The 112,481-nt window shown below is 67.4% G+C and carries 102 protein-coding genes, 2 tRNA genes and 1 riboswitch (1 of these 105 running past the window's edge); of the genes, 57 read left to right on the plus strand and 47 right to left on the minus strand.

Annotated elements, in window-relative coordinates; genetic code table 11:
- Positions 1-957: the 3' portion of a cryptochrome/photolyase family protein gene (locus tag ACN0RJ_RS02050; protein ID WP_417723259.1), read on the plus strand. The gene continues 570 nt to the left of window position 1, outside the view; only the last 957 of its 1,527 coding nucleotides appear in the window; the start codon falls outside the window, past its left edge; the stop codon is at positions 955-957.
- 21 nt (positions 958-978) lie between these two features.
- On the opposite strand, the gene ACN0RJ_RS02055 is transcribed toward ACN0RJ_RS02050, so the two are convergent.
- A complete protein-coding gene (locus ACN0RJ_RS02055) occupies positions 979-2,460 on the minus strand; it encodes an MORN repeat-containing protein (protein ID WP_417723260.1) in 1,482 nt (493 codons plus the stop codon).
- 147 nt (positions 2,461-2,607) lie between these two features.
- Between ACN0RJ_RS02055 and ACN0RJ_RS02060 the strand changes: the two genes are divergently transcribed.
- Together ACN0RJ_RS02060 and ACN0RJ_RS02065 are read left to right on the plus strand one after the other, a co-directional pair.
- Positions 2,608-4,266, plus strand: coding sequence for an NAD+ synthase (locus ACN0RJ_RS02060; RefSeq protein WP_417718821.1), 1,659 nt, complete (start codon positions 2,608-2,610; stop codon positions 4,264-4,266).
- 399 nt (positions 4,267-4,665) lie between these two features.
- The gene (locus tag ACN0RJ_RS02065) at positions 4,666-5,697 is read left to right on the plus strand and encodes a glycosyltransferase family 4 protein (protein ID WP_417723261.1); all 1,032 of its coding nucleotides are present in this window, start codon (positions 4,666-4,668) and stop codon (positions 5,695-5,697) included.
- 10 nt (positions 5,698-5,707) lie between these two features.
- Here ACN0RJ_RS02065 and ACN0RJ_RS02070 read toward each other — a convergent pair whose 3' ends face one another.
- A complete protein-coding gene (locus ACN0RJ_RS02070; RefSeq protein WP_417723262.1) occupies positions 5,708-6,097 on the minus strand; it encodes a metallopeptidase family protein in 390 nt (129 codons plus the stop codon).
- A gap of 132 nt (positions 6,098-6,229) precedes the next feature.
- On the opposite strand from ACN0RJ_RS02070, the gene ACN0RJ_RS02075 reads away from it, so the two are divergent.
- Complete coding sequence (locus tag ACN0RJ_RS02075) at positions 6,230-6,781, plus strand: 2OG-Fe(II) oxygenase (RefSeq protein ID WP_417723263.1); 552 nt, start codon at positions 6,230-6,232, stop codon at positions 6,779-6,781.
- A gap of 56 nt (positions 6,782-6,837) precedes the next feature.
- On the opposite strand, the gene ACN0RJ_RS02080 is transcribed toward ACN0RJ_RS02075, so the two are convergent.
- Entirely contained in the window at positions 6,838-7,791 is a 954-nt protein-coding gene (locus ACN0RJ_RS02080) for a 1-phosphofructokinase family hexose kinase (protein ID WP_417723264.1), read from the minus strand.
- A 128-nt stretch (positions 7,792-7,919) separates the two neighbouring features.
- Between ACN0RJ_RS02080 and gltX the strand changes: the two genes are divergently transcribed.
- Positions 7,920-9,254: a glutamate--tRNA ligase gene (gene gltX, locus ACN0RJ_RS02085; protein ID WP_417718597.1), complete on the plus strand. Its 1,335-nt coding sequence runs from the start codon at positions 7,920-7,922 to the stop codon at positions 9,252-9,254.
- A gap of 3 nt (positions 9,255-9,257) precedes the next feature.
- Here gltX and ACN0RJ_RS02090 read toward each other — a convergent pair whose 3' ends face one another.
- Positions 9,258-10,490: a DUF2254 domain-containing protein gene (locus ACN0RJ_RS02090; protein WP_417723265.1), complete on the minus strand. Its 1,233-nt coding sequence runs from the start codon at positions 10,488-10,490 to the stop codon at positions 9,258-9,260.
- Positions 10,491-11,048, minus strand: a complete 558-nt coding sequence (locus ACN0RJ_RS02095) for a gamma-glutamylcyclotransferase (protein WP_417723266.1) — start codon at positions 11,046-11,048, stop codon at positions 10,491-10,493.
- Between the two features lie 95 nt (positions 11,049-11,143).
- Here ACN0RJ_RS02095 and ACN0RJ_RS02100 point away from each other — a divergent pair, with 95 nt between their 5' ends.
- The 4 genes from ACN0RJ_RS02100 to gcvP all read left to right on the plus strand — a co-directional run bounded on the left by ACN0RJ_RS02100 (position 11,144) and on the right by gcvP (position 16,349).
- Positions 11,144-11,635, plus strand: a complete 492-nt coding sequence (locus ACN0RJ_RS02100) for an RrF2 family transcriptional regulator (RefSeq protein ID WP_417723267.1) — start codon at positions 11,144-11,146, stop codon at positions 11,633-11,635.
- Positions 11,636-11,641: 6 nt separating this feature from the next.
- Positions 11,642-11,727, plus strand: a riboswitch (glycine riboswitch).
- A gap of 154 nt (positions 11,728-11,881) precedes the next feature.
- Entirely contained in the window at positions 11,882-13,009 is a 1,128-nt protein-coding gene (gcvT, locus tag ACN0RJ_RS02105) for a glycine cleavage system aminomethyltransferase GcvT (protein ID WP_417723268.1), read from the plus strand.
- A 20-nt stretch (positions 13,010-13,029) separates the two neighbouring features.
- Positions 13,030-13,389, plus strand: coding sequence for a glycine cleavage system protein GcvH (gene gcvH / locus ACN0RJ_RS02110; RefSeq protein ID WP_417718592.1), 360 nt, complete (start codon positions 13,030-13,032; stop codon positions 13,387-13,389).
- A 110-nt stretch (positions 13,390-13,499) separates the two neighbouring features.
- Positions 13,500-16,349: an aminomethyl-transferring glycine dehydrogenase gene (gene gcvP, locus ACN0RJ_RS02115; protein ID WP_417723269.1), complete on the plus strand. Its 2,850-nt coding sequence runs from the start codon at positions 13,500-13,502 to the stop codon at positions 16,347-16,349.
- Between the two features lie 88 nt (positions 16,350-16,437).
- Here the strand turns inward: gcvP and ACN0RJ_RS02120 are convergent, their stop codons facing one another.
- The 3 genes from ACN0RJ_RS02120 to ACN0RJ_RS02130 form a co-directional block, all read right to left on the minus strand.
- Positions 16,438-17,325, minus strand: a complete 888-nt coding sequence (locus ACN0RJ_RS02120; protein ID WP_417723270.1) for an inositol monophosphatase family protein — start codon at positions 17,323-17,325, stop codon at positions 16,438-16,440.
- Between the two features lie 70 nt (positions 17,326-17,395).
- On the minus strand, positions 17,396-19,921 hold the full coding sequence (locus tag ACN0RJ_RS02125) for an ABC transporter permease (protein WP_417723271.1): 2,526 nt from the start codon (positions 19,919-19,921) through the stop codon (positions 17,396-17,398).
- Positions 19,918-20,610 carry an ABC transporter ATP-binding protein gene (locus ACN0RJ_RS02130; RefSeq protein ID WP_417718820.1) on the minus strand — a complete coding sequence of 231 codons (693 nt, stop codon included), beginning with the start codon at positions 20,608-20,610 and terminating at the stop codon, positions 19,918-19,920. The genes ACN0RJ_RS02125 and ACN0RJ_RS02130 overlap by 4 nt, the downstream gene beginning before the upstream one ends.
- Before the next feature lie 16 nt (positions 20,611-20,626).
- Between ACN0RJ_RS02130 and ACN0RJ_RS02135 the strand changes: the two genes are divergently transcribed.
- Positions 20,627-21,298 carry an arylesterase gene (locus tag ACN0RJ_RS02135; protein ID WP_417723272.1) on the plus strand — a complete coding sequence of 224 codons (672 nt, stop codon included), beginning with the start codon at positions 20,627-20,629 and terminating at the stop codon, positions 21,296-21,298.
- A gap of 2 nt (positions 21,299-21,300) precedes the next feature.
- Here ACN0RJ_RS02135 and ACN0RJ_RS02140 read toward each other — a convergent pair whose 3' ends face one another.
- From ACN0RJ_RS02140 to ACN0RJ_RS02160, 5 genes are all read right to left on the minus strand, one after another.
- Positions 21,301-21,507: a hypothetical protein gene (locus ACN0RJ_RS02140; RefSeq protein WP_417723273.1), complete on the minus strand. Its 207-nt coding sequence runs from the start codon at positions 21,505-21,507 to the stop codon at positions 21,301-21,303.
- A gap of 192 nt (positions 21,508-21,699) precedes the next feature.
- Positions 21,700-22,257, minus strand: a complete 558-nt coding sequence (locus tag ACN0RJ_RS02145) for a L,D-transpeptidase (protein WP_417723274.1) — start codon at positions 22,255-22,257, stop codon at positions 21,700-21,702.
- A 348-nt stretch (positions 22,258-22,605) separates the two neighbouring features.
- Positions 22,606-23,244 (minus strand): MotE family protein, encoded by a 639-nt coding sequence (locus ACN0RJ_RS02150; RefSeq protein WP_417723275.1) that lies wholly within the window; start codon positions 23,242-23,244, stop codon positions 22,606-22,608.
- A gap of 2 nt (positions 23,245-23,246) precedes the next feature.
- Positions 23,247-23,603, minus strand: a complete 357-nt coding sequence (locus ACN0RJ_RS02155; protein WP_417723276.1) for a hypothetical protein — start codon at positions 23,601-23,603, stop codon at positions 23,247-23,249.
- A gap of 11 nt (positions 23,604-23,614) precedes the next feature.
- The gene (locus tag ACN0RJ_RS02160; RefSeq protein ID WP_417723277.1) at positions 23,615-24,148 is read right to left on the minus strand and encodes a flagellar basal body-associated FliL family protein; all 534 of its coding nucleotides are present in this window, start codon (positions 24,146-24,148) and stop codon (positions 23,615-23,617) included.
- Between the two features lie 117 nt (positions 24,149-24,265).
- On the opposite strand from ACN0RJ_RS02160, the gene fliF reads away from it, so the two are divergent.
- From fliF to fliP, 4 genes are read left to right on the plus strand one after another with little or no spacing between them, the layout of a single operon-like run.
- Complete coding sequence (gene fliF / locus ACN0RJ_RS02165; RefSeq protein WP_417723278.1) at positions 24,266-25,879, plus strand: flagellar basal-body MS-ring/collar protein FliF; 1,614 nt, start codon at positions 24,266-24,268, stop codon at positions 25,877-25,879.
- Positions 25,876-26,478 carry an ABC transporter ATP-binding protein gene (locus ACN0RJ_RS02170; RefSeq protein WP_417718581.1) on the plus strand — a complete coding sequence of 201 codons (603 nt, stop codon included), beginning with the start codon at positions 25,876-25,878 and terminating at the stop codon, positions 26,476-26,478. The genes fliF and ACN0RJ_RS02170 overlap by 4 nt, the downstream gene beginning before the upstream one ends.
- Positions 26,471-26,761, plus strand: coding sequence for a FliM/FliN family flagellar motor switch protein (locus ACN0RJ_RS02175; RefSeq protein ID WP_417718580.1), 291 nt, complete (start codon positions 26,471-26,473; stop codon positions 26,759-26,761). Before ACN0RJ_RS02170 ends, ACN0RJ_RS02175 begins: the two co-directional genes overlap by 8 nt.
- Positions 26,762-26,765: 4 nt before the next feature.
- The gene (gene fliP / locus ACN0RJ_RS02180; RefSeq protein WP_417718579.1) at positions 26,766-27,521 is read left to right on the plus strand and encodes a flagellar type III secretion system pore protein FliP; all 756 of its coding nucleotides are present in this window, start codon (positions 26,766-26,768) and stop codon (positions 27,519-27,521) included.
- Positions 27,522-27,600: 79 nt separating this feature from the next.
- Here fliP and ACN0RJ_RS02185 read toward each other — a convergent pair whose 3' ends face one another.
- A complete protein-coding gene (locus ACN0RJ_RS02185) occupies positions 27,601-28,530 on the minus strand; it encodes a rhodanese-related sulfurtransferase (RefSeq protein WP_417723279.1) in 930 nt (309 codons plus the stop codon).
- Between the two features lie 231 nt (positions 28,531-28,761).
- Between ACN0RJ_RS02185 and ACN0RJ_RS02190 the strand changes: the two genes are divergently transcribed.
- The 10 genes from ACN0RJ_RS02190 (at position 28,762) to ACN0RJ_RS02235 (ending at position 41,778) form a co-directional block, all read left to right on the plus strand.
- On the plus strand, positions 28,762-30,207 hold the full coding sequence (locus tag ACN0RJ_RS02190) for an alanine/glycine:cation symporter family protein (protein WP_417718577.1): 1,446 nt from the start codon (positions 28,762-28,764) through the stop codon (positions 30,205-30,207).
- A 107-nt stretch (positions 30,208-30,314) separates the two neighbouring features.
- Positions 30,315-30,908 (plus strand): bifunctional nicotinamidase/pyrazinamidase, encoded by a 594-nt coding sequence (gene pncA / locus ACN0RJ_RS02195; protein ID WP_417723280.1) that lies wholly within the window; start codon positions 30,315-30,317, stop codon positions 30,906-30,908.
- A gap of 70 nt (positions 30,909-30,978) precedes the next feature.
- Positions 30,979-33,327 (plus strand): ATP-binding protein, encoded by a 2,349-nt coding sequence (locus ACN0RJ_RS02200; RefSeq protein WP_417723281.1) that lies wholly within the window; start codon positions 30,979-30,981, stop codon positions 33,325-33,327.
- Positions 33,264-34,553 carry a nicotinate phosphoribosyltransferase gene (gene pncB, locus ACN0RJ_RS02205; protein WP_417723282.1) on the plus strand — a complete coding sequence of 430 codons (1,290 nt, stop codon included), beginning with the start codon at positions 33,264-33,266 and terminating at the stop codon, positions 34,551-34,553. Before ACN0RJ_RS02200 ends, pncB begins: the two co-directional genes overlap by 64 nt.
- An 87-nt stretch (positions 34,554-34,640) precedes the next feature.
- A complete protein-coding gene (locus ACN0RJ_RS02210) occupies positions 34,641-36,062 on the plus strand; it encodes a homospermidine synthase (RefSeq protein WP_417723283.1) in 1,422 nt (473 codons plus the stop codon).
- Between the two features lie 142 nt (positions 36,063-36,204).
- A complete protein-coding gene (gene hisC / locus ACN0RJ_RS02215; RefSeq protein ID WP_417723284.1) occupies positions 36,205-37,290 on the plus strand; it encodes a histidinol-phosphate transaminase in 1,086 nt (361 codons plus the stop codon).
- Positions 37,287-38,198 carry a prephenate/arogenate dehydrogenase family protein gene (locus ACN0RJ_RS02220; protein ID WP_417718571.1) on the plus strand — a complete coding sequence of 304 codons (912 nt, stop codon included), beginning with the start codon at positions 37,287-37,289 and terminating at the stop codon, positions 38,196-38,198. The genes hisC and ACN0RJ_RS02220 overlap by 4 nt, the downstream gene beginning before the upstream one ends.
- Positions 38,198-39,133 carry an extensin family protein gene (locus tag ACN0RJ_RS02225; protein ID WP_417723285.1) on the plus strand — a complete coding sequence of 312 codons (936 nt, stop codon included), beginning with the start codon at positions 38,198-38,200 and terminating at the stop codon, positions 39,131-39,133. The genes ACN0RJ_RS02220 and ACN0RJ_RS02225 overlap by 1 nt, the downstream gene beginning before the upstream one ends.
- A gap of 418 nt (positions 39,134-39,551) precedes the next feature.
- Positions 39,552-40,943 (plus strand): M10 family metallopeptidase C-terminal domain-containing protein, encoded by a 1,392-nt coding sequence (locus ACN0RJ_RS02230; protein WP_417723286.1) that lies wholly within the window; start codon positions 39,552-39,554, stop codon positions 40,941-40,943.
- Positions 40,944-41,235: 292 nt separating this feature from the next.
- On the plus strand, positions 41,236-41,778 hold the full coding sequence (locus ACN0RJ_RS02235) for a hypothetical protein (RefSeq protein WP_417718568.1): 543 nt from the start codon (positions 41,236-41,238) through the stop codon (positions 41,776-41,778).
- 55 nt (positions 41,779-41,833) lie between these two features.
- Here the strand turns inward: ACN0RJ_RS02235 and ACN0RJ_RS02240 are convergent, their stop codons facing one another.
- Entirely contained in the window at positions 41,834-42,394 is a 561-nt protein-coding gene (locus ACN0RJ_RS02240; protein ID WP_417718567.1) for a TlpA disulfide reductase family protein, read from the minus strand.
- Between the two features lie 22 nt (positions 42,395-42,416).
- Here ACN0RJ_RS02240 and argH point away from each other — a divergent pair, with 22 nt between their 5' ends.
- The 5 genes from argH to ACN0RJ_RS02265 all read left to right on the plus strand — a co-directional run bounded on the left by argH (position 42,417) and on the right by ACN0RJ_RS02265 (position 48,257).
- A complete protein-coding gene (gene argH, locus ACN0RJ_RS02245) occupies positions 42,417-43,808 on the plus strand; it encodes an argininosuccinate lyase (protein WP_417723287.1) in 1,392 nt (463 codons plus the stop codon).
- Positions 43,805-43,987 (plus strand): hypothetical protein, encoded by a 183-nt coding sequence (locus tag ACN0RJ_RS02250; protein ID WP_417718565.1) that lies wholly within the window; start codon positions 43,805-43,807, stop codon positions 43,985-43,987. The genes argH and ACN0RJ_RS02250 overlap by 4 nt, the downstream gene beginning before the upstream one ends.
- Positions 43,984-44,130: an argininosuccinate lyase gene (locus ACN0RJ_RS02255; RefSeq protein WP_417723288.1), complete on the plus strand. Its 147-nt coding sequence runs from the start codon at positions 43,984-43,986 to the stop codon at positions 44,128-44,130. The genes ACN0RJ_RS02250 and ACN0RJ_RS02255 overlap by 4 nt, the downstream gene beginning before the upstream one ends.
- Before the next feature lie 209 nt (positions 44,131-44,339).
- Positions 44,340-45,605, plus strand: coding sequence for a diaminopimelate decarboxylase (gene lysA, locus ACN0RJ_RS02260; protein WP_417723289.1), 1,266 nt, complete (start codon positions 44,340-44,342; stop codon positions 45,603-45,605).
- 39 nt (positions 45,606-45,644) lie between these two features.
- Complete coding sequence (locus ACN0RJ_RS02265) at positions 45,645-48,257, plus strand: TIGR02302 family protein (RefSeq protein ID WP_417723290.1); 2,613 nt, start codon at positions 45,645-45,647, stop codon at positions 48,255-48,257.
- A 138-nt stretch (positions 48,258-48,395) separates the two neighbouring features.
- On the opposite strand, the gene arfB is transcribed toward ACN0RJ_RS02265, so the two are convergent.
- The 6 genes from arfB to ACN0RJ_RS02295 form a co-directional block, all read right to left on the minus strand.
- The gene (gene arfB / locus ACN0RJ_RS02270) at positions 48,396-48,818 is read right to left on the minus strand and encodes an alternative ribosome rescue aminoacyl-tRNA hydrolase ArfB (protein ID WP_417718561.1); all 423 of its coding nucleotides are present in this window, start codon (positions 48,816-48,818) and stop codon (positions 48,396-48,398) included.
- Between the two features lie 268 nt (positions 48,819-49,086).
- Positions 49,087-49,728, minus strand: coding sequence for a queuosine precursor transporter (locus ACN0RJ_RS02275; protein ID WP_417723291.1), 642 nt, complete (start codon positions 49,726-49,728; stop codon positions 49,087-49,089).
- Positions 49,729-49,795: 67 nt separating this feature from the next.
- Entirely contained in the window at positions 49,796-50,707 is a 912-nt protein-coding gene (locus ACN0RJ_RS02280) for an esterase-like activity of phytase family protein (RefSeq protein WP_417723292.1), read from the minus strand.
- Positions 50,680-51,606, minus strand: coding sequence for a penicillin-insensitive murein endopeptidase (gene mepA, locus ACN0RJ_RS02285; protein WP_417723293.1), 927 nt, complete (start codon positions 51,604-51,606; stop codon positions 50,680-50,682). The genes ACN0RJ_RS02280 and mepA overlap by 28 nt, the downstream gene beginning before the upstream one ends.
- Positions 51,603-52,940, minus strand: coding sequence for an MFS transporter (locus tag ACN0RJ_RS02290; RefSeq protein ID WP_417723294.1), 1,338 nt, complete (start codon positions 52,938-52,940; stop codon positions 51,603-51,605). The genes mepA and ACN0RJ_RS02290 overlap by 4 nt, the downstream gene beginning before the upstream one ends.
- A 64-nt stretch (positions 52,941-53,004) precedes the next feature.
- Positions 53,005-53,583, minus strand: a complete 579-nt coding sequence (locus tag ACN0RJ_RS02295) for a thioesterase family protein (protein WP_417723295.1) — start codon at positions 53,581-53,583, stop codon at positions 53,005-53,007.
- 132 nt (positions 53,584-53,715) lie between these two features.
- Between ACN0RJ_RS02295 and ACN0RJ_RS02300 the strand changes: the two genes are divergently transcribed.
- The 3 genes from ACN0RJ_RS02300 (at position 53,716) to yaaA (ending at position 57,038) form a co-directional block, all read left to right on the plus strand.
- Positions 53,716-54,009 carry a YggT family protein gene (locus ACN0RJ_RS02300; RefSeq protein ID WP_417718555.1) on the plus strand — a complete coding sequence of 98 codons (294 nt, stop codon included), beginning with the start codon at positions 53,716-53,718 and terminating at the stop codon, positions 54,007-54,009.
- A 163-nt stretch (positions 54,010-54,172) separates the two neighbouring features.
- On the plus strand, positions 54,173-56,236 hold the full coding sequence (gene recQ, locus ACN0RJ_RS02305; RefSeq protein ID WP_417723296.1) for a DNA helicase RecQ: 2,064 nt from the start codon (positions 54,173-54,175) through the stop codon (positions 56,234-56,236).
- A 31-nt stretch (positions 56,237-56,267) separates the two neighbouring features.
- A complete protein-coding gene (gene yaaA, locus ACN0RJ_RS02310) occupies positions 56,268-57,038 on the plus strand; it encodes a peroxide stress protein YaaA (RefSeq protein WP_417718553.1) in 771 nt (256 codons plus the stop codon).
- On the opposite strand, the gene ACN0RJ_RS02315 is transcribed toward yaaA, so the two are convergent.
- Positions 57,026-59,623, minus strand: coding sequence for a response regulator (locus ACN0RJ_RS02315; RefSeq protein ID WP_417718552.1), 2,598 nt, complete (start codon positions 59,621-59,623; stop codon positions 57,026-57,028). The genes yaaA and ACN0RJ_RS02315 overlap by 13 nt on opposite strands.
- A gap of 136 nt (positions 59,624-59,759) precedes the next feature.
- Here ACN0RJ_RS02315 and ACN0RJ_RS02320 point away from each other — a divergent pair, with 136 nt between their 5' ends.
- The 3 genes from ACN0RJ_RS02320 to pbpC are packed head-to-tail and all read left to right on the plus strand — an operon-like array spanning position 59,760 to position 67,748.
- The gene (locus ACN0RJ_RS02320; protein WP_417723297.1) at positions 59,760-65,186 is read left to right on the plus strand and encodes an alpha-2-macroglobulin family protein; all 5,427 of its coding nucleotides are present in this window, start codon (positions 59,760-59,762) and stop codon (positions 65,184-65,186) included.
- The gene (locus ACN0RJ_RS02325) at positions 65,183-65,737 is read left to right on the plus strand and encodes a putative glycolipid-binding domain-containing protein (RefSeq protein WP_417718550.1); all 555 of its coding nucleotides are present in this window, start codon (positions 65,183-65,185) and stop codon (positions 65,735-65,737) included. Before ACN0RJ_RS02320 ends, ACN0RJ_RS02325 begins: the two co-directional genes overlap by 4 nt.
- Entirely contained in the window at positions 65,730-67,748 is a 2,019-nt protein-coding gene (gene pbpC, locus ACN0RJ_RS02330) for a penicillin-binding protein 1C (RefSeq protein WP_417723298.1), read from the plus strand. Before ACN0RJ_RS02325 ends, pbpC begins: the two co-directional genes overlap by 8 nt.
- 6 nt (positions 67,749-67,754) lie before the next feature.
- Here the strand turns inward: pbpC and ACN0RJ_RS02335 are convergent, their stop codons facing one another.
- The gene (locus tag ACN0RJ_RS02335) at positions 67,755-68,933 is read right to left on the minus strand and encodes an acetyl-CoA C-acyltransferase family protein (RefSeq protein WP_417723299.1); all 1,179 of its coding nucleotides are present in this window, start codon (positions 68,931-68,933) and stop codon (positions 67,755-67,757) included.
- Between the two features lie 330 nt (positions 68,934-69,263).
- Positions 69,264-70,604: a mechanosensitive ion channel family protein gene (locus ACN0RJ_RS02340; protein ID WP_417723300.1), complete on the minus strand. Its 1,341-nt coding sequence runs from the start codon at positions 70,602-70,604 to the stop codon at positions 69,264-69,266.
- Between the two features lie 431 nt (positions 70,605-71,035).
- Between ACN0RJ_RS02340 and leuC the strand changes: the two genes are divergently transcribed.
- A complete protein-coding gene (leuC, locus tag ACN0RJ_RS02345) occupies positions 71,036-72,457 on the plus strand; it encodes a 3-isopropylmalate dehydratase large subunit (RefSeq protein ID WP_417718546.1) in 1,422 nt (473 codons plus the stop codon).
- An 11-nt stretch (positions 72,458-72,468) separates the two neighbouring features.
- The gene (leuD, locus tag ACN0RJ_RS02350) at positions 72,469-73,074 is read left to right on the plus strand and encodes a 3-isopropylmalate dehydratase small subunit (protein WP_417723301.1); all 606 of its coding nucleotides are present in this window, start codon (positions 72,469-72,471) and stop codon (positions 73,072-73,074) included.
- 204 nt (positions 73,075-73,278) lie between these two features.
- On the opposite strand, the gene ACN0RJ_RS02355 is transcribed toward leuD, so the two are convergent.
- Together ACN0RJ_RS02355 and ACN0RJ_RS02360 are read right to left on the minus strand one after the other, a co-directional pair.
- The gene (locus ACN0RJ_RS02355; protein WP_417723406.1) at positions 73,279-73,941 is read right to left on the minus strand and encodes a 3-oxoacid CoA-transferase subunit B; all 663 of its coding nucleotides are present in this window, start codon (positions 73,939-73,941) and stop codon (positions 73,279-73,281) included.
- A 23-nt stretch (positions 73,942-73,964) separates the two neighbouring features.
- Complete coding sequence (locus tag ACN0RJ_RS02360; RefSeq protein ID WP_417718818.1) at positions 73,965-74,618, minus strand: CoA transferase subunit A; 654 nt, start codon at positions 74,616-74,618, stop codon at positions 73,965-73,967.
- A 421-nt stretch (positions 74,619-75,039) separates the two neighbouring features.
- Between ACN0RJ_RS02360 and ACN0RJ_RS02365 the strand changes: the two genes are divergently transcribed.
- From ACN0RJ_RS02365 to ACN0RJ_RS02385, 5 genes are all read left to right on the plus strand, one after another.
- The gene (locus ACN0RJ_RS02365; protein WP_417723407.1) at positions 75,040-75,810 is read left to right on the plus strand and encodes a hypothetical protein; all 771 of its coding nucleotides are present in this window, start codon (positions 75,040-75,042) and stop codon (positions 75,808-75,810) included.
- A 32-nt stretch (positions 75,811-75,842) separates the two neighbouring features.
- Positions 75,843-76,763: an endonuclease/exonuclease/phosphatase family protein gene (locus tag ACN0RJ_RS02370; RefSeq protein ID WP_417723302.1), complete on the plus strand. Its 921-nt coding sequence runs from the start codon at positions 75,843-75,845 to the stop codon at positions 76,761-76,763.
- A 75-nt stretch (positions 76,764-76,838) separates the two neighbouring features.
- On the plus strand, positions 76,839-77,942 hold the full coding sequence (gene leuB, locus ACN0RJ_RS02375) for a 3-isopropylmalate dehydrogenase (RefSeq protein ID WP_417718542.1): 1,104 nt from the start codon (positions 76,839-76,841) through the stop codon (positions 77,940-77,942).
- A 211-nt stretch (positions 77,943-78,153) separates the two neighbouring features.
- Positions 78,154-79,143 carry a DMT family transporter gene (locus ACN0RJ_RS02380; protein ID WP_417718541.1) on the plus strand — a complete coding sequence of 330 codons (990 nt, stop codon included), beginning with the start codon at positions 78,154-78,156 and terminating at the stop codon, positions 79,141-79,143.
- 20 nt (positions 79,144-79,163) lie between these two features.
- Positions 79,164-79,240 (plus strand) — tRNA-Pro (locus ACN0RJ_RS02385).
- A 61-nt stretch (positions 79,241-79,301) separates the two neighbouring features.
- On the opposite strand, the gene ACN0RJ_RS02390 is transcribed toward ACN0RJ_RS02385, so the two are convergent.
- The 6 genes from ACN0RJ_RS02390 to ACN0RJ_RS02415 all read right to left on the minus strand — a co-directional run bounded on the left by ACN0RJ_RS02390 (position 79,302) and on the right by ACN0RJ_RS02415 (position 84,169).
- Complete coding sequence (locus ACN0RJ_RS02390; RefSeq protein WP_417718540.1) at positions 79,302-79,772, minus strand: SRPBCC domain-containing protein; 471 nt, start codon at positions 79,770-79,772, stop codon at positions 79,302-79,304.
- Between the two features lie 2 nt (positions 79,773-79,774).
- Positions 79,775-80,140, minus strand: coding sequence for an ArsR/SmtB family transcription factor (locus ACN0RJ_RS02395; protein ID WP_417718539.1), 366 nt, complete (start codon positions 80,138-80,140; stop codon positions 79,775-79,777).
- 160 nt (positions 80,141-80,300) lie between these two features.
- Positions 80,301-80,981: a 4-carboxy-4-hydroxy-2-oxoadipate aldolase/oxaloacetate decarboxylase gene (locus tag ACN0RJ_RS02400; protein WP_417718538.1), complete on the minus strand. Its 681-nt coding sequence runs from the start codon at positions 80,979-80,981 to the stop codon at positions 80,301-80,303.
- The gene (locus tag ACN0RJ_RS02405; RefSeq protein ID WP_417723303.1) at positions 80,962-82,641 is read right to left on the minus strand and encodes a tripartite tricarboxylate transporter permease; all 1,680 of its coding nucleotides are present in this window, start codon (positions 82,639-82,641) and stop codon (positions 80,962-80,964) included. The genes ACN0RJ_RS02400 and ACN0RJ_RS02405 overlap by 20 nt, the downstream gene beginning before the upstream one ends.
- A 13-nt stretch (positions 82,642-82,654) precedes the next feature.
- Positions 82,655-83,137 carry a tripartite tricarboxylate transporter TctB family protein gene (locus ACN0RJ_RS02410; protein ID WP_417718536.1) on the minus strand — a complete coding sequence of 161 codons (483 nt, stop codon included), beginning with the start codon at positions 83,135-83,137 and terminating at the stop codon, positions 82,655-82,657.
- 63 nt (positions 83,138-83,200) lie between these two features.
- Positions 83,201-84,169, minus strand: coding sequence for a Bug family tripartite tricarboxylate transporter substrate binding protein (locus ACN0RJ_RS02415; protein ID WP_417723304.1), 969 nt, complete (start codon positions 84,167-84,169; stop codon positions 83,201-83,203).
- Positions 84,170-84,306: 137 nt separating this feature from the next.
- Here ACN0RJ_RS02415 and ACN0RJ_RS02420 point away from each other — a divergent pair, with 137 nt between their 5' ends.
- From ACN0RJ_RS02420 to ACN0RJ_RS02455, 8 genes are all read left to right on the plus strand, one after another.
- Entirely contained in the window at positions 84,307-85,248 is a 942-nt protein-coding gene (locus ACN0RJ_RS02420) for a LysR family transcriptional regulator (RefSeq protein WP_417723305.1), read from the plus strand.
- A gap of 155 nt (positions 85,249-85,403) precedes the next feature.
- A complete protein-coding gene (locus ACN0RJ_RS02425; protein ID WP_417723306.1) occupies positions 85,404-85,835 on the plus strand; it encodes an acetyl-CoA carboxylase biotin carboxyl carrier protein in 432 nt (143 codons plus the stop codon).
- Positions 85,832-87,196, plus strand: coding sequence for an acetyl-CoA carboxylase biotin carboxylase subunit (locus tag ACN0RJ_RS02430; protein ID WP_417723307.1), 1,365 nt, complete (start codon positions 85,832-85,834; stop codon positions 87,194-87,196). The genes ACN0RJ_RS02425 and ACN0RJ_RS02430 overlap by 4 nt, the downstream gene beginning before the upstream one ends.
- Positions 87,193-87,615 carry a biotin/lipoyl-containing protein gene (locus tag ACN0RJ_RS02435; protein WP_417723308.1) on the plus strand — a complete coding sequence of 141 codons (423 nt, stop codon included), beginning with the start codon at positions 87,193-87,195 and terminating at the stop codon, positions 87,613-87,615. Before ACN0RJ_RS02430 ends, ACN0RJ_RS02435 begins: the two co-directional genes overlap by 4 nt.
- 26 nt (positions 87,616-87,641) lie before the next feature.
- Positions 87,642-88,394, plus strand: a complete 753-nt coding sequence (locus tag ACN0RJ_RS02440) for an SDR family oxidoreductase (protein WP_417723309.1) — start codon at positions 87,642-87,644, stop codon at positions 88,392-88,394.
- 15 nt (positions 88,395-88,409) lie between these two features.
- Positions 88,410-89,108, plus strand: a complete 699-nt coding sequence (pxpB, locus tag ACN0RJ_RS02445; RefSeq protein ID WP_417723310.1) for a 5-oxoprolinase subunit PxpB — start codon at positions 88,410-88,412, stop codon at positions 89,106-89,108.
- Positions 89,105-90,067 carry a biotin-dependent carboxyltransferase family protein gene (locus ACN0RJ_RS02450; RefSeq protein ID WP_417723311.1) on the plus strand — a complete coding sequence of 321 codons (963 nt, stop codon included), beginning with the start codon at positions 89,105-89,107 and terminating at the stop codon, positions 90,065-90,067. Before pxpB ends, ACN0RJ_RS02450 begins: the two co-directional genes overlap by 4 nt.
- A 132-nt stretch (positions 90,068-90,199) precedes the next feature.
- Complete coding sequence (locus tag ACN0RJ_RS02455; RefSeq protein ID WP_417718527.1) at positions 90,200-91,111, plus strand: LysR substrate-binding domain-containing protein; 912 nt, start codon at positions 90,200-90,202, stop codon at positions 91,109-91,111.
- Between the two features lie 4 nt (positions 91,112-91,115).
- Here ACN0RJ_RS02455 and ACN0RJ_RS02460 read toward each other — a convergent pair whose 3' ends face one another.
- The 4 genes from ACN0RJ_RS02460 to ACN0RJ_RS02475 are packed head-to-tail and all read right to left on the minus strand — an operon-like array spanning position 91,116 to position 95,388.
- Positions 91,116-92,324 carry a pyridoxal phosphate-dependent aminotransferase gene (locus ACN0RJ_RS02460; RefSeq protein WP_417718526.1) on the minus strand — a complete coding sequence of 403 codons (1,209 nt, stop codon included), beginning with the start codon at positions 92,322-92,324 and terminating at the stop codon, positions 91,116-91,118.
- 41 nt (positions 92,325-92,365) lie between these two features.
- On the minus strand, positions 92,366-93,670 hold the full coding sequence (locus tag ACN0RJ_RS02465) for a TRAP transporter large permease (protein ID WP_417718525.1): 1,305 nt from the start codon (positions 93,668-93,670) through the stop codon (positions 92,366-92,368).
- A 58-nt stretch (positions 93,671-93,728) separates the two neighbouring features.
- Positions 93,729-94,316, minus strand: coding sequence for a TRAP transporter small permease subunit (locus ACN0RJ_RS02470; RefSeq protein WP_417723312.1), 588 nt, complete (start codon positions 94,314-94,316; stop codon positions 93,729-93,731).
- Between the two features lie 55 nt (positions 94,317-94,371).
- Positions 94,372-95,388, minus strand: coding sequence for a TRAP transporter substrate-binding protein (locus ACN0RJ_RS02475; protein ID WP_417723313.1), 1,017 nt, complete (start codon positions 95,386-95,388; stop codon positions 94,372-94,374).
- A 306-nt stretch (positions 95,389-95,694) separates the two neighbouring features.
- Here ACN0RJ_RS02475 and ACN0RJ_RS02480 point away from each other — a divergent pair, with 306 nt between their 5' ends.
- The 5 genes from ACN0RJ_RS02480 (at position 95,695) to ACN0RJ_RS02500 (ending at position 100,678) form a co-directional block, all read left to right on the plus strand.
- A complete protein-coding gene (locus tag ACN0RJ_RS02480; protein WP_417723314.1) occupies positions 95,695-96,621 on the plus strand; it encodes a DMT family transporter in 927 nt (308 codons plus the stop codon).
- A 272-nt stretch (positions 96,622-96,893) separates the two neighbouring features.
- Positions 96,894-97,586, plus strand: coding sequence for an SDR family NAD(P)-dependent oxidoreductase (locus tag ACN0RJ_RS02485; RefSeq protein WP_417723315.1), 693 nt, complete (start codon positions 96,894-96,896; stop codon positions 97,584-97,586).
- Positions 97,587-97,699: 113 nt separating this feature from the next.
- On the plus strand, positions 97,700-98,725 hold the full coding sequence (locus ACN0RJ_RS02490) for a TRAP transporter substrate-binding protein (protein ID WP_417723316.1): 1,026 nt from the start codon (positions 97,700-97,702) through the stop codon (positions 98,723-98,725).
- Positions 98,722-99,333, plus strand: a complete 612-nt coding sequence (locus ACN0RJ_RS02495) for a TRAP transporter small permease subunit (RefSeq protein ID WP_417723317.1) — start codon at positions 98,722-98,724, stop codon at positions 99,331-99,333. Before ACN0RJ_RS02490 ends, ACN0RJ_RS02495 begins: the two co-directional genes overlap by 4 nt.
- 40 nt (positions 99,334-99,373) lie before the next feature.
- Positions 99,374-100,678 (plus strand): TRAP transporter large permease, encoded by a 1,305-nt coding sequence (locus ACN0RJ_RS02500; RefSeq protein ID WP_417723318.1) that lies wholly within the window; start codon positions 99,374-99,376, stop codon positions 100,676-100,678.
- 33 nt (positions 100,679-100,711) lie between these two features.
- On the opposite strand, the gene ACN0RJ_RS02505 is transcribed toward ACN0RJ_RS02500, so the two are convergent.
- From ACN0RJ_RS02505 to ACN0RJ_RS02515, 3 genes are all read right to left on the minus strand, one after another.
- Positions 100,712-101,602, minus strand: coding sequence for a LysR substrate-binding domain-containing protein (locus ACN0RJ_RS02505; protein WP_417718517.1), 891 nt, complete (start codon positions 101,600-101,602; stop codon positions 100,712-100,714).
- 19 nt (positions 101,603-101,621) lie between these two features.
- On the minus strand, positions 101,622-102,389 hold the full coding sequence (locus ACN0RJ_RS02510) for a LamB/YcsF family protein (RefSeq protein ID WP_417723319.1): 768 nt from the start codon (positions 102,387-102,389) through the stop codon (positions 101,622-101,624).
- 213 nt (positions 102,390-102,602) lie between these two features.
- Positions 102,603-102,679 (minus strand) — tRNA-Arg (locus ACN0RJ_RS02515).
- Positions 102,680-102,954: 275 nt separating this feature from the next.
- On the opposite strand from ACN0RJ_RS02515, the gene ACN0RJ_RS02520 reads away from it, so the two are divergent.
- Positions 102,955-103,977, plus strand: coding sequence for a LacI family DNA-binding transcriptional regulator (locus ACN0RJ_RS02520; protein WP_417723320.1), 1,023 nt, complete (start codon positions 102,955-102,957; stop codon positions 103,975-103,977).
- Between the two features lie 14 nt (positions 103,978-103,991).
- On the opposite strand, the gene ACN0RJ_RS02525 is transcribed toward ACN0RJ_RS02520, so the two are convergent.
- Positions 103,992-104,723: a Crp/Fnr family transcriptional regulator gene (locus tag ACN0RJ_RS02525; RefSeq protein WP_417723321.1), complete on the minus strand. Its 732-nt coding sequence runs from the start codon at positions 104,721-104,723 to the stop codon at positions 103,992-103,994.
- A 108-nt stretch (positions 104,724-104,831) separates the two neighbouring features.
- On the opposite strand from ACN0RJ_RS02525, the gene ACN0RJ_RS02530 reads away from it, so the two are divergent.
- Positions 104,832-105,194: a hypothetical protein gene (locus ACN0RJ_RS02530; protein WP_417723322.1), complete on the plus strand. Its 363-nt coding sequence runs from the start codon at positions 104,832-104,834 to the stop codon at positions 105,192-105,194.
- A gap of 205 nt (positions 105,195-105,399) precedes the next feature.
- Here ACN0RJ_RS02530 and ACN0RJ_RS02535 read toward each other — a convergent pair whose 3' ends face one another.
- From ACN0RJ_RS02535 to ACN0RJ_RS02565, 7 genes are all read right to left on the minus strand, one after another.
- Entirely contained in the window at positions 105,400-106,392 is a 993-nt protein-coding gene (locus ACN0RJ_RS02535) for an ABC transporter substrate-binding protein (protein ID WP_417718512.1), read from the minus strand.
- Between the two features lie 27 nt (positions 106,393-106,419).
- Positions 106,420-107,265, minus strand: coding sequence for an ABC transporter permease (locus ACN0RJ_RS02540; RefSeq protein WP_417723323.1), 846 nt, complete (start codon positions 107,263-107,265; stop codon positions 106,420-106,422).
- Complete coding sequence (locus tag ACN0RJ_RS02545) at positions 107,262-108,122, minus strand: ABC transporter permease (protein WP_417718510.1); 861 nt, start codon at positions 108,120-108,122, stop codon at positions 107,262-107,264. Before ACN0RJ_RS02545 ends, ACN0RJ_RS02540 begins: the two co-directional genes overlap by 4 nt.
- Positions 108,119-108,556: a GNAT family N-acetyltransferase gene (locus ACN0RJ_RS02550; RefSeq protein ID WP_417718509.1), complete on the minus strand. Its 438-nt coding sequence runs from the start codon at positions 108,554-108,556 to the stop codon at positions 108,119-108,121. The genes ACN0RJ_RS02545 and ACN0RJ_RS02550 overlap by 4 nt, the downstream gene beginning before the upstream one ends.
- Positions 108,549-109,355 carry an ABC transporter ATP-binding protein gene (locus ACN0RJ_RS02555; RefSeq protein WP_417723324.1) on the minus strand — a complete coding sequence of 269 codons (807 nt, stop codon included), beginning with the start codon at positions 109,353-109,355 and terminating at the stop codon, positions 108,549-108,551. Before ACN0RJ_RS02555 ends, ACN0RJ_RS02550 begins: the two co-directional genes overlap by 8 nt.
- A 205-nt stretch (positions 109,356-109,560) precedes the next feature.
- The gene (gene hydA / locus ACN0RJ_RS02560; protein WP_417723325.1) at positions 109,561-111,015 is read right to left on the minus strand and encodes a dihydropyrimidinase; all 1,455 of its coding nucleotides are present in this window, start codon (positions 111,013-111,015) and stop codon (positions 109,561-109,563) included.
- A 115-nt stretch (positions 111,016-111,130) separates the two neighbouring features.
- Complete coding sequence (locus ACN0RJ_RS02565; protein WP_417723326.1) at positions 111,131-112,381, minus strand: Zn-dependent hydrolase; 1,251 nt, start codon at positions 112,379-112,381, stop codon at positions 111,131-111,133.
- Positions 112,382-112,481: the final 100 nt, after the last annotated feature.

A 112,481-nucleotide genomic window follows, 5' to 3' on the forward strand; every position in this document is an offset into this window, starting at 1 on the left:
GCGATGATGTTCACCCCCGACGAGACGGTGGAAGAGGTCCTCGACCTGGTCGAGGCGCGGTTTTCCGGCAATTTCGGCGAACTGCGCCCGTTTGCCTATGCCACGGACACCACGCAGGCGCGGCGGGCGCTGACCCATTTCATCAAGAATGCCCTGCCGCGGTTCGGGGACTACCAGGACGCGATGCTGCGGGGGGAGCGGCACCTCTATCATTCGGTCCTGTCGCCCTATCTCAACATCGGATTGCTCACCCCGCGCGAGGTTTGCGATGCCGCGGCGCAGGCCTATGCCGAGGGCGCCGCGCCGCTGAACGCGGTCGAGGGGTTCATCCGCCAGATCCTCGGCTGGCGCGAATACGTGCGGGGCATGTACTACCTTCAGGGCCCGGACTACCTGCGCCGCAACGCGCTGAACCATCAGCGCAAATTGCCGGGCTTCTTCTGGGGCGCTGAGACGCGGATGGCCTGCGTCGCCCATGCGGTCGACCAGACGCGGGAAGACGGCTATGCCCATCACATCCAGCGCCTGATGGTCACCGGGAATTTTTCCCTCATCGCCGGTCTGAACCCGCAGCAGGTCCACGAGTGGTATCTGGCCAGCTACGTCGATGCCTTCGACTGGGTGATGGCGGCCAACACCATCGGCATGACGCAATTCGCGGACGGCGGGCTGGTGGCGTCGAAACCCTATGTCTCGTCAGGCAATTACATCGACCGGATGTCGGATTACTGCAAGGCGTGCCACTACAGCGTAAAGGCGCGGACGGGCGAGGGGGCCTGCCCGTTCAACCTTCTTTACTGGCATTTCCTGAACCGTCACCGGGACCGGTTCGAGAACAATCCCCGCATGGGCAACATGTACCGCACCTGGGACCGGATGGACGAAACCAGACGGAGCACCGTCCTGCGCGAGGCCGAGGCGTTTCTGGACCGCATGAGCGCGGGCAAGACGGTCTGACCGCCGCCCGCTGCCCGGCGCCTATTCGCTGGCGGGGGTGTCGGCCGGCGGTGTCGCTGCGTCGCTTTCGCCTTCGCCTTCGGCCGGGGCGGTTTCGGGGACCGGGGTTTTCGTCGTCAGCACGCCGTTCACCCAGTCGCCGGTGGTTTCCTCGCCCGAGGCATAACGCATGGTGCCTTCGCCCTGCCGCTTGCCGTCGGTGAAATTGCCCTCGTAGACATCGCCGTTGGCATAGGTGGCGACGCCCTTGCCGCTGATCTCGCCGTTTTCCCAGTCGCCGCTGTAGCTGAAGCCGTCGGCCATCGTGATGTCGCCCTGACCGTGCCGCTGCCCGTCGCGGAACGAGCCGCGATAGACCGTGCCGTCGGGATAGGTGGCGGTGCCCTGTCCGTGGCGCTGGCCGTTCTGCCATTCGCCCTCGTAGCGGTAGCCGTCCGGGTAGGTCATCACCCCGAAGCCGTCGTTGCGGGCATTGCGGAAATCGCCCTCGTAGACCAGCCCGTTGGCATAGGTCGCGATGCCCTTGCCCTCGATCACCCCGTCGACCCAGTCGCCATCGTAGGTCGAGCCGTCGGGATAGGTGATACGGCCCTTGCCGTTGGCGAGATCGGTCTTGAACTCGCCCTCGTAGACCGAGCCGTCGGGATAGGTGACGGTGCCCATGCCTTCGATCTGGCCGGTGACCCAGTTGCCGGAGTAGCGGTAGCCGTCGGCACCGACGAAGGTTCCCTGACCCTGCCGCTGATCGTTTTCGAAATGGCCCTCGTAGGTGTCGCCGTTGGCATAGGTGACGCGGCCTTCGCCGTCGCGGCGGCCGTCGACCAGATCGCCTTCGTAGACGTCGCCGTTGGGCTGGGTCAGCTTGCCGATGCCGTCGATCTGGCCCTCGCGCCAGGTGCCTTCGTAGATCAGCCCGTCCGGCATGGTCAGCTTGCCCTGACCGTCGCGCAGCCCGTTGGCCACGCGTCCCTCGTAGAGCGACCCGTCGGGATAGGTGATCTCGGCATTGCCTTCCTTAACGCCGTTCACCCAGTCGCCTTCGTAGACATAGCCGTTGGGCGAGGTCATGGTGCCGCGCCCGTGGTGCAGCGCGTTGCGGAACGACCCTTCGTAGCGCACGCCGTTGGCATAGCTCGCCACGCCCTTGCCGGTGATCTTGCCGTCCAGCCAGGAGCCTTCGTAGGTGCCGCCGTCGGCAAAGACGATCTTGCCGATGCCCTCGGGTTTGCCCTTGGCGAAATCGCCGTCATAGATCGACCCGTTGGGAAAGCGCGCGACGCCCTTGCCCTTGATCTCGCCCTCGACCCAGTCGCCGGTGTATTCGTAGCCGTTCGGCAGCCGGTAGGTGCCCGTGCCGTCCTGCAGCCCGTTGCGGAACGTGCCCTCGTAGGTGCCGCCGTCATCGTACTGCTTGGTGACGACCTCGGCGTCCTGCGCCCATGCGGCCCCGGTCAGGACGATCAGTCCCGCCGCTGCGGCCAGAGTTCTGCCTGCGAATGTCATTGCCCGTTCCTTGTCGGAAACTGTCTCCCTGTCGGCGGGAACGTAAACAACCCCCCCCTGACTGACAATCTCTTTTGCCCGGCGGCGCTTTCCCTCAGGCGTGGTTCTGCTATGTCACACCCGATCGTGACCGAGAAGGATTGGGCCATGGCCGACCGTTTCCGCCTGACCATCGCACAGCTCGACGCCACCGTCGGCGACCTTGCGGGCAATGCCGCCAAGGCCCGCGACGCCTGGCAGCAGGGCAAGGATGCCGGGGCGCAGCTGGTCGCGCTGCCGGAGTTGTTCATCGCGGGCTACAACGCCCAGGATCTGCCGATGAAGAACGCCTTCACGCTGGATTGCATGGAAGCGGTGCGCAGGCTGGCCGAAGACTGCGCCGACGGTCCCGCGCTGGCCATCGGCACGCCCTGGTTCGAGGGAACGGAGCTTTACAACGCCTATGTCATCTGTCGCGGCGGCAAGATGGTCACACAGGTGTTCAAGCACCACCTGCCGAATTACAACGTCTTCGACGAGGTGCGCATCTACGACAGCGGCCCGATCGGCGGCCCCTATGCCGTGGGCAACACCCGCATCGGCTCGCCGATCTGCGAGGATGCCTGGTACGAGGACGTGGCCGAGACCCTGGCCGAAACCGGGGCCGAGTTCCTGCTCGTTCCCAACGGCTCGCCCTATTACCGCAACAAGCAGGAGCTGCGGCTGAACCGCATGGTGGCGCGGGTGGTCGAAACCGGTCTGCCGCTGATCTATCTGAACCTCGTGGGTGGGCAGGACGACCAGATCTTCGACGGGGCCTCCTTCGTGCTGAACCCGCATGGCGCGCCCGTGGTGCAGCTTCCGGTGTTCGAGGAATGCGTCTCTCATGTGGATCTGGAACGCACCGAAGAGGGCTGGCGCGCGCTGCCCGGAGATTTCGTGCGGCACCCGGACGCGATGGAGCAGGATTACCACGCCATGGTGCTGGCGCTGCGCGACTATTGCCGCAAGACCGGCTTCGGCAAGGTGCTGCTGGGCATGTCGGGCGGGGTGGATTCCGCGCTGGTCGCCACCATCGCGGTGGATGCGCTGGGTCCGGACAACGTGCGCTGCGTGATGCTGCCGTCGGAATACACCTCCGAACATTCGCTCGAGGATGCAAAGGCCTGCGCCGAGGCGCTGGGCGCGCAGTACGATTTCGTGCCGATCGCCGAAGGCCGGGCGGCCATCACCGCGACGCTCGCCCCCCTGTTCGAGGGGCTGAAACCGGACCTGACCGAAGAGAACATCCAGTCCCGCCTGCGCGGGCTGCTGCTCATGGCGCTGTCCAACAAGTTCGGCGAGATGCTCCTGACCACGGGCAACAAGTCCGAAGTCGCGGTCGGCTATGCGACGATCTACGGCGACATGGCGGGCGGCTACAACCCGATCAAGGATCTCTACAAGACCCGCGTCTTCGATATCTGCCGTTGGCGCAATGCCAACAGCCGCGACTGGATGATGGGGCCGAAGCACGCCCCGATCCCCGAACGGATCATCACCAAGCCGCCCTCGGCCGAACTGCGCGAGGATCAGAAGGACAGCGATTCCCTGCCCGATTACCCGGTGCTGGACGGTATCCTGCAGATCCTTGTGGACGATGACGGCTCCATCGCCGATTGCGTGGCGGCCGGATATGACAAGGCCGACGCCAAGAAGGTCGAGCGGCTGCTCTACCTGTCCGAGTACAAGCGCTTCCAGTCCGCGCCGGGGGCACGACTGTCCAAGCGGGCGTTCTGGCTCGACCGGCGCTATCCCATCGTCAACCGGTGGCGCGACGAAAGCTGACGGAAGTCTTTGCGCGACGGGCTCGGCTGCCGCATCGCGGCGGCGGTTCGCATGCGTGGTCCGTGCCGACCTTCGACACGCCCACGAACAGCGCAATACACGAGGAGTCAGACATCTGCGGTGACGCCCTCGGCATCCGCGGGTCCTGCGGGGTCCAGCCTGTCGACGGAAACGCCGGGGAAATATCCCTCCTGATCGAATCGGCGCCCTCACCTCGTCCGGCATGACGGGATCGCTGGCGGGCGCGGTGGTCATGCTTTGCCTCGCCGGTTCCGGTGCCCGCCGCGCTGCCGCTTCTTGCGGGCAGGCACGGCCTTCGGAGGCGCTGCGCCTGCGCCGCCGCCGGTCCCCGGACGCATCACCGCTTGATTTGACCGCGCGCGGGCGGTAGCGGCGGGAATGATTTCCGTTCTCTTCGTCGTCCCGAGATTCCATCCGAACCTCTGGTTCGCCACCAAGGCGCTGGTCGAGTCCGGCGCGCGGGTGGCGGTCTGGGTGTCCGACACCGCGCCGGAGGTCGAGGATCATTCGATCGTCGCGCCCCGGGTCTTTGCCGATCCATCGGATGCCGCCGGTCTGAAGGCGGCGTTCGCCGGTTTTGCCCCGGACCTCGTGTTCCTGCGCAATACCTCGGATCTGAAACACGCGGTCGCCCGCGCCGCGCGGGGCACCAAGGCGCAGCTCTGGAGCTACGACCAGCATCCGCTCGACCGGCCGCGCTCGTTCTGGAAGCGGCTTCGGCTGCGGCTCGACGGATTGCCCGCGCGGCGCGTGACGCCGGTTCCCGGGCTGACCGATACGCCGCCCGATCCGCAATCGCGCTACCTGCCCTGGCCGGTCTGCACCGGCCTGCCCGAGATGCCGGAGCGGCCCGATGCTCCGGTGACGGTGCTCTGCGTCGGCAAGCTTGCCCAGCCGCGCAAGAACCAGCCCCTCGTGATCGACGCGCTGCGCGAGGCCGGGCGCGCGGGACGGGCGCGGCTGATCCTTGCCGGGGCCACCAGCCACACCATCAGCGGCGCCGATGCCGACCACATGGCGGTGCTGGAAGCCGCCGCGCGTGAGGACTGGTGCGAGATTCACCGCGACGTGGCCTTTCGCGACATGCCCGCGCTCTATGCCCGCTCCCATGTCTGCATCCTGCCGTCGACGGCCGAACCGCTCGGCACCGCCCCGGTCGAGGCGATGGCCTGGGGCTGCGTGCCGGTGATTTCCACCAGCGCCGGTTCGGCGGGCTACCTCGTCGACGGCGGTGACGGCCTGCTGCTCGACCTGTCGCAGCCGGACCGTATCGAGACCGCTCTCGGGGCGCTCATCGACGATCCGGCGCTGCGGGCGCGGCTGGCCGCCGGGGCGCGGGAAACCGCGGGCGACGACCTCGGGCCGAAGAGGTTCCTGGCGCGGATCCGGGACCTGCTGCGCGAGGGCTGAGGCGCCGCGCCTATTCCCACCAGCGGTCGATGGTCGCGATATCCTCGTCCGACCAGCCGAAGTGATGGGCGAATTCGTGCACGGTCACGTGCGCCACGAGGTCGTCGAGCGCGATGTCCCCGCGATCCCGCCATTCCTGCAGGATCGGCTTGCGGAACAGCCAGACCGTATCCGGAAAGGGGGACGGGTCGGCGACCGATTTCAGGGTCATCGGCACACCGTCGTACAGCCCGGTAAGGTCGAGCGGATCGTCGATGCCGAGCTCGTCCAGCATCTCGTCCGAAGGCCAGTCCTCGACCCGCAGCAGCACACCCGCCGCCCCCCGGCGGAACGGCTCGGGCAGGGTGTCGACGGTACGGCGGGCGATCTCTTCGATCCGGGCGAGGCTGGCGTCTTTCATGCCCTTCATATGTGCGACAACAGCGTCCGAAGGAAGAGGTCGGTTTCGGCGATCGAAGTCGTTTTCCGGCAAGACCGCCGTGTCGGCGCGGACTATGGGGCGCAACCCCACCTGCCCGAAAGTTCCCCCGACATGATTTCCGTCCACAGCATCGAGGATGCCTTTTCCGCCGTCGACTGTTCCCGTCTCATCGACATCGCGCGCTCTGCCGAAAGCTCCGACGCGCGGCTTGTCGGCCGCCAGCGCGATCACAACCTGCGGCGCGCCGATCTGGTCTGGCTCGACGATGTGGCCGAGACGGAATGGGTGATGGACCGCATCATCGACGTCGTGCGGATCGCCAACCGCGAGGCATTCGGGTTCGAGCTCGACTCCTTCGGGGAAAGCGCGCAGATCGCGCGCTACGGCGCCGAGCGCGAAGGGCATTTCGACTGGCATTCCGACATCGGCGACGGCCAGCTCGCCGCGCGGCGCAAGCTGACCATGGTCGTGCAGTTGTCGGAGCCCGAGGAATATGCCGGCGGCACGCTCGAAGTGATGCCCTCGGCGCATGTCATCGAATCCCGCCGGGAGCGGGGCACCGCCACGCTGTTTCCGTCCTATCTGCTGCACCGGGTGACGCCGGTGACGGAGGGCGCGCGCTTTTCCATGACGATCTGGGCGCACGGTCCGGCCTTTCGCTAGGCTCCGCTCGATCCGGAGTGGCGGACGCTTGAGCCCGCCGTCGCGTGAAAGAGGAGTCAGGCGCCGATCGGCGAGGCGCCGCACTGGGCCAGCAGCTCGTGGACCAGCGCCCTCCGGCACAGGCTCGTGCCCGGAGAGGTGACCGTCGCACTGGCCGCCGCGGCGCCGAGGGCCAGCGCCTCCGGCGCCGTCAGCCCCGCCGCGATGCCGTAGGCATAGGCGCCGACGAAGCTGTCGCCCGCGCCTACCGCGGACACGACCGGGACAGGTGCCGCGCTGACCTGCACCAGCCCGTCCGGACCCGCCATGACCGACCCGTCGGCCCCGCGCGCGACGATCACGCGCTCTGCCGCGCCGCGTGCGACGAGTTCGGCGGCGAACCGGGCCGAGTCCCGGCGGCTCGCCAGCGGACATCCGGCAAGCTCCTCCGCCTCGACGCTGTCCATGCGCAGCACGGCGGGCGCGGGATTGGTGCCCGCTGCGAGGTAGCGCAGGGCCTCGCCCGAGGTGTCGACGATCACCTGTGCCCCGCGCCCGCGCAGCGCCCGGCACACATTGGTCGGGAAGGTCACCGGCACGCCCGGGGGCTGGCTTCCGCTCAGCACGACGATGCCGCCCTGCGGCACGGCGGTCGAGATGGCGCGGAGTGCCTCGGCCACCTCCCCGTCGGTCCACTCCGGCCCCGGCATGACAAAGCGGTACTGGTCGCCGGTCGTCCGGTCGGTCACGGCAAAGCTCTCGCGGGTGTCCGCGGGCGCGTCCATCCGGACGAGGGGAATGCCGCGGGCGACCAGCGCCTCTTCGAGCCGCATGCCGGTCGGCCCGGCCAGCGCGACAAAGGCCCGGACGGTCCCCTGCAATTCGCGCACCACCCGCGCGACGTTGATGCCGCCGCCCCCCGGATCGACCGACAGCGGCCCGCATCTGAGCTTCTGATTGGGCGTCACGCGGTCGGTGCTGGCGGAAAGATCCAGCGCGGGGTTCAGGGTCACCGTGAGGATGTCGGTCATCTGTATCCGGGGTCAGGCAGGCGGGTTTGCGCAAAGCATGGCAGGCGGCGCGGGCTTCGCCAAGGTCCGGCAACTGGACAAATCCGCGCGTCTGTGGAATGGCACCGCGCACAAGCAGGAGTCCTCGCATGACCACCACCCGTTTCGCGCCGTCGCCCACCGGCCATATCCATGTGGGCAACCTGCGCACCGCGCTGTTCAACTACCTGATCGCGCGCAAGGCGGGCGGCACCTTCATCCTGCGGATCGACGACACCGACCCGGAGCGGTCGAAGGAAGAATATGTCGACGGCATCAAGCGCGATCTCGAGTGGCTGGGCCTGACCTGGGACCGGACGGAGCGCCAGTCGCAGCGCCTGGACCGCTACGCCGAGGAAGCGGACCGCCTGCGCGGCATGTCGCGGCTCTACGAGGCTTGGGAAACACCGGTCGAGCTCGACCTCAAGCGCAAGAAGCAGCTCAACATGGGCAAGCCGCCGGTCTACGACCGGGCGGCGCTGGCGCTGACCGAGGCCGACAGGGAAAGGATGCGGGCCGAGCGCGGCAACGGGGTCTGGCGGTTCCTGCTCGATCAGCAGCGCATCGAGTGGACCGACGGAATCCTCGGCGACATCTCCATCGACGCGGCCTCGGTCTCCGACCCGGTGCTGTTCAAGATGGACGGCCAGATCCTTTATACCTTCGCCTCGGTCGTGGATGACGTCGACATGGGCGTGACCCATATCGTGCGCGGTTCGGATCACGTGACCAACACCGCGACGCAGATCCAGATCATCGAGGCGCTGGGTGGCACCCCGCCCGCCTTTGCCCATCACTCGCTGCTGACCGGACCGCAGGGGGAATCCCTGTCCAAGCGGCTGGGCACCCTCTCGCTGCGCGATCTGCGCGAGGCCGGGATCGAGCCGGAGGCGCTGCTGTCGCTGATGGCCCGGCTCGGGTCGAGCCAGCCGGTCGAACTGCGCCTGTCTCTGGAAGAGATCGCCGAGGGGTTCGATCTGTCGCAATTCGGCGCGGCGCCGACGAAATTCGATGTCGAGGATCTTTACCCGCTGACCGCCCGCAAGCTGCACGGCCTGCCGCTGGCGGCGGTGGCGGAGGACATCGCCGCGCTGGGCGTGCCCGCGGACAAGGCCGAGCTGTTCTGGACCGTGACCCGCGAGAACATCCGCACGCGGGCCGAGCTCGGAGATTGGTGGGCGCTGTTCTCCCGTGGGGCCGAGCCTCTGGTCGCGGACGAGGATCGGGCCTTCGTGGCCGAGGCGATGACCCTGCTGCCGGAAGGTCCCTTCGACCATGACACCTGGGGCCAGTGGACGGCGGCGGTGAAGGCGCAGACCGGGCGCAAGGGCAAGGGCCTGTTCATGCCGCTGCGCAAGGCGCTGACCGGGCGCGAGAAGGGGCCGGAGATGGCGGATGTCATGCCGCTGCTCCAGACCATCCCGGCGCGCAATCTGACCGCCTGACGGTCAGCGCGCCTTTTCGGCCAGACGGTCGCGGTCATCCCGGATCTCGACCGTCTCGTTGGCGTGCCGCACCGCGTAGCCGCGCATCCGGCGCGCCGCCTTTGCCAGATCGGTCCAGGGCGACCCCTGCAGCACGTTCAGGGCGGAAAACACCACGCTGATGACCTCCGGCCGGCCCGCGCCGTCGCGGATGATCGCGCCGAAGGCGTCGTCCATCAGGTCGAAGGCCGCGACCATCGGCACCTCGATCCGGCCGAATTCCGGCGCCTCTTCGGCCGGGCGGCCCGTCTCGCCGAGCAGGCGCGTCAGCCGCTGCACCACGTCGATGGCGGTGCCGGGATCGTTGACGGCGGGCGACAGGGCCCGCACGGCGATCTCGTTCAGGATCATCACGCCGAAGCGGGCATCCTGTTCGAGCGACCGGCTGTTGCCGAGGGTGAAGCACTGCACCAGCGTGCTGCGGTCCACGTCCTCTCCGTGCATCAGCCAGCCGAGAGGCTGGCCGCGGATCACGTGATGGCCCGGCGCCGCCGCCACGCGCAGGCGCGCGCCGCTCTTGCCCAGTTCGGTCTGCATCCGGTTCATGTCGATGAACTGGACATACCCGCCGCGCGGGGCGGGGAGGGCGAGCGCATTCTTGGGCGCGCCGAGGTCGCCGAGGATCGGCTGACCCCCGAGCGCCGGGCGGTCCATCATCGCGGCGAGCGGCGTGAAGGCCGCGGATTCGGCGGTTTCGAGGGTGTGGTCCATGCTGCCGAGGCGGCTCAGGTGGTCGATCCAGCGCAGCATCGCCAGGACGATGGCCGCGATCACCAGCATGGTGAGCCAGAAGATCACCACCGCCGCGGCTTCGGAATAGAACCCCGCGTTGAACATCACGATCGCGGTCAGCGAAAAGAGGAAGGCCGCGGTGAAGGTGGCGAGCGCGGTATGCGTGGTGGTGTCCGACAGGTGCAGCCGGTAGGCGCGCGGCGTGGCCTGGCTCGCGGCGCTGCGGAAGGCCTGCACCATGACCGAGAGCGAGAAGGTGGTGACCGTCAGCATCGACGAGGCGAGGATGGTCAGGATCGGCATCACCGCGTCGCGGCCGAACCTGTCCTGCCAGCTTTCCGGGATGAGCGAATCGAAGAACGGCGCCAGCAGGACGGCGGCAAAGGCGAGGATGGACCCGAAGAGCACGCGCACGGCAAGGCGGTTGGACACGCGGCGCAGGATCATGAGGGGCTTTGAAAACATTCAGGCAATGATCCGGCAATTGAGGGTCTGGAGATATCGGTCCACGAAGGCGCGTTCCCCCTCCGAGAGGTCCTGGGCGCGTGGATAGCGCGGCGCCGCGCGATCGTCGAGGATCGGCGCCTCCCATCCGGTCGTCGTGGCAAAGAACCGCGCGGCCCCGTCCCGGCCGTATTCGGTCAGGTAGCCCTGCACCACCACGTCGAGATAGCTGAGCAGCACCGGATGATGGTCGTCGGGCGTGTTCAGGCGATCCGCCGCGATGGCATAGATCGCCGGGTGCCCGTCCCCGGCGTCGGTGACGCTGTCGCGCGCGTCCAGCCGTTCGTAGGCGTGTTCGCGCAGATCGAGTGTCGGCCAGGCATCCGCGGGGACAGATGCGACCAGCCCGTCGATGGTGCAGGCGGGATCGGGGATGACGGTGAGAAAGGCCACTTCGCGGTCCGCCGTGTAGCGCCATGCGCGGCGCCATCCCCGTGCGGCCGCGCGCCGGGCCCCGGTGTATCCGTGGGTGCGCCGGTTCACCAGCGAGCCGTATCCGAAGAAACAGGTGAAAGTCATCCGACCGTGGTGACCCCTGGATTGATGTATGTCAAACGCGACTATGGCGTGGTCGTGTATGTAATCCTTCCCGAGGATAATCGAGAGCAGGGACAATGCGCGTTACCAAGAGAACGAATATCGCGATCCGCGTGCTCATGTATTGCGCGGCGAACACCGGTCGGCTCGTCACCAAATCCGAGATCGCGCAACGGTGCAACGCGTCCGAGAACCACCTCGCCCAGGTCATCAACCAACTCGCGCAACTGGGATATCTGCACACGCGGCGCGGGCGGAACGGCGGGCTTGAGCTGTCGCGGAACGCCGACCGCATCCGCATCGGCGAGGTGTTCCGCGTGATGGAGGAGCCGGTTCCGCTGGCCGAATGCTTTGCGGATGCGGACAACACCTGCCCCCTCACCGCGGCCTGCCGCCTGCGCGACGCTCTGACGCATGCGGCGAGCGCCTTCTACAGGACGCTCGATCCGCTCACCCTTGATGCGCTTGTCTGCGGAAACGTCCCGCTTCTGGACATTCTCGGCCCCGGCGCCGCCTGCACGCGCGGGACACCTCTGCCGGAGCTTGCGACGCCGTCGCAAGTATCGTAGCTTCGGCGCACCGCGAGGGGAGAACCGGCCCCGCCGGTGCCGAAGGAGCAACCGCCCCGGAAACTCTCAGGCCCATGGACCTTCGCGGACAAGACACTCTGGAGAGTGGCGTGAATGCGCCCGCCGAAGGGATAACGATCTCAGGCTGACGGACAGAGGGGGCATTCGGGCACGGCGCAGGCCGTGCGGGGAATGCCCGGTCGGCGCGTGGTGCGCACATCCGGGCCCTTGGGATGTGGGAGTCGCATGGACGCGCTGAAACAGACGCCGCTGTTCGATCTGCATGCTTCGCTCGGTGCGAAGATGGTGCCGTTCGCAGGGTACGAGATGCCGGTGCAATACGCGCTCGGTGTCATGAAGGAACATCTTCACACACGCGAAAAGGCCGGTCTGTTCGACGTGAGCCACATGGGGCAGGTGATCCTCGACGGCGCGCCGGTGTCCGGGATCGCGCTGGCCCTCGAAACCCTCGTGCCGGTCGACGTGGCCGGGCTGGGCGAGGGGCGGCAGCGCTATGCGCTGTTCACCAACGACGCGGGCGGGATCGAGGACGACCTGATGATCGCCAATCGCGGCGATCATTTGTTCGTCGTGGTCAACGCCGCCTGCAAGGAGGCGGATTTCGCACGGATGGAGGCCGCGCTTGCCCCGCGCGGAATCCGCGTGCGCCTGCTCGAGGACCGCGCTCTGCTCGCGCTGCAGGGGCCTGCCGCCGAAGCGGCGCTGGCCACGCTGAACCCCGCCGTGCGCGACATGCGCTTCATGGACGTGGCCACCGTGACGCTCTGCGGCGCCGAATGCTGGGTCTCGCGCTCGGGCTATACCGGCGAGGACGGGTACGAGATCTCGGTTCCCGAGGGGTCTGCGGTCGCACTTGCTGAGGCGCTGCTGGCGCTGGACGCGGTCGAACCCATCGGCCTCGGTGCGCGGGATTCGCTGCGCCTCGAAGCCGGGCTGTGCCTTTACGGGCATGATATCGATACCACCACGACTCCGGTCGCGGCCGCGCTGACCTGGGCGATGCAGAAGGTGCGCCGCGCGGGCGGTGACCGGGCCGGCGGGTTTCCGGGGGCCGGGGTCATCCTGGGGGAACTGGCCGTCGGCGTCGCCGACAAGCGCGTCGGGCTGAAGCCCGAAGGCCGTGCGCCGATGCGCGAAGGCGTTGCGTTGTTCGAAACCGACGCGGGCGGCACACCGATCGGCCGCGTGACCTCGGGCGGTTTCGGGCCGAGCGTGGGCGGGCCGGTGGCGATGGGCTACGTGCCGACGCCGCTTTCGACGCCGGGAACACGGGTTTATGGTGAGGTTCGGGGCAAGCGACTTCCGGTCGAGGTGGTCAGCCTGCCTTTCGTGACACAGACTTACAAGCGCTGACGCAATAGGGGACATCGGCGATGAAATACACGGAAGAACATGAGTGGCTGCGGGTCGAGGACGATGTCGTCGTGGTGGGCATCACCGCCCACGCCGCCGAGCAGCTTGGCGACGTGGTGTTCGTGGAACTGCCCGACGAGGGCACCACGGTCAGCAAGGACGACGAGGTGGTGGTGATCGAATCCGTCAAGGCGGCGTCCGACATCCTCGCGCCGCTCGACGGCGAGATCGTCGAGGTGAACAGCGTCCTGGTCGACGAACCGGGCAAGGTGAACGACGACCCCGAGGGCGAGGCCTGGTTCTTCAAGATGACCGTCGAGGACATGTCGGCGCTTGACGAACTGATGGACGAAGCCGCCTACCGGAAATTCGTCGGCTAGGCCCTGTCCCGGCCCTCCGCACGAACGGACGGGCCGGGAACCGCGTATCTGGAACAAGAAGAATCACACGGGACCGGCGGATCGGTCGTCCCGTTCCGAGAGGTGATATGATGCCCTTCACGCCCACCGACTACCTGCCCTACGATTTCGCCAACCGGCGGCACATCGGGCCGTCTCCCGCCGAGATGGAACGGATGTTCGAGGTGCTGGGCGTCGCGGATCTCGACGCGCTGATCGACGAGACCGTCCCCGCGGGGATCCGGCAGGCCGAGGCGCTGGATTTCGGCAAGGCCCTGTCCGAGCGGGAAATGCTCTGGCACATGCGGGAGGTCGCCTCGAAGAACAAGGTGCTCGTGTCGCTGATCGGCCAGGGCTACCACGGCACGGTCACCCCGCCCGCGATCCAGCGCAACATCTTCGAGAATCCCGCCTGGTACACGGCCTACACGCCCTATCAGCCGGAGATTTCGCAGGGTCGGCTGGAGGCGCTGCTGAACTATCAGACCATGGTCAGCGACCTGACAGGGCTGGAAGTGGCCAACGCCTCGCTTCTGGACGAGGCGACGGCCTGCGCAGAGGCGATGACCATGGCGCAGCGGGTGGCGAAGTCGAAGGCGACGGCCTTCTTCGTGGACGAGAACTGCCACCCCCAGAACATCGCGGTGATGCGCACCCGGGCGGCTCCGCTGGGGATCGAGATCGTGACCGGCGCGCCGGAGGATCTGGACGCCGAGGCGGTGTTCGGCGCGATCTTCCAGTATCCCGGAACCCACGGCCATGTCCGTGACCTGTCTCCGCAGATGGAGGCGCTGCACGCCGCGAAAGCCGTCGGGATCGTCGCGGCGGACATCATGGCGCTGTGCCTGCTCAGGGAACCGGGCGCGATGGGCGCCGACATCGCTGTCGGCTCGACCCAGCGGTTCGGGGTTCCGATGGGCTACGGCGGCCCGCACGCGGCCTACATGGCGACCCGAGATGCGTTCAAGCGGGCGATGCCGGGGCGGATCGTCGGGGTTTCCATCGACAGCCACGGCAACCGCGCCTACCGCCTGTCGCTGCAGACCCGCGAACAGCATATCCGCCGCGAAAAGGCGACCTCGAACGTCTGCACGGCGCAGGCGCTGCTGGCGGTCATGGCGGGCTTCTACGCGGTGTTCCACGGGCCGGAAGGGCTGAAGGCCATCGCGCAGCGCATTCACCGCAAGACGGTGCGGCTGGCGAAGGGACTGGAAGAGGCCGGCTTTGCGGTCGAGCCGGGCGCCTTCTTCGACACGATCACGGTGGACGTCGGGCTGTTCCAGGCCGGGGTCATGCAGGCGGCCGTCGCGCATGGGGTGAACCTGCGCAAGGTCGGCGAGACCCGGGTCGGCATCACGCTGGACGAACGCACCCGCCCCGCGACGATCGAGGCGGTCTGGAAGGCCTTCGGCCTGGCGCGGGAGGACAAGGATTTCACCCCGACCTACCGCCTGCCGGACGCGCTGCTGCGCGAAAGCGCCTACCTGACCCACGAGGTCTTTCACATGAACCGGGCCGAGACCGAGATGATGCGCTACATGCGCCGTCTCGCGGACCGGGACCTGGCGCTGGATCGGGCGATGATCCCGCTCGGCTCCTGCACGATGAAGCTGAACGCCGCGGCGGAGATGATGCCGGTGAGCTGGCGCGAATTCGCCGGGCTGCATCCCTTCGTGCCGCAGGATCAGGCGCTGGGCTACAAGCACCTGATCGACGATCTGTCGAAGCGGCTGTGCTCGGTCACCGGCTATGACGCCTTTTCCATGCAGCCCAATTCCGGGGCGCAGGGGGAATATGCCGGGCTGCTGACCATCGCCTCCTGGCAGGCGGCGCGGGGCGAGGGGCAGCGCAACGTCTGCCTGATCCCCGTGAACGCGCACGGCACCAACCCGGCCTCGGCGCAGATGGTGGGCTGGAAGGTCGTGCCGGTGAAATGCGATGCGAAGGGGTCCATCGACCTTGCCGATTTCCGGGCGCAGGCGGAGAAATACGGCGATACGCTCGCCGCCTGCATGATCACCTATCCCTCGACCCACGGCGTGTTCGAGGAGACGGTGAAGGAGGTCTGCGCGATCACCCACGAGCACGGCGGGCAGGTCTATATCGACGGGGCGAACATGAACGCCATGGTCGGGCTGTCGCGGCCCGGCGACCTCGGCGGCGACGTGAGCCACCTGAACCTGCACAAGACCTTCTGCATTCCGCATGGCGGGGGCGGGCCGGGCATGGGGCCGATCGGGGTCAAGAAGCATCTCGTTCCGCACCTGCCGTCGCATCCTCTGTCAGGCGAGGGGCCGGGTCCGGTTTCGGCCGCGCCCTACGGCTCGCCCTCGATCCTGCCGATTTCCTGGGCCTACGTGCTGATGATGGGCGGCGAGGGGCTGGCGCAGGCGACGCGGGTGGCGATCCTCAACGCCAACTACATCGCCAAGCGGCTGGAGGGCGCCTACGAGGTGCTCTACACCGGCCATGCGGGCCGGGTGGCGCATGAGTGCATCCTCGACGTGCGCCCCTTCGAGAAATCCGCGGGCATCACGGTGGAGGATATCGCCAAGCGGCTGATCGACAGCGGTTTCCACGCGCCGACCATGTCCTGGCCGGTGGCGGGCACGCTGATGGTGGAACCGACCGAGAGCGAGACGAAGGCCGAGCTGGACCGCTTCTGCGACGCCATGCTGTCGATCCGCGAAGAGATCCGCGCCATCGAGACGGGCAGCATGGACGCCGGGAACAATCCGCTGAAGAACGCGCCGCACACGATGGAGGACCTCGTGCGCGATTGGGACCGGCCCTACACCCGCGAGCAGGGGTGTTTCCCGCCGGGTGCGTTCCGGGTGGACAAGTACTGGCCGCCGGTCAACCGCGTGGACAACGTCTACGGCGACCGGCACCTGGTCTGCACCTGCCCGCCGATGAGCGACTACGCCGAAGCGGCGGAGTGACGGCGCACCCCGCGCCGGCGAGGGGCGCTGCCCCTCGCGCTCCCCGGGATATTTCCGGCCAGAAGAAGGCAGAAGACCGGGAAGGGTGTCAGGCCTTCGCGGTTTCGTCGGGCGCGTCGAGCAGGAAGGATAGCACGTCGCGCACCCGGCCCCATGTGGCAGCGTCGGAGGCGGCGAGCAGGTAGCCTTCTCGGGTCTGGGCCCGGTAGTCCGAGCCGTCGAGCATCGCCACGTGGCCGCCGGCGCATTTGCCGATCAAGGCCCCGGCGGCGTGGTCCCAGGGGGTGAGCTTGGCGGAGATCATGAAATCCACGTGGCCCTCGGCGAACATGCGGGCCTCGTGCGCGGTGCAACGGATGGAATAGGCGCGCTCGAAGCGGGGCAGGACGGCGGCGAGTTGCGCCTGCTTGTCCTTGGGGAAGTTGTAGAGGCCGATATAGCCCGAGAGGTCTTCGACCGCACCGCCGGCGGAGACGGACACCGTCCGCCTGATGCGGCGCTTGGGCATGATCATCTCGGCGCCTTCGCCGTCCTGCGCGACGATGAAGTCGTCCATCACCGGATCGTAGAGCAGCCCGAAGACCGGCACGCCGAAGCGCAGCGCGGAGATGATGACGCCGAAGACGCTGAGCCCGTGCGCATAGTTCCAGGTGCCGTCGACCGGGTCGATGGTGAAGGCCAGTTCCGCCTCCGGGATGCCGTCGAGGACCTCGGGATTCACCGAGACGTTCTCTTCGCCGATGATCAGCGCATTCGGGAACAGGGTGACGAGGCCGCGGGCGATCATCGCCTCGGCGGCACGGTCGGCTTCGGTCACCAGGTCCTGGCGCGAGGTCTTTTCCCCGATGTCGGCCGCGTCCAGCTTGCGGAAGCGGGGCATGATCTCGGACCGCGAGGCGCGGCGGACGAGGTTCATGATGCTGGTGCGCTGGGCGCGCGACAGCGTCGAGATCGTCATGGGGAGGGAATCGGTCATCGCATCTGGGGTCCGTGGCTGCCAAGGGTCGGCCATGGCTTGCCAGCCCCGGCCCCGGGGATCAAGGCACCTATTCGCGTGCGCGCAGCACACGGGCGGGCTTTGCCGCCAACGGGCGCCATGCAAAGGCGAAACCGGCGAGCAATGTGGCAACCACGCCGCCGGCGACGATGCCGAGGGCGGAGGACCAGATCGGCGCATAGGTGGTGTCCATCAGGAAGGTGCAGACGGCCCAACCGCCGAGGCTGCCCGCGACGAGCGCCACGCCCCCTGCCGCGGCGCCGAGCAGGGCCGAGCGCAGGGCGAAGCTCTGCAGGATGCGGGCGCGGCTGGCGCCGAGCGTCTTGAGCACCGCGGCTTCGTAGGTCCGGGCGCCTTCTCCGGCGGCGGCGGCGCCGATCAGCACGAGGAAGCCGGTCAGCAGCGTGGCCGCGGCCCCCCAGCGGATCGCGCCCGCGATGCCTTCGAGCAGCACGCTGATGCGGTCGATGGCATCCTTGACCCGGATGGCCGTGATGTTGGGATAGGCGTCGGCCAGGTCGCGCAGGATGCGGGCCTCTGCCTCGGGGGCGGCGTAGACGGTCGAGATGAAGGTGTGCGGGGCACCCTGAAGGGCGGCGGGGTCGAGGGTCATCACGAAGCCGATGCCGGCGGTGGAGAAGTCGACCTCGCGGAAACTGGTGACGGTGGCGGTGATGTCCCGCCCGAGGATGTTGACGGTGATCGTGTCGCCGAGGTTCAGGCCGATCTCTTCGGCCTCCTCGGCGGCAAAGCTGACCTGCGGCGGGCCGTCGTAATCCCGGGGCCACCATCGGCCGGCGGTGACGCGCGTTCTGGAATCGGGCTGCGCCGCGTAGGTGATGCCGCGGTCGCCGCGCACGACCCAGTGATCGCCCGCCACGTCCTGCGCCCGCTGCCCGTTGATCCGGGTGACAACGCCGCGCAGCATGGGCGCGGTGTCGACGCGGCTGACGGCGGGGTCCGAGGCCAGCCGATCGAGGTAGCCGTCGATCTGGTCGGGCTGGATGTCGACGAAGAAATAGGAGGGAGCGACATCGGGCAGGTCGCGGCTGATCGCGGTGCGCAGATTGCCGTCGATCTGGCCGATGGCAGAGAGGACCGACAGGCCGAGCCCCAGCGACAGCACCACGGAGACGGCGGTTTCGCGCGGGCCGCCGATCGCGCCGAGGGCCCAGCGCAGGGCGGGGCGGCCGCGCGAGGCCGGCATGGCACGGCGGGCAAGCGCCCGGACGCCGATGGCGGCGAGCGCGAGGATGACGAGGGAACCGAGGATGCCGCCGGCCATCCAGAGGGCGATCATGGCGTTGCCGGAGAACACCGCGGCGACCCCCACCAGCAGGGCGAGCAACCCGAGGGTGATCACCACGAAGCGGGTGGCGGGCAGGGCGCGGCCGCTGTCCAGCGCCTCGCGGAAGAGGCTTGCGGCACGCACGTCCTCGGTCCGGGCGAGCGGCCAGAGGGTGAAGATCAGCGCGGTCAGCAGGCCGTAGACGGCCGCTTCGACCAGCGGCAGCGGGTAGAGCGAAAAGACCACCGGCACCGGGAGCGCCGCGGAGATCACCGGCGACAGGGCCATCGGCACGGCAGCCCCGAGGATCAGGCCGAGTGCGATCCCCAGAAGGCTAAGCGCGCCGATCTGGAGGAAGTAGGTCTGGAAGATCGTGGCGCGGTCCGCTCCGAGGGTCTTGAGCGTCGCGATGACCGGCGTCTTGCGTGCGAGGTAGGCGCGCACGGCGGAGGAGACGCCGATGCCGCCGACGGCCAGTCCGGACAGCCCGACGAGGACGAGGAAATTCCCCAGACGCTCGACGAAGCGGGCGATCCCGGGGGCGCCGTTGCGCGCATCCCGCCACCGGATGCCCTGTCCTTCGAACCGCGCCTCGGCCTCGGTCTCGAGCGCGTCGAGATCGGCGTCGGGCGGCAACAGGAGTCGGTATTCGGTTTCGAACAGCGATCCCGGTTCGAGCAGACCGGACCCGGCGAGATCGCCGGTCCGCACCAGCGTCCGGGGGCCGAGGCCGAAGCCGTCGCCGGCGTCGTCGGGTTCGGTCACGATGGTCGCCGACAGGGTGAAGGTGGCGGAGCCGAGCCGGAAAGTGTCGCCGGGGGCGAGGGCCAGCCGGTCGGCGAGCACCTTCGCCATCACGGCACCGGGATGCGCACCGCCTGCGAGCGCCTCGTCGAGCGGCATCGGCGGATCGAGCAACATGGTGCCGAGCAGGGGATAGGCGTCGTCGACGGATTTGATCTGGGTAAGGCCGCGCTCGGTCCGGCCGTCGCGCACGACGGTGGCCATGGACCGGAAATCGGTGACTTCGGACACCTTCGTTGCGAGGGAGTCGAGGAAGGCGCGCTCGTCCTCGGAGGCGAACCGGTAGGTGAAACGCGCCTGCGCATCGCCGCCGAGCATGACCGCGCCCTGTTCCGACAACCCTTCCTGAATCGCCGAGCGGACGGACCCTACCCCGGCGATGGCCGCGACCCCGAGGGCGAGGCAGGCGATGAAGATGCGGAAACCGCGCAATCCGCCCCGCAGCTCCCGCCCGGCGAAACGGGCGGCCGTGGCCAGGCTCATTCCGCGGCCCTCATCCGGGCGTCATCGACGCGCCCGTCCCGCAGCCGGACGACCCGGTCGCAGCGCTCGGCGAGGGTGTTGGAATGGGTCACCAGCACCAGCGTCGCGCCGTGCCGGTCGCGCAGTCCGAACAGCAGGTCCATGATCGCGGCGCCGTTCGGGCCGTCGAGATTGCCGGTCGGTTCGTCCGCCAGCAGGATGTCGGGCCGCGGCGCAGAGGCCCGGGCCAGCGCGACGCGCTGTTGCTCGCCGCCGGACAACTGGGCGGGATAATGGCCGGACCGCGCCCCGAGGCCGACCGACTCGAGTTCGGCGGCGGCGCGGTCGAAGGCATCGCGATGACCCGCCAGTTCGAGCGGCGTGGCGACGTTCTCCAGCGCGGTCATCGTCGGGATCAGGTTGAACGACTGGAAGACCACGCCCATGTGATCGCGCCGCAGCCGCGCCAGCCGATCTTCGTCAAGCCGGGTGACATCCTGACCCAGCACCGATACCCTGCCGGAGGTCGCGGTTTCGAGCCCTCCCATCACCATGAGGAGCGAGGATTTGCCGGAGCCGGACGGGCCGATGAGGCCGATCGTCTCGCCTCTAGCAACGTCAAGGCTTATGCCGTGGAGGATTTCGACCGGTCCGGTATTGCCCATCAAGGTGAGAGTGACATCTTCGAGGGCAATGGCGGTATCGGGCATGGAGAGCGTTCCGGACATGAAAACTTTGTACCCATATGGGGTCTTTACGAGGCTGAGCAAGGTCGCGGCACTGGTGATTGCGGGGGCGGGCGCCGCTTCGGCGGAGCCTGTGGACCTGCTGGCCTTCGGTGACAGTCTCACGCAGGGGTACGGCCTCGTGGACGGCGAAGGCTTCGTGCCGCAGTTGCAGGCGTGGCTGCGGGAGCGCGGTCACGATGTCACGATCGTGAACGGCGGTGTGTCCGGTGACACGACCTCGGGCGGGTTGTCACGGGTGGACTGGTCGCTGACGCCGGAGATTGACGCGATGATCGTGACACTCGGTGGAAACGATGTGCTGAGGGGGCTGCCACCGGAACTGACGCGCTCCAACCTCGACGGAATTCTCGAGGCGGCCGAGGCTCGCGGGGTCGAGGTCCTGCTCGTCGGTCTCGTGGCGCCGGGGAACTACGGGCCGGATTTCGCGGCCTCCTTCGACGCGATCTACCCCGACCTATCCGAGAAACATCATACCCTGTTCTATCCGGATTTCTTCGCGGCACTGAAGGCCGAAGGCACCTCTCCGGAGGCGATGGCAAGGTTCATGCAGGGAGACGGGCTGCATCCGTCGGCAGAAGGCGTGACGCGGATCGTGGACGGGATCGGACCGTTGGTGGAGGAACTGCTGGAGCGCGCGGACGCGGAGTAGCGTCAGTGACGCGCGTCGGCGAGGTGCGGATCCGGGTGCGCGAAGAGGGACTTCATGCCACAGGCAACGACGGGGAGAAGGCCGATGCCCAGGGAGGCCAGCAGGTAAACACCCGCAGCCGACATGAGCGACAGGTCCAGGAAAACCCAGCCAATCAAGGCAAAGAAGAAGCCGAGAACACTTCCCAGCAATAGTGCGATCACTGCCATGCGATCCTCCCTGCTTGAATTGTACCTAGCGTCGATCAGCTACGAAATCGTTAATGCCGGTCAACTCGGGCAGGAATGTGTCAGCGGGCGGGCGGAAATGGAGCAGATTCGGTCAAGTGGATTGAATAGGCTATACAAATGAGAAGCGGCGCCCGGATCATGGGCGCCGCTTTCACGTCATCTTGTGCGGATTCAGAGAACGGTGACCGGGGTTCCCACCGGCACGCGTTCATAAAGATCCATGACATGTTCATTGATCATGCGGATACAGCCGTTGGAGACAGAATGGCCGATGCTGGCAGGCTCGGTCGTGCCGTGAATGCGGTAGAAGGTGTCGCGACCGTTCTGAAACAGGTACAATGCGCGCGCCCCGAGCGGATTGCTCTCGCCCCCGGGTTGAACGTAGTCGTTGTTGGCGAAGCGCCCGTAGTGGGCGGGGTCCCGCTCGATCATCTCCTGGGTCGGACGCCAGGTCGGCCATTCCTTCTTGACCTGGATGATGGCCTTTCCGGAAAATTCCAGACCCGCCTTTCCGACGCCCACGCCGTAGCGGATGGCGCGGCCCGGTTCGGTCACGAAATAGAGGAAATGCGCGCGCGGCAGGATCAGGATCTGGCCGGGCGCCAGATCGGCTTTCATCCGGACCGCCTGCGGCCGGAATTTCGGCTCGACTTCGAAGGCCAGGGCAGGCGACGCCAACAGGGCGGTGCCCGCGGCGGCGGTGGCGACAAATTGACGGCGGGTGATCATTGGCAACTCTCGAATTTCAGATTGGCAGCTTGTGCATTGTCTTCGCGAAACGCAGGGAATCAATGAAGAGTTTCATCATAACACGGTGACGATGGCGCCAGGGACACATATTCCCCACGCTGAATTTGACGGTGAGACCGGTAGTGAGGGAGCCCGGAGTCCCGTTCGACGGTGTCCGGAGGGGCCCTCACGCCAGCCGGCCCCGGAGAATCCGTCCTGTTGTCAGGACCTTGCCCCGCCCTTCATACCCGCCCGCCGCACTGCCCCGGGGATTCGGTCAGGAGGCAGGCCGCGCGCCCGGCGGACCGGCGCGATTCCGGAGGCGACGATGCGTCGCCGAAACCGCGCTCATTCCTTCGGCGCGAGGGCGTTGCGCCCTGCCAGCATGACGCTGATCGTGTAGGCCTTCTGAGGCGTGAGTCCCGCCATGATCGAGGCCGCGGCATCCGCCCGCATCCGGCCGAGGAAACCGGCGGCAAATTCCGGATCCATCTCTTCGAAAAGCGCGGCGGCCTGCTTGGGTTTCATCGTCGCATAGACATCGGTCAGCCGGGCGACGTCATCCTCTGCCGCGCTGTCGGCAATGGCGAGGGTCGCGCGGAGTTTTTCCTCCGCCTTGCGCATCGCTTCCATCTTCCGGTCGATCTCCGCCTCCGCGAGGCTGAGCGCCTGGAGTCTTGTCTGCAAGGCCGTTTCCCGCTTCGCGACCCGGTCTTCCCGAGTTTTCAATGCTTCGAGCAGGGGCGCGATGTCGGCATCCGCGGCGCAGTTTCCGACCATTCCCGGAGCGGCGGCGCCGTGCTCCGCCGCAAGCATGGGTTCTGACGAATGCTCGCCCGAGGCGGGGGTTTCCAGGGCATTGGCCGCCCCCGTCCCGATCACGATGCGCACCAGCGCCGAAGCGATCAGCAGACCGCCCAGCACCGACAGCACGCCGCGCGGCTTGCGGGGACCGGATGTCTTTTTTCCGAAGGAAAACAGCTTCATCCTCAGGCCCCCTTGCGTGCATTCCGGAAGAACACCGGCTCACCCGGATCTTCGGGACGCGGGGCGCTGCCGCCGGCGGGAAGATCGTGCATCGACGCGATCATGAGTTCCAGCCTGTGCGCGACATCCTCGGCCCGGCCGGTGAGATCCTCCAGCGACTCGGTGGAAGTGTTCGCGGATTTCCGCGCCGCTTCGAGCGTGCGGGTCAGATCGTCGACCTGCGCCGACAGCACGGCAACGGCCCCTCCGACACCCTTTTCGAGGTCCGTGAACCGCGACAACCGGCGGGACAGGACGAAACAGTAGAAGCCGGCGCCAAGGGCCCCGGCGGCGAGCAGGATATCGGCTATGAATTCCATCCCGGACCCCTTCAGTTCAATACGAATTCGGCGACCAGAAGGTCGCGCACGCGCCCTTCTCCGGCCACCAGCTGGATGCGTCGCAACATCTGCGACCGCAGTTTGATGAGCGCGCCCGGCGATTCGATATCGCGCGGCTCGAGCGCCCTGAGATAGCTGTTCAGGACATCGAGGATCCTCGGCTGAAGCAGCTCGACATCGGCGAGATAGGTCTTGTCCACTTCGAGATTCGCCTGGAAGCGCAGGTGGTGCATGTCGTTCACGGACCCGAGCGAGGCGACAAGCGTCGGGAGTTCGAGAAAGGCGACATTTCCCAGCGGTTCGAGGGGCGCGCCGGTGCCGTGTCCGTCGGCCGGGGCACCGTGCCCGTCCTCGGCCGCGGCCTCATGCGCGCCGCCGAAGGGCAGCAGCCCGGAGGATGCGGCGTAGAACCCCCCGCCACCGCCCAGAACGGCAAGCACGAGGCCGATGATCAGCGGCATCTTTGAAGATTTCTTCTTCGGTTCCTGGTCGTCGCCTGCGGCGTCGGCAGTGGCGTCGCTCATGGACACACCTCATTCCTGACATGCGATCCTTATAGACCGTCACAGACTAACTGATTGTTAAGTCTGATCGTCCAAAGATGACCCCACCGAGCAGAAGGTTCGGAACGGAGGTTGGCTTTGCAACAGATCTCGACAATCTGGAATGCGTTGAGCGCGCAGAAACGCGTGATCGTCCTGGCGGCTACGGTGGCGATGATCCTCGGCATTCTTGCCATGTCCAGGATGGCGTCGTCGCCGTCGATGGCCCTGCTCTATGCCGGGCTCGAAAACGGGGCGGCGGGCGAAGTCGTCGAGGCGCTCGAAAAGCGGGGCGTGCAGTACGAGGTGCGCGGCGGGGCGATTTTCGTCCCGATGGCGCAGCGCGACACCCTGCGGATGACCCTCGCGAGCGAGGGGCTGCCGGCCAATTCCAACAAGGGGTACGAGCTGCTCGACGGTCTTTCGGGATTCGGCACCACGTCCCAGATGTTCGACGCGGCCTATTGGCGGGCGAAGGAGGGCGAGCTGGCGCGCACCATCGTCGCGAATCCCCTGATCGCCACGGCGCGGGTGCATATCGCGAATTCGACGGCGAATCCCTTCCAGCGCGACGTGACGCCCTCGGCGTCGATCTCGGTCTCGACGACGGGAGAGGTGCTGTCCGCCGCGCAGGCGCGGGCGCTGAAATACCTCGTCGCCTCCGCGGTTCCGGGATTGGTCGCGGAAAATGTCGCGGTGATCGACGGCAAGGGCGGGTTGATCGGGTCGGAGGATGAAACCGGCTCCGGCCAGACCGCGGATGACAAGGCCTCCGCGCTTCGGGATCGCGTGCAGCGGCTGGTCGAGGCCAGGGTCGGGCTGGGCAACGCGGTGGTCGAAGTCAGCGTCGACACCGTCACCGAGAGCGAGTCGATCCGCGAGCATCGCTTCGATCCGGAAAGCCGGGTGGTCATCTCGACCGATACCGAGGAGCAATCCAGCACGTCCCAGGACAGCGGCGGCGGCAATGTCACGGTCGCGTCCAACCTGCCCGACGGTCAGGGCGGCGGCAGCGACAGTTCCTCCAGCCAGAACAGCGAGACGCGGGAGCGTGTCAATTACGAGGTGTCCGAAACCACGCGCGAGGTGACCCGGTCCCCCGGTGCGATCAAGCGGCTGACGGTGGCGGTGCTGGTCAACGGCACCTACCAGACCGCGGCCGACGGGGTGCAGACCTTCGTTCCGCTGCCGGAGGTCGAACTCGGAGCGCTGCGGGATCTCGTCGCCTCGGCCGTCGGCTTCGAGGAGGCGCGCGGGGACGACATCACGATCCGCTCGCTGCCCTTCGAACGGCAGGAGGGGCTCGGTTCGGGACCGGTCGAACCCGGCTGGTTCGCCATGACCCTGGACCCGATGTCTCTGTTACAGATGGCGGTCCTGGCGCTGGTGACGCTGATCCTCGGTCTCTTCGTGGTGCGACCCATCCTGTCCGGTTCGTCCAAGCGCGCGCTTGCCGCTCCGGACGGCACGCTTGCCCTTGCCGGAGGGGGCGCCACCGGCGAGGTCCTCGACGGCGAGATCGACACGGGCGATTTCGCCGAGCTTCCGGCGCTCGCGGGCGGCGGAGATTTCGGCGGAATGGGCATGGTGGATTTCGAATCCCCGGTCTCCGAGGATCCGGTCGACAGGCTTCGCAACCTCATAGAAGAGCGCAAGACCGAGACGGTCGAGATCCTGCGCAGCTGGCTTGACGAAACCGAGGACGCGCGATGACCCGGCTCGGCGACTTCCTCGAAGATTTCGGCGTCGCGCGCCCGGCGGCGGACCAGGGTCCGGTGATCGACGAGGCGGAGATGGAAACCGCGCGTCTCGAATCCTTCGAAACCGGCTATCGCGCCGGATGGGACGATGCGATCAAAGCCCAGAACGACGATCATTCCCGCATTGCCAGCGATTTCGCGCAAAACCTGCAGGACCTGTCTTTCACCTATCACGAGGCCTACGGCCAGGTGCTGTCGGGCATCACTCCCTTGCTGGAGGAAATCACCCGCGTCCTGATGCCGGCCGCGCTGCGCGAAACGCTGGGTCTGCACATCCACGAACAACTGAGCGCGATGGCCCAGGAGATCGGGGCGATGGAGGTGGTTCTGGCCGTGTCCACCGGAAGCGGCGCCTCGATTGCGCCGATGCTGGACGCGGAATTCGGCTTCCCGCTCAGGCTGGTGGAAGACGACACGCTGGCCGAGGGCCAGGCGGACATCCGGTTTGCGGAGATCGAACGACAGATCGATCTGAGCGGCCTTCTCGAAGACCTCACGCAAGCCGTTCAGGGCTTCGTTCATGACAAGCGGAGAAAGACAGCACATGGATGATCATACGGAAACTGCCCGTGAAAGCGCCCCGATCACGCCGTTCACCTCCGTCCCTATCGAGATCATGGTCTCGGTCGGGCGGGCGCGGCCGCTCGTGCGCGACCTGCTGAAACTGGGGGAGGGCTCGGTTCTGACCCTCGACAAGAAACTCGAGGATCCGGTCGAGCTCTATGTCGGCGATCGACTGATCGGCATGGGCGCACTGGAGGTGGTGGAAGGCGGTGACAGCGGCCAGCTCGCCGTTCGCGTGACCGAGGTTGTCGACCTGCAGAGCCCGTCCTGACATCATGACCCGTATCACGCAGGTCGGCGCAGGCGCCGGGATCGCCGCGTTCGTATTCGTCGTCGCGACGGCCCTGCCGGGAGAGGCCCTTGCGCAGGGTGTCTCCATCGACCTCGGCGAGGGTGGCTCCGTCACGGCGACAAGCCTGCAGCTCATCGCGCTGATCACCCTGCTGAGCCTGGCGCCGGGCATTGCCATCATGGTGACCTGCTTTCCCTTCCTCGTCACCGTCCTGTCGATCCTGCGGCAGGCGATCGGGTTGCAGCAGTCGCCGCCGAACATGCTCATCGTCAGCCTGGCGCTGTTCCTGACTTATTTCGTGATGGAGCCGACCTTCAGCGCGGCCTGGGAAAACGGGCTGCAACCGATGCTGGAAGAGCAGATCGACGCCGAGGAGGCGATTCCGAGAACCCTTGCGCCGTTCCGCGTCTTCATGGCCGGGCGGACGGATCCTAAGACCTTCGGCGCCATGGCGGACCTGCGCCCCGATGCGGCCGGGGCGACGCTGGACCCGGATGCGGACCTGTCCGTCCTCATCCCCAGCTTCATGCTGTCCGAAATTTCGCGCGCGTTTCAGGTCGGCTTCCTGATCTTCCTGCCGTTCCTGATCATCGACCTCGTGGTCGCCGCCGTGCTGATGTCGATGGGCATGATGATGGTGCCCCCCGCCATCGTCTCGTTGCCGTTCAAACTGGCATTCTTCGTCATCGCGGACGGATGGTCGCTGATCGCGGGGGCCCTCGTCAGGAGTTATTTCTGACGGCCTTCCGGATCGGACCCACACGGGGCAGAGGGCCGGATGCCATCGGTCCCGGCGGCGATCCCGCGGTCATGCGGGGTCAGCGGTCGGAATGATCCGGCGCCACGTCTTCGTGCAGGTGACGCTCGCCGCGGGCTTCGGCGAGGCGGATCTGCTTCTGCCTTTCGCGGAACCGGGCCTTGTCCTCCTCGCCGGTCTCCTCGGCGCATTGGTGGCAGGAGACGCCGTGCTCGTACTCCGGGCGGTCCCTGTCCGCGGGCAGGATCGGGCGGCGGCAGGCATGGCAGAGCAGATGCGGACCTTCGCGCAGGCCGTGTTCCACCGAGACCCGGCCATCGAACACGAAACAGGAACCGTGCCAGGCGCTGTCTTCCTCCGGCACCTCTTCAAGGTATTTCAGGATGCCGCCCCTGAGGTGGTAGACCTCGGGCACGCCCTGGCCGAGCAGCCAGTTGGTCGATTTCTCGCAGCGGATGCCGCCGGTGCAGAACATCGCGATCCGCTTGTTGTGGAACTGCTCCTTGTTCGCCTCCCACCAGGCCGGAAAGTCCCGGAAGGCGGTGGTTTTCGGGTCGACCGCGCCATCGAAACTGCCGATGGCGACCTCGTAATCGTTGCGCGTGTCGATCACCGCGACATCCGGCGCACGGATGAGGTCATTCCACTCGGCGGGTTCGACATAATGGCCGACCCGGGCAAGAGGGTCGACATCGGGCTGGCCCATGGTGACGATCTCGCGCTTGAGGCGGACCTTCATCCGGGCAAATGGCCGGTCGAGCGCGGTGGAGAGTTTCCACTCCAGCGACTCGCATCCCGGAAGCGCCCGCACATGCGCGAGCACGGCTTCGACCGCCTCGGCCGATCCGGCGATCGTGCCGTTGATGCCTTCCGCCGCCACCAGCAGCGTCCCCGTCACGCCGCGCGACCGGCAGAGATCGCGCAGGGGACCGATGAGGGCTTCCGGGTCGTCGAACCGGGTGAAATGGTAGAGTGCGCAGACCGTGAACATGGCCGCAGATGTAGGTCGCCGCCTTGCCCGTTGGCAAGATCGAAGAGGCCCGGAGTCCGCCCTGCGACCTGCCGAAATCGCGAGCGGTCGGCCGCCCTCTGCCGGAAATGACACCCATCGGGGCGTTTTTGACTGCCCTTTCGCCCCGTGTCGTCCTAGCCTCCCCCGGACGAGGGAAGCCTTTCCGCCTGCCGGAAAGGGCAACGACAAAAATGAAACGGGACTCGGCGAATGGGATTTCTGGACTCCATATTCAATGTCATCAATGACCTGACCTGGGGATGGGCGCTTGTGCCCTTCCTCGTGGTGTTGGGCGTATTCTTCACGATTGCCAGCGGGTTCGTGCAATTCCGGTTCTTCCGGCGCATGTTCAACGTCCTCACCGCAAGCAGCGAGACCGACGATCCGACCAAGATCAGCGCCCGCGAGGCCCTGCTCGTGTCGGTCGGCGGGCGCGTCGGGGGCGGCAATATCGCGGGTGTGGCCGTGGCCATCACCGCGGGCGGTCCCGGAGCGGTCTTCTGGATGTGGGCGATCGCGCTGGTCGGCATGTGCTCGGCCCTGATCGAGGCAACTCTGGCGCAGGCCTACAAGCGCACCTCGCCCGAGGGCGACTATCGCGGCGGTCCGGCGCGCGCGATCATCCACGGGCTCGGCGAGAATTACCGCTGGCTGGCCGTGATCTATTCGGTCTGCCTGATCGCCTCCTTCGCCATCGGCTTCAACGCCTTCCAGGGCAATACCGTGGCCGGTGCCGCGCAGGACAGCATGGGCATTCCGCGCATCGCGACCGGCGCGGTCCTCGCGGTGCTGACGGGTCTCATCGTCTACGGCGGCATTCATCGCATCGCCAAGGCGGCGGATGTCATCATTCCCGTCATGGCCATCGGCTACATCGGCATGGCGCTGCTGATCATCCTGCTCAACATCACCAGCCTGCCGGGGGTGATCTGGGACATCGTCGCAAATGCGCTCGGGTTCCGCGAGGCTGTTGCGGGCGGCATGGGTGCGGCCATCGCTCAGGGCCTGCGGCGGGGTCTGTTCTCGAACGAGGCCGGGCTCGGCTCGGCGCCCAACGTCGCGGCCACGGCCTACAACCTGCATCCGGTGAGCCAGGGCATCACGCAGAGCTTTTCGGTCTTCATCGACACGATCATCATCTGCTCCTGCACTGCCTTCGTCATCCTTCTGGGCGATGTCTACGTTCCGGGGGCCGAGGGCGTCGACGGCGTGTCCCTGACCCAGCAGAGCATGGTGTCGCACGTGGGTGGTTGGGCGCAGTACTTCCTGACCTTCGCCATCCTGTTGTTTTCGTTCAGTTCCATCATGTACAACTACTACCTTGGGGAAAATGCGCTCAGCTTCATGACGGAGAAGCCGATGGCGCTGCACATCCTGCGCATCGTCATCATCGGGATCGTCTTCCTCGGGGCGACGGCGCCGGCCGCGACCGCGGTCTTCTCGTTCTCGGATCCGATGATGGGCATTCTGGCGGTGGTGAACCTGCTGGCCCTGATGATGCTGTTCCCGATTGCGCTGCGCCTGATCAAGGACTTCCGCGACCAGGTTTCGGCGGGTGTGGCGAAGCCGGTGTTCGACCCGGCGAAGTTCCCCGATCTCGACGTGGACGTGACCGCCTGGCCGGACGCGCCTTCGGCGGCCAGGGCAGCCGGCTGATCGCCGGATGAACCGGCGGGGCGGGCGTCCGGAGAGGCCCGCCCCGCCGCATTGACCTTCCCGGCGGGGGCGGTCAGGATTCCGGCCACAAGCAGGGAGATCCGGCAATGCGCGCGCTCATCGTCATAGACATCCAGAACGATTTCTGTCCCGGTGGAGCGCTGGCCGTGACCGGGGGGGATGCCATCGTGGCGCAGGTCAACGACATGATGGCGCAGTTCGATGCGGTTGTGCTCACTCAGGACTGGCATCCGGCGGGGCATTCCTCCTTTGCCTCCTCCCATCCCGGCAAGGCGCCCTTCGGGACCACCGAGATGCCGTACGGAACCCAAGTGCTCTGGCCAGATCACTGCGTCATCGGAACCGACGGGGCCGCCTTTCATCCGGCGCTGAACGGCGACCGCGCGGATCTGGTCCTGCGCAAGGGGTTCCGGCCGGGGATCGACAGTTACTCAGCATTCTTCGAAAATGATCGCAAGACTCCGACGGGGCTGGAGGGCTACCTGCGAACGCGCGGGATCGAGGATCTGACGCTGGTCGGGCTGGCGACCGATTTTTGCGTGAATTACTCGGCGGTTGACGCGGCGACGCTCGGGTTTCGCGTGACCGTGGCGCAGGAAGCCTGCCGCGCGATCGACTTGGACGGATCGCTCTCTGCGGCTCTGGACGGGATGCGCGCCGCAGGGGTGACGCTCGCCTGAAGGCGGTTGCGGATTTATTAACCCGAATGGGCCAAGAAAGTCCTGAACCAGGACCGGGAAAGCCCGCCAGATGGCGACATCGCCGATTGCCGAGACTCAGACGCTCGCCGCGTTCGAGGAGGAGAACAGCGCCGCCGGACGGCTTCGGCGCTATGCGCGCGGGCGCGTGCGCCACTACCCGGCCCGGCAGATCGCCACGGTCGCCGGCGGGCTGGCGCTGGGGTTGCTGGTGTCGCCGGTCGTCGGAACCTCCGCTGCGGCCATTGCCCTTCTGGGCGAGGCCGTGGATTGCGAGGTCCTGCGCCGGGTGCCCGATGCCCTGCGGACGGGAACGACGCCGGAGCGGCTTCGCGTTCTGACCAGCGCCACCGCCGGGCTGCAGGCGCTGACGATCTCGGGCTGCGTCCTGACGGCCCAGTTCACGGCGATCGGGGGGGAGGCATCGCTCTTTGCCTTCTCCTTCCTCGCTGCGGCGGTGCTGAATGCCGGGGTGGTGATGTCGCACCAGCCCTCGGCCGCGCGGGTCCGGATCGTGATCTATGCGGTGACCGCGCTGATCGGCATGGCGGCCGAGCTGACGGTCGAGGAGACGCCGGAGGGGCTGATCTACGACCTCTTCGGTCTCTCCATGATGGCCTTCATCAGCTATGTGTTCATCCGCTTCGTGCACGGGGCGCACCGGCGACGAACGGAGGACAGCCGCCGCCTGCTCGAAGGGCAGGAGGCGCTGGAGCGGGCCAACCGCGACCTTCGCCAACGCGAGGCCGAAGTGCGGCAACTCGCGCTCGTGGCGCGGCACACCAACGACTCCATCGTGCTGTTCGACCCGGGCGGCCGCATCCTCTGGGTGAACGAGGGGTTTACCCGAATGAGCGGCCACGCGCCCGAGGACGCGATCGGGCGCACCGCCGAACTCTGGCGCGGGCCGGATACGGATCCGGCGGTTGCGGAGGCCATCGCGGATGCCGTCCGCGCCGGGCGCTCTCATCGGGCCGAGGTGGTGAACTACGCCCGGAGCGGGCAGAAGATCTGGGTCGATTCCGAGGTGGTGCCGATCATGTCCGCCTCCGGTGCGCTCGAATGCATCGTGGCGACGGAGCGGGACATGACCGAAACCCGGAAACGCGCCGTCGAACTGGCCCTCGCCAAGGAGCGGGCGGAGGAGGGGGCGCGTGCCAAGGCCGCGTTCCTCGCCACGATGAGCCACGAGATCCGCACGCCGATGAACGGCATCATCGGCATGGCGGATCTTCTCGCCGACGGGCCGCTGGCGCAGGAACAGAGGCTTTATGCCGACACGATCCGCAACTCGGCGGAGGCGTTGCTCAAGATCATCAACGACATCCTCGAATATTCGAAGCTCGAGGCCGACAAGATGCCCATCGTGGAGGAGCCGTTCTCGCTGTCCTCCTGCATTCGCGACGCGGTCGAGATCCTGAGACCGCAGGCGCGCGAAAAGCATCTCTATCTCGACCTCTGTCATCACGATCCCCTGCCGGAGGCAGTGACCGGGGACAGTGGCCGATTGCGGCAGATCCTCATCAATCTGCTCGGCAACGGCATCAAGTTCACCGATGCCGGCGGGGTGACCCTGACCACCAGGGTCCGGCCCTCGTCCGAGGGCTTCCGCCTGACGGTACAGGTGCAGGATACCGGGATCGGCGTGCCCGGCGACCGGGCCGAAAAGGTCTTTGACCAGTTCGAACAGGCCGATGCCGAGACCACGCGGAAATACGGTGGCACCGGGCTCGGGCTGGCCATCTCGCGGGAACTGGCGCGCCGCATGGGCGGCGATCTCGTCATCGTCGAGGGCAACGGCAAGGGCGCCTGTTTCGAACTTCGCCTGGTTCTGTCGAAGGCGCGCCCGGAGATGGCGGAGGCCGTGGCCTCGCCACAGGGAGGCGCGCCCCGCCCCCTCGCGCCCATGCGTCTGTTGCTGGCCGAGGACAACGCGACCAACCGTCTGCTCGTACAGCGGTTCCTGCGCGGGCAACCGATCACCCTGACGGAGGCGAAGAACGGCCGCGAAGCCGTCGACATGACACGGCTGTCGCCGCCCGACGTCATCCTCATGGACATGTCGATGCCGGTACTCGACGGGCTGGAAGCCACGCGCGAGATTCGCGCGCTCGACCTGCCGCAGCCGCGGATCATCGCCTTGACTGCCAACGCATTTCTCGGTGACCGGGAGGATTGCATCGGCGCCGGAATGGACGATTTCCTCAGCAAGCCGCTTCGCAAGTCCGAATTGCTCGCCGCGCTGTCGAGATCGCAGGAGCCGCGGGACAAACCGCTTTGCCCGCCGCCACGGGATGCCGTATCACAGGGGGCACCCGCTGTGAACGAGGCCCCGCATTGGACATCGCCACCCGAGTCTGGAACCACAAGTGGAAGATCGATCCGATCGTCCGCTCGCTGATCGACACCGACTTCTACAAGCTCCTGATGTGCCAGTCGGTGTTCCACAACCGCTCCCGCGTTCAGGTCACCTTCAGCCTGATCAACCGGTCCCGGCACGTGCCGTTGGCCACCCTGATCGACGAGGGCGAGTTGCGCGAACAGCTCGACCACATCCGGTCGTTGTCGCTGACCCGCGGCGAGAGCACCTGGCTGCGCGGCAACACCTTCTACGGCAAGCGCCAGATGTTCCGCCCGGATTTCATGGAGTGGTTCGAGGGGCTGCGGCTTCCGCCGTACTTTCTGGAGCGCGTGGGCGATCAGTACGAGCTGACCTTCGAAGGGTCCTGGCCCGAGGTCATGCTCTGGGAAATCCCGGCGCTCGCGGTGTTGATGGAGCTGCGCGGCCGTGCCGTCCTGCACGACATGGCGCGTTTCGAACTTCAGGTTCTCTATGCCCGCGCCATGACGAAGCTCTGGCAGAAGATCGAACGCTTGCGCGAGGTGCCCGGCCTCAGGATCGCGGATTTCGGAACCCGCCGGCGTCACAGCTTTCTCTGGCAGGACTGGTGCGTGCAGGCGATGACCGAGGGGCTCGGCTCAGCGTTCACCGGGACGTCGAACTGCCTGATCGCGAAGAACCGCGACCTCGAGGCGATCGGCACCAATGCCCACGAACTGCCCATGGTCTATGCCGCGCTCGCCAAGGATGATGCCGCGCTGGCCGCCGCGCCCTACGACGTTCTGGCCGATTGGCACCGCGAGCACGAGGGCAACCTGCGCATCATCCTTCCCGACACCTACGGCACCGAAGGGTTCCTGCAGCGCGCGCCGGACTGGCTGGCGGGCTGGACCGGCATCCGGATCGACAGCGGCGATCCCGAGACGGGGGCGGAGATCGCGATCCGCTGGTGGCAGGAGCGGGGAGAGGATCCGCGTCAGAAGCTTGTGATCTTCTCGGACGGGCTGGACGTGGACAAGATCGTCGATCTGCACGCCAAATTCTCCGGTCGGGTGCGTGTGTCCTTCGGCTGGGGGACGCTGCTCACCAACGATTTCCGCGGCCTCGCGCCCGACGACCGGCTGGCCCCGTTCAGCCTGGTCTGCAAGGCGGTCAGCGCGAACGGTCACCCCACGGTCAAGCTGTCGGACAATCCGAACAAGGCGATGGGCCCGGCCGAGGAGCTTGCCCGTTACAAGCGCGTTTTCGACGTGGGTGCCCAGGAAGCGCGCGAAGTGATCGTCTGAGCGCGCGGCACCCCGGCGCGGGCGGTTGCGGCCGCGCCATCCGGTGCTAGGTGCTGGGACGACCGCATTTCAGAGGATTCAGGACCCATGGCGCAGGATCACCCCGTTTACGGCCGTATCGACGGCCCCGTCGTGATGATCGGCTTCGGCTCCATCGGCAAGGGAACCTGGCCGCTGATCGAGCGGCATTTCGAATACGACGCGGACCAGTTCGTCGTCATCGAACCCGACGCCCGCCAGGCGAACTTCCTGCGCCAGCACAAGATCCGGCATCTTCAGATCGCGCTCAAGCCCGAGAACCATCGCGAGGTGCTGGGAGAGCTGTTTCGCGGGGGCAAGGGGTTTTGCGTGAACCTGTCGGTGGACACGTCCTCGCTCGACCTCATGCGGGTCTGCCGCGAGCTTGGCGTGCTTTACATCGACACCGTGGTCGAGCCCTGGGCGGGGTTCTATTTCGACACCCGAGACAACGCGGCGCGCACCAATTATGCGCTGCGCGAGTCCGTCCGCGCGGAAAAGCTCGCGCAGCCGGGCGGGCCGACGGCGGTCAGCTGCTGCGGCGCCAATCCCGGCATGGTCAGCTGGTTCGTGAAGGAGGCGCTGATGACGCTCGCCCGCGATACCGGGCGCGAGCAGGCGCCGCCGACGGATCGCGCCGGCTGGGCACGCCTCATGCAGTCGCTCGGGGTCAAGGGCGTTCACATCGCCGAGCGCGACACGCAGGCCCGGCGAAAGCCGAGGCCGCGCGGCGTGTTCGTCAACACCTGGTCGGTGGAGGGGTTCATCTCGGAAGGGTTCCAGCCCGCCGAACTCGGCTGGGGCACGCACGAAACCTGGTTCCCCGACAACGGCCACCGGCACGACACCGGCTGCAAGGCGGGAATCTGGCTCGACCGGCCGGGGGCGATCACCCGCGTCCACACATGGTGCCCGACGCCGGGTCCGCAGTTCGGTTTTCTCGTGACGCACAACGAGGCGATCTCGATCGCGGATTACTACACGGTGGGCGAGGCGGATGCGCCGGCGTTCAGGCCCACGTGTCACTATGCCTATCATCCGTCGGACGATGCGGTGCTGTCGCTTCACGAGATGTTCGGGTCGGGGCGCCAGCAGACGAGTCATCACATTCTCGACGTCGACGAGATCGTGGAGGGGATCGACGAGTTGGGCGTGCTGCTCTACGGCCACGAGAAGAACGCGCTCTGGTACGGCTCCCGCCTGTCGAACGAGGAAGCGAAGGAGCTTGCGCCCTTCCAGAACGCCACCGGGCTGCAGGTGACGAGCGCGGTGCTGGCCGGGATGGTCTGGGCGCTCGAGAACCCGGAGGCCGGGATCGTCGAAACCGACGAGATGGACCATGCCCGCTGCCTCCACGTACAGCGGCCCTACCTCGGGCCGGTCGAAGCGCATTACACCGACTGGACGCCGCTTCAGGACCGGTGGGAGCATTTCCCGGAAGACATCGACGAGAGCGATCCCTGGCAGTTCCGCAATGTCCTCGCCACCTGAGGGCCGCGATTTGCCGTCGAAGGATCGTCTCCCGCGGGAGGCGTGGTGCTGCGTCCATTTGGTGCTGCCATCAGACATGCCGAGGCTGGCATACCTTCGCCAGCCACGATAGAACATCGCGGAGCATTTCGGGGGATACGTCATGGCAGGCATCGAGCCGCAAAGCGGCATCATGGAGATTGCGCTTTACGTCGGCGGCAAGTCGTCCGTGGACGGCGTGTCGAATGTCATCAAGCTCAGCTCGAACGAGAATCCGTTCGGACCGTCGCAGGCGGCCCAGGATGCCGTGCGCCGCTCCATGCACGAGATGCACCGCTATCCGTCGACCGATCACGCGGCCCTGCGCGGCGCCATCGCCGAGGTCTACGGGCTCGACGCCGCGCGCATCATCTGCGGGGTCGGCTCGGACGAAGTGCTGCAGTTCATCGCCCAGGCCTATGCCGGCCCCGGCGACGAGGTGATCCATACCGAGCACGGCTTTGCCATGTACCGGATCCTGGCCCATGCGGTCGGCGCGACCCCCGTCGAGGTGCCCGAACGCGAGCGCGTGGTCTGCGTCGACAACATCCTTGCCGCCTGCAACGAGCGCACCAGGATCGTCTTCATCGCCAACCCGAACAACCCCACGGGCACGATGATCGGCATGGCCGAGATCGAGCGTCTCGCGGAAAACCTGCCCCCGCAGGCGATCCTGGTGCTCGACGGCGCCTATGCCGAATTCGTCGAAGGCTACGACGGCGGCGCGCGGCTGGTGGCGGCGCGGGACAACGTGCTGATGACGCGCACCTTCTCGAAGATCTACGGTCTCGGCGGGATCCGGGTCGGCTGGGGCTATGGCCCGCAGGCGATCATCGACGTGCTGAACCGCGTCCGCCAGCCCTTCAACCTGTCCAACATCGCGCTGACCGCGGCCGAAGCGGCGGTGCGCGATACGGCCTATGTCGAAAAGTGCCGAGCCGAGAATTCGCGTCTGCGCGCCTGGCTGGCCGAGGCGCTGGCAGAACACGGCGTGCCCTCGGATGCCTCGACCGCCAACTTCGTCCTCGCCCGGTTCGGCGATCCCGACGAGGCAGCGGCCTGCGACACCTACCTGCAGGGACAGGGTATCCTGATCCGCCGCGTCACCAGCTACAAACTGCCCGCCGCGCTGCGCATCACCGTCGGGGACGAGGCTTCGTGCCGCCGGGTGGCCCATTGCATCGGCCTGTTCAAGGCGGGGGCCCGATGAGCTATCGCCGCGTTGCGCTGATCGGCCTCGGGCTGATCGCGTCGTCCATGTACTGGGCGATGAAACGGACAGGCGCGGAAGTGCACGTGACCGGCTATGCCCGCACCGCGGAAACCCGCGAGACGGCGCGGCGCATCGGGCTGTGCGACGAGGTCTGCGAGACGGCCGAAGAGGCCGTGCAGGGCGCCGATCTGGTGGTCCTCGCGGTGCCCGTGGGCGCGATGGGGCGCGTGGCCGAGACGATCGCCCCGCATCTCAAGCCCGGCTGCACCGTGACCGACGTCGGCTCGGTCAAGCGCTCGGTGATGGAGGCCGTGGGCCCGTTCATGCCCGAGGGCGTCCACTTCGTCGCCGCGCACCCGATGGCGGGCACCGAGCATTCGGGCCCGGAATCCGGCTTTGCGCAGCTTTTCGACAACCGCTGGTGCCTTATCGTGCCGGGAGACGCCGACGAGGCTGCGACCGCCGCACTCGAGACGTTCTGGCGCTCGCTCGGGGCCAATACCGAACGGATGGAGGTCGATCATCACGACCTCGTCTGCGCGGTGGTGAGCCACATTCCCCACCTCATCGCCTACACGATGGTCGGTGTCGCGGACGACCTGGCGCGGGTTTCGGACCAGGAAGTCATCAAGTTCTCGGCCGCCGGGTTCCGGGACTTCACCCGCATCGCGGCCTCGGACCCGACCATGTGGCGGGACGTCTTCCTGACCAACAAGCAGGCGACGCTCGAGATCCTCGGACGCTTCACCGAAGAGCTCTTTGCCCTGCAACGGGCGATCCGGACGGGTGACGGCGACACGCTTTTCGAGTATTTCACTCATACGCGCGAGATCCGCCGGGGCATTCTTCAGGCCGGGCAGGACACGAGCGCACCGGATTTCGGACGGATCAAGGTGGACAAGTGATGCGGGCAAGGGTGGTACTGGCGGGTCTTCTGGTCGCGGCTCTTCCGGCCCTTGCAGAGGCTCCCGACAGTTCGGCCTGGCCCGTTTCGCGGACCGATACCGGCTCCGCGACCCCCATCGCCGCTACCGTCGATGCCGCGCTGCCGGACCCGGCCGCGCCGGACGGGCTGGCGGGCTTTCGGCCGGTGCAGCGCCCCGCCGCGCTGGAAAGGACCCTGAACGAGCGCCTTGCCTACGAATTGCGGGCGGCGGGCATTCCGGGGTTCGTGCCCGAGGATGCCGCCGTGGCCATCGCGCGGTCGCAGGCCTTTGCCGCGCGCTCTCCGCTGGCGGTGGCGCAGGTTCTGCGCCCGGAGGTCCGCCCCGCCGCGATGGTCGAGCGGGTGATGGCCAAGCGCCGTGAACGGGCGCGCGGCGCGGTCTGCGGCGACATCTCGCTTCAGGGCGAGGCGGTCGGCTACGTGCCCGGCGCGGTATCGGGCTGCGGGGTTCAGGACGCGGTCAAGCTGCGCTCGGTCTCCGGGGTGACGCTCAGCCAGACGGCGGTGATGGACTGCGGCACGGCGAAGGCGCTGAAGCGCTGGGTCGAGAAGGGGCTGAAACCCTCGGTCGGCAGCTATGGCGGCGGGGTCGCCGCATTGCGGGTCGCGGCGCATTACGCCTGCCGGTCCCGCAACAACCAGCGGGGCGAGAAGATCAGCGAACACGGCAAGGGCCGCGCCATCGACATTGCCGCGATCCGGCTTAGGAACGGTGACGAACTCAGCGTTCTGGGCGACTGGGGCGGCGGCGCCGAAGGGCGGATCCTGCGGCAGGCGCACAAGTCCGCCTGCGGACCCTTCGGAACGGTTCTCGGACCCAACGCCAACGCCTTTCACCGCGATCATTTCCACTTCGATACCGCGCGCTACCGCTCCGGCTCCTATTGCCGCTGAGGGTCGGGGCCCGGAAAACAGTCCTTTTCCGATCCGGAAACGGTGTCCGGCGGACCGCCCCCCCGGCGCACCTGGCCGACCACAACTGCGTGATCCGGGGCAGGGGACGGGTGCGCGCGCGGGGTCGGAGGGCAATATCCGCTTAACTCTCTGCGCAGGAAAGAGATTTCGCTGCGGGGCCCGCTCCGGGCTGTGGCCGGTGCGGAAACAGTACCGCGAAACGGCTCCGCATTGCCCCGCCGGAATATAGGTAATGTCAACCGAAAATTGTTGAAAAACAGCGGCATGACGGGCGCATCCCGCCTGCCCGACGCGCGCCGCCTTTGCGCAACAGGCCGGGGCCGGGCACCGGCGGGGCAGTTGACTCGGCAGGTCGCGGCCCCTCACATTCGGCGCGAAAAATCCGGAGGCATCAGGTATGGATTCAGTCGTCGTCACGCAAAGCAGGATCTACTCGGTCATAGACGGAACGGGAGCGACCACCGAGATCCTGAACGGTCTTCCGGAACAGGCAACCGACATCACCGTCGCCCCGGACGGCACGATCTACGTGCTGTCCTTCAACGGGCTCTACCGGGTCGGCGCGCTGCCGGGGCTGATCATCGAGAAGGTGGTCGACTACACCGGGCGCTTTGCCAACGGGCTCGGGGTGGACGCGCAGGGCAACCTCTACGTGAGCTTCGACGACGAGCAGAGGATCGAAGTGCTGAACGGCACCACGCTCGCCGTTTCCCGGTACATCAATCTCGGGGTCGGCAACGGCTCGGAGGGTGATATCGTCGTCACCGGCAACACGCTCTACATGTCGACGAGCGACGGCACGCTGCTCACGGTCAACCTGACCACGGATACCGTCGTGCGCAGCGTCGAGCATCACGATTCCCCGGTCTATGGTCTCAGCCTCAACGGCGCGCGCCTGCTGGCCTACTCGGTGGGCGCCGTCTACGCGGTCAACCCGGTGACGGGCGCGTCGGCCAATCTCGGAACGGTCGCGGTCGAAGGCACCGTGCTCGGGGCCGCGCCGATCGCGGATTTCTACGACACGCTCGGCGGGCTCGGGAACGATTCGCTTTATGGTACGCTCTTCGATGACCGGATCTTCGGCGGGGCGGGCAATGACACGCTGATGGGTGGCCCCGGCAACGATTCCCTGATCGGCGGCGGCGGGGCGGATCACCTCGTCGGCGGCGAGGGCATCGATACGGCCAGCTACGTGAGTTCGACCCGCTCCGTGCGCGTGGACCTTCAGAACAGCCAGTTCATGTACGGCGACGCGGTGGGAGACACCTACGACAGCATCGAGATCTATCAGACCGGCAACACCGTCGACCAGCTTCGCGGCGATTCCTCGGCCAATACCTTTTACGCGGGCGGCCTGTCGGACCGGCTCTACGGCCGTGGCGGCAACGATCGCCTTTTCGGCGAAGGGGGCGCGGATGCCTTCTACGGCGGGCTCGGCGCGGATACGATGACCGGCGGTGACGATGCCGACCGGCGGGACCGCTATATCTACTTCAACATCGCGGAATCCGGCGTCGGTGCCGGGCATCGCGATGTCATCACCGATTTCGTGGCCGGCGAGGACCGGATCGAGATTTCGCGCTTCGATGCGGACACCACGACCTCGGGCAAGCAGCGGTTCACATTCATCGGGGATGACCCGCTGTCCGGCACCGCGGGAGAGCTGGGCTATCGCCACGAGAACGGCCACACCATCGTGCAGGCCGATGTCGATGGCGACGGCGTCGCGGATTTCGAGATCCTGCTGCTGGGCATGATGGATCTGACTGCGAACGATTTCCTGATCTGATCGCGAAGACTGCGCGACCCGACCATCCAGGACGGGCCATTGCCAGGACGGCGATGGCCCGTCTTGCGTTGTATCAGGTCGGCGGTGCGCCACGTTCCGCGGCGATTCGGCAAGGAATGCGGCCTGAATGTGGCGCGATTCCCGTGCAAATCCGAAACGGTTCCGCAGCCCGCCCGCCATTGTTCCAACGATCCCCGATATTGCGGCGGGATTGCGGCAAAGTCTTGATCTCTGACAGAATTTCGTCAAATTCGAAGCATGGGTGGGGGCCCATGAACCAGAGAGATCGTCCATGCGAGCCCTTGTCCTTGCCGTTCTGGCCGCCCTTTTCTCCTCGCAGGCTTCGGCCGACATCAGCTGGCAGACCGCGCGCATGGCGCCGGGGTCGCTGATGGTGATGGAAGACGAGCGAGGCGCCGTGACGAGCCACGTGGCACGGGGGCAAGCCGGCGGTCTGTTTCGGTTCGATACGTATGAGGGACGTGGCCAAAGGGCTGTATTCGTCGGCAGCTACTACACCAACGACCGGGGAGAGGTTGTTCGCAGCCTCTCCGTGGATGGCGGCCTGACGCGCTATGAGCCTCATCGCTGTGCGAGGACAGTCGGGGTGTGCGATTACGTGATCGTGCATCCCGACGGGTTCCGCGAATCCCGCAAGCGGGTGTCGCGGGAGACCGCCCTCGGCGTGGCCTGGAAGGAATGGGGCCTCGACGGTCTGGTGGCAACGGGCGGGATCGAGCTCGACAAGATCGGGGCGGCGCGCAAGTCCTGGCGGCGCGATCACCAGAGCGGCCGGCAGACCCGGTCAAAGCGGATCATGATGGCGGTCCGCTGACAGTTTCGGCGGGCAAGGATGCGGACGGGGCGGAACCATTCCGCCCCTTGTCGTGTCAGCCCCCCGCGCCGGTCAGCGCCGACAGCAGCGCGCGGGCGTCGTCGGAATGCCAGTCGGCCTCGCCCAGCAGACGGGCGACTTCGCGCCCTTCGGGATCGAGAATGACCGTCACCGGCAGGGCGAGAATGCCCATCTCGCGCGCGAGGGCCGAGCGCGGGTCGCGATGCAGGGGAAGGTTGTCGATACCCTTTTCGTCAAAGAAGGTCTGCATTGCCGGAGGCGGGTTGCGCCCGGTGGCGATGGTCACGACCTCGAAGGTGTCGCCGCCCATGTCGCGTTGAAGCGCGGCCAGCGTCGGCATCTCCTTCTTGCAGGGCGCACACCATGTGGCCCAGAAGTTGACCAGCACCCATTTTCCCGACCAGTCCGAGAGCGAGAGCGGCGCATCGTCGAAAGTGACGAACTCCGACCGGCCCGCGGCCTGTGCCTCGGGGTGAAAGGTCAGCTTGCGCATGTCGCCCGACTGGACGCCCTTGGCGGCGGCGACATCGGCAAACCCCGGATTTGCAAGCGCCAGAGACGCGGTATACAGGAGCGCAAGCGCGATTTTCTTCATATTCCCTCCGGAAAGGCTTCCCATGACCGACAAGACCTCGAACCAGATGTGGGGCGGACGCTTTGCTGCGGGGCCGGATGCGATCATGGAAGCGATCAACGCCTCCATCGGGTTCGACAAGCGGCTCGCGGCGCAGGATATCGCCGGATCGAGAGCCCATGCCGCCATGCTGGCCGCCACGGGCATCGTGGACAGTAGCGATGTCGAGACCATCCGGGAAGGTCTGCTCACGGTGTTGTCAGAGATCGAGGAGGGCAAGTTCGTCTTCTCGACCGCGCTGGAGGACATCCACATGAACGTGGAGGCGCGGCTGAAGCAGCTGATCGGCGATCCGGCGGGGCGCCTGCACACCGCCCGGTCGCGCAACGACCAGGTGGCGACGGATTTCAAACTCTGGGTCCGGGATCAGTTCGACGCCTTCGAACAGGGGCTCCTGGCGCTGATGCGCGCGCTGGTCGGACAGGCCGAGGCCGGGGCGGATTGGGTGATGCCGGGCTTCACCCATCTCCAGACCGCGCAGCCGGTGACCTGGGGCCATCACATGATGGCCTATGTCGAGATGTTCGGCCGCGACCTGTCGCGCTGCCGCGACGCGCGGGCGCGGATGAACGAATGTCCCCTGGGCGCGGCGGCACTGGCGGGCACCGGCTTTCCCATCGACCGGCACATGACGGCCGGGGCGCTGGGCTTCGACCGTCCGGCCGCCAATTCGCTCGACGCGGTGTCGGACCGGGATTTCGCGCTGGAATTCCTGTCGGTCGCGTCGATCTGCGCCGTGCACCTGTCGCGCCTGGCCGAAGAGCTGGTGATCTGGTCCTCTGCGCAGTTCCGGTTCGTGGCGCTGTCGGACCGGTTCTCGACCGGGTCGTCGATCATGCCGCAAAAGAAGAACCCCGATGCGGCGGAACTGATTCGCGCCAAGATCGGGCGGATCTTCGGGGCGAACGTGGCGCTGACGCTGGTGATGAAGGGTCTGCCGCTGGCCTATTCCAAGGACATGCAGGAAGACAAGGAACAGGTCTTCGACGCTGCGGACAACCTGATGCTGGCGCTGGCCGCGATGGAGGGGATGGTGCGGGACATGACCGCGAACGTTCCCGCGCTGGAGGCGGCGGCGGCCTCGGGCTTCTCGACGGCGACGGATCTTGCCGACTGGCTGGTCCGCGAAACCGGCCTGCCGTTCCGCGACGCGCACCACGTCACCGGCGCGCTGGTGGCCATGGCAGAGAGCAAGGGCTGCGATCTGCCGGAGCTGTCCCTGGCCGATATGCAATCCGTTCACGATGCCATCAGCGAGGGTATCTTTGACGTTCTGGGCGTGCATAATTCCGTCGCGAGCCGCCTGAGCTACGGCGGCACCGCCCCGGTTCGCGTGCGCGAGCAGGTGGCCCGCTGGAGAGAGGTTCTGGCATGACACGGATCGCGATGATCGGGGCCGTTGCCCTTCTGACCGCTTGCGGAAGCGCCGAAGAGGGCGCGCCGCCGCTGAAACCGCAGTTGAACACCAGCATCGTGGTCGGGCCGAACGGCGTGCGGACCTCCACCGGCGTGTCGGTGCGGCAGGGGCCGGTGTCGCTGGGGATCCGGCTGTGAGGGCGCTTCTCGCGGTATTCGGGCTGGCGCTGCTCGGCGGTTGCGGCGCGGATGGCGAGCCGGTCCGGCCCGAGCCCCGCGCAAGGACCGGCGCAATCAGCATCGACATTTCCGGCTCCGCGGAGATCGGCGTCCGGGGCTGATCCGGCGGAGCGCCTTTCAGGCGCGCCTGGTCTCTCGCCTGCGGCCTTCCGGCCTCCGGCTCGGCGCCCCCCGGCCGGCGTGACGCAGCATTCGCAGGTCGGGCGGGTGGCCGGCATTTCCATAATGAATGTCCGACGGGACGGCAGCGGGGACTGGTGCGTCGCGGCGCTCTGCGCTATGGCGGCGCGGTCAATCTTGCGGGGCTGGAATGGATCATTTTCTTTATCGCGACGGGGCCCTGTATGCCGAGGACGTGTCGGTTCGGGAGATCGCGGCCACGGTCGGAACTCCGTTCTACTGCTATTCCACGGCAACCCTGATGCGCCATTTCCGGCTGTTCGACGAGGCGCTGTCCTGGGGGCCGCACCTGGTCTGCTACGCGATGAAGGCGGCGTCGAACCAGGCGATCCTCAAGACCCTGGCCGAGGCCGGCGCCGGCATGGACGTGGTGTCGGGCGGGGAATACGCCCGCGCCCGCGCCGCGGGCGTTCCGGGCGAGCGCATCGTCTTCTCCGGCGTCGGCAAGACGCGGGAGGAGATCCGCACCGCGCTGGAGGGCGGTATCCGCCAGTTCAACATCGAGAGCGAGCCCGAGATGCGGGCAATCTCCGAGGTGGCGTCGGCGCTGGGCGTGGTCGCTCCGGTGACGGTGCGGGTCAATCCGGACGTGGATGCAAAGACCCATGCCAAGATCGCCACCGGCAAGAGCGAGAACAAGTTCGGCATTCCCATCGCCCGCGCGCGCGAGGTCTATGCCGAGGCCGCGGCGCTTCCGGGATTGAAGGTGATCGGGATCGACGTGCACATCGGCTCCCAACTGACCGATCTGGAACCCTTCCGGCAGGCCTATCGCAAGGTCGCCGCGCTGACCGCCGCGCTGCGGGCGGACGGACACGGGATTTCCCGGCTCGACCTGGGCGGCGGGCTGGGCATTCCCTATACCCGCAGCAACGAAGCGCCGCCGCTGCCGGTGGAATACGGTCAGATGATCCGCGAGGAACTGGGCGATCTCGGCTGCGAGATCGAGATCGAGCCGGGGCGCCTGATTGCCGGGAATGCGGGGATCCTCGTGTCCCGGGTGATCTATCTCAAGCAGGGCGAGGGGCGGGATTTCCTGATCCTCGATGCCGCGATGAACGATCTGATCCGGCCCGCCATGTACGATGCCCATCACGACATCGTCCCGGTGACCGAGGCCGCGCCGGGAGCCGAGCAGGCGGCCTATGACATCGTCGGCCCGGTCTGTGAATCCGGCGATACCTTCGCGAAGGCGCGGATGATGCCGCCGGTGGGCGAGGGCGATCTCGTGGCGTTCCGCTCGGCCGGCGCTTACGGTGCGGTCATGTCTTCGGAGTACAATACCCGGGCACTCGTACCCGAGGTGCTGGTGAAAGATGATCAATTCGCCGTCATTCGCAGGAGACCGAGCTTTGACGAGATCATAAACCGCGATAGCATTCCCGAGTGGCTGTAGGGCATCCCTCCTGCGGCCGACGGACCGCAGGAGAGATGCATGGCCCCGAAGGGGAACCTACCCCCGGACATCCTGAAGCCCGTGAAGCTGCCGCTGGCCCTGACCCGACTGGGCATGGCGGCAGAGAGGCTGACGCAGGCGTTCTGGCCCTTGTGGTCGGTCTTTTTCCTCGTTCTGGCGCTGCTGATGCTGGGCGTACAGGACATGGTTTCGGTGGAATGGGTCTGGGCGAGCGGCGTGATCGCCGTCGCGGCAATGGGCTGGGGCCTGTGGCGCGGTGTGCGGATGATGCGCTGGCCGACCCGTGCACAGGCGCTGACGCGGCTTGACGCGACGCTGCGCGGTCATCCGATCCAGGCCTCTCTCGACACGCAGGCCATCGGCGGAACGGATGCCGGTTCGCTGGCGGTCTGGCAGGCGCACCAGGCGCGGATGAAGGCGCGGCTGGCCGGTGCGAAGGCCGTGGAGCCGGATCTGCGCGTGTCGCGGGCGGACCCCTACGCCCTGCGTTACATTGCGGTCGTCGCGCTGCTCGTGGCGCTGATCTTCGGCTCGATCCTGCGGGTGTCCTCGGTCACGGGCATGAGCCCCGTGGGCGCGGCACTGGCCTCGGGGCCGGCCTGGGAGGGGTGGATGGAACCGCCCGCCTACACCCGGCTGCCCTCGGTCTATCTCAACGACATCACCGCCGCGACCCTTGCGGTGCCCGAAGGCGGGCGGATCACGCTGCGCCTCTACGGCGACGTCAATGCGCTGACCGTGACCGAGAGCGTGTCCGACGCACCGGCCGCCGATCCCGAGGCCCCGGTGGAGAGTGCCCGCGATTTCGTCGTGACCCGCTCCGGGACCGTGACGATCGAGGGCACGGGCGGGCGGGCATGGTCCGTGGTCATGACCCCGGACGCGGCGCCGAACGTGGTGCGGTCGGGCGAGGTGGAGTCGACCTACGAAGGCGATGCGCAGATCCCCTTCAAGGCCGCCGACGATTACGGCGTGGTCGCCGGGACGGCGAGGATCACCCTCGCGCTCGACGAGGTGGAGCGGCGCTACGGGCTGACCGTCGATCCCGAACAGCGCGATGCGATCGAGGTGCCGCTGCCCATGCCGATCGCCGGTGACCGGGCCGATTTCGAGGAAACGCTGATCGAGAATTTCTCGGAGCATCCCTGGGCCAACCTGCCGGTTTCGGTGGTGCTGACGGTCGAGGACGAGGCCGGTCAGACCGGGGTTTCGGATGCCGAGGTGATTCACCTTCCGGGACGGCGATTCTTCGATCCGCTGGCGGCAGCCATCGTGGAACAGCGCCGCGCGCTGCTCTGGAGCCGCGCGAACACGAAGCAGGTCGGCCAGATCCTGAGGGCGGTGCGGCACCGTCCGGATGACGTGTTCCGCTCGGCCGTGCATTACCTGCGCTTCCGCACCATCCTGACGCGGATGGAAAGCTTCGGCCCCGAGATGACCTTTGCCCAGCAGGACGAAATCGCGAAGGCGATGTGGGATCTGGCGCTGATCCTCGAGGAGGGCGACCTTGCCTCGGCGCTGGAGCGCCTGCAACGGGCGCAGGACCGCCTGTCCGAGGCGATGAAGAACGGGGCCTCCGAAGCGGAGATCGCCGAGCTCATGCAGGAGATGCGCGAGGCGACCGACGACTACCTGCGGCAACTCTCGCGGCAGGCCCAGCAGGAGGGCGCGCAGAATCCGGAAATGGCGCAGAACCAGAATTCGGTGGAGATGAGCCAGAACGACCTGCAGCGCATGATGGACCGCATCCAGGAGCTGATGGAGCAGGGCCGGATGGCCGAGGCGCAGGAGGCGCTGGAGCAGCTGCGCCAGATGATGGAGAACATGCAGGTCACGCAGGGACAGGGCCAGCAGGGCCAGTCCCCCGGCGAACAGGCGATGGAAGGGTTGGCCGAGACGCTGCGCGATCAGCAGGGGCTGTCGGACGAGGCGTTCCGGGATCTTCAGGACCAGTTCAACCCCGGTCAGCAGGGGCCGGAAGGCCAGCAGGGCCAGCAGCAGGGGCAGAACCAGCAGGGTCAGCAGGGCCAGGGGCGCGACGGCCGGCAGGGCCGCGACGGCCAGGGGCAACAGCAGGGCATGGGCCAGGGCGGAGACCGGCAGGCCGAACAGGGTCAGGGCGGTCAGCAATCCATGGAGGACAGCCTCGCCGAACGTCAGCGCGCGCTTCGCGACGAACTGAACCGGCAGCAGCGCAATCTGCCGGGTGCCGGAACCGAGCCGGGAGAGGCGGCGCGCGATGCGCTGCGGCGGGCGGAAGAGGCGATGGACGGGGCCGAGGACGCGCTGCGGCAGGACGATCTGGCCGAGGCGATCGACGAACAGTCCCGCGCCATGGAAGCGTTGCGCGAGGGGATGCGGAACCTCGGCGAGGCGATGGCGCAGCAGGGTCAGCAGAACCAGGGTCAGCAGGGCATGGCGCAGGGCACCGATCCCGGCCAGCAGCGCGACCCGCTGGGACGCAATGCCGGGGCGAACGGCCAGGTCGGGTCAGAGGAGAACCTGCTTCAGGGCGAGGACGTCTACCGGCGGGCGCGCGAGTTGCTGGACGAGATCCGGCGCCGGTCCGGGGACGGCGAGCGCCCCACCGAGGAACTGGAATATCTCGAACGGCTTCTGGAACGGTTCTGATCCTGCGGTGCGGCTGGCGCCGCGCCGGGTCCTGTCGCGCCCTGCCTTCGGCCGGACGCTCCGGCAAGGGGCTCTGCCCCTCTCGAGGCCTGCGGCCTCGATTCACCCCGGGATATTTTCCGAACCGAAGAAGTGGGGTCAGCTGTCGGGGTCGACGGCGCCGCGGAGCGATTTGACCTCGCCGCGTTGTTTCTTGGAGGCGAGGCGGCGGCGCTTCGACCCGAGGGTGGGTTTGGTGGCGATGCGGCGCTTGGGCTTTTCCAGCGCCTTGCGGATCAGTTCGACGAGCCGGTCGCGGGCGATGTCGCGGTTGCGGGCCTGGGAGCGGGTTTCGTCGACCTGGAGGATCAGCGCGCCTTCCTTGGTCCAGCGGCGTCCGGCGAGTTTGCGCAGGCGCATCTTGACCGGCGGCGGGAGGTTGGGGGAGCGCTCGGCCTCGAACCGGAGTTCGACCGCGGTCGAGACCTTGTTGACGTTCTGTCCGCCCGGTCCCGAAGACCGGATGAACTGTTCGGTGATCTCCCAGTCTTCGATGCGGATGTGGTCGTTGATCTGAAGCATGGGGGGTCTTGCAAGGCTTTTCTGAAACGGAAATGGGTCGCCCTGCCTGTGGGGCGACCCATTCGAGACGTCAAGGAGGCGTGCCGGTTAGGCAGAGCCAATTCGTAGGTCCTTCACGCCAGGGATTGCCCTAGCGTTTGCGCCTCCGAACTGTTCCGACACCTCTCTCCAATGTGACTCTAGACACTGGATCACCTCCTTTCAGCTGTTGAAAAACGCAAGTTCAGGGTGGCACGGGTTTGCGTATTCTCAAAACATTTTTTGCGGATCAGGCGGGTGCGCGGGCGGAAAGTGCCTTCAAAACGATCAATCGGAAAGGCACCAGGGCGATGATGGCGAGCGACAGTTTCACCAGCCAGTCGGCGACGCCCAGCGAGACCCAGAGCGGGACCAGCGGACCGGCGCCGAGCAGGGGCAGGACCTCGCCCGCCCAGGTGACGTTGTTGCCCGGTTCGAGCACCGTCAGGGCCCCGGAGAAGGCCACGGTGAAGAAGATCGCGGTGTCGAGCGAGGAACCGACGAGGGTCGAGGCCAGCGGTGCGCGCCACCAGGAACCGTCGCGCAGGCGATCGAAGATCGCCACGTCCATGAGTTGCGCGACGAGGAAGGCGAGGCCGGAGCCGAGGGCGATCCGCAGCGTGACGGCGGGATAGGTGTAGCCGTCGCCCTGCAGCATGATCTGCGTGCCGATCAGCGAGCAGATCACCCCGACGACGAAGCCGGCGAGGACCACGCGGCGGGCCGCCGGGGCGCCGTAGAGGCGGTTCATCACGTCGGTGACGAGAAAGGCGAGCGGGTAGGTGAAGGCCCCCCAGGTCAGCCATTGGCCGAACAGGAACTGGACGAGGATATTGGAGGCCAGCACGATGGCGGCCATGGCAAGAATGCCGGGAATATGAGTGCGTGTCATGGTGCGTGACCCGTTTTGACAAGGTTGCGGGAACTTGGTCCGGCCCTTCTGGCGGACGGAGGCCCGCTTACGGGGAACGCGGCGCCGATGCAAGCGATTCCGGCACCACGTATTCCACCAGCTCGGTCCGTTGCAGCGGGTTGAAGTTGTCGTCCGACACCATGGTGAGGCGGATCGCGCCGCTGTCGTCCTGCCAGACGCTGAGCCCTTCGAGGTTGTCGTGCCGGAAGGGATAGGTTTCGAGCAGCGTTTCCTCGTCGCGTGCGCTGCTGTCGTCCACGGTGAAGCGGCGCACGCGGCTGCGGAAGCTGAAGCCGTTGAACAGCCTTTCCAGGATGTAGAGCTTGCCGTCCGGGCCGAAATCCGCGCCGACGGGGAGGTAGGTGCCGCGACGCGGGATCGAGAAGACCTCGGACCAGGAGGTGCCGTCGAAGCGCCATACCGGGAAGGGCCGGGTGAGGTCGCCGGAGCGTTCGGGCAGGGTGTAGAGCCTGCCCTGCGCGTCGATGGCCAGCGCTTCGAGACCGGCGTTGTTCTGCAGCCCGGCGAAGGCGGCGGCGCGGGGCAGGGCGACGGGGGTTTCGGGCGTGGTATAGGCCCACACCCGGTTGCGGCCTTCGAAGGAGATGTAGATGCGGCCGTCATCCCCGATGGCCAGCCCTTCGGAATCCGCGATCTCGCGCGGCATCGGGCGGCCGTTCAGATCCATCAGTTCGGCGACGGGGCCGGCATCGACCCCGGTGATCCGGCCGCCGTCGCGCAGGATCCGGCCCGTAAGGATTCCCGCCCGGTCGCTGATCGCTGTGAAGGTCGTGCCGTCCTGCGACAGCTCGATCCCCGAGAGTCCGCCGAAGCGGGCGTCGTCCATGCGCCAGGTGTAGCTGCCGACGAAAGCGATCTCGCTCGCGCAGGCCGCACCGCCGAAGGTCAGGACCAGGGCGAGGGTGGCGGTCAGTCCGCGGCGAGAACGGTTGCGCATTGTGCCGGAAGGTCCCCCATGGTCAGGTCGCGTTTGGGTTTCGGCGCGGGCGCGTTCGGATCGCGGGGCTTCGGCGGCGGCGGGTTCAGGATATTGTTGACCCAGGCCTGCGCCTCGGCACAGCCATCACCTGCAGGGGGCGGGGTCTGCGCGACACAGCCGCGCGCGCCCTTCGGGCAGGACAGGCGGACGTGCATGTGGTAGTAGTGCCCATACAGGGGCCGCACCTTGCGCAGCCAGCCGCGGTCACCCTTTTCGTCGTTGCACATCTGCACCTTGGCGCCCGGGAAGATGAAGATCCGCTCGACCCGCGGATCCTTGGCGGCGGCCTTGACCATCTCGTGCTGGACGCGCGTCCAGTCGCTGTTCACGTAGGCGCCCTTGGACCGCCACATCGAGACGGGCGGGAAATCCTCTCGCTTGGCGCGGGACATGCCGAGATCCGGCACGTTGCGCAGCCAGATATCCGCGTCCAGCCCGATCTGGTGGCTGGCGTGGCCGGTCAGCATCGGGCCGCCGCGCGGCTGGCTCATGTCGCCGACATAGATGCCGTCGGTCCCCGGCAGGGCCGCCACCTTGCGGGACAGTTGCTTGAGGAAATCCACCAGTTCGGGATGACCCCAGTTGCGGTTGCGGGACAGGCGCATTGCCTGCCAGGTCGGCCCGGTTTCGGGCAGCTGCACGCCACCTGCAAGGCAGCCCTTGGAATAGAAGCCGAAGGGCGCCGCGCTCTGGTCCGAACCGTTGCTCTTGCCGCCGAAGAGCTGCTTGGCGCTCTTGGTGGACAGGACGCCGGTGACGCGGGGCAATTCCACGGGGGCGGGAGTGGGGGCGCGCCGTTCTCCGCCGCAGGCCGCGAGGCTCAGGGCGAGGGACAGGCAAATCAGGGTGCGGATCATTCTGCTCGGTCTCCGTCTGGCTGGACCCAGACTAGCAGAAACAGGCCCAGAACGAAAAGGCCGATGATGGGAGAGACGCCGAGGCGCTGCGATCCGCTCATCGTCGTGGCGATGCCGATCAGGAGCGGCGCGAGAAAGGACGTGGCCTTGCCTGACAGCGCGTAGAGGCCGAACGCCTCGGTCATGCGGGCGGGATTGGCCTGGCGGCAGAGCATGGTGCGCGAGGCGGACTGGATCACGCCGCCCGCCGCGCCGATGACGGCGCCGAACATCCAGAAGGCATGGTCCGGAAGGCGCGACCCCTCGGCCAGCGGGATGCCGAAGATGGCGCTGCGGTCGACCGACACGATGCCGATGGCGACGGCGGTCAGGATCAGGATGCAGGCGGTGATGACGGGCTTGGGTCCGAAGGCCACGTCGGCGCGCCCCCCTAGCCAGGAAAAGACCGCGCCGGAAACGATGGCGATGATGCCGAAGATCCCGGTATCGACCACCGACCAGCCGAGCACCCCGGCGGCGTAGATGCCGCCGAAGGCATACATGCCGTTCAGTGCATCGCGGTAGAACATCGACGAGCCGAGATAGGCAAACAGGGACGGGCTTTTCGGAAGCTGGATCAGGGTGTTGCGCAGATCGCCCAGGGCCTGCCGCACGGCGCCCTTCGGGGCGGGGCGGCTGCGGGGGTCCTTCACCCAGAGAAAGAACGGCACCATGAAGATCGCGTACCAGATCGCGGTCAGCGGTCCGACGAAGCGCGTGCCCTCGCGCTGGTCGGGGTCGAGGCCGAAGACGGGGGCAATGCCCACCATGGTCTTTCCGGTCGCGGCGCTTTCGGCGAACAGCGCCAGCATCAGGATCAGCGCGATCATTCCGCCGAGATAGCCGAAGGCCCAGCCGTTGCCGGAGATGCGTCCGATCTCTCGGGCGGGGCCGAGGTCGGGGAGCATGGCGTTGGTGAAGATCGTGGCGAATTCCATCCCGATAAGGCCGATGGCGAAGAAGAACAGCGTCCGCACCAGGTGGAAATCGTCCGGTGCGGCGAACCAGAGCATTGCCGCGCCGACGATGTAGAGCAGCGAGAAGCCGCGGATCCAGCGCAGGCGGTTGCCGCCGGTATCGGCGAGGGCGCCGAGGATCGGGGCCAGCAGCGCGATGACCACGCCGGCCGCGGCGATGCCGAAGCCCCAGGCGGCCTGCGCGCGCGATCCGTCACCCATCAGTTCCTTGACGTAGGGCGCGAAGATGAAGGTGATGAGCAGCGTGTTGTAGGGCTGGCTGGCCCAGTCGAAGAAGAACCAGCCCCAGATCCGTCTGCGCAATCCTGCCTGTGCCATGTAGCCCCCTGTCCGCGCGCGGAGGAAACACGGCGGGCCGGGGCGAGGCAAGGGAAAAGGCCCGCTATTCTCCGGCCTGAGCGATCCGCGTGCGCGGGGCGGGCACCTCGGTCTGCATCGGCGGCCAGGGGCGGCGCGACTCGGCGTCGAGCCAGTCGCGGACCCAGTCCGGCAGCGGGGGAGAGTCGGCCTCGATCCCCAGCGCCTGCATGAGGCGGTCCGGGGGCACGATGCCGGTGCGACCGGTCGCGGCACTGCGGTAGACCGCGTGGTTCGCGCATTCGCCGTCGCGTTTCCACATGCTCTGTTCGAGATACATGAATTTCGCGTCCCACCCGATCAGGCGGGACCGCATCTCGAAGCGTTCGAAGGCCCGAACCCGGCGCCGGTAGCGCACCACCGCGCCGGCCATGGTGAGGCCCCAGCCTTCGCGTTTCAGCACCGCGACCATCCCGGAGCGCCGGGCGAGGGGAATGCGGCCGAGATCGTAGAGGGTCAGCGTGCGGCCGTTGTTGAGCTCTTTCCAGAGGTCGAGATCCCAAGGCCAGCAGAGATGGTGCGAGACATGGGTCTCGCCCGGCGCGAGCGGGGGCAGGTTGCGGCTGATCCAGAGCTCCTTGGCCATGCGCAGCAAGGGATACATGCGAGGTCTCCTTTTGCGGTCACCCTGACGCGGTGCGGACCGGCGTCAACCACGACCTCGCGGCACTCTTGCCCTTTGCGGCCCCGGTGCTTACCTGTGGTCGCGAAATTGTCAGACGAGGTAGAGTGGCCCATGCAATCGTTGTTCCAGATCCTGATGCTGATCCTCGATGTGGTCTGGTTCTTCATCATTGCGCATGTGATCATGAGCTGGCTGATCAATTTCCAGGTGCTGAACGTGCGTCAGCCGCTGGTCGGACAGATCTGGTACGGGCTGAACCGAATCCTCGAGCCGGCCTATTCCGCGATCCGCCGGGTGCTTCCGCCGATGGGGGGGCTCGATCTTGCGCCGCTGGTGGCGCTGATCGCGATCTATGCCATCCGAATCATCCTCGCCAACAACGCCGGGTTCTTCTACAGCTACTGACGTGGTCGGGGGCTCTGCCCCGTCCGCCTGCGGCGGACTCCCCGGGATATTTCGGGCCAGAAGATGCCGGGAGGTGGGCGGCGGTTCCGGCCTTGTTCACCGAATCCTAGTGTGAGACTGTCCTGACCAGAGCAGATCCCGCTGGACTTCGACAGGTTTCCCCATGCCCCGCGATGTGGCGGCGCCAGAGGCGCTACTGAAAGACGTATTCGGCTTCGACGCCTTCCGCCCCGGCCAGGGCGAGATCGTCGACGCGGTGGCGCGGGGCGAGAACGTGCTGGCCATCATGCCGACCGGCGGGGGAAAGTCCCTGTGTTTCCAGCTACCTGCGCTGATGCGGGGAGGGGTCACTGTGGTGATCTCGCCGCTGATCGCGCTGATGCGGGACCAGGTGCGCGGGCTGCGGGAGGCCGGTGTCGCGGCCGGTGCGCTGACTTCGGGCAATACGGAGGAGGAAACCTCCGCCGTTCTGGACATGCTGCGCGACGGCACGCTGAAGCTGCTCTACCTCGCGCCGGAACGGCTGGCCTCCGGCGGAACGCAGCGGATGCTGATGCAGGCCGGGGTGGGGTTGATCGCGGTGGACGAGGCGCATTGCGTGTCGCAATGGGGGCACGATTTCCGCCCCGATTACCTTCGGATCGGCGAATTGCGGCGGGCGCTCGACGTGCCGCTGGCGGCCTTTACAGCAACGGCCGACCAGGAGACCCGGGAAGAGATCGCCCGGCGGCTCTTTGACGGCGCCGAGCCGCTGAGCTTTCTGCGCGGGTTCGACCGGCCCAACCTGCACCTGATGTTCCGGGCCAAGGACCAGCCGCGGCGCCAGATCCTGTCCTTTGCGGCCGCGCGGCGGGGCCGGTCCGGGATCGTCTATTGCGGCACCCGGGCCAAGACCGAAGGGCTGGCGCAGGCCCTGCGCGAGGACGGGCATCCTGCCTGCTACTACCACGGCGGGATGGAGGCCGAGGCGCGGCGCCACGTCGAGGAACGCTTTGCCACCGAGGACGGGCTGATCGTGGTGGCCACCGTGGCCTTCGGCATGGGCGTCGACAAGCCGGACATCCGCTGGGTCGCGCATGCCGACCTCCCCAAGAGCATCGAGGCCTATTACCAGGAGATCGGGCGCGGCGGGCGCGACGGCGCTCCCGCGGAGACGCTGACGCTCTACGGTCCCGAGGATATCCGCCTGCGGCGGTCGCAGATCGACGAGGGACTTGCGCCGCCGGAGCGGCGGGCGGCGGATCACGGGCGGCTGAACGCGCTGCTGGGTCTGGCCGAGGCGCTGGGCTGCCGTCGCCGCACCCTGCTGCGCTATTTCGGCGAGGACGCGGCGGGCGATTGCGGCAATTGCGATCTTTGCGACCGGCCGCCCGAGGTGTTCGACGGCACCGAGGCGGTGCGCAAGGCCCTGTCGGCCGCGCTGCGGACCGGCGAGAGTTTCGGCGCCGGGCATCTGATCGACATTCTCATCGGGAACGAGACCGACAAGGTGCGCCAGCGCAGCCACGATCAGCTGCCCACCTTCGGGGTCGGGCGCGATCTCACGCGCGGGCAATGGCAGGCGGTGTTCCGGCAGATGATGGGGCACGACCTGGTGCGGCCCGATGCCGAGCGGCACGGCGCCCTGGTGATGACCGAGGCGGCACGCCCCATCCTGCGCGGCGAGGAGGCGATCCAGCTGCGCCGCGACGTGGTGGACAAGGCGGCCGAGCGGCGGCCGCAGGTCAAGACGCTGGTGTCTGAGGAGGACGCGCCGCTGCTGTCGGCGCTCAAGGCCAAGCGGCGCGCGCTGGCCGAGGCGGCTTCGGTGCCGGCCTATGTCATCTTCCCGGACCGCACCCTGATCGAGATGGCCGAGCAGCGGCCGGCGAGCCTGGACGACATGGCGCGGATCAACGGCGTCGGCGCGAAGAAGCTGGAGCGCTACGGGTCCGACTTCCTGTCCGTCATCACCGGCGCCGGACAAGAGATGCATCCGGCCCGCCGCAAGCTGGCCGGACGCGAGGCGGGGTCGCTCTTCGACGCGCTGCAGGAGGTGCAGCTCGACCTCGCGCGCGGTGGCGAGGGGACCGAGAAATACCTCACCTGCAGCCATGCGACCCTGCGCCAGATCGCCGAGCGGCGGCCGCGATCGCTGGAGGATCTGGGGCGGATCTCGGGCATGGGCGATCAGAAGGTCGAGCGTTTCGGCCCCGCCTTTCTGGACGTTCTGGCGCAAGCGGATTAGATGCCGCTTCGGACTGCCGGAGGATTTGCCCATGCTCATCGTCATCTCGCCCGCCAAACGGCTCGACTGGAGCGCCGTCGACGTTCCGATGACGGAGCCGGACTTCGGCGAGGATGCCGTACGGCTGGCCAGGACGGCGCGCAACCTGACGCTGCGCGATCTCAAGGCGCTGATGTCGCTGTCGGATGACCTTGCCCGCCTCAACCGGGACCGCTTCCGCGCCTTTTCCGACACCCCGGCGGGCGACGACCTGCGGCCCGCCGCGCTGGCCTTTGCCGGGGACACCTACATGGGGCTGGATGCCGGGTCGCTGGATCGCGAGGAGATGGACCGCGCGCAGGAGCGGCTGCGCATCCTGTCGGGGCTCTACGGGGTGCTGCGGCCGCGGGATGCGATCCAGGCCTACCGGCTCGAGATGGGATCGCGGCTGAAGACGCGGCGGGGCACGTCGCTCTATGACTACTGGGGCACGCGCATCGCGAAGGCGCTGAAGGCGCAGGGCGAGGCGCTCGGGACGGATACCCTGGTGAATTGCGCCAGCCAGGAATATTTCGGCGCGGTGCCCGAAGCCGCGCTCGGGCTGCGGGTGATCACGCCGCAGTTCCTCGAGGACAAGGACGGCACGCCGAAGATCGTCAGCTTCTTCGCCAAGCGGGCGCGGGGTGCGATGGCGCGCTACATCCTGCAGCACGGATTGACCGAGCCCGAGAGTCTGCGCGATTTCGACAGCGGCGGTTATGCCTATTCCGCCGAACTGTCGGCGCCGGGTCGCCCGGCCTTCGTGCGGCCCTATTCCGCCTGAAGCGCCGCTGCGGACCATTTTTCGAGCAGAACCGACAGTTCGGCGCGGCGCAGCGGCTTGGTCAGGTAGTCGTCCAGCCCGGCTTCGAGGATGCCGTCGCGGTCGCCCTGCATGGCATGGGCGGTGACCGCGATGATCGGCACGCGGGGACCCGATCCTTCGAGCAGGCGGATTTCGCGCGTGGCCTGCTTGCCGTCCATCTTCGGCATGGAAATATCCATGAAGATGATGTCGGGGCGACGGTCCTCGAACGCCTCGACGGCCTCAAGCCCGTTGTTCGCGATGCGCAGCTGCATCGGAACCTCCAGCTTCTGCACCATCTTGCGGAAGACCAGCTGGTTCGTGCGGTTGTCCTCGGCCAGCAGGATGTCCAGTTCCCGCGCCGGGGGCGGTGCGGCCTTGGTCCGGTGGCGGAACAGCGCCTTGCCCGTCGCGGCGGTGTCGGTCGTGTCGTCGGGCGGCACATGCGCTGCGGGATCGGGAGCGGCGTGACGCGCGGCGGCCGCTTCGAGCGCGGAAAACAGCGCGCGGCGCGGCGCGGGTTTCTGGAGGACGGCGACCACGCCCGCCGCCTCTGCCCGTGACAGGATGCCGGCGGGGTTCGAGGCCACCAGCAGGACCGGAACCGTCAGGCCGGACCTCCGGAAGTGGCGGGCCAGTTCGAGCCCGTCCATCCCCGGCAGATCCAGTTCGGCGATGACCAGGTCGGGAGGATCGGCCATCAGGTCCAGCGCCTCGTCCGCGGTCTTGCAGAAGGTCGTTTCCAGCCCGAGGATGCCCAGCTGTTTCGACAGGATGGATCTGTTCACGGCGTGGTCGTCCACCACCAGAACGCGTTTCAGGTCCGGTGGCAGATGCGCCGTATCGAACGGCGCCGGTTCGTCCGTCGGCAGCACCACGCGCAGACCGAAGCACGACCCCTTGCCCAGCTCCGATTCGACCCAGACCTCGCCCCCCATGAGGCCGACGAGCCGCCGAGTGATCGCAAGGCCCAGCCCGGTGCCTTCGAAGCGGCGGTTGCGTTCGTCGTCGACCTGGTTGAACTCTCCGAAGACGTGGACGAGCTTGTCCTCGGCGATGCCGATGCCGGTGTCCTCGACGGTCAGGTGAATGGCCGCGGTGCCGGTATCCTCGACCGCGCCGGTGATGCGCACCAGAACGTGCCCCTTGGTGGTGAATTTCACCGCATTGCCGACGAGGTTGGTCAGGATCTGGCGGAAGCGTCCGAGGTCGCCGATGAACCGGGTCGGCAGGAACATGTCGAAGTCGACCAGCAGGTCGATGCCCTTGTCCCGCGCCGTCGGCTGCAGCAGCATGATGACCTCGTGCACCGCGCGTTCCAGATCGAAGGGTTCCGGGTTGAGCTTCAGCTTGTCGGCCTCGATCTTGGAATAGTCGAGGATGTCGTTGATGATGACGAGAAGCGCCTCGCCGGAATTGCGGATCGTCTCGATGTAGAGCTTCTGCTCGTCCGAAAGGTCGGTTTCCATCAGCAGGTCGGCCATGCCCACGACGCCGTTCATCGGGGTCCGGATCTCGTGGCTCATGTTGGCGAGGAAGGTCGATTTGGCGCGGCTCGCGATCTCTGCCTTGAGCTTGGCCTCCTCCAGTTCGACCTGGGTGCGCTTGATGTCGGTGATGTCGATGCGCAGCCCGACCCGCCCGCCATCCGAGAGCGAGCGTTCGTAGACCCTGAGCCAGCGGTCGTCGTCCAGTTTCTGCTCCAGTTCCTGGGAGGCTTCGCGATGCGCGGCGAGCCGCTCCTCGAGCCACTCCTCCTCGCGACCGGCGGCATCCTTGTACTGGCCGTGCCCGAGCCCGTAGCGCAGAATATCCTCGAACGAGGCGCCGGGGACGATGGCGGGGGCGCTGGTGGCATAAAGCTGGCGATACGGCTCGTTGCACATCAGCAGGCGGTCCTCGGAATCATAGATCACGAAGCCGTCGGGCATTTCCTCGATCGCGGACCACATGCGCATCAGTTCGGTGATGTCGAACCAGAGGCTGACGAGGCCGCCGTCCTCCATCCGGCGATCCTGCATCTTGACGAACTGCCCGGTCCAGAGCCGGATCGTCTCGGGCGGAATCGGGTCGGTTTCCCAGCGGGCGAGCATCCGCGCGCGCCAGGACAGCGGCGCCTCCCCCTGAAGGTCGACGATGCCCTCCTCCACCATCATGTCGAGGACGTGATGGTAGCTTGCGCCGGGGCCGATGGTGTCCAGATCCTCGAACGGGTTGAGATAGGCGGGATTCGCCAGTTCCATCAGGCCGTCCGAATTGAACATGGCGAAACCGTCGCGCATGGTCTGAAGGGCCTTCCAGAGCTGCCCCTCGACCAGTTCGATCTTCTGGTGGGCAAGGCCGAGCTGCGATTTCACCCATTGGTTCTCGCTCCGCACCTCCGTGATCTCGGCGCGGGTTTCGGTGATTTCGGCCCGGGTTTCGGTGATCTGGTGGGTCAGATCCTTGGCATGCTTGTTGAGCTTCCGGTTGGCCGCAAACAATTCCGCCTGCTTGAGTTCAAGCAGGCGTTCCGCCGCCAGTCTGGCGCGGCGCTCCTCGGCCAGGCGCACTGTCATGCTCATACGTCGCAGACCCTTCCGCAAACGCGCGAAGAATGCGTCGGGCCGGGTGAAGATCGGATTAATCAATCCTCGGGGAATCGTTGCATCGACACCAAGCCTGTGCACGATGAAGGGATCGGACGGCAGGAGAGATTTCATGCGCCTTTTCGCTCTGGCTCTGATCGCGGGTCTTTGTGCCACGATGTCCCTCAGCGCGCAGGAGGCGATGCCGGACAAGCGGCTGGTCGTCACCCGCGACGTCGATTTCTACGGCTCGGATCTGCAGGCGCTGTTCGACACCACGCTCGAAGCCTGCTCCAACCTGTGCCTGAACTCCGGGGACTGTCGCGCCTTCACCTTCAATGCGCGCTCCGGTTCCTGTTTCCCGAAATCCGCCGTGCTCGAGGAACGCCCCTACGAAGGCGCCGTGTCGGCCGTGGTCCGGGAGACCGACCCCGCGGCGATGGCAACGGCGCGCGACCGCCGGGAGGATCTGTCCTTCCTCCGGCCCGAAGACCTGGACGCCGCCCTGGCCGAGGCGTCGGAGCTGGGGCTGCGTCACGGCGGCGGGCAGTGGAGCGTTCAGGCGCTGCTGGATGCCGCGGGCAACGCGGCCACCAAGGGGAACCTGCGCCAGTCGGTGTTCTGGATCGGCGCCGCGCTGGCGCAAGGCGACGGTGCCGACCTCTGGCTCGAATATGCGCGCCAGTCCCTGCAATATGCTCGAAGCGACGGGGCCGAGCGCGGCACCTACACGCGGCGCGCGGTGCTCGCGGCGCTGAACGGCTACCTGCGGGCGGGCCCGGAGGCGCAGCGCGTCTCCGCCCTTCTCGGGCTTGCCGAGGCGCTGGAAGCCTCGGGGCGCGGCAAGGACATGGTGCCGACGCTCCGGTTGGCCGAACGCATCTCTCCGCGCGACGACGTGATCGGCGCGCTCGACGCGGCCATCGCGAAATACGGCTTCCGCATCGTCGATCACGTGGTGGAGTCCGACAGCGCCGATCCCCGGATCTGCGCCGAATTCTCCGAGACGCTGGCCAGGGCCGGAGTCGATTATGCACCCTACGTGCGCCTGCCGGATGCGCGGCTCGCCGTGACATCGGACGACCGGCGGGTCTGTGTCACCGGGGTCGAACACGGCGCGCGCTACCAACTGACCTTCCGCGCTGGTTTGCCCTCGGCAGAGGGAGAGGCGCTGGCGCGCGATGTCGCGCTGGACGTCTACGTGCGCGACCGCGAACCCGTCGTCAGCTTTCCGGGCCGTGCCTACGTGCTGCCGAAAAGCGCCGATGCGGGGCTGCCGGTCGAGACGGTGAACCTCTCCTCCATCGACCTCAAGCTGCGGCGGATCGCCGACCGCAACCTGATCCGGGCGATCCAGGACAGCTATTTCGGGCGTCCGCTGTCGGGCTGGCAGGAGCAATCCTTTGCCGGCGATATCGCGGAAGAGGTCTGGACCGGCACGGGCGAGGTGGAAAACCGGCTCAATGCCGATGTGCTGACCCGCCTGCCGGTGGGCGATGTGGTGGCCGACATGCCGGCCGGGATCTATGCGCTGTCGGCGGCGGTGCCCGGCGCCGATCCCTACGATCGGCCCGCCGCAACCCAGTGGTTCGTGCTGTCCGACATCGGGCTGACGACGCTGGGCGGCACCGACGGTCTGACGGTCTTTGCCCGCGCGCTGTCGGATGCCGCGCCCCTCGAAGGGCTGAGCGTCACGCTGCTGTCGCGCTCCAACCGCGAACTCGGTACGGCTGTGACGGATGCCGAAGGTGTCGCGCGTTTCGCGCCGGGCCTGACGCGTGGCACCGGCGGGGCGGAACCGGCGCTGGTCATGGCCGAACGCGGCGAGGACGACCTCGCCTTCCTGTCGCTGACCGATCCGGCCTTCGACCTTTCCGACCGCGGGGTCGAGGGGCGCGCGCCTGCGGGTCCGGTCGATGCCTTCGTTGCCACCGACCGCGGCGCCTACCGGGCCGGGGAAACCGTGCATGTCACCGCGCTGCTCCGCGATGCGCAGGTGCGCGCGGTCGACGGCCTGCCCGCGACGGCGGTCCTGACGCGGCCGGACGGCGTGGAATATACCCGCGAAACCTCGACCGGCGGGATTGACGGCGGGCATGTCTTCCACCTGCCGCTGGCGCCCTCGGTGCCGCGCGGCACATGGCGGCTGGCGCTCTACGGCGATCCGCAGGCCGAACCGCTGTCGACCTCGACCCTGCTGGTCGAGGATTTCCTGCCCGAGCGCATCGACGTGGACCTCGCCCTGCCGGAGGCGCCCATCGACCCGCTCGCGCCGCCGCTGCTGACCGTCACCGCGCGCTACCTGTTCGGCGCGCCGGGTGCCGACCTTGCCATCGAGGGCGAGGTCACGCTGCTGCCCCGCACGACGCTGGATGCGCTGCCGGGCTACCGCTTCGGCCGCCATGACGCCGGCGCGAACCCGCAGACCCGTGCCCTGCCCGGCGACCTGCGCACCGGGGCCGACGGCCTTGCGACCCTGCCGCTGACCCTGCCCGATCCCGAGGTCGAGGGACTGCCGCAGGAGGCGCGCGTGACGATGCGCGTGGCCGAAGGGTCGGGCCGCCCGGTGGAGCGGAGCCTCCTGCATCCCGTCGCGGCCTCCGGCCCGCTGATCGGCATACGCCCGGAATTCGACGGCACCCTGCCCGAAGGCGGCGAAGCAAGCTTCCTGCTGCAATCCTTCGGCCCCGATCTGTCGCCGGTTCCGATGGAGGTGGCCTGGCGCATCAACCGCGTGAACACGCGCTATCAATGGTACGAGCTTTACGGCAACTGGGAGTGGGAGCCGGTCACCACCCGCGAACTGGTCGCCGGCGGAACCGCGTCCCTGGGCGACGGGCCGCAGCGTGTCGCCGCCGATGTGGGCTGGGGCGAATACGAACTGGTCGTCGAGCGGACCGGCGGCGCCTATGTCGCTTCCTCCGTCGGGTTCGACGCGGGCTGGTATGCGCCCGCCGATGCCGTCGCCACCCCCGACACGCTGGAGCTGTCGCTGGACAAGCCGGGATACCGTCCCGGCGATACCGCGCATCTGCGCATCGTGCCGCGGTATGCGGGCAAGGCGCTGGTCACCGTGCTTTCCGACCGGGTGATCGCGATGACCGCGGTGGAGGTGCCCGAGGGCGCCAGCGTCATCGACCTCCCCGTCACCGAGGAATGGGGCGCGGGCGCCTATGTCACCGCGCAGGTGATCCGCCCGATGGACGTGAGCGCGGCGCGCAATCCGGCCCGCAGCCTCGGCCTCGCCCATGCCGCGATCGACCCCGGCGCCCGCAGGCTGTCCGTCGCGCTCGACGCGCCCGCCGAAAGCGCCCCGCGCGCTGCGCTGGAGGCGGGGGTGCGTGTCGACGGACTTGCCGCAGGAGACACCGCCCATGTCACCGTCGCGGCGGTGGATGTGGGCATCCTGAACCTTACCGGCTTCCGCAGCCCAGATCCGGCGGGGCACTACTTCGGCCAGCGGCGCCTGGGGGTCGAGATCCGCGACATCTACGGACGGCTGATCGACGGCATGAACGGCGCGATGGGGCAGGTCCGGTCCGGCGGCGACGCGGACAACGGCATGCGTCTCGCCGCTCCGCCCCCGACCGAGGAACTGGTGGCCTTCTTCTCCGGCGCGGTGACGGTCGGTCCGGACGGAACGGCGCGGGTGTCCTTCGACATGCCGGATTTCAACGGGACGGTAAAGCTCATGGCCTTGGCCTGGACCGCGACGGCGGTCGGGCAGGCCGAGGCCGAGGTGCTGGTCCGCGATCCCGTGGTCCTGCAGGCCTCGCTGCCGCGGTTTCTCGCGCCCGGCGACAGCACCCGGATGCTGCTCGAGATCACCCATGCCACCGGCCCCGAGGGCGAGGTCGGCCTCGACGTCACCTCGGACGGGGTGACGCTGGCGCCCGAGAGCATCCCCGCCGCCATCACCCTGGCGGCCGGTGAAACCCAGCGTCTGAGCCTGCCGATCACGGCGGGAGAGGCGGGCGATCACGGCATCACCGTGGCGATGACCACCCCCGACGGCAAGCGTCTGACCAAGACGCTGGCCATCGGCATCCGTGCGAACGATCCGGCGACGGGCACGACGCGCCGCTTCACCCTGTCGCCGGGCGAGACCTTCTCCCTCGACGACGAGGTGCTGACGGGCCTCAGGCCGGACACCGCGGAGGTTCTGGTCTCGGCCGGGCCGCTGGCGCGGTTCGACGTGCCGGGCATGCTTGCCGCGCTCGACCGCTATCCCTACGGCTGCACGGAACAGGTAACCTCCCAGGCGCTGCCGATGCTGTATCTCGCCGCCATCACCGAGCCGCTGGGCCTCGGCGGCAAGGACCTGATCGACCTCCGGGTGTCGCAGGCGATCACCCGCATCCTGACGCGGCAGGCGCCGAACGGCGGCTTCGGCCTGTGGTACGCGGATTCGGGGGATTTCTGGCTCGATGCCTATGTCACCGATTTCCTGACCCGTGCCCGGCGTCAGGGCCATGATGTGCCGGAAACCGCGCTGACCATGGCCGTCGACAACCTGCGCAACCAGATCTCCTACGCGGCGGATTTCGACAACGGCGGAGAGGAGATCGCCTATGCGCTGCTGGTCCTCGCGCGCGAGGGGCGCGCCAACGTCGGGGATCTGCGATACTACGCCGACGAACGGGCCGACAATTTCGCGACGCCGATGGCGCAGGCGCAACTGGGCGCGGCGCTGGCAAGCTACGGCGACCAGACCCGCGCCGACCGGATGTTCGCCAAGGCAGCCGAACGGATCGCGCGCATCCCGCAGGAGGTGCCGCAGAGTTACCGCGCCGATTACGGTACGCCGCTGCGCGATGCGGCGGGCCTGCTGACGCTGGCGGTCGAAGCGCGCTCCGATGCGCTCGACACCGATGCGCTGGTGACGCGCATTGCCGCCGCCACCCGTCCCCTGTCGACGCAGGAGATGTCGTGGACGCTGCTGGCGGCACAGGCGATGGTGGAGGACCCCTCGATGGGCGGCATCACCCTTGACGGCGCGCCGGTGGCGGGCCCCTTCGTGCGCCGGATCGAAGGCGGCGCGCTGGTTCCGGTGCGCATCGCCAACAGCGGCACCGCGCCGACGCCCGTCACCCTGACCACGCTCGGCGTGCCGCTGGGCGAAACCGCTGCGGGAGGATACGGCTATGCGATCACGCGGGACTATTTCTCGATGACCGGCGAACCGGTCGAAGGCCCGGTCAGCCGGGGCGACCGGCTCGTCACCGTGCTGACCGTCCGTCCCGCCGAAAAGACCGGCGCACGTCTGATGATCGACGACGCGCTTCCGGCAGGGTTCGAGATCGACAACCCCGACCTGATCCGCGCCGGGGACATCCGCGCCCTCGACTGGCTGGAGCCGTCCGAAGCCATCCATACGGAGTTCCGCGCGGAGCGCTTTCTTGCGGCGGTGGACCAGTCCGGGGATGCGCCCATCCGGCTGGCCTATATCGTGCGGGCGATCTCTCCCGGCACGTTCCACCATCCGGCGGCGCTGGTCGAAGACATGTACCGGCCGGACTACCGCGCCACGACCGCCTCGGGCACGCTGGTGATCGAATGACGGGAACCATCGCGACAACCCGCTGGAAGGCCCTCGACCGGGATGGCGAGGACAAGTGCCGCCTTGCCCACCTCGACGGGGGGTACATGCTGGTCGGTCATGCCCGGTTCCGGGACGGCAGCGGCTGGGCGGCGCTCGACTACATCGTGCGCACCGGGCCGGACTGGATCACCCGCAGCGCCGATGTCTCGGGCACTTACGGCGGCGGCGAGGTCGCGCTGCGCTTTACCGTCCGTGACGGCGCCTGGGCGATGAACTGCGTGCCCCAGCCGCAGCTCGAGGGCTGCGAGGACATCGACTTTGCCTTCACCCCGGCGACCAACCTCATGCCGATGCGCCGCCTGCCCGAGGTCGGACGCCTGATGACGCGCTCGGCCTGGCTGCGGCTGCCGGGGCCGATGGTCACCCCCCTGTCGCAGAGCTACACGCGCGAGCGCGGCAACCTCGTGGCCTACACGGCCGAGGAATCCGGCTATGCCACGCATCTTGCAACGGACCCGCACGGCTTCGTCACGCATTACCCCGGCCTCTGGGAAGGCGCAGGTGCGTAGACTGGCCGCCCTTGTCGTCGTGCTGTGGTGCGTGGCGCTCGGGCGGGACGCGGTCGACGACTGGATCGACCGGACGGCGATTCCCGTTCTCGTGCACGCCACCTCGTCCGAGGTGCGCGACCGCCACGGCGCGCTGTTGCGGGCCTACACGGTCGAGGACGGCTTGTGGCGCATGGCGCTGTCGCTGGACCAGGTGGACCCGATGTTCTTCGACATGCTCATCGCCTACGAGGACAAGCGGTTCCGCGAGCATCCGGGGTTCGACACCATGGCGACGGCGCGTGCGGTCTGGCAGGGGCTGCGACACGGGCGCATCGTGTCCGGCGCCTCGACCCTGACGATGCAGGTGGCACGGCTGCTCGAGGACGGGACCACCGGCGCCTGGCAGGGCAAGCTGCGGCAGACCCGGCTTGCGCTCGCGCTGGAACGGCGGCTGAGCAAGGACCAGATCCTGCAGCTCTACCTGGAACTGGCCCCCTACGGCGGCAATGTCGAAGGTCTCCGGGCCGCCTCGCTCGCGTGGTTCGGCAAGGAACCGCGCCGCCTCACGCCGGCCGAGGCGGCGCTTCTCGTCGCGCTTCCGCAGGCGCCAGAAAGCCGCCGCCCCGACCGCCACCCCGAAGCCGCCCGCATCGCGCGCGACCGGGTGCTGGAGCGCATGGCCGGGGCCGGGGTCATCGACGCGGAAACCGCCCGCGCCTCGCGCCGCGATCCCGCGCCGACGCAGCGGCGTCCGGTGCCGATGCTGGCGCCTCACATGGCGGACCGGGCCGTGGCCGAAGCGCCGGGCCGCCACGATCTGACCCTCGACCGGGACCTTCAGCAAAGCCTCGAAACGCTCGCCCGCGACTACATGGCCCGGCAGGACCCGCGCCTGTCTCTCGCGATCATGGTGGCCGACCACCGGACGGGAGAGATTCTGGCCAGTGTCGGATCGCCCGCCTATTCGGAAACCCGGGGGCAGGGGTTCGTGGACATGACGCAGGCGCTGCGTTCGCCCGGGTCGACGTTGAAACCGCTGGTCTACGGGCTGGCCTTCGACCGGGGGCTTGCGCATCCGGAAACGCTGATCGCGGACAGCCCGGTGCAATTCGGCACCTATGCGCCGCAGAATTTCGACGGGCAGTTCCGGGGCGAGGTGCGAATCTCGCGCGCGCTGCAGATGTCGCTCAACATCCCGGTGGTGCGGCTGACCGATGCCATGGGCCCGGCGCACCTGATGGCGGCGCTGGGCAAGGCGGGGCTGCGTCCCGAACTGCCTCCGGGGCGGCCCGGGCTGGCGGTGAGCCTCGGAGGCGTCGGACTGACGCTGTCGGACATGCTGACCCTCTACGCCGCGCTGGCCCGGGACGGACAGGCCCGCCCGCTGCGCTGGCAACTCGACCAGCCCGAGGGCGTGGCCGCGCGATTGCTGAGCCCGCGGTCGGCCTGGCAGATCGGTCACATCCTTGCCGGGATCGCGCCCCCCGCCCATGCCGGTCCGTCCGGGCGCGTGGCCTACAAGACCGGCACCTCCTACGGTCATCGCGACGCCTGGGCGCTGGGCTGGGACGGGCGGTTCGTGGCGGGAGTCTGGATCGGACGGCCGGACGGGACGCCGGTGCCGGGCGCGTTCGGAGGCGATCTCGCCGCGCCGCTGCTGTTCGAGGCGCTCGGCCGCACCGGGCCGAAGCCCGAGCCGCTGCCGGCACCGCCGCCCGACACGCTGATCGTGGGAAACGGCGCGCTGCCGGCACATCTGCAACGCTTCGGCGGCACCGAGGTCGATCGGGACCCGCTCACGCTGGCCTTTCCGCCGGACGGTGCCCGCCTCGCGCCGGACCCGCGCGGTGTGCCGGTGAAGCTGCGCGGCGGCACCCCGCCCTATACGCTGCTCGCCGATGGCGAGGTCATCGCCACCGGCCTGCGCGGCACCGATCTTCTGGCGCCGCTCACCGGGCCGGGCTTTGCCACCCTTGCCGTGATCGACGCCACCGGCCGCTCCGGGCGGGTGTCCATCGAACTGCGCTGAGCCGTCTCAGATCCGCTCGATCGCGAGGGCGATGCCCTGCCCGCCACCGATGCACATGGTGATCAGCGCCCGGCGCCCGCCGGTGCGCTCGAGTTCGTACAGGGCCTTGACCGTGATGATCGACCCGGTCGCGCCGACCGGATGGCCCAGCGCAATGGCGCCGCCGTTCGGATTCACCCTTGCCGGGTCGAGGCCGAGACCCTTGTTCACCGCAAGCGCCTGCGCGGCAAAGGCCTCGTTCGATTCGACGAGGTCGAAATCACCGATCCCGAGGCCGGTGCGCGCCAACAGGGCCTCGACCGCCGGGACCGGACCGATGCCCATGACCTCGGGCCGCACGCCGGCATGGGCATAGCCGAGAATCCGCGCCTTGGGCGTCAGCCCCGCAGCCTGCGCGGCAGAGGCCCGCGCCAGAACCAGCGCCGCGGCGCCGTCGTTGATGCCCGAGGCATTGCCCGCCGTGACGCTGCCATCCTTGCGGAAGGCGGGCCGCAACCCGGCAAGCTTGTCGGCGGAGGTCGCCTTGGGATGTTCGTCGGTATCCACCGTGACCGAGCCGCGGCGGGTCGCGATCTCGACCGGCACGATCTGGTCGCGGAAAATGCCGTCGGCAATCGCCCGCGCCGCGCGGGTCTGGCTTTCCAGCGCAAAGGCATCCTGCGCCTCGCGGGTGATCCCGTGCTCGTCGGCGACGTTTTCGGCGGTGATCCCCATGTGGCCGGTGCCGAACGGGCAGTTCAGCGCACCGAGCATCATGTCGAGCATCCGGATATCGCCCATCTTGGCGCCCCAGCGCACATCCGGCGCGATGTAGGGCGCGCGCGACATGCTTTCGGCACCTCCGACCAGGGCGAAATCGGCATCGCCGAGCATCAGCGCCTGCGCGCCCGAGACGATGGCCTGGGCACCGGACCCGCAGAGCCGGTTCACGTTCATCGCGGGAACGCTGTCCGGCACACCTGCGGTCATCGCCGCAACGCGGCTGAGGTACATGTCGCGGGGTTCGGTGTTGATCACATGGCCGAACACCACGGTGCCGATCCTGTCCGGCGCGACTCCGGCGCGCTCCATCGCGGCCTTCGCGGCGGTGGCACCGAGGTCGATCGGCGGCACTCCGGACAGCGCGCCTCCGAAGGTGCCGATGGCCGTGCGCGCCCCGCCAAGAATTACGATGTCGTCCGTCATGATCCCCTCCGGCAACTGTTCCGGGGCGACTATGGCGGCCCGCCGCCGGGTTGTCAGCCGCAACCGGGGCGCGCGCCGTTCCTCCGTTGCGTCATTTCCGCGGGATGCTGCGGGCGGAGCTTGCCTGACCCTCCGGCGGGGCAAGGACGCGGCGCAGGCGTTCCCGGAGGCGCGGGAACGTGCCGGGTGCGCTGACGCGTTCGCCACGCGGCGGCACATGGGGGCAGGACCCGTCGCGGTAGGCGTGCAGGGCCGGGTCGTGCCAGTCTGGTTCGGATTCTCGCATGGTCCGGAGGGTGCCCCGGAAAGCTTTTCAAACCGCTAACGCGATCAGTCCGGAAGCGGGTCGGCCGGCGGTTTCCCGTCGCCCAGAAGGCGCACCTCGCGCTGCGGGAAGGGGATGGAGATGCCGTGTTCCTTGAAGGCGTCCCAGAGCGCCAGGTAGACATTGCCCCGGATGTTGGTGAGCCCCCCGGTCGGGTCGGAAATCCAGAACCTCAGGATGTAGTCGACCGAGGAATCGCCGAAGCCGACGATGTGGCAGACGGGCGGGCGGTCCCCGAGCACGCGCTTGACGTTCTGGGCCGCCTCGATGGCGATGCGGCGCACCAGGTGGGGATCGTCGCCGTAGGCCGTGCCGAAGAAAATGTCGAGCCGCACGAAGTCGTTGGAATGCGACCAGTTCACCACCTGCCCGGTGATCAGGTCCTCGTTCGGGATCAGGTATTCCTTGCCGTCGCGCGTGGTGATCGAGACATACCGGGCGCCGAGCGCGTTGATCCAGCCGAAGGTCTCGCCGAGCGAGATCACGTCCCCCGGCTTGATCGACTTGTCGAGCAGGATGATGACCCCCGACACCAGGTTCGACACCACCTTCTGCAGGCCGAAGCCGAGGCCGACGCCGATGGCACCGGACAGCACGGCGAGGCCGGTCAGGTCGACGCCGACCAGCTTCAGCCCCATGAAGAAGGCCGTTCCGTAAAGAGCGACCTGCAGCAGCTTGACCGCCAGTACCTGCATCGAGGGCGAGATGTCCTCGTTCCGCCGGATCCGCGCGGCGGAAACGGTGGCCAGGGCGCGGGCGATGGCGATGAGCCCGGCCACCATGATCAGCGCCTGCACCACCAGCCAGACGCTGAGGTTCGAATCGCCGATGCGGATCGCCAGCCGTTCGAGGATGGAGCGCGTCTCGTCGAACAGGCCGAGGATGTGCAGCGTCACCGCCGCCCAGGCGCCGTAGCGCACGATGGAGCGCATCAGCGGGTTGGCGATCAGCCGCGTCGCGAAGGCGATCACCAGCCAGGCGGTGAACAGGTTCGCCATCACCCCGAGCAGGTAGGAGCGCGACGGCCAGGTCGCCTGCTGCATGATGCCGTAGGTCACCCAGATCATCAGCGTGAAGATCATCATGCGCAACCGGCGGTGCACGATGATGAAGGTCCGCATCTGCCAGACCGGCCAGCCCCGCGCCGCCGCCCAGGCCCGGATACGCGGTCCCACCGTGCGCGAGATCAGCGCCGCCCCGACGAACAGCGCCGCGGCGATCAGGATCTGGTAGAGGTTCCATTCGCGGGCGAAGATCTTGAGATAGAACTCGCCCCACGCCAGCAGGCTGCGCAGGATCTCTTCCAACATTTCCAGAGGTGTCTGGTCCGCTTCGGTCTGGTTCATCGCCGGGCCGTCTCCCTTCGCGACCAGCGTGGCAGCCCCCGCCGGGCAGGGCAAGGGGAGAGCGGCCCTCGGCGCGCCCGGCGTGACCGGGGGCGTCCCGGCGGACGCCCCGCCGATGCCTTGCCGCGACACTGCCGCCGCGCCCCTTGCCGGCACGAATTCCGCCGGCCGCGGCATCCCGGCGGACATTTTCGTCGCTCGCCGTTTTTTCGGGCAGGTTCCACGACCACTTGATCGAAAGGGGGACTCCCTGTATTTCCCCGCCATGACCCGGGTTTTCGATCTCTGTGACCACATGCGACTGCGTGAACGGTTCCACGGCGCCAGCTTTACCGTTCTGGCGCGTCTATAAGCCTGCCCGAGCCCGCCGAGGGCGCAGGCCGACCCGCGCCCAGCCATAGCCAAATTCGCCATTTCCGGAGACCAGACCCATGTCCGGCAAGACTCTCTACGACAAGATCTGGGATGCCCACGTCGTCCAGCAGGACGAAGACGGCACCTGCCTTCTCTACATCGACCGTCACCTCGTGCACGAGGTCACCTCGCCCCAGGCCTTCGAGGGCCTGCGCATCGCGGGCCGCCAGGTCCGCGCGCCCGAACGCACCATCGCGGTGCCCGATCACAACGTGCCGACCACGCTCGACCGTGAAAACGGCATCGAGAACGAGGAATCGCGCATCCAGGTCGAAGCGCTCGACAAGAACGCCAAGGATTTCGGCGTGCATTACTACCCGGTGAGCGACATCCGCCAGGGCATCGTGCACATCGTCGGCCCCGAACAGGGCTGGACCCTGCCCGGCATGACCGTGGTCTGCGGCGATTCCCACACCGCCACCCACGGCGCCTTCGGCGCGCTGGCCCACGGCATCGGCACCTCCGAGGTCGAGCACGTGCTCGCCACGCAGACGCTGATCCAGGCCAAATCGAAGAACATGAAGGTCGAGATCACCGGCAAGCTGCGCCCCGGCGTGACCGCCAAGGACATCACCCTGTCCGTGATCGGCGCCACCGGCACCGCGGGCGGCACCGGCTATGTCATCGAATATTGCGGCGAAGCGATCCGCGACCTGTCGATGGAAGGCCGCATGACCGTCTGCAACATGGCGATCGAAGGCGGCGCCCGGGCCGGTCTCATCGCGCCGGACGAAAAGACCTTCGACTACGTGAAGGGCCGTCCCCACGCCCCCAAGGGCGCCCAGTTCGAAGCCGCGCTCGCGTGGTGGAAGACGCTGTTCTCCGACGAGGACGCGCATTGGGACAAGGTCGTCACGCTCAAGGGCGAGGACATCGCCCCGGTCGTGACCTGGGGCACCTCTCCCGAGGACGTGCTGCCGATCACCGCATCGGTTCCCGCCGCCGAGGATTTCAAGGGCGGCAAAGTCGAGGCGGCCCGCCGGTCGCTGGCCTACATGGGGCTCGAAGCCGGCCAGAAGCTGACCGACATCAAGATCGACACGGTCTTCATCGGGTCCTGCACCAACGGCCGGATCGAGGATTTCCGCGCCGCCGCTGCGATCCTCAAGGGCCGCAAGATCGCACCGGGCATCCGCGCCATGGTCGTGCCGGGATCGGGTCTCGTCCGGGCCCAGGCCGAGGAAGAGGGCATCGCACAGATCTTCATCGACGCGGGCTTCGAATGGCGTCTCGCGGGTTGCTCCATGTGCCTCGCGATGAACCCGGACCAACTGTCCCCGGGCGAACGCTGCGCCGCCACCTCGAACCGCAACTTCGAAGGCCGTCAGGGTCGTGGCGGCCGGACCCACCTCATGTCCCCCGCGATGGCGGCGGCGGCTGCGGTGACCGGACACCTCACCGACGTGCGCGAACTGATGGATGAGCCGGTCTCGGCCTGAGGAGAGAACAGATGGACAAGTTCGAGAAACTGACCGGGATCGCGGCGCCCATGCCGCTGGTGAACATCGACACCGACATGATCATCCCCAAGCAGTACCTGAAGACGATCAAGCGCACCGGCCTCGGTGTGCATGCCTTCGCCGAGATGCGCTACCTCGACGACGGTGCCGAGAATCCCGACTTCGTGCTGAACAAGCCGCAGTACCGCGAGGCGCAGGTCATCGTGGCCGGCGACAATTTCGGGTGCGGCTCCTCGCGCGAACATGCGCCCTGGGCACTGGCGGATTTCGGCGTCAAGGCGGTCATCTCGACCTCCTTCGCCGACATCTTCTACAACAACTGCTTCAAGAACGGCATGCTGCCCATCGTTCTGCCGCAGGAAGCCGTGGACGTGCTGATGAAGGATGCCGAAAAAGGCTCCAACGCGCGCATGACCGTGGACCTGGAAAACCAGGTCGTGACCAGTTCCGACGGCGAGGAGTTCCGGTTCGAGATCGACCCCTTCAAGAAGCACTGCCTGATGGAGGGGCTCGACGATATCGGCCTCACGATGGCCAAGGTCTCCGACATCGACACGTTCGAGACCGGTTTGGCCCAATCGCGCCCCTGGGTCTGACGCCCCGGAATTCTGAATACCGAAATGGCGGAGGTGCGTGTCTCCGCCATTTTTCTTGCCCGGCGTCCTTCCGGTGGTGAGGGGCCGACAGCCTCCGGCGGGGATATTTCCGGCCAGAAGAAGCCGCAGGAAGCTCCCGGGATTTCTTCTGGCCTGAAATATCCCGGGGGGGCGAGGGGGCAGAGCCCCCCGAAAGGTCCATCGTCAGATGGACCCGGAAAGATTCATTTCGGGAATGCGGCCCGTGATGACCAGCGCGGCATCCGTTGCGGCGACGACGCGGTCCACGCCGATGCCGGGGCCGGTTTCCAGAAGGTGGAGGCCGTCGTCCATCGGTTTCATCACCGCGAGTTCGGTCACGATCAGGTCGACCCGGCGCTGCGAGGTCAGGGGGAGGTCGCACTCCTGCACGACCTTGGAAACGCCCTTTGCACGGTGACGCATGGCGACGATCACCTTCTTCGCCCCCGTCACCAGGTCCATTGCGCCACCCATTCCGGGGACGAAGCGACCGGGGATCATCCAGTTGGCCAGGCGGCCCTTCGCGTCGACCTGCAGGCCGCCGAGGACGGTGAGATCCAGGTGTCCTCCGCGGATCAGACCGAAGGAGAAGGCGGAATCGATGATCGAGGCGCCGGGGACCGCCGAGACGAAGCTGCCGCCGGCATCGGTGAGGTGCCGGTCCGTCATGCCTTCGGGCGGGCGGTGCCCCATGCCGACGGCGCCGTTCTCGGCCTGGAAGAACACGCCGAGGCGCTCGTCGAGGTGATCCGAGACCAGCGTCGGTATGCCGATGCCGAGGTTCACCAGCGTGCCGGGGCGGATCTCCCTCGCGACGCGGCGGGCGATGACCTCTTCCGGATCCATCGCTGCGGTTTGCACGGGGTCTGTCATGCTGATCTCCCGATCACGTGGTCCACCAGCACGCCGGGCGTCTTGACAGCATCGGGCGGGATGACTCCGACCGGCACGATTTCCTCGGGTTCCGCGATCACCACGTCTCCCGCCAGGGCCATGATCGGGTTGAAGTTGGTGGCGGTCAGCATGTAGCTCAGGTTGCCCACGTGATCGCAGCTCCTCGCGGCGATCAGCGCGAAATCGGCGCGCAGCGGCGGTTCCAGAAGGTAGGTCGTGCCCTCGACCTCGACCGTCCGCTTGCCTTCGGCGATCAGCGTGCCCAGCCCGGTGCGTGTCAGCACCCCGCCGAGCCCGACGCCCGCGGCCCGGATCCGTTCGACGAAGGTGCCCTGGGGCACGAGTTCGACCTCGAGCGAGCCCTCGCGCATCTGCTCCTGCACGTCGGGGTTGAGACCGATGTGGGAGCCGATGAACTTTCTGACGCAGCGCGCCCGTATCAGCGGGCCGACGCCGAGGTGCGGGCGGGCGGCATCGTTCACGATCATGGTCAGATCGCGCCTGCCCGACGCGGCCAGCGCCCGGACGATGCCGTCGGGCGTTCCCACCCCCATGAAACCCGAGAGCATGACGCGCGCCCCGTCCGGGATCATGGCGACCGCCTCTTCTATGGTTATTGCCCGGTGCATCTCGTTTCCCTCCGTGGATCGGCCCTGCGCGATCAGGAGGGTGGAGCGGCGGATCGGGCCATGAGCCATGTCAAATGCGCTCAAGAAATTCGTCGGGTGGGGCCTCGGGCCGGCAGATCGCACATCTTGTGGTCGGGCGAACATGGAGCGCTAATCGGCCGCGACCATGATGCAAAAACGCACCGTTTCTTTCATGAAACGGCCCGAATGAGGCTGGCTTTCTTGAGGGAACCTTGCCGCGTCACGGGAAAGAAGGCAGAAATTGGGCAGAATTGAGGCATACCGCCACAAAGGCGGGGGTCAGGTGACAACAAGGACGCGGCAACGCACCGCATCCGGCCGGACCGAAAGGGCAGACTCTGTGATCAAGCGCTTGGTGAAAGCCGGACCGCGGGCGATACTTGTCGCCTTGCTGATAGCCATGCCGGCACTGATGTTGCCGGGCACGTCGTCGGACACGACGCAGATGATCGCCCTTCTGGCGCTTGTCGCGGCGGCGCTGACCTTCGTGGAATATGTCGGGGATTATCCCTCGATCATCGAATTCCGCGATTCTCCCCCTTTCAACCGGATGCGGTTCGTGGCGCTGTTTCTCACCGTCCTCGTGCTGACGCTGATCTGCCGCGGCATGTACCACCCGACCACCCTGACCGTATGGCTGGAGTCGCTGGGCGTCCGGCTCGGGGGGGTGCTGGATTTCCCCTATTCCCCGGTGCGCCTGATGGTGCTGCTGGCCGACGATTCCATGAGCCCCCGGCAGGTGTCGATGATCCGGTCCCACGCCGGGATCGCCTATGTCTTTTCGCTGGCCACGACGCTGGCCTTCCTGCTGACGGTGCGGCTGCTGAACTGGCCGATCCGGCACGGCGCCTTCAACTTCTGGGTCAACCTGCCGCTGTTCGACCCGACGGCGGGGGGAGACGTGCTTTATCGTCTCAAGCGGGACAGCCACGTTAACATTGCCTTAGGGTTTCTTCTGCCATTCCTGATCCCGGCGGTGATGAAGCTGGCGTCGGAAACGCTGAGTCCGATTTCGCTGACCGAGCCGCAGACCCTGATCTGGACGATGAGCGCATGGGCCTTTCTTCCGGCAAGCCTGATCATGCGGGGGGTGGCGCTGATGCGGATCGCGGAGCTGATCGAGGAAAAGCGCCGCCGCGCCTACGCCCAGGCGGAATTGCAGGCGGCCTGAGGGCGTTTGCCGCGCTGGCCTGCCTGACCGGAATGGCGGCGGCGGATCCGGTGCGCATCGCGACCTGGAACGCGGACCTGTCGCGGGACGGGCCGGGGCTGCTGTTGCGGGACATCCTGAAGGATACGCCGGGGACGAGCGCCGTGGCAGAGGCAATCGCCGCGGCGGCGCCCGATATCCTCCTGCTCACGGATGTGGATTTCGATCACGACCTTGTCGCGCTCGGCGCCCTGTCCGACCGGATCGAAGGCGCGGGCGGCGCCTATCCCCATCGCTTTGCCCTGCGCCCCAACACCGGCCTGCCCACCGGCGCCGATCTGGACGGGGACGGGCGCCTCGGCGGGCCGAGGGACGCGCAGGGTTATGGAGAGTTCGCGGGGCAGGGCGGCATGGCGATCCTTTCGAAATGGCCGCTGCGGCCGATCGCCGATTTCTCGGGACTGCTGTGGCGCGATGTGCCCGACACCTCGATGCGGGCCGACGACACCCTGACCGGGGCACAGCGTCTGTCGACCTCGGGTCATTGGGTTGTCGCGGTCGAGACCCCGGGCGGGGTGCTGACGCTCATGGCCTTTGCCGCCACCCCGCCGGTCTTCGACGGGCCCGAGGATCGCAACGGGCGGCGCAATCGGGACGAGGTCCTGCTGTGGCGCAGCTATCTCGACGGCGGGATCGCCGCGCCCCCGGAACCGCCCTTCGTGCTGTTCGGCGATGCCAACCTCGACCCCCTGCGCGGCGATGGTCTGCGGGACGCGATGCGGACGATCCTGGGGGACGCGCGCCTGCGCGACCCGCTGCCGGGCAGGCCGACGGCGCTCTGGGAGGAGGTCGGCGAGATGCGAGTCAGCTACGTGCTGCCCTCCGCCGGCCTGCGCATCCTTTCCGCCGGGGTGCTGCCCCCCGTGGGGGAGGAGGCGCATCGCATGGTGATGGTGACGGTCGACCTGCCCTGAGGCCCCGCTTTCTTGACCATTGCCGCCCCCTCGGATACGGCGTTGCGGGTATTTCCGAGGAGAGGAACCCCCCAAATGAGCAACCCTTCGCTTCTCATCCTGCCGGGTGACGGCATCGGTCCCGAAGTCATGGCAGAGGTCCGCCGGGTCATCGACTGGTTCGGCGCCAAGCGGGGCCTCGTCTTCGACGTGTCCGAGGATCTGGTCGGCGGATGTGCCTATGACAAGCACGGCACCCCGCTGCATGACGACACCATGGCAAAGGCGCAGGAGGTGGACGCCGTCCTGCTCGGCGCCGTCGGCGGCCCCAAGTACGACGTGCTGGATTTCTCGGTGAAGCCCGAGCGCGGCCTGCTGCGCCTGCGCAAGGAGATGGACCTCTACGCCAACCTGCGTCCCGCCCAGTGCTTCGACGCGCTGGCCGACTTCTCGTCGCTGAAAAAGGACGTGGTGGCCGGGCTCGACATCATGATCATCCGTGAACTGACCTCGGGCGTCTATTTCGGCGAACCGCGCGGCATCTTCGAAGAGGGCAACGAGCGGGTGGGCATCAACACCCAGCGCTACACCGAGTCGGAAATCGACCGGGTCGCGCGCTCGGCCTTCGAACTGGCCATGAAGCGCAACAAGAAGCTGTGCTCGATGGAAAAGGCCAACGTGATGGAATCCGGCGTGCTCTGGCGCGAGGTGGTGACCGAGGTGGCCAAGGATTACCCCGAGGTCGAGCTGAGTCACATGTACGCCGATGCCGGGGCCATGCAGCTGACCCGCTGGCCCAAGCAGTTCGACGTGATCGTCACGGACAATCTGTTCGGCGACCTGCTGTCGGATCTGGCCGCCATGCTGACCGGCTCGCTCGGGATGCTGCCGTCGGCCTCGCTGGGCGCTCCGATGGCCAATGGCCGCCCCAAGGCGCTGTACGAGCCGGTGCACGGCTCTGCGCCCGACATCGCGGGCCAGGGCAAGGCGAACCCGATCGCCTGCGTGCTGAGCTTTGCCATGGCGCTGCGCTACAGCTTCGATCAGGGCGCAGAGGCGGACCGCCTCGAAGCGGCGATCGAGAAGGTGCTGGCCGACGGTTTCCGCACCGCCGACCTGCTGGGGCAGGAAGGCGTCGCGCCGGTCTCGACCTCGGAAATGGGAACCGAGATCCTCAAGGCGCTCGACGCCAGCCTCTGATCCGGCACATCCCCGTGGATGTCAGGCGGCCCCCGGTTCCGTACCGGGGGCCGCCTTTTGCCGACCCGCACCTGCCGGTCTATCGGGCAGCTCGCCTTCTCCGCGCACGAAGGACACGCACCGCAGGGGAAGTCCGCCGATCTGCGGTCCCCATCTTGCGGCGCGGTGGCCGTTTTCGCTAACGGTCGGGAAAGCCCGCAACGGAGGTCGCATGGGACACAATGCCAAGGGGGCGCTGCTGGCGCTTCTCTCCTTCGGAATCTACGCGACCCACGATGTGATCGTGAAATTCCTCGGTGCCAGCTACGCGCCGTTCCAGATCGTGTTCTTTTCGGTCCTGCTGAGTTTTCCGCTGGTCACGCTCATGCTGATCCGCGACACCACGCCCGGCAACCTGCGCCCGGTCCATCCCTGGTGGACGGCGCTGCGGACCGGGTCGGCGGTCATCACCGGACTCTGCGCCTTTTACGCCTTTTCCGTGCTGCCGCTGGCGGAAACCTATGCCATTCTCTTTGCCCAGCCGCTGCTGATCACCGTGCTGTCGATTCCGATCCTGGGCGAACAGGTCCGCCTGCGCCGCTGGATCGCCGTGCTCGTGGGCCTTGCCGGGGTGATCGTGGTGCTGCGGCCCGGCGGCACGGATCTGACCCTCGGTCATGCGGCGGCGCTGGTGGCGGCGGTCTGCGGCTCGCTCGCCTCCATCATCGTGAGAAAGATCGGGCGCGAGGAACGCTCGGTCGTTCTGCTGCTCTATCCGATGCTGGCGAATTTCATCCTGATGGCCTGCGCGCTGCCCTTCGTCTACGAACCCCTGCCGGCGCTGCATCTCGGCGCTTTCGGCCTGATGGCGCTCATGGCGTTTTCCGGGGGCGCCATCCTCATCAGCGCCTATCGGTCGGGGGAAGCGGTGATCGTCGCGCCGATGCAGTATTCGCAGCTGATCTGGGCAGTGCTCTACGGCGCGCTGTTCTTTGACGAATTCCCCGACGCGATGACCCTCGCGGGGGCGGGGCTGATCATCGGAAGCGGCATCTACATCGTCCTGCGCGAGGGCCGCAGCAAGGCGTCCGAGAACACCCCGGTGCTGCGCACCCGCTCGCGGCTGGAGACGGGAACCACGCTTCGCATCGGGCCGTGGATCCGGGCCATCCGCGGACGCAATCGGGCGATGAAAGAGGCCTTGCCAAAGCCGGATGCCTAGGGTATCCCGCCCGCCACGGTCGGGCTGTAGCGCAGCCTGGTAGCGCACCTGCTTCGGGAGCAGGGGGTCGGAGGTTCGAATCCTCTCAGCCCGACCAGTTTTCCCCGGCTACCGACGAAATGCCCTTGCCGTCCGGCATCCGGACGGCGTGGATGCGGCTAGGCCGCTTCTCCTTCCGCAGCCAGTGCCGCCAGACGGTCTAGCCCCTCGCCCGTGCCGGCAAGGCGCGGCGCACGCGCCTCGGACCCGCCGACGAGCAGGGCGGCCTGTTCGGTGTAATCCATCCGGGTTCCGCCATCGGCCGCGGCGAAGGTCACGGTCACCAGCGATCCCGACAGCCGCACCCCGCCATGCGTCATCTGGTAGGCATAGAGCAGCCGTTCGTCGGGCAGGATGTCGAGATAGTGCAGCGTGACGGCCAGCTCTTCGCCGTCGGGCATGCGCCAGTGCTTGTGCTCGCCTCCGCCGACGCGAAAGTCGAAGCCTTCGGACAGCACGGTCCAATCGGTATGGCAATCGTTCCAGCGCGCCTTGAGCGCCGCGTCGGACCAGAAGCGGAAGGCGTGGCGCGGGCTGGTCTTCAACTGTCGGACGATGGTGAAGTCGGTATGACAGATGGTCTGCTGCATGGTCAGGTATCCTGCTCGGGTTCGGGGTCGGGAAACTCCGCGATCGCGGCGTCGAGGCGGTCGAATGCCTCGGTCAGGGTGGCGCGGCACTGCGCGACCCAGCGCGCCACGTCGCTCAGCGCGTCAGGGCGGATGGAATAGGTCCTTATGCGCCCCGCCTTGGCGGAGCGGACGATGCCCCCGGCTTCGAGCACGGCCAGGTGCTTCAGTGCCGCGGGCAGGCGCAACCCCAGGGGGTCGGCCAGTTCGGAGACGGTCCTCGGTCGCGCGGCAAGGCGGGCGATCATGTGCCGCCGCCGGTCGTCCGCCAGAGCCTGAAAGACCGCGCTGAGAGGGGGTGTGTCGTGTCGGGCCTGAACTGCGCTCATGCGTTTGCCTCTTAACTGTTTCCTTGTGTGGAAACTATACGTGAGGACCGCGAGTTGCAACAAAACTTTCCGTATGCGGAAAGTTTTTCGGGTGGTGCAAAAGAAAACGCCGCACCCCCGGTCGAGGTGCGGCGCGTCCCGGATCAGTCCCGGTGAAACGTCAGGATGCGGTATCCCACTTGCAGCCCTTGTCGAGCAGACGCTGGCGCATGCCGCTCAGTTCGAGGATGTCGCCGCCGTCGCGCAGGGCCTGCATGATGCCCTCTTCCTTTTCCTCGCGGGCCTGACCGGCCTTGCAGATGCGGGTGATGTCCTCGCGCTTGAGCACCACGACGCCGTCATCGTCGCCGGAGACGATGTCGCCCGGGGTGATGGCGATGCCGCCGAGCACGATGGGGTGGTTGATGAAGCCCACGGTCTCCTTGACGGTGCCGTGCATGGCCAGCCCGGTCGAGAAGACCGGAAAGCCGAGCTTGCGGATCGCGGCGCCGTCGCGGACCCCGGCGTCGATCACCAGCCCGGCGATGCCGCGCGACACGCAGGCGGTGGCGAGCACCTCGCCGAAGCCGCCCTGCATCTGCAGGCCGCCCGCCGAGACGACGAGCACGTCGCCGGGTTTCGCGGTGCCGATGGCGGCGATCAGCATCATGTTGTCGCCCGGCGTGCAGCGCACGGTGAAGGCGGGGCCGCAGACGGTGAGGCCGGGCTTGACCGGCTTGATCGCGGGGTCGAGCGCGCCGATGCGGTCCTGTGCCTCGTGGATCGTGGCGGGGGTGACGCTCTTGGCCAGTGCCAGTTCCTCTTCGCTCGGCCGGGTGATCTCAGTGATGATGTGCGCCATTTGCGACTTCCTTGGTTGTGAATTTCGGAGTGCGGTAGACCCTCACCGCCAGCCAGAGCGCCGCCGCGATCAGCGCGCAGCCCGCCACCGTCCGGACGAGGCCGGGCATCATCAGCAGCGGAATGGAGATGAGGAAGAGCGAGATGGCGCCGTAGTAGCCCCAGTGCCCCTGCCGGGCCTGCGCCTGGTAGAGCGGGAAAAGCAGGGACAACGCCGCGAGGATGAGGAACAGCAGCGACCAGGGGCGGCTGAGGAACAGCGTCGCGTCGGACGAGATCGACATGGCGCGCATCAGGTTGACCTCGCCGATGGGGCCCAGGACGGTCCCCAGGATCAGCGGCGCGAGCGGGAAGCCGAAGCGCACCATGAGGTAGCCGACCATGCCGAACAGGAACATCGTCCGGACGTCGAACATGGTGTTGTTGATCGCGAACACGCCCATGGCGGTATAGAGCAGGATGACCCCGGCCAGGATGTAGATCGGGATGCCCACGATCCGCACGAAGATGCGCAGCGCCGCGGTCTGCAGGAACAGCACCAGGATATGGCCGATGACGAAGGCCAGCAGGATCACGTAGACCACGTCCGGGCTTTCGCTCATGAAGGTCGGGCTGGGGGCGACGTCATGCACCAGCAGCGCGGCGAGCACGGCGGCGGCGGCGGCGTCCCCGGGAATCCCCAGGGCCACCAGCACCATGAGCGCGCCGCCCATGGTCGCGTTGTTGGCGCTTTCGGGGGCGATGATGCCCTCGACCGCGCCCTTGCCGAACCGCTCCGGCGTGCGGGAGTTCTTCTTGGCCTGATCGTAGGCCACGAGGTTGGAAATCGACGCCCCGGCAGCGGGCAGCACCCCCACGAAGATGCCGATGGCGGTGGAGCGGAGTGTCAGCGCCCAGTGGTGCAGCACTGCCTTGAGGGCACGCATGTGCGGGATCCTCAGGTCTCCGGTGCCGTCCGCGCTCAGGCTGCGGCGGGCGCTGGCGAGGTTCGGCATGTCCGACAGAAGCTGCGAGAAGGCGAAGACGCCGATCAGGATGGGCAGGTAGGCAAAGCCGCCGTTGAGGTCGGAATTTCCGAAGGTCAGGCGGGTGATGCCGTTGACCTGGTCCTCGCCGACGGCGGTGGCGAGCAGGCCGATGCACGCGGCCATGAGGCCCTTGATCATGTTACCGCTCGACAGGCTGGCAGTGATGGTCAGCGCGAAGAGGATCAGGCTGAAATAGCCCCAGGGCCCGATTTCGAGACCGATCCGCCCCAGCGGCGGGGCCAGAAGAAACAGCACGCAGCCCGAGAGGAAGCCGCCGATGCACGAGGCCCAGAGCCCTACTCCGAGCGCAAAGCCCTGTTGGCCGGACCGGACCAGCGGCAGCCCGTCGAAGGTCGTCGCGACCGAGGCGGGAGTGCCCGGAATCCCGAGCAGCATGGCCGAGACCAGCCCCCCCGAGATGCCGCCGACCATGACGCCCAGCATCATCGCCAGCCCCGGGGTCGTGTCCATGCCGTAGGTGAAGGGCAGCACGATCACCACGGCCATGGTGATCGAAAAGCCGGGAATGGCGCCGACCAGCAGCCCGGCGAGGACCCCCGCCGCCAGCAGCAACAGGTTCATCGGCTCGGTCAGGCCGGAAAACGCGATGAGAAAACCGTCGAACATCGTCATGCCGTTGCCCCCGTCAAACCAGTGCCCACCAACGCCCGACGGGCGCGATGACCTTGAGAACATGCGCAAACAGCGCCCAGAGAACGACCGTCATCCCGACCGAGATCAGCAGGTGCAGCCCGATCGCCCGGGGCGATTTCGGCCCGAGGATCGACAGCACCGCAAAGACGAACAGCCCCCCGGCGGGATAGGCGCCAAATCGCGGCACCAGCCAGAGAAAGCAGAAGAAGCAGGCGAAGACCGCAAAGGCGATGCCCTCGCGCGAGAGCAGTTCCCCGAGGCCCGGTCCGGTGACCTCGGCGTCGCGGCGGCGCAGGCTTTGGATCAGCAGCGCCACGGCCAGCAGCCCGAGGCAGAGGATTATCGCGCGGGGCCAGATCTCGGCGCCGAAGCGGGTGCCGGGAAAGTTCCTGACCTTGAAGGTCTGTACGAACAGCAGCGCCGCAAAGGCCGCAAGCGCGGTCGCCAGCAGCACGCCGGAAAGTCGTTTGCTCATGTCGTCACCCGTGAATGGACGGCAGGGCCGGACCGCCCCCGGAGGGACCGTCCGGCCGCGCGATCAGTTGGCCATGTAGATGCCGATGGCGCGGGCAACCTTTTCCCACTGGGCGGCCTGTTCGCCCCACCAGGCGCTGTAGGTCGCGCCGTCGCGGAAGCGGACGGTGTTGCCCATCTTGACCAGCGCCTCGGTCGCCTTGGGATCCTTCAGCGCCTCCTCGATGCGTTCGCCGTAGAGCGCGACAAGGTCCTCGGAGGCGCCGGCCGGCATGAGCACGCCGCGGGTGACGTAGATCTCGATGTCGTGGCCCTGCTCGATCGCGGTCGGCACGTCGGGAAGGGTGCCGGAGCGTTCATCCGCGAAGATGCCAAGCGCCTTGAGCTGGTCCGGGAAATACTGCTTGGCGTCGGATTCCCCGACCTGGCCAAGCTGGACCGTATCCGACAGCAGCGCGGTGACACGCTCGCGGCCGCCCTCGTAGCCGATGATGTTGAAGCTCACGTCCAGCATGTCCTGAAGCTGGAGCAGGATGAAATGGGTGTTGGAGGCGATGCTCGCCGCCGCCAGAACCTCGCCGGGGTGCTCCTTGGCATAGGACAGCAGGGTGTCGATGTCGCCGAAGGGGGCGTTGGGCGAGGCGGCAAAGATCGCGGGTTCCACGTTGGTCATGGCCACGGGGGTGAACCCGTCCCACGAGAAATCGACCCGGCCGGTCAGGTAGCTTGCCAGAATGGCCTCGTGCTGGAACAGCATGGTGCAGCCATCCGGTTCGGCGCTGAACACCTCGGACGCGCCCTTGTTGCCGCCCTGTCCGGTGATGTTGATGACCTGAAGCTGCGGTTCGAACCCGAGCCGGTTGTAGCTGTCCGCGATGACACGCGCCTGCAGGTCCGACCCGCCGCCGGCACCGTAGGGCACGACGAGGCGCGCGGTGCTGCACGGGATCTCCGGCGCGGCCTGCGCCATGCCGCCGGACGCGGTGACGACCGCGGTTGCGGCCAGTGCGATGCATGTAGTGCGATAGGACATGTCTGCTCCTCCCAAAGCTGTCGCGGCTCCCTGCCGCCACGGCCGAGGATGGGAAAGACATCGCAATAACACAAATACATAGTGTTGATCCTTGATATAGAGAAGACTAATACCGGGGGAGGAAGGAAGCGACCGACATGACACTGGATCTGCGGCGGCTGCGCTATGTCCATGCCATCGCTCAGCAGGGTTCGCTGACCCGCGCGGCTGAAACGCTCGGCGTCGCCCAGCCCGCGCTCAGCCACCACCTCGCGGAACTCGAAGCCTATTTCGGCACGCCGCTGTTTCACCGCACGCCGCGCGGCATGGTCGCGACCGATGTGGGGCGCATCCTCGCGGCCCAGGCCTCGTCGATCCTGCGCAGCGTCGAGGATGCGGAGGCCGCGGTGCGTCACGGGGTCGAAACGCTGGCCGGGGCGGTCACGCTGGGCCTGTTGAACACCGTCGCGCTGAGTCTCGCGGTGCCGATGTTCAAGCGGTGCTCCGAACGCTATCCGAACATCCGCCTGTCGATCTGGGAGGGCACCAGCCAGACCCTCGTCGAGGCGATGCAGAAGCAGGAACTGGACCTCGCGGTGAACCTGTCGGAGGCCAGCGAAGGCTCGGCCCGGTTGCTGGCGACGGAGCGCCTCGTGCTGGCCGGTCACAAGGATTGGGAGACGGGCACGGGCGACATTCCCCTGCGCGAGGCGCTGAGCCGCCCGCTGATCCTGCCGCCGCGCGACCACATCATCCGCAAGCTGGTGGAATGGGCGGCGCTGCAGCAGGATATCCGGCTCGACATCCGCTATGAGCTGGCCGGGGGATGGACGCTGAAATCGCTGGTTCAGGCGGGGCTGGCCAGCACGATCATCGGGCGCTCCGCGATCACCCCGGAGGACCTGGCCGGGGTGCTGACGATCCGACCCATCGTGTCCCCGGCGCTGGAGCGGCGGCTGGTCATCGTGCATTCCCCCGTCCGGGCCAAGGCCCCGGCGGTGCGGGCGGTGACCGCCCTTCTGCGCGAACTGGTCGTGGAGCGGGCGGGAGAGGCGACCTGGACCGCCGTTCCGGTGCCGGACACGGAAGACGAGGCGTGATCCCTCTGGCGGGGTGCGGTGGTCATAGGACTTTCCTCTAATGCGAGAAGCAACCGCGATAAGCCTTGGCGCGCTCGCGATCCTATAGTTCCGGGAACCACGAAACCGCGCGTCGGGCCCCCGGGGCCGAGCGAATTCAAAGGGATCTCACCGGCATGGACATGGACCGCATCCGGCAAATCATCGACTGGTTCGCGGATGCGGGGCTTGCAAGCTTCGAGCTGGCGGAGGGCGACGACCGCATCCGGCTGGAGCGTCCCGAGGGGTCCGGTCCGGTGGCCGTCGCGCCCGGCGCCGGCCCGGTTGCATCCCCGGTCGTGCCGGCCGCTCCCGTTGCCCCCGCCGACCCGTCCGAGACCCGTATCGACGCGCCGCTCTACGGGGTGTGCTACCTCGCGCCATCGCCCGATGCACCTGCGTTCATCACCGTCGGACAGGCGGTGAAGGCGGGCGACACCCTCTGCCTCGTCGAGGCGATGAAGGTGCTGAACGCCATCACCGCGCCCCGCGACGGGACCGTGACCGAGATCGCCGCGCCCGACGGGGTCGAGGTGGAGCAGGGCCAGCACCTGGTGACCCTGCGATGACCGGACCCGCCCCCCGCACCCTGCTGGTCGCCAATCGCGGTGAAATCGCGCTCCGCATCCTGCGCGCCGCCCGCCGTCTCGGTCTGCGGACGGTCTGCGTGCATTCCGTCGCGGATGCGGACGGCCCCTGGCTGTCGATGGCGGACCGGACGATCTGCATCGGCCCGGCCCCGGCGCGCGACAGCTACCTCGACATCGCGGCGATCCTGCGCGCTGCCATCGCCACCGGAGCCGACCTCGTGCACCCCGGTTACGGCTTTCTGTCGGAAAGCCCGGCCTTCGCCGAGGCGCTTGCCGAGGCGGGTCTGACGCTTGTCGGACCGACCGCCGAGGTCATGCGCCGCATGGGCGACAAGGTCGAAGCCAAGCGCGCGATGATCGAGGCGGGTGTGCCCTGCGTTCCCGGCCCCGACCACCCGCTGAGCGGCGATCCGGTCGAGGCGGCGGAGGTCGCGGCGGAAACCGGCTACCCGGTGATCGTCAAGGCCGCGGGCGGCGGCGGCGGGCGCGGCATGCGCGTCGTGCGCCGGGCCGAGGACCTTCCCGAAGCGGTGATGCTCTGCCGTCAGGAGGCCGAGCGCTTTTTCGGCAATCCCGCGATCTACATCGAGAAATTCCTGGAAAAGCCGCGTCACGTGGAAATCCAGGTGATGGCGGACGGCCATGGCACGGCGCTCTGGCTGGGCGCGCGGGACTGTTCGCTGCAGCGCCGCCACCAGAAGGTGATCGAGGAATCGCCTGCCCCCGGCATCGCGCCGCAGGATATTGCCGATCTCGGGACGCGCTGCGCGCAGGCCTGCCGGATGCTGGGCTATACCGGCGCCGGAACCTTCGAATTCCTCTATGAGGACGGCGGCTTCTACTTCATCGAGATGAACACCCGCATCCAGGTCGAACATCCGGTGAGCGAGGAGGTCACCGGGCTCGACCTCGTCGCGATGCAGATTTCGGTGGCGCTGGGCGATCCGCTCGGGATCACGCAGGAGGATGTGCGCTTTGCCGGCCATGCCATCGAATGCCGCATCACCGCCGAGGACGCCGAGACCCTGCGCCCCGCGCCGGGCCGCATCACGGCGCTGCACCTTCCGGGCGGCCCCGGCGTGCGCGTCGACAGCCACCTCGCTCCCGGCTACCGGATACCGGCCAGCTACGATTCCCTGATTGCAAAGCTCGTGACGCACGGCGCGACCCGGCAGGAGGCGCTGGACCGCATGCGCGCGGCGCTCGACGAATACCGCATCGAGGGGTGCGGCAGCACGATCCCGCTGCTGCGGCGGCTGGTCGACGATCCCGCCTTTGCTGCGGGCGGGGTCAGCATTCACCATCTCGACCGTCTTCTGGCAGGGGAGCCGACGACATGAGCGACCGACGCCCCTGGCGCCCCGCACCCGAAGAGCTCGACGCGCTGCGCGACGCACTGATCCGCGCGGGCGGCGCATCGCTGGAACTGGAGATCGGGGATGTGCGCATCTGCATGGTTCCCGCGACCACCCGCAGCGCGCCGCACGCGACAATCCCCGCCGCCCCCGAGGCGGAGCCGCCCGCGCCGACCATCGACAGCGACGGGCCGGGCATCTTCCGCGCCGCGGACCCCGCGGGCGGCGGCGCCCTTGCCGCGCCCGGAACGGAAGTGTCGCCGGGGCAGATCGTCGGGCTGCTTCAGGCCGGGGCCGCGCTCTGGCCCGTGACATCTACAAGAGCGGGACGGATCGAGGCCGTGCTGGTCGCCGACGGAGAGATCGTCGGCTACGGCACCCCGCTTTACCGCCTCAGCCGCTGACAAAGACCAGGGAAGGACCCAGACCCATGCCATTTTCCGACTACAAGACCGCCTTCGTGACCGGAGCCTCGGGGGGGATGGGGCGCGCGATTGCCGAACGCCTGGCCTCCGAAGGGCTGACCGTCCATGCCGTTGCCCGCAATGCGACCGCGCTCGAGGATCTGGCCAAGGCCAGCGGCTGCGTCCCGCACGAGTTGGACGTGACCGACACGAAGGCGCTCGAGGCGCTGCTCGGCGGGCTCGAGATCGACGTGCTGGTGAACAACGCCGGCGTTTCGCGCAAGGGCAACATCCTCAATTCCGACGCCTTCGACATCGACGAACAGATCGATGTGAACCTCAAGGCCGCGATGCATTGCGCGCGGCTGACGCTGCCGGGCATGATCGCCCGCGACCGGGGGCATATCGTCAACATCAGCTCGATCGCGGGTCACTACGAATTCGGCGGCCACACCGCCTATCACGCGACGAAGGCGGCCATTCACACCCTGTCCCGCCAGCTTCGGGTCGATGCCTACGGCCACCGCGTGCGCGTGACGGAAATCTGCCCCGGCCGGGTGCAGACCGACATCTTCTCGCGGGTCGAGAACATCTCGCCCGAGGATGCGCGCAAGCAGTTCTTCGACGGGTTCGAGATCCCCTCGGTCACCGATATCGCCGATGCGGTGAGCTATGCCATAGGGACGCCTGCCTGCGTGAACATCGGGATGATCGAGATCATGCCGACGATGCAGGTTCCGGGCGGTCTTCGGACGATGCGCCCCGGGGCGACCGACTGACCGGCGGAGGACGCGATGAGTTCAGCCCTCGGGTCCATGGCCACGGCGACCGTCTCGCGCGCGGGATTGCGCTTCAGCCTCATCGGCAGCACGGCGCTGCTGATCGAAACGGCCGGGTTGGCGGAAACCTCGCTTCAGCAGCGCATTCTCGCGCTGTCCGAAGCCGCCGCGACCTGGCCCGAGGTCTCGGAGACCGTGCCGGGGGTCGGCAACCTGATGCTGGTTCTCGCCGATCCGCGCGCGCTGTGCCCCGATCACCTGGTCGATCGGGTGGCGGCGCTCTGGCCGGGACTGAAACCGCTGCCGCTGACCGGGCGGGTGATCGAGGTGCCGGTGATCTACGGAGGCGCCCTTGCCACCGACCTCGACGCGGTCTGCGCCCATACCGGTCTGGGACCCGAGGCGCTGGCCCGGCTGCATTCGGCGCCCGATTACACCGTGGCCACGGTCGCCAGCGCGCCGGGCTTCGGCTATCTCATGGGGATGGACCCGCGCATCGCGGTGCCGCGCAAGAGTGTTCCGTCGCTCGACATGCCCAAGGGCGCGGTGACCATCGGCGGCCCGCAGAGCGGCATTTCCGTGTCGCGCGGGCCGAATGGCTGGAACGCCATCGGCCATACGAACCTGACCATGTTCGACCCCGGCGCCGAGCCACCGGCGATGTTCCGCCCCGGCGACGTGGTCCGTTTCAGCATCCAGGAGATCCTCGCGTGATCGAGATCCTCGCCACCGGCCCGGTCAATGCCATCCAGGATGCCGGGCGCTTCGGCTACCGCGCGCAGGGCGTCAGCACCAGCGGTGCCATGGACCCCGTGTCGATGCGGGCCGGGAACCTGCTGGCGGGCAATCCCGAAACCGCCGCGACGCTCGAAATCCAGAGCTTTCCGCTGCGGTTGCGGTTCACCGCGTCCCGCCGCTTTGCCGTCACCGGCGCGGTGGCGCCGATGACCCTGGGCGGACGACCGCTTCCGGCGAACTGGACGGCCGTTGCGGAGGCGGGCGAGGAACTGGTCATCGACCGCCCCTCGCGCGGCGCGCGCTGCTACCTTGCGCTGGCGGGAGGGCTGGACGTTCCGGACGTGCTCGGCTCGCGCAGCACTCATCTGCGCAACGATTTCGGCGGCTTCGAAGGCCGCGAGATCCGGCCCGGCGACGTGCTCGGGGCGGGCACCCCCTTTGCGACCCGCGCGGGCGAGGCCGGCGTGGTCTCTCCCATGGCGCACGGGGCCACGGCCTTCGGCACGGAGGTGCTGACGGTGCGTACCGTCGCGGGGGCCGATCTCGACATGTTCGACGCGGGCCGACGCCGGGCCTTCTGGGACACGGAATGGCGCATCACGCCGCAGAGCAACCGCAGCGGCTACAGGCTGCGGGGCGAGGCGTTGACCCTTCCGGCGCCGGTCAGCCTCTATTCCTACGGGGTGGTGCCGGGCATCGTCCAGGTTCCGCCCTCCGGAGAGCCGATCATCCAGATGGCCGATGCCAATACGGCGGGCGGCTATCCCCGGATCGGCGGGGTGATCGAGGCCGATCTGTGGAAGCTCGGGCAGGCCGCCATCGGCAGCAGGCTGCGCTTTGAACGGGTCGATTTCCGTACGGCGGCCGAGGCCATGTCCGAGATCGACACCTATCTTGCGGCGGTACGCCGCGCCGTGGGCCTGCTTGCGGGGTGAGTCCACCGCGCCGAAGGTAACTGCCTGAAAATGCGCCAAATTGCGCGAATTTTTCGGGCGTTCGGGCAGATTTCTGGCGCTGTCGGGCAATTCGGTGCATAGTGCCTTCCAACTTCAGGAGTGGGGCGCATCATGGACACCCGTCGGCTGGAAGCGTTCACGAAGGTCGTGGACCTGGGAAGCGTGACCCGCGCGGCTTCTGTGCTGCATATCGCCCAGCCCGCGCTGAGCCAGCAGATCATTTCCCTCGAAGGGGAATTCCGCGTCCAGCTTCTGAACCGCAGCACCCGCGGCGTGACCCCGACCGAGGCCGGCAAGGTGCTCTATCGCTATGCCAAGACCATCATGCGGCAGGTCGACGAGGCGCGGCGTGGTGTCCTGGAGCAGGGCGGAGAGCTGACCGGCAGCGTCTCGGTCGGTCTGGCCGGGTGGAGTTCGGCATCGTTGCTGGGGCCCCGGCTGATCGCCGAAGTGCACGAGCATCACCCCGGCATCCGCCTGCAGATCTGCGACAGCTTCCTGATCCGCCTGTCCGAGATGGTGCTGAACGGGCAGCTCGACATGGCGGTGCTCTATGGCGACCACGCGGCGCGCGGGCTGAACTACATCGCCGTCGGCGAGGAGAGTTTCCGCATCGCGGCGCCTCCCGGACTGTTGCCCGAGGGGGTGGAGGTGATCGACCACGAGGCGCTGGCCGCGCTGCCGCTGGTCATGCCGATCCGGGAATCCTTTGCCCGGCTGATGGTCGAACGGGCCTGCGAGACGGTCGGCAGGGCCCCAGACATCACGGTCGAGGTGTTTTCCTGTTCCAACCTCATCGCGGCGCTCGAAGCCGGATGCGGGGCGACCGTGGTGCCGGTCGAAGTGGCCGAGAGCCTTGCCGCGCGGACGGAGCTGGAAATCCGCCCGCTGCACAAGGACATGCGGATGCCGATGTCGATGTGCATTCCGGACAGCGAGGGCCTGTCCGATGCCGCCTTCGCGGTCTACCAGATCATGGACCGCCTCGTGCGCGGACGCCCCGCGATGCGGGGCGCCGCCTGACCGCTCAGACGAGCGATTTGCAGAAATCGACGATGCGCTGGCAGGCTTCGCGCAGTTCCTCGGTCTTGGCCGCATAGGAAATGCGGAAATAGGGGCTCATCCCGTAGGCGCTGCCCTGCACGGTGGTGACCTGCGCTTCGGCCAGAAGCGCCAGCACGAAATCGGTGTCGGTCTTGAGCGTCGTACCGGCGGGCGTGGTCTTGCCCAGCAGGGCCGAGATGTTCGGAAAGACGTAGAACGCGCCCTCCGGCACCGCGCAGGTCAGACCGTCGATCTCGGCCAGCATGGACAGCACCATGTCGCGGCGGTCCTTGTAGATCGCTGCACGCTCGGCCAGGTAGTCCTGCGGACCCTCCAGCGCCGCGACAGCGGCGGCCTGCGCGGCGGTGCAGATGCCGCCGGTCGCCTGAAGCTGGATGGCGTTCATCGCGGCGATCGCCTCGCGCGGGCCGCCGGCATATCCGACGCGCCAGCCGGTCATCGCATAGGCCTTGGAGAGCCCGTTGATGGTGATGGTCCGGTCCCGGAGGCGGGGTTCGATCTGGGCAATGGTCAGAAATTCGCCGGAATAGATCAGATGTTCGTAGATATCGTCGGTCAGCACCCAGAGATCGGGATGCCGCAGCACGATATCCGCAATTTCGCGAAGATCCTCGCGCGAGCACATGGCGCCGGTGGGGTTGTTCGGGAAGTTGAGGATCAGCCAGCGGGTGCGCGGGGTGATCGCCGCTTCCAGCGCCCCGGGGTCGAGCCGGAAGCCGAGCCGCTCGGGGCAATCCACCCGCACCGGAACCGCGCCCGCAAGGTGCACGATATCGGCATAGGTGATCCAGCCGGGGGCGGGGACCAGAACTTCGTCCCCCGCGTTGCAGCCGGCCATCAGCGCATCGAAGATCAGCTGCTTGCCGCCGTTGCCGGTCAGGATCTCGTCCAGCGCGTAATCCAGCCCGTTGTCGCGCTTGAACTTGGCCTGAATGGCCTTGAGCAGAGCGGGTTTGCCGGTCTGGGGGGGATATTTCGTGTCGCCTCCCAGCATCGCGGCATGGGCTGCCTCGACCACGTGGGGGGCGGTGGGAAAGTCCGGCTCGCCCGAGGAGAGCGAGATGACTTTGAGCCCCTGCGCCTTGAGTTCGGTCGCCTTGTCGGTCATCGCGGCGGACGCGGATATCGTGACGTCGCGCAGCCGATCCGCGCGGCGGAAGTGGAAGGTCATGGTCTTTTCCTCGCGGTTGAGAGGGTCTTGGGGGTGATGGATCAGTCGTAGAGAAGGGAGGGCAGCCACAGCACCAGGTCGGGGAAGACGGCCAGCAGCAGCACGAACACGATCATGATGACGAGATAGGGCAGGGTGACGCGGGTCAGCTCGGTCAGGGGCTTTCCGGTCAGGGACTGGATGATGAACAGGTTGAACCCGAGCGGCGGCGTGATCTGGGCCATCTCGACCACGATCACCAGGAAGATGCCGAACCACACCGGATCGAAGCCCGCGGCGACCACCAGCGGCAGGACCACCGGCAGGGTCGTCACGATGATTGAGAAGCCTTCGAGAAAACAGCCGAGGATCAGGTAGACCACCAGCAGCACGAGGATCAGCGTGAAGGAGGACAGCTCCATCGCGTTCACCACTTCCGCGAGGTAGGTCGGCACCCCGAGGAAGGAGTTGATGTTGCCGAGGATCGTCGCGCCCAGGATGATGAGTCCCATCATCGCCGAAGTCTGGACCGCGCTCATCAGGATCTCGTAGATCGCCGCCCGGTCGAGCCCGCCGCGCTTCCATGCCACCAGCAGCGCGCCGACGACACCGATGGCGGCGGCTTCGGACGGGGTGGCAAGGCCGGCATACATCGACCCCAGCACACAGAGGATCAGAAACACCACCGGGGCCAAATCGGCCAGCGCGGCGATGCGGTCGCGCAGCGGCTGGTTGTCGAGCGCGCGTTCGCTTTCCGGCACGGACTCGGGCTTGAGCGTGCAGTGGATCATGATCCAGCTCATGAAGATCAGCGCCAGCAGGATGCCGGGGATCAGCCCGCCCGCGAAGAGCCGCAGGATCGACTGGTTGGCGAGCACGCCGTAGATGATCATCACGGTCGACGGCGGAATGAGAAAGCCCAGCGTTCCCGCCCCGGCAAGGCTGCCCATGGCGATCGAGGGCGAATAGCCCCGGCGCAGCAGTTCGGTAAGGGACATCTTGCCCACCACCTGCGCCGTCGCGGCGGAGGAACCTGAAATGGCCGCGAAGATCGAGCAGGCCAGCACGTTCATGTGCAGCAGCCGCCCCGGCAGCAGGCCGGCCCAGGGGGCAAGGCCGGAGAACAGTGCCTGGGACAGGCGGGTGCGGAACAGGATCTCGCCCATCAGGATGTAGAGCGGCAGCGCGATCAGCTCCGAGGTGGTGAAGACGTTGTAGGCGTATTGCGGGATCAGCCGGTCCACCGGGATGGCGCTGAACAGCATGGCGCTGACGCTGCCCGCGATGATGAGCGCAAGCCCGACCCACTGGCCCGCCGCGAGCAGGCCGAAGATCAGAAGGACGAGGGTAAGACTGATGGCTAGCACGGCATCTCTCCGGCAAGAAGGGTGTCGGGGGACGACGAAGGAAGGGGGCGGGCGCGGCTCATTCGGTGATCTCGCCACCGGCGCGCAGCGCCTCGTTGACCAGGTCGAACCGCATCACGGCACAGAGCAGCCGCACGGCGAATTGCAGCGCGAGCAGGCCGGTGCCGATGCAGAAGACCGACATGGGAATCCACAGCGGGGTCTGGCTGGAGATCGAGGTGGTGCCCATCAGCACGGCGCGCTGGGCACCCTGTCCGAAGGCGTAGGTCAGGTAGACCGTAAAGGCCAGCGCGGCGGCGGAGGACAGGATCTCGAGCACGCGGACCACCGAGGGGCCGCAGTTCTGGATCACCACGCCGAGCCGGATGTGGCGATCGGCGCGCAGCGTCACCGCGCTGCCCAGCAGAAAGGTCGCCCCCATCAGGTAGGAGCCGTATTCCCAGGCGACGGGAATGTCTCCGCGCACCGCCGAGGTGAATTTCGACAGGAAGGCCACTCCGACCTGTGCCAGCATCAGCAGCGTGATGACCACGAGGCAGCCCATGGCGACCTGGCCGCCGGCAAGGGCGAGCGCATCGGCGATGCGCAGAAAACGACCGAGGACCGGCCCGGGATGGCGTTTGAGGGAGCTGGGGAGGTTCGTCATGACGGGCGGTCCTCGGTCAGCGCCGCGGGAGGGAGACCCGCGGCGCGGTTTCGTGTCAGGCCGAGCGGCCGACGGCGGCGAGGAAGTCCTCGATGATCGGACCGGCCTCGGGGACCTCTTTCGCGTAGGCGGCGATCATCGGCTTGGTGCGTTCCTGCATCTCGGCCAGCATGTCATCGGGGATCTCGACCATCTTCATGCCGTTCTCGACCAGCGTCGCGTTGGCGGCGTCGCCCTTGGCCTTGGAGGCTTCCCAGAACTTCGGCGTCCATTCCTCGGATGCGGCGGCCAGGGCCTCCTGCGCCTCGGGGGACAGGCCGTTCCACGCTTCGAGGCCGATCGACAGGAAGTTGGTCGCCCAGATGTGGTTGGTCGGGTAGATGTAGCCCATGAACTCCCAGAACTTGCCGTCCACGGCCGAGGTCGAGGAGGTGCCGACACCGTCGACGCGGCCGGTGGCCAGCGCCGGGATCAGCTCGCCCCAGGGGATCTGGACGCCGGTGAAGCCGAGATAGTCGAAGGTTTCCTTGCCGGTCATGTCGGCGGCGCGCACCTTGGTGCCGGCCAGCGCGTCGAGCGAGGTCGCCTCTTCCTTCATGAAGATCGAGTTCTGCGGCGAGGGCATCGTCGTCAGGAACTTCTGGTTGAACTTCGTGGCGACCTTGTCGAACTCGGGGCGCAGGAAGGAATGCAGTGTCTTCAGCTCTTCCGGCGATTTCACGAGGAACGGCAGGTTTTCCAGCTTCAGGATCGGCGCGTTGCCCGCGGCCTGCGCACCCAGGAGGTCGGCCATGGGGACGAGCCCGTTGCCCACGGCCTGCAGATGCTCCGGCCCCTTGAAGCCGAGCGCGCCGCCCGAGTGGATCACGATCTCGACCTCGCCGCCGGTGCGCTCGGCCACGTCGGCGGCGAACTTGCGGATTTCGATGGTCTGCCAGTTGTCTTCCGGCAGGACTTCGGACAGGTCGAGACGGGTGGCGGCGCGGGCCATGCGGGGCAGGCCGAAGCTTCCGAGGGTTGCCAGCGCGGCCCCTCCGAGAAGAACGGAACGACGGTTTGCAGTCGGATTCATGTGGTAGCTCCTTGCTGGGTAAACGTGGATCGCGGGGATCTTGTCGTCCCTTGCCGCGTGGCGTCCCGGGGTGGGTCCGGCCGCCATTGATCGACCTTAAGCCGATCGCGCGCGCCCTTCCCAAGAGCGGTTCATGATGGAGCAAACACCAATTCTTCTGGGTTGCGGGCGGGTCATGCAAAAGTCCTGTTGCCCGCCAGACACCGGGGTTATGGCGTCAGAAGCGATCCCGATGCGGTCGCCCGGTGCTGCGGGGGTAGGTAGCACGGGGGGAGGCAACACCGGGACAACGAACGGAGATCCTGCATGGACGCGAAACGCGGCATCCTTCTGAAAGTGCTGGCGACGCTGGCGGTGACCATCATGTTCGCCTGCGTGCGCAGTCTCGACGGCCGCATCCCGACGGGCGAGGTCGTGTTCTTCCGCTCGGTCTTTGCGCTTGTTCCGGTGGTGCTCTGGTACGGGCTCAAGGGACGGCTGGCGGCGATGGTCCACACGGAATCCGTCTGGCGCCACTTCGGGCGCGGCCTGACCGGCACCGGCGGGATGTTCTTCAACTACCTCGCGCTGGCCTACCTGCCGCTCGCCCAGCTCACCGCCTTCAGCTACGCGGTCCCGATCTTTACCGTGATCTTCGCCGCGCTCCTGCTGGGCGAGGTCGTGCGCATCTATCGCTGGAGCGCGGTGGCGGTCGGGCTCTGCGGGGTGCTGGTGATGCTGCTGCCGGCCCTGATGGACAGCATCCGCGGCGCGGACGGCTCGGATGCGCTGCTGATCGGCGCGGCATCCGCCCTGTTCGCGGCGGCCTGCTCGGCGCTGTCGGTGATCCAGATCCGCCGCATGACCGCGACCGAGGACCCGGCCGCCATCGTCTTCTGGTTCACCGTGCTGACCACCGCGCTCGGACTGGCGAGCCTCGTGTTCGGCTGGACCATGCCCGATCTGCGGCAACTGGCGCTGCTGATCGGTTGCGGTCTTTTCGGCGGACTGGCGCAGGTGCTGATGGTGATGGCCCTGCGCGCGGCCCATGCGTCGCTGCTGGCGCCCTTCGACTACGTGGGGATGCTCTGGGCGGTGGTGGTGGGCTATTTCGCCTTTGCCGCCGTTCCCGATATCTACACCCTTGCCGGGGCGATCATCGTCGGCGGCGCCGGGCTGTTCACCATCTGGCGGGAAAGCCGCCTGCGGGCGCTGGTGCGCCGCGAACAGGAGGCGCTGGTGCGCAACCCCTGACCCGGCCCGCGCGGTCCGCCGCGCGAGGGGCAGAAGCAAAAGCATTCGCTCCATTGAGATATGTTATTGTGAGCGGTTTCCGTTTCGATCTTACGCTCGGTCATGAACGCGGATCACCCGTCCGGTCCGCGTGACGCGGCAGCGTATGATCATGCCGCACATTCCGGAAGTCTGGAGTCGGCGCGTCGCGACACCCTCGCGGCGCATCGGAGGAGGCATGCCTGCCGTCCTGCGATGCCGTGCCGCTCTGCCGCAAAGAGAAAGGAAGTCCGATGCTCGACGTAGCAGATCGCGTCATCATGGTTTCGGGGGCCAGCCGGGGGATCGGCCGCGCCGTCACCGCCCACCTGCTCGAACAGGGCTACCGCCTGTCCTGCGGGATGCGCGATCCCTCCGGGTTCGGGGACACCGACCGCGCCATGGCCCATGTCTACGATGCCGAGGACCCCGAGGGCGCAAGGACCTGGGCCGCCGCCACCGCCGCACGGTTCGGTCGTATCGACGGCATCGTCGCGGCGGCCGGGCTCAATCCCAAGGTGCTGGTCTTCGACGAGGGCGAGGACGATCTCGACCGGATGTGGCGGGTCAACGTGAAGGGCCCGCTGCGGCTGGTCCGCGCCGCGCGCCCCTGGCTTGCCGAAAGCGGGGCCGGCCGGGTCGTCCTGCTCGGCTCGCTCGCGGGCAAGAGAGTGGGTTCCAACGTCGGCTACGCCATGACGAAATTCGCCGTGACCGCGCTCAACCACGGCATTCGCCGGGAAGGGCGCGCCGAGGGCATCCGTTCCACGGTGATCTGCCCCGGTTACGTCGCCACCGACATGACCCTGGGCGAGGACGAGATCCCGCGCAGCGAGATGTCGCGCCCCGAGGATCTTGCCGCGATCATCGGCACCGCCCTGCGGCTGCCCGACACCGCGAGCGTGTCCGAGATGCTCGTGCATTGCCAGTTCGAGCCGATGCTCTAGGCATCGGCCCCGAAACGGACTGCCACGAAGAAGGGCAGCATTCCCACGACGATTCATCCGATAATGAGCCCGTACCGGCGCGTGCGATCGGCGGGCAGAAGACAGGAGATACCATGAAGACGACGTTCAACCTTCTCCGGGGGCTTGCCGCTTCCGGACTCACCGCCGCCGGGCTGGCCCTTGCCCTGACGCCGGGGCTGCCCGCACCCGCCGCCGCGGAGTCGATGACACTGAACCTGGCCGACGTTCTGCCGGATTCCAACTTCATGGTGACGGCGGAGAAGCAGTTCGCGGACCGCGTTGCCGAGATCACCGAAGGCCGCGTCACCATCACGGTCCTTGCGGGCGGGGCGCTCGGCTTCAAGGGGCCGGAGCTGCTGACCGCGGTGCGTGACGGGCTGGTGCCGATGGCCAACATGCCGGGCGTGCAGCAGAACGGCGAGGACCGGATCTTCGACACCGAGGGCCTGCCCTTCCTCGTCAACAACCAGGAAGAGCTGGCGACCCTGCACACCTATCTGCGCCCGGCCTTCGACAAGGTGGCGGAATCCTACAACCAGAAATTCCTCTACCTGGTGCCGACGCCGGCGCAGTTCCTCTACACCAATGTCGAGACGGACAATCTCGACGGGCTTGCCAACCTCAAGGCCCGCGCGGGCGACAAGAGCGGCGTGGACGTGCTGAATGCGCTCGGCCTTGCGGGGATCTTCATGCCTTGGGGCGAAGTCATCCCGGCGCTCGCCTCCAAGCGGGTCGATGCGGTCCTGACCTCGGCCACCTCGGCGGTGGACGGCCGGTTCTGGGAATTCCTCGACTACATCTACCTCGTCAACGGCACCGGCCTCAGCCATATCGTGACCATCAACCTCGACACCTGGAACCGGATTTCCGCCGAGGACCAGGCCGCCATCGAGGCGCTGGCGACCGAGCTTCAGCCCGAGTTCTGGGCGCTGTCGGCCGCGCAGGGTACGGATGCGCTGAAGGTGCTGGAAGAGAACGGCATGTCGGTGGTCGAGTATCCCGCCGAAATGCGCACGGAAATCCTGGACCGCACGCGCCCGCTGCTGGACGAGAAGCTGGCCGGGATGCCGGATTCCCAGCCGATCGTCGCCGAGTACCTCAAGGCCGTCGGCCGATGACGCCCGTCTCCCGCCACGACCAGTTTCCCCGCGTCGTCGGCGGGGGGCTGCGGCCCGCGGCACGCGCCGCGGCCGCCTTCGACCGGGGGGTGACGACCCTCTCCGAGCTGTCGCTCTGGGCCGGGGTGGCCTGCCTCGTGCTGCTGCTGGCCATCGTGCTGCTGCAGGTCTTTGCCGGGCTTTCCGCCGCCGCGTTGCCGCAGCTGTCGCGCACCATGTCCGCCTCGTGGGAACATGCAGGTTTCCTGATGGGGGCCGCCTTTGTCCTTGCGATGCCCGCGACGCTGCGCGCGGGCGGCCATATCCGCGTCACCCTGCTGCGCGATCACCTTTCCGAAGCCTCGGCGCGGATCGCCGACATGGTGGCCAGCCTCGTCGTGACCGGGATGCTCGGGTTTCTGGCGCTGGCCATGACGACCCGCGCATTGGCCTCCTTCGACCGGGGCAGCGTGTCGACGGCCAGTCTGACGCCGCTCTGGCTGCCCGAGGCCGCCTTTGCCTTCGCCTTCGCGCTGTTCGCCCTGCAGGCTCTGGCGCGGCTGTTGTCCCTGCTCGCCGGGCTCGAAGCCGAAGCGCCGCGCGATCTGGTCGGGGAGGTCATGGAATGATCCGCCGCCTCCCGTCCGCACCACCTTCCGGAGTCCCCGAATGACCGAATCCGCCCTTTTGATGAGCGCCGCGCTGGTGATCTGCCTCGGACTCGGCATCTGGGTCGGGCTGGCGCTGCTGCTCTCTGCCTCCCTGGTGCTGTTCTTCTACAGCTCCGTGCCGCTCGGGGCGCTGCTCAGCCAGTACAGCCTCAACATCCTCACGACGCCGGATCTCGTGGCGCTGCCGCTGTTCATCATCATGGGAGAGTTCCTGGTCCGCACGCGGCTGTCCCAGATGCTGTTTTCCGGCCTTGCCCCCTGGGCCGACCTGTTGCCGGGGCGTCTGCTTCATGTGAACGTGATCGCCTGCACCATCTTCGCCTCGATCTCCGGCTCCTCCGCCGCCACCACGCAGGTCGTCGGCCGCATGTCCCTGACCGAGTTGCTGAGACGCGGCTACCGGCGCGACATCGCGCTGGGGTCGCTCGCCGGGGCGGGGACGCTGGGGTTCCTCATTCCGCCGTCCACGATCATGATCATCTACGGCGTGCTGGCGCAGGAATCCGTTCTGCGGCTGTTTGCGGCGGGGGTTCTACCGGGGCTGATGATCGCCACGCTCTACGGCGGCTACATCATGGTGCGTGCGGTGCTCGACCCCTCCATCGCCCCGAGCGACGACGAAGCCTATTCCGGGATGCGCCTCGTCGACCGCTTCCGGGCCTCGCGCCAGCTTGCCCCGGTCTTTGCGCTGATCTTCTTCACCCTCGGGTCGATGTATTTCGGCATCGCAACGCCGAGCGAGGCCGCCGCCATCGGCGTGATCGGCGCGGCGGGCATCGCCTGGCTCGACGGTTCGCTCACCCGCGAGGTGCTGCGCGCCGTGGCGACCGGATCGGCCCGCACCTGCGCGATGATCGGGCTCATCATGGTTGGGGCGACCGTGCTCAGCATCACCAGCACGATCCTCGGCTATCCGGCAAGGATCAACGGCTGGGTGGCGACGCTGGACCTGTCTCCGGTGGCGCTGATCGCGGTGATGCTGGCGGTCTACCTGCTGCTCGGCTGCTTCATGGACGGGTTTTCGATGATCGTGACGACGCTGCCGATCTTCCTGCCCCTGGCGGTGAGCGCGGGGTTCGATCCGCTGTGGTTCGGCATCTTCATCATCATCGCCGTGGAGATGTCGCAGATCACGCCGCCGGTGGGGTTCAACCTCTTCGTCATCAACGGGCTGACCGGGGACCGCATCGGCCACATCGCCCGCGTGACCCTGCCCTTCCTGCTGCTGATGGTGATCGCCGTGTTCCTGCTGGTGCAGTTCCCCGGCATCGCCACCTGGCTGCCGACCAGGCTGATCGGCTGAGACGACATCCGGCACCGCGCGACGCCGCAGGGCTCACGCGGTGCCGATCAGGTCCAGCAGGATGCGGCGGACGGCGGTGGCGGCATCTGTCAGACCCTCGCCCTCCGGCGTGCAGAGCACCATCGGCAGGGTCATCTCCTGCGCCATCGGCACGATGCGCAGATCCGCCCGCGCGGCCATGGTTTCGGCGATGACGGCGGGCAGCACCGCGCCGCCGATCCCGCGCGACAGCAGCGCCCCCAGCACTTCGAGAGTGTAGACCTCGGCGACCACGTCCGGGGTCTCGCCGTATTCGGCACAGGTGCGGTCGACCATCCGGCGCTGAAAGGAGGTGTCGGGCGGAAGGATCAGCGGCAGGGAGGCGAGGAAGCGCCCGTCCGCCGGCGTGTCGTCATCCGGCGCGAGGCCGGGGGGCAGGGCCAGAACGAAGGTCTCGGTCCCGCAATCGAGGTAGTCGAGCCCGCGCGCCGTCACGCCGCCATAGATATACGCCATGTCGAGGCGCCCGCGCAGGACCATCTCGCTGAACGGCAGGGGAAAGGTGTCGCAGACCTGCAGCAGGATGCCGGGATGGGCGTCGTGGACCGCCTCGACCAGGTCGGGCGCGAGCATGGAGGCCTTGCTCCACGCCGTCAGGCCGACCGAGACATGCCCCTTGAGCATGTGGTCGGCTTCGCGGACGTTGACCAGCGCCTCGTCCATCTGGCGCAGGATGCGCTGGGCGTGGCGATAGAGCGCCTGACCCGCCGAGGTCGGGGTGACGCCGCGCGGGCTGCGGTCGAGGAGGCGGGTCTTGAACTCGTGTTCGAGCGCGAGGATCTGCTGGCTCAGACCGGGCTGGGCGACGTTCAGAAGCGCGGCCGCGCGCGTCACGCTGCCGACATCGACCACCTTCACGAAGGCGGCGAGGCGCTTCGTATCCATACCCCTGTCCTCTTCGTGCTCAGTCGGCCAGCTCCGTCGAGGGTGCAATTTCGACCCCGAGGCGGTCAAGGGTCTGCCGGACGGTCTGCGCCAGGCCGACCGATCCCGGCGTGTCGCTGTGAACCAGCACACCCTTGGCGCGCATCGCGAGGCTTGAACCGTCCTCGCAGATCACCGAGCCGTCCCGGGCAAAGCGTTCGACCCGTTTCGCGACCTCCGCGTGATCGGTGACGACCGCGCCGGGCAGTCCGCGCGGCACCAGCGACCCGTCTGCCCGGTAGGCGCGATCGGCGAGGAACAGCGTCATCACGCGCAGCCCGGCCTTGCGCGCCGAGCGTTCGACGGCGGTATCCGGCTGGGAGTAGAGGATAAGATCCCGGTCCACCTGCGCGATCACGGCAGCCATGGCGTTCGCCAGATCCTCGTCCGCCACGGCGGCGTTGCCGTAGGCGGCGTGGTAACTCACATGCGTGACCTTGTGACCGACCGAGGTCGCGATGCCCTGCATGGCGCCAAGCTGGTAGGCCAGCATGCTGCACATCTCGGCCGGGTCGACCGGCATGGCCCTGCGCCCGAAGCCGAGCAGGTCGCGGAAGCCGGGATGGGCACCGATGGCGACGCCCGCCGCCTTTGCATCGAGCGCGCAACGGCGCATGATCTCGTGATCCCCGGCGTGGTACCCGCAGGCGATATTGGCCGAAGAGACGACCTTCATCATCTCGGCATCGTCGCTGACGGTCCATCGGCCGAAGCCCTCGCCCATGTCCGAGTTGATGTCGAGTTTCATCGGGAAGGACTCCTTGCACAGATCGGAACCGGCGCGTTCCCGACGGTGGGTCCGGGCAGCGGCGCATGTTGCGTCCATCCTAATTTTGCCGGGGCGGAATTGCCTCAGCGGGGATGCTTCTCGCGATAGACGGAATGTTTATGGAGCCGGGCAGGGCGCACCGATCACGCGCGGGGCCTGCCCTGAGTGCGGGATCGGGAGGGTGCGGGGAAGTGGTGACCCTGGCAGGATTCGAACCTGCAACCTGTCCCTTAGGAGGGGACTGCTCTATCCAGTTGAGCCACAGGGCCTTGTTCGTACCGTCTTGCGGTCCGGGCCGGGGCGCGTGCAGGGGTTGCCCGTTCCCGGTCCGGCATTCCCATACCGTGCCGATCCGCTCTTGTCATCCCGTAACCCGCACGCGGCGGCACGTCGACGGGCCCGTTTTCCCGCCCGCCGGCCGCGCGGTTCCGACGCCGGGCGGTGTGACGGCAGAAGATGTATCCGAAGGAAACGATTTGAACGCCTTGTGCGCCGCTCAAGTTCAGATAACATCGCTCGGACGACAGCTTGGAGGAGGCCGCCCATGGCTGACGATGATCCCCGCCCCTTGACCCTGCGCGATGTGTCCGAAGCCTCGGGCGTGTCCGAAATGACCGTCAGCAGGGTGCTGCGAAACCGCGGGGACGTGTCGGAAACGACCAGGGCGCGGGTTCTCGAAGCGGCCAAGACGCTCGGCTACGTGCCCAACAAGATCGCCGGCGCGCTGGCGAGCCAGCGGGTCAACCTTGTCGCGGTCATCATTCCGTCGATGCGCAACATGGTGTTTCCCGAGGTCATGGCAGGCATTTCCGCGGTTCTCGAGGATACCGACCTTCAGCCGGTGGTGGGCGTGACCGACTACACCCCCGAAAAGGAAGAGCGCGTCCTCTACGAGATGCTGTCCTGGCGGCCCTCCGGGGTCATCATCGCAGGGATCGAGCATTCCGAGGCGTCCAAGGCCATGCTGAAATCCAGCGGCATTCCGGTGGTCGAGATCATGGATACCGACGGCACGCCGATCGACACCGCCGTCGGCATTTCCCATCGCCGGGCGGGGCGCGAGATGGCCAAGGCGATCCTGCGCGCGGGCTATCAGAAGATCGGCTTCCTGGGCACCAAGATGCCGCTCGACTACCGGGCGCGCAAACGGTTCGAGGGGTTCACCGAGGCGCTTGCCAAGGGCGGTGTCGAGGTTCTCGAACAGGAATTCTATTCCGGCGGGTCCGCGCTCGCCAAGGGGCGCGAGATGACCCAGACCATTCTGGAGCGCGAGCCGGAGCTGGATTTCCTCTATTACTCCAATGACATGATCGGCGCGGGCGGCTTGCTTCACCTGCTCGACCAGGGCCGCAAGATCCCGTCCGAGATCGGCCTTGCCGGGTTCAACGGGGTCGAACTGCTCCAGGGTCTTCCGCGCAAGCTGGCGACGATGGATGCCTGCCGGACCGAGATCGGCACGAAGGCGGCCGAGATCATCGCAGCGCGGGTCGACAACCCCGATGCGAGCTTCGAAAAGATCATCGAACTGACGCCGAAGATCGCCTACGGCGACACCCTGCGGCACTGATCCCGGCGGCGCCCTCAGAGAAGGGGGCGCTGCTCGATCGGTTCCAGGTCCAACAGCGCCACCTCGGCCAGCGCCTCCACGTCGTCGATGCAGAGCACACCGTCCGACCAGGACAGGAGCGATTTCAGCCGCATCCGGGCAAGCACCTTGTTGGTGTGCACCAGCGACAACCCCAGCGAATCCGCAAGATCCTGCTGCCGGAAGGGAAAGGGCACCTTGCCCTTCTTGCCGAGACCCGAGGCCAGGATGCGCTGGTACACCCGGTAGAGCGCCCATGCGATTCGCTGCGTCGCGTCGCGCTGTCCGAGCGTGGCGATCGTCTCGCCCAGGAAATGCTCTTCGGCGGCGGAAATCCATGTCACGTCGTAGGCCAGCGTCGGTTGCGTGCGGAACAGCCGCCAGAGGTCGTCCCGCCGGAAGATGCAGAGCGACATCTTGGTCGTCGCCTCGACGGAGTGGCGCATCTCGCCCAGAACCCCGGCCTGCAACCCGACGAAATCGCCCGGAAAGATGAAGTTCAGAACCTGCCGCCGCCCGTTTTCAAGGGTCTTGTAACGCACGCCCATTCCCGAGAGCACGGTGTAGAGCTGGGGAGAATTGGATTCCTCGATCAGCAGGGTGGTGCCGGGATCGACGCTGATCTCGCCGGCCTTGAACCCCTCCATGAAGCCGAGTTCCTCTTCGGAGAAATCCCGGAACAGTTCGAGGTCGCGCAGAGGGCAGTTCCGGCAGTCGGTCGCGTGCATTCGTTAACTCTTTCCCTGAAGCTATGTCGCAGTTTAATGCAGAAAATTCCGCGCTGTACCATATAGAGAGGAATTCGTTCACAAAGGCATGCAATGATTGCACACAACATGGCCGAGCAGGCGCCGGCTTTCCTGCTCTTCGGCAAGGACCCTTTTGCCGTCGACGATCTTTCGAGGACCATCGCAGAGCAACATCCGACCTCCCGGATCGTGGCTTCCTTCTCGATCGAGGAGGCCCTTTCCCTGATCGAAACGATGCCGGAAATTTCGATGGCCTTCATCCACCTGGCACCGGAACAGGTCGCCGTTTCGCCGCTCGGACAGGCGCTGGCCAGTCGCGGTGCGCGAATCGTTCTGATGGGGGATGATGCCGAGGAACGCGGACAGGCGGCGGGGTTCGACGTTCTCGTGCGGCCGTTCAACACGGCCGACGTGATCTTTCTGATGCGGGAAAGACGCATCGGCGGCTAGGCGCGTCCGGATCGTCGAACGGTCATCGTCGCGTCATGGCGCTGTCATACGCGCCGCCTAGGTATCGCCCCGCATATTGATTGCAAGCTGGTGCCTCGGGAGCCTGTCGCTCCACCCCCCGGATGAGGCTTGGTTGAAGTCATTTCATCATCGGAAAAGGGGTGGCCGTCATGGCCACCCCTTCTTTCCTGGCCGCAGTCGCGGCTCACTTCAGCGCTTCGTCCGTGATCGCATGGGTCCAGGCCGCTTCGCCCGGGTCCTTGGTGATGACCGGATCGGCGCCGGCGCTCAGCAGCACTTCGACGGTGCGCTGGAAATCCGCCGGGTCGAGCGTGCCGTCCGAGCCTGCGGTCAGCTTGGCGATCTCGCCCACCATGCGCTTCTGGTGCTTCTCGGTCTGGGCGCCGGTCTCGTCATTCTCCAGCACGATCTCCGCGGCTTCGTCGGGGTTCTCCTCGGCGTATTTCCAGCCCTTCATCGAGGCGCGCACGAAGCGGACCAGCTTTTCCACCATCGCCGGATCGGCAAGGTTCTCCTCGGTGGTGTAGAGGCCGTCCTCCAGCGTCGCGATGCCTTCGTCCTGGTACTTGAAGACAACGAGATCCTCGGGCGCGAGGCCCGCGTCGATGACCTGCCAGTACTCGTTGTAGGTCATGGTGGTGGCGCATTCGACCTGCTTCTGCAGCAGCGGATCGACGTTGAAGTTGATCTTCTGGATCGTCACGCCGCCTTCGGAGCCGTCGGTCGCATAGCCGAGCTTCGACATCCAGGAATAGAGCGGCAGTTCGTTGCCGAAGAACCAGGTGCCGAGCGTGTGGCCGGGAAAGTCGGCGGGGGTCTCGATGCCGTGCTCCTTGAGGCAGGTGAGCATCAGGCCGGAGGATTTGAACGGCTGCGCGATGTTCACGATGGGCGCGCCGTTTTCGCGCGCGGCGAGGGCCGAGGGAAGCCAGTCGACCATGACATCCGCGCCGCCGCCCAGCAGCACCTGCACGGGGGCGATGTCGGGGCCGCCCGGCTTGATCGTCACGTCGAGGTCTTCCTCGTCGTAGAAGCCCTTGTCCTTGGCCACGTAGTAGCCCGCGAACTGGCCCTGCGTGACCCACTTCAGCTGCAGCGTCAGCTCGTCGGCGGCCTGCGCCATGCCCGCCCCGAGGGTCATCGCCGCCGCGACGGTCAGTGTGGTGAATGTTTTCATTGTTACCTCCTTGTTGGTCGTCCGGTTTTATCCGTGGCCCCGTTGCGAAGGATGCCAGAACGTCACGGCCCGCTCGATCAGAGCGATACCGCCATAGAATGCCGACCCCGCGATCGCCGCAACGACGATTTCGGCCCAGACCAGATCCAGCGCAAGAAGCCCCACGCTGGTCGAGATGCGGAACCCCATGCCCCGGATCGGAGAGCCGAAAAATTCGGCAACGATGGCGCCGATGAGCGCGAGGGTCGAGGCGATCTTGAGCCCGTTGAAGACAAAGGGCATGGCGGCGGGCAGGCGCAGTTTCAGAAGGGTCGTCCAGTAGCCCGCCGCGTAGGTCCGCATGAGATCGCGCTGCATCGCGCTGGTGTCGCGCAGCCCCTCGACGGCGTTGACCAGCATCGGGAAGAACACCATCACCACGACCACCGCCGCCTTGGACTGCCAGTCGAAGCCGAACCACATCACGAGGATCGGCGCGATGCCGATGATCGGCAGGGCGGCGACGAAATTGCCCACCGGCAGCAGGCCGCGGCGCAGGAAATCGAAGCGGTCCACGATCACCGCGACGACAAGCGCCGCCGCGCATCCGATGAGGTAGCCGGTCAGTGCGCCCTTGATGACGGTCTGCACGAAATCCTCGCGGAGCAGATGCGCGCTGTGGCCGAATTCCTCGGCGATGGCGCTCGGGGCGGGCAGCAGCACGGGCGAGATGCCGAAGCCCCGCACCGCCGCTTCCCACATGACGATCAGGGTGGCGCCGAAGATCACCGGCACCGCAAGCGACACGGCGCGGCTGCGCGGCCGCCGGGCCAGCCGGATGTTCAGCGCCCATCCCGCGATCCAGGCGGCGATGCCGAGCAGGATCCACATCATCCCATCCCCATCCGTTTCAGCGTGATGCGCTGGATCAGCCCGATCAGCGCCACCATCCCCGCCGCGATTCCCGCAGCCATGAACAGCGCCGACCAGATCTGGATGGTCTGGCCGTAGTAGCTGCCCGCGAGCAACCTCGCGCCCAGCCCCGCCACCGCGCCGGTCGGCAGCTCTCCCACGATGGCCCCGACGAGGCTGGCCGCCATGGCGATTTTCATCGAAGTGAACAGGTAGGGCATGGAGGACGGCAGCCGCAGCTTGAGGAACTCCTGCGCCTTGCCGGCGCTCCAGGTCCGCATCTGGTCGAGCTGCATCGCGTCGGGGGACCGCAGCCCCTTGACCATGCCGACGACCACCGGAAAGAACGACAGGTACATCGAGATCATCGCCTTGGGCAGCAGGCCCGAAATCCCCATCGCGTTCAGCACGACGATGATCATCGGCGCGACGGCGAGGATCGGGATGGTCTGCGAGGCGATGACCCAGGGCATGACGCTCATGTCCATGACCCGGACGTACACGATGCCGACCGCCAGCAGGAACCCAAGCGCCGTCCCCAGCGCAAAGCCCAGCAGCGTGGCGGACAGCGTCACCCAGGCATGGTAGACGAGGCTGCGCTTCGAGGTGACGTTCTTTTCCACGGTGGTCTGCCAGAGTTCGGCCACCACCTGGTGCGGCGCCGGAAGCTTGGGTTTCTCCTGTGCCCAGGTGTCGGCCACCAGTTCGGAAAAGGTCAGCGTGCGATCCTGCCGGGCCGCGACGTCCCGCGCCCATTGCGCGTTGAGCGCGACGGCGCCCGCATACCAGATCAGGACGATCGCCGCGACGACGCAGAGAACCGGCCAGACCGCCCTCATGCCCGCCACTCCATGCGCAGCTCCGGCACGGTGTCCGGCGGTTCCGGCGTGATTTCGCCGCCGACCTGAACAAAGCCCTCGCGGCGGTAGAAGGCCTGCGCCCGCAGGTTGGGGACATGGGTCTGCAGCCAGAGGTGGGTCCGCCCCGCCTTCACCGCATCCATCAGTGCCTTGCCGAGCCCTTCGCCCTGGCGCAGGCAGTACAGCCCCCCGATCCGCCCGGATTCCGGATCGAAGGAGAGATACCCGGCAACCGGCGCGCCGATCACCCAGATTTCCCGGTAGGGCAGGGCGTCGCGGATGAAGCCCTCGATCACCTCGGGCGCATGATCCCGCGGGAACCACTCCGTCGCATCGACCCAGGCGTTCACCACTGCGGCCATCGCGGGCACGTCCTCGGCGGTGGCGCGGCGCGGCATCGGCGCATCAGTCATAGGCGTGCCCCGCCCGCAGGCCTTCGCGCACGCGGTGCGCGATGGCGAGGAATTCCGGCGTGTCGCGGATGTCGAGCGGTCGCTCGCGGGGCAGGGTGCTTTCGATCACGTCGGTGATCCGGCCCGGGCGTGGCGACATGACGACGATCTTGGTCGAGAGGTAAACCGCCTCGGGGATCGAATGGGTGACGAAACAGATGGTCTTCTGCGTCCGCGCCCAGAGCGCCAGAAGCTGTTCGTTCAGGTGATCGCGCACGATCTCGTCCAGCGCGCCGAACGGTTCGTCCATCAGCAGCAGATCCGCGTCGAAGGCCAGCGCCCGCGCGATGGAGGCGCGCTGCTGCATGCCGCCGGAGAGCTGCCAGGGGAATTTCTTCTCGAATCCCGAAAGTTCGACCAGTTCGAGCACCCGCTTCACCCGCGCCGCCTGATCGGCCTTCGCATATCCCATGATCTCGAGCGGCAGGCGGATGTTGCCGCCGATGGTGCGCCACGGATACAGACCCGCCGCCTGAAAGACATAGCCGTAGGCACGCGCCTTGCGCGCCTGTTCCGGGCTCGTCCCGTTGACGAGAATGGTGCCCGAGGTCGGCTGTTCGAGGTCCGCCATCACCCTCAGGAAGGTGGTCTTTCCGCAACCGGACGGCCCGATGAAGGAGACGAAATCGCCCTTCTCCACCGTCAGGGTCACCCCCTTCAGCGCATGGACCGGCCCGTCATTGGTCTGAAAGGTCAGGTCGAGATCCCGCGCCGACACGACACGCGACCCGGCTGCCGTCGCCGATGGCTCAACGCTCATGGCAACGCCTCCGGGAAACCGTCGCGCCCGGTGCGCGCCCGGTTTCAGCCGGACGGAGGAGACGGCCTATCCGATCCACCTCCCCGCGGGCCCCCCGCATCCGCCCGTCAACGCGGGATAGACCGCAGCGCGCCCCGGACCCCGCGCGCCGATGCGCGTCCTTCACCTCCCCGTACGGGAGCATCTCGTTGCTTGCCGGATGCATTCACACCCCGCTCGCCGGGATGCCCGACCGCTGGACCGGCCGGGGCGCGGTCAGCTCCTTCCACGAGGACAGCGCCTTGTTCACCGCGCCCGACGGCTCACGCTTGACGAAGTTGCCGTGACCTTCCTCACCCTCGAAGGCACCATCCACCACGGCGACCCTGCCGCGGGTCAGCACGTAGCGCGGCAGGCCCTTCACCTCCTTGCCCTCGAAGACGTTGTAATCGATGGCGGATTGCTGGCTGGCGGCGCTGATCGTCTTGGTCTTCTCCGGATCGAGCACCATGATGTCGGCATCCGCCCCGACCAGGATCGCCCCCTTCTCGGGATAGCAGTTGAGGATCTTGGCGATATTGGTCGAGGTCACGGCGACGAACTCGTTCGGCGTCAGCCGCCCGGTGCCCACGCCATAGGTCCAGAGCATGGGGATCCGGTCCTCCAGCCCGCCGGTGCCATTGGGGATCTTGGTGAAATCCCCCACGCCGTAGCGCTTTTGTTCAGTGGTAAAGGCGCAGTGATCGGTCGCCACGCAGCTCAGCGACCCCGAGGCCAGCCCGTTCCAGAGGCTGTCCTGGTGCATCTTGTTGCGGAACGGAGGCGACATGACCCGCCGCGCGGCATGATCCCAGTCCTTGTCGAAATACTCGCTCTCGTCGAGAGTCAGGTGCTGGATCAATGGCTCGCCCCAGACCCGCTTGCCCTGCATCCGGGCGCGGCGGATGGCCTCGTGGCTGTCCTCGCAGCTGACATGCACCACATAAAGCGGCACCCCCGCCATGTCCGCGATCATGATGGCGCGGTTGGTCGCCTCGCCCTCGACCTGGGGCGGGCGGGAATAGGCATGCCCCTCCGGGCCGTTGTTGCCCGCTGCCAGCAGCTTGGCCGAAAGCTCCGCCACCACGTCGCCGTTCTCTGCGTGCACCAGAGGGATCGCCCCCAGCTCGGCGCAACGCTGAAAGCTCGAATAGAGCTCGTCATCGTTCACCATCAGCGCGCCCTTGTAGGCCATGAAGTGCTTGAAGGTGGTGATGCCGCGCTCCTTCACCACGGTCTCCATCTCGTTGAAGACCTGCTCCGACCACCAGGTGATCGCCATGTGGAAGGAATAGTCGCAATGCGCCCGCGTGGACTTGTTGTCCCACATCTGCAGCGCGTCGAGCAGCCCCTGGCCGGGCGAGGGCAGGGCGAAATCGACCACCATCGTCGTCCCTCCGGCAAGCGCCGCCCGCGTGCCGCTTTCGAAATCGTCGCTGGAATAGGTTCCCATAAAGGGCATTTCCAGGTGCGTATGCGGGTCGATCCCGCCCGGCATCACGTAACAGCCGGTGGCGTCGAGCACCTCGTCGCCGGTCAGGTCGGGACCGATCGCGACGATCTTTCCTCCCTCCACCAGCACGTCGGCCTTGTAGCTCAGATCCGCCGTCACGACGGTCCCGTTCCTGATGACTTTGCTCATGCTCTGGCTCCCTCTGACGGACAAGGTCCGCATCTTCTTCTGGCTGAAAATATCCCGGGGGTGCGGGGGCCGGCCCCCGCTCCGGCCGCTGCCGCCAAACCGGCGGCGCGGCATGTCACGCCACGATCTCCGCCGTCTCGAGCACCGCCCGGAACAGCACCTCCGCCCCCGCCGTCGCCCATTCCTTGGAAATCTCCTCGGCCTCGTTGTGCGAGATGCCCTTCACGCAGGGGCACATCACCATGGTCGCGGGCGCCACCTTGGCCGCCCAGCAGGCATCGTGACCCGCGCCGGAGATGATGTTCAGGTGCGAATAACCCAGCTCCTCGGCAGCTTTGCGCACGTTGCCGACCAGTTCGGGATCGAAGGTCACCGGGTCGAAATGGCCCACCGCCTCGACCGCGCAGCCGACACCGATCTCGGCGCAGATCGCGGCCGCACGCGTTTCGATCTCGGCCCGCATGCCGTCCAGCTTGTCCTGGTCGGGCGAGCGGATGTCGACGGTAAAGACCACCGTCCCCGGCAGCACGTTGCGCGAATTGGGCGCGAATTTCATCTGGCCGACGCCGCCCACGGCGCCGGGTTGCGCGGCCATCGCCACCTCCTGCACCATCTCGAGGATGCGCGCCATCGCCAGCCCGGCGTTGACCCGCATCTCCATCGGGGTGGAGCCGGTATGCGCCTCGCGTCCGGTCAGGGTGAATTCCAGCCACCAGAGCCCCTGGCAATGGGTGACGACACCGATGTCCTTGCCCTCGGCCTCGAGGATCGGGCCCTGTTCGATGTGCAGCTCGTAGTAGGCGTGCATCCTGCGTGCGCCGACCTCTTCCTCGCCCTTCCAGCCGATGCGCTCCAGCTCCTCGCCGAAGGTCTTGCCCTCGGGGTCGGTGCGGGAATAGGCGTAATCCTCCGTCAGCTCTCCGGCAAAGACGCCGGAAGCCAGCATGGCCGGCGCAAACCGCGCGCCTTCCTCGTTGGTCCAGTTCACCACGCAGATCGGGTGCCTGGTCCTGATCCCGAGATCGTTCATCGACCGCACCGCCTCAAGCGCGCCGAGCACCCCCAGCACGCCGTCGTATTTCCCGCCGGTCGGCTGCGTGTCGAGATGCGAGCCCACGTAGACCGGCAGCGCGTCGGGATCGGTGCCCTCGCGCATCATGAACATGCTGCCCATCCGGTCGACCCCCATGGTCAGACCCGCCGCATCGCACCAGGATTTGAACAGCTCGCGGCCCTTCGCATCGTCATCGGTCAGGGTCTGGCGATTGTTGCCGCCCGCGATGCCGGGCCCGATCTTTGCCATCTCCATCAGGCTGTCCCACAACCGTTCACCATCGATCCGGAGGTTTTCGCCCGGTGCTGTCATCTCGTGACCCCTGTTCTGCCGTCAAATCGCGCGGCTGCCACCCGCTCGCCGGCGTTTTTTACCATTTGGTAAAGGCACGATTGCAACCGGCCCGGATCGA

The sequence above is a fragment of the Salipiger sp. genome (genome assembly GCF_048261495.1).
In the GTDB taxonomy this organism is placed as follows: domain Bacteria; phylum Pseudomonadota; class Alphaproteobacteria; order Rhodobacterales; family Rhodobacteraceae; genus Salipiger.

Coding starts and splice junctions, on each gene's coding strand:
- ACN0RJ_RS02055 (WP_417723260.1), bottom strand. CDS start 2,460: ATGACATTCGCAGGCAGAACTCTGGCCGCAGCGGCGGGACTGATCGTC.
- ACN0RJ_RS02060 (WP_417718821.1), top strand. CDS start 2,608: ATGGCCGACCGTTTCCGCCTGACCATCGCACAGCTCGACGCCACCGTC.
- ACN0RJ_RS02065 (WP_417723261.1), top strand. CDS start 4,666: ATGATTTCCGTTCTCTTCGTCGTCCCGAGATTCCATCCGAACCTCTGG.
- ACN0RJ_RS02070 (WP_417723262.1), bottom strand. CDS start 6,097: ATGAAAGACGCCAGCCTCGCCCGGATCGAAGAGATCGCCCGCCGTACC.
- ACN0RJ_RS02075 (WP_417723263.1), top strand. CDS start 6,230: ATGATTTCCGTCCACAGCATCGAGGATGCCTTTTCCGCCGTCGACTGT.
- ACN0RJ_RS02080 (WP_417723264.1), bottom strand. CDS start 7,791: ATGACCGACATCCTCACGGTGACCCTGAACCCCGCGCTGGATCTTTCC.
- gltX (WP_417718597.1), top strand. CDS start 7,920: ATGACCACCACCCGTTTCGCGCCGTCGCCCACCGGCCATATCCATGTG.
- ACN0RJ_RS02090 (WP_417723265.1), bottom strand. CDS start 10,490: ATGTTTTCAAAGCCCCTCATGATCCTGCGCCGCGTGTCCAACCGCCTT.
- ACN0RJ_RS02095 (WP_417723266.1), bottom strand. CDS start 11,048: ATGACTTTCACCTGTTTCTTCGGATACGGCTCGCTGGTGAACCGGCGC.
- ACN0RJ_RS02100 (WP_417723267.1), top strand. CDS start 11,144: ATGCGCGTTACCAAGAGAACGAATATCGCGATCCGCGTGCTCATGTAT.
- gcvT (WP_417723268.1), top strand. CDS start 11,882: ATGGACGCGCTGAAACAGACGCCGCTGTTCGATCTGCATGCTTCGCTC.
- gcvH (WP_417718592.1), top strand. CDS start 13,030: ATGAAATACACGGAAGAACATGAGTGGCTGCGGGTCGAGGACGATGTC.
- gcvP (WP_417723269.1), top strand. CDS start 13,500: ATGCCCTTCACGCCCACCGACTACCTGCCCTACGATTTCGCCAACCGG.
- ACN0RJ_RS02120 (WP_417723270.1), bottom strand. CDS start 17,325: ATGACCGATTCCCTCCCCATGACGATCTCGACGCTGTCGCGCGCCCAG.
- ACN0RJ_RS02125 (WP_417723271.1), bottom strand. CDS start 19,921: ATGAGCCTGGCCACGGCCGCCCGTTTCGCCGGGCGGGAGCTGCGGGGC.
- ACN0RJ_RS02130 (WP_417718820.1), bottom strand. CDS start 20,610: ATGCCCGATACCGCCATTGCCCTCGAAGATGTCACTCTCACCTTGATG.
- ACN0RJ_RS02135 (WP_417723272.1), top strand. CDS start 20,627: ATGAAAACTTTGTACCCATATGGGGTCTTTACGAGGCTGAGCAAGGTC.
- ACN0RJ_RS02140 (WP_417723273.1), bottom strand. CDS start 21,507: ATGGCAGTGATCGCACTATTGCTGGGAAGTGTTCTCGGCTTCTTCTTT.
- ACN0RJ_RS02145 (WP_417723274.1), bottom strand. CDS start 22,257: ATGATCACCCGCCGTCAATTTGTCGCCACCGCCGCCGCGGGCACCGCC.
- ACN0RJ_RS02150 (WP_417723275.1), bottom strand. CDS start 23,244: ATGAAGCTGTTTTCCTTCGGAAAAAAGACATCCGGTCCCCGCAAGCCG.
- ACN0RJ_RS02155 (WP_417723276.1), bottom strand. CDS start 23,603: ATGGAATTCATAGCCGATATCCTGCTCGCCGCCGGGGCCCTTGGCGCC.
- ACN0RJ_RS02160 (WP_417723277.1), bottom strand. CDS start 24,148: ATGAGCGACGCCACTGCCGACGCCGCAGGCGACGACCAGGAACCGAAG.
- ACN0RJ_RS02170 (WP_417718581.1), top strand. CDS start 25,876: ATGACCCGGCTCGGCGACTTCCTCGAAGATTTCGGCGTCGCGCGCCCG.
- ACN0RJ_RS02175 (WP_417718580.1), top strand. CDS start 26,471: ATGGATGATCATACGGAAACTGCCCGTGAAAGCGCCCCGATCACGCCG.
- fliP (WP_417718579.1), top strand. CDS start 26,766: ATGACCCGTATCACGCAGGTCGGCGCAGGCGCCGGGATCGCCGCGTTC.
- ACN0RJ_RS02185 (WP_417723279.1), bottom strand. CDS start 28,530: ATGTTCACGGTCTGCGCACTCTACCATTTCACCCGGTTCGACGACCCG.
- ACN0RJ_RS02190 (WP_417718577.1), top strand. CDS start 28,762: ATGGGATTTCTGGACTCCATATTCAATGTCATCAATGACCTGACCTGG.
- pncA (WP_417723280.1), top strand. CDS start 30,315: ATGCGCGCGCTCATCGTCATAGACATCCAGAACGATTTCTGTCCCGGT.
- ACN0RJ_RS02200 (WP_417723281.1), top strand. CDS start 30,979: ATGGCGACATCGCCGATTGCCGAGACTCAGACGCTCGCCGCGTTCGAG.
- ACN0RJ_RS02210 (WP_417723283.1), top strand. CDS start 34,641: ATGGCGCAGGATCACCCCGTTTACGGCCGTATCGACGGCCCCGTCGTG.
- hisC (WP_417723284.1), top strand. CDS start 36,205: ATGGCAGGCATCGAGCCGCAAAGCGGCATCATGGAGATTGCGCTTTAC.
- ACN0RJ_RS02220 (WP_417718571.1), top strand. CDS start 37,287: ATGAGCTATCGCCGCGTTGCGCTGATCGGCCTCGGGCTGATCGCGTCG.
- ACN0RJ_RS02225 (WP_417723285.1), top strand. CDS start 38,198: ATGCGGGCAAGGGTGGTACTGGCGGGTCTTCTGGTCGCGGCTCTTCCG.
- ACN0RJ_RS02230 (WP_417723286.1), top strand. CDS start 39,552: ATGGATTCAGTCGTCGTCACGCAAAGCAGGATCTACTCGGTCATAGAC.
- ACN0RJ_RS02235 (WP_417718568.1), top strand. CDS start 41,236: ATGCGAGCCCTTGTCCTTGCCGTTCTGGCCGCCCTTTTCTCCTCGCAG.
- ACN0RJ_RS02240 (WP_417718567.1), bottom strand. CDS start 42,394: ATGAAGAAAATCGCGCTTGCGCTCCTGTATACCGCGTCTCTGGCGCTT.
- argH (WP_417723287.1), top strand. CDS start 42,417: ATGACCGACAAGACCTCGAACCAGATGTGGGGCGGACGCTTTGCTGCG.
- ACN0RJ_RS02250 (WP_417718565.1), top strand. CDS start 43,805: ATGACACGGATCGCGATGATCGGGGCCGTTGCCCTTCTGACCGCTTGC.
- lysA (WP_417723289.1), top strand. CDS start 44,340: ATGGATCATTTTCTTTATCGCGACGGGGCCCTGTATGCCGAGGACGTG.
- ACN0RJ_RS02265 (WP_417723290.1), top strand. CDS start 45,645: ATGGCCCCGAAGGGGAACCTACCCCCGGACATCCTGAAGCCCGTGAAG.
- arfB (WP_417718561.1), bottom strand. CDS start 48,818: ATGCTTCAGATCAACGACCACATCCGCATCGAAGACTGGGAGATCACC.
- ACN0RJ_RS02275 (WP_417723291.1), bottom strand. CDS start 49,728: ATGACACGCACTCATATTCCCGGCATTCTTGCCATGGCCGCCATCGTG.
- ACN0RJ_RS02280 (WP_417723292.1), bottom strand. CDS start 50,707: ATGCGCAACCGTTCTCGCCGCGGACTGACCGCCACCCTCGCCCTGGTC.
- mepA (WP_417723293.1), bottom strand. CDS start 51,606: ATGATCCGCACCCTGATTTGCCTGTCCCTCGCCCTGAGCCTCGCGGCC.
- ACN0RJ_RS02290 (WP_417723294.1), bottom strand. CDS start 52,940: ATGGCACAGGCAGGATTGCGCAGACGGATCTGGGGCTGGTTCTTCTTC.
- ACN0RJ_RS02295 (WP_417723295.1), bottom strand. CDS start 53,583: ATGTATCCCTTGCTGCGCATGGCCAAGGAGCTCTGGATCAGCCGCAAC.
- ACN0RJ_RS02300 (WP_417718555.1), top strand. CDS start 53,716: ATGCAATCGTTGTTCCAGATCCTGATGCTGATCCTCGATGTGGTCTGG.
- recQ (WP_417723296.1), top strand. CDS start 54,173: ATGCCCCGCGATGTGGCGGCGCCAGAGGCGCTACTGAAAGACGTATTC.
- yaaA (WP_417718553.1), top strand. CDS start 56,268: ATGCTCATCGTCATCTCGCCCGCCAAACGGCTCGACTGGAGCGCCGTC.
- ACN0RJ_RS02315 (WP_417718552.1), bottom strand. CDS start 59,623: ATGAGCATGACAGTGCGCCTGGCCGAGGAGCGCCGCGCCAGACTGGCG.
- ACN0RJ_RS02320 (WP_417723297.1), top strand. CDS start 59,760: ATGCGCCTTTTCGCTCTGGCTCTGATCGCGGGTCTTTGTGCCACGATG.
- ACN0RJ_RS02325 (WP_417718550.1), top strand. CDS start 65,183: ATGACGGGAACCATCGCGACAACCCGCTGGAAGGCCCTCGACCGGGAT.
- ACN0RJ_RS02335 (WP_417723299.1), bottom strand. CDS start 68,933: ATGACGGACGACATCGTAATTCTTGGCGGGGCGCGCACGGCCATCGGC.
- ACN0RJ_RS02340 (WP_417723300.1), bottom strand. CDS start 70,604: ATGAACCAGACCGAAGCGGACCAGACACCTCTGGAAATGTTGGAAGAG.
- leuC (WP_417718546.1), top strand. CDS start 71,036: ATGTCCGGCAAGACTCTCTACGACAAGATCTGGGATGCCCACGTCGTC.
- leuD (WP_417723301.1), top strand. CDS start 72,469: ATGGACAAGTTCGAGAAACTGACCGGGATCGCGGCGCCCATGCCGCTG.
- ACN0RJ_RS02355 (WP_417723406.1), bottom strand. CDS start 73,941: ATGGATCCGGAAGAGGTCATCGCCCGCCGCGTCGCGAGGGAGATCCGC.
- ACN0RJ_RS02360 (WP_417718818.1), bottom strand. CDS start 74,618: ATGCACCGGGCAATAACCATAGAAGAGGCGGTCGCCATGATCCCGGAC.
- ACN0RJ_RS02365 (WP_417723407.1), top strand. CDS start 75,040: ATGCCGGCACTGATGTTGCCGGGCACGTCGTCGGACACGACGCAGATG.
- ACN0RJ_RS02370 (WP_417723302.1), top strand. CDS start 75,843: ATGGCGGCGGCGGATCCGGTGCGCATCGCGACCTGGAACGCGGACCTG.
- leuB (WP_417718542.1), top strand. CDS start 76,839: ATGAGCAACCCTTCGCTTCTCATCCTGCCGGGTGACGGCATCGGTCCC.
- ACN0RJ_RS02380 (WP_417718541.1), top strand. CDS start 78,154: ATGGGACACAATGCCAAGGGGGCGCTGCTGGCGCTTCTCTCCTTCGGA.
- ACN0RJ_RS02390 (WP_417718540.1), bottom strand. CDS start 79,772: ATGCAGCAGACCATCTGTCATACCGACTTCACCATCGTCCGACAGTTG.
- ACN0RJ_RS02395 (WP_417718539.1), bottom strand. CDS start 80,140: ATGAGCGCAGTTCAGGCCCGACACGACACACCCCCTCTCAGCGCGGTC.
- ACN0RJ_RS02400 (WP_417718538.1), bottom strand. CDS start 80,981: ATGGCGCACATCATCACTGAGATCACCCGGCCGAGCGAAGAGGAACTG.
- ACN0RJ_RS02405 (WP_417723303.1), bottom strand. CDS start 82,641: ATGACGATGTTCGACGGTTTTCTCATCGCGTTTTCCGGCCTGACCGAG.
- ACN0RJ_RS02410 (WP_417718536.1), bottom strand. CDS start 83,137: ATGAGCAAACGACTTTCCGGCGTGCTGCTGGCGACCGCGCTTGCGGCC.
- ACN0RJ_RS02415 (WP_417723304.1), bottom strand. CDS start 84,169: ATGTCCTATCGCACTACATGCATCGCACTGGCCGCAACCGCGGTCGTC.
- ACN0RJ_RS02420 (WP_417723305.1), top strand. CDS start 84,307: ATGACACTGGATCTGCGGCGGCTGCGCTATGTCCATGCCATCGCTCAG.
- ACN0RJ_RS02425 (WP_417723306.1), top strand. CDS start 85,404: ATGGACATGGACCGCATCCGGCAAATCATCGACTGGTTCGCGGATGCG.
- ACN0RJ_RS02430 (WP_417723307.1), top strand. CDS start 85,832: ATGACCGGACCCGCCCCCCGCACCCTGCTGGTCGCCAATCGCGGTGAA.
- ACN0RJ_RS02435 (WP_417723308.1), top strand. CDS start 87,193: ATGAGCGACCGACGCCCCTGGCGCCCCGCACCCGAAGAGCTCGACGCG.
- ACN0RJ_RS02440 (WP_417723309.1), top strand. CDS start 87,642: ATGCCATTTTCCGACTACAAGACCGCCTTCGTGACCGGAGCCTCGGGG.
- pxpB (WP_417723310.1), top strand. CDS start 88,410: ATGAGTTCAGCCCTCGGGTCCATGGCCACGGCGACCGTCTCGCGCGCG.
- ACN0RJ_RS02455 (WP_417718527.1), top strand. CDS start 90,200: ATGGACACCCGTCGGCTGGAAGCGTTCACGAAGGTCGTGGACCTGGGA.
- ACN0RJ_RS02460 (WP_417718526.1), bottom strand. CDS start 92,324: ATGACCTTCCACTTCCGCCGCGCGGATCGGCTGCGCGACGTCACGATA.
- ACN0RJ_RS02470 (WP_417723312.1), bottom strand. CDS start 94,316: ATGACGAACCTCCCCAGCTCCCTCAAACGCCATCCCGGGCCGGTCCTC.
- ACN0RJ_RS02475 (WP_417723313.1), bottom strand. CDS start 95,388: ATGAATCCGACTGCAAACCGTCGTTCCGTTCTTCTCGGAGGGGCCGCG.
- ACN0RJ_RS02480 (WP_417723314.1), top strand. CDS start 95,695: ATGGACGCGAAACGCGGCATCCTTCTGAAAGTGCTGGCGACGCTGGCG.
- ACN0RJ_RS02485 (WP_417723315.1), top strand. CDS start 96,894: ATGCTCGACGTAGCAGATCGCGTCATCATGGTTTCGGGGGCCAGCCGG.
- ACN0RJ_RS02490 (WP_417723316.1), top strand. CDS start 97,700: ATGAAGACGACGTTCAACCTTCTCCGGGGGCTTGCCGCTTCCGGACTC.
- ACN0RJ_RS02495 (WP_417723317.1), top strand. CDS start 98,722: ATGACGCCCGTCTCCCGCCACGACCAGTTTCCCCGCGTCGTCGGCGGG.
- ACN0RJ_RS02500 (WP_417723318.1), top strand. CDS start 99,374: ATGACCGAATCCGCCCTTTTGATGAGCGCCGCGCTGGTGATCTGCCTC.
- ACN0RJ_RS02505 (WP_417718517.1), bottom strand. CDS start 101,602: ATGGATACGAAGCGCCTCGCCGCCTTCGTGAAGGTGGTCGATGTCGGC.
- ACN0RJ_RS02510 (WP_417723319.1), bottom strand. CDS start 102,389: ATGAAACTCGACATCAACTCGGACATGGGCGAGGGCTTCGGCCGATGG.
- ACN0RJ_RS02520 (WP_417723320.1), top strand. CDS start 102,955: ATGGCTGACGATGATCCCCGCCCCTTGACCCTGCGCGATGTGTCCGAA.
- ACN0RJ_RS02525 (WP_417723321.1), bottom strand. CDS start 104,723: ATGCACGCGACCGACTGCCGGAACTGCCCTCTGCGCGACCTCGAACTG.
- ACN0RJ_RS02530 (WP_417723322.1), top strand. CDS start 104,832: ATGGCCGAGCAGGCGCCGGCTTTCCTGCTCTTCGGCAAGGACCCTTTT.
- ACN0RJ_RS02535 (WP_417718512.1), bottom strand. CDS start 106,392: ATGAAAACATTCACCACACTGACCGTCGCGGCGGCGATGACCCTCGGG.
- ACN0RJ_RS02540 (WP_417723323.1), bottom strand. CDS start 107,265: ATGATGTGGATCCTGCTCGGCATCGCCGCCTGGATCGCGGGATGGGCG.
- ACN0RJ_RS02545 (WP_417718510.1), bottom strand. CDS start 108,122: ATGAGGGCGGTCTGGCCGGTTCTCTGCGTCGTCGCGGCGATCGTCCTG.
- ACN0RJ_RS02550 (WP_417718509.1), bottom strand. CDS start 108,556: ATGACTGATGCGCCGATGCCGCGCCGCGCCACCGCCGAGGACGTGCCC.
- ACN0RJ_RS02555 (WP_417723324.1), bottom strand. CDS start 109,355: ATGAGCGTTGAGCCATCGGCGACGGCAGCCGGGTCGCGTGTCGTGTCG.
- hydA (WP_417723325.1), bottom strand. CDS start 111,015: ATGAGCAAAGTCATCAGGAACGGGACCGTCGTGACGGCGGATCTGAGC.
- ACN0RJ_RS02565 (WP_417723326.1), bottom strand. CDS start 112,381: ATGACAGCACCGGGCGAAAACCTCCGGATCGATGGTGAACGGTTGTGG.